80 protein-coding genes, 2 tRNA genes and 1 other RNA gene are annotated in these 85,031 nt (G+C 72.9%); 45 read left to right on the top strand and 38 right to left on the bottom strand.

Annotation, left to right across the window (positions count from 1 at the left end):
- Positions 1–88 precede the first annotated feature (88 nt).
- Positions 89–367, bottom strand: a complete 279-nt coding sequence (locus ACZ34W_RS30275) for a DUF2087 domain-containing protein (protein ID WP_465608616.1) — start codon at positions 365–367, stop codon at positions 89–91.
- 123 nt (positions 368–490) lie between these two features.
- The gene (locus ACZ34W_RS30270; protein ID WP_329488629.1) at positions 491–1,084 is read right to left on the bottom strand and encodes an HhH-GPD-type base excision DNA repair protein; all 594 of its coding nucleotides are present in this window, start codon (positions 1,082–1,084) and stop codon (positions 491–493) included.
- A gap of 457 nt (positions 1,085–1,541) precedes the next feature.
- Here ACZ34W_RS30270 and ACZ34W_RS30265 point away from each other — a divergent pair, with 457 nt between their 5' ends.
- The 3 genes from ACZ34W_RS30265 to ACZ34W_RS30255 all read left to right on the top strand — a co-directional run bounded on the left by ACZ34W_RS30265 (position 1,542) and on the right by ACZ34W_RS30255 (position 5,571).
- Positions 1,542–4,046 (top strand): terpene synthase family protein, encoded by a 2,505-nt coding sequence (locus tag ACZ34W_RS30265; protein WP_465608614.1) that lies wholly within the window; start codon positions 1,542–1,544, stop codon positions 4,044–4,046.
- A 221-nt stretch (positions 4,047–4,267) separates the two neighbouring features.
- Positions 4,268–5,065, top strand: a complete 798-nt coding sequence (locus ACZ34W_RS30260) for a VOC family protein (protein ID WP_465608612.1) — start codon at positions 4,268–4,270, stop codon at positions 5,063–5,065.
- Positions 5,065–5,571, top strand: coding sequence for a DinB family protein (locus ACZ34W_RS30255; RefSeq protein ID WP_329488626.1), 507 nt, complete (start codon positions 5,065–5,067; stop codon positions 5,569–5,571). Before ACZ34W_RS30260 ends, ACZ34W_RS30255 begins: the two co-directional genes overlap by 1 nt.
- Positions 5,572–5,626: 55 nt before the next feature.
- Here ACZ34W_RS30255 and ACZ34W_RS30250 read toward each other — a convergent pair whose 3' ends face one another.
- A complete protein-coding gene (locus tag ACZ34W_RS30250; RefSeq protein ID WP_465608619.1) occupies positions 5,627–6,601 on the bottom strand; it encodes a helix-turn-helix domain-containing protein in 975 nt (324 codons plus the stop codon).
- 98 nt (positions 6,602–6,699) lie between these two features.
- On the opposite strand from ACZ34W_RS30250, the gene ACZ34W_RS30245 reads away from it, so the two are divergent.
- Positions 6,700–8,256, top strand: coding sequence for an alpha/beta fold hydrolase (locus ACZ34W_RS30245; RefSeq protein ID WP_465608609.1), 1,557 nt, complete (start codon positions 6,700–6,702; stop codon positions 8,254–8,256).
- A 112-nt stretch (positions 8,257–8,368) separates the two neighbouring features.
- Here the strand turns inward: ACZ34W_RS30245 and ACZ34W_RS30240 are convergent, their stop codons facing one another.
- Entirely contained in the window at positions 8,369–8,908 is a 540-nt protein-coding gene (locus ACZ34W_RS30240; RefSeq protein ID WP_442906817.1) for a carboxymuconolactone decarboxylase family protein, read from the bottom strand.
- A gap of 246 nt (positions 8,909–9,154) precedes the next feature.
- Here ACZ34W_RS30240 and ACZ34W_RS30235 point away from each other — a divergent pair, with 246 nt between their 5' ends.
- Together ACZ34W_RS30235 and ACZ34W_RS30230 are read left to right on the top strand one after the other, a co-directional pair.
- Positions 9,155–10,081 carry an NADP-dependent oxidoreductase gene (locus ACZ34W_RS30235; protein ID WP_329488623.1) on the top strand — a complete coding sequence of 309 codons (927 nt, stop codon included), beginning with the start codon at positions 9,155–9,157 and terminating at the stop codon, positions 10,079–10,081.
- Positions 10,082–10,177: 96 nt separating this feature from the next.
- Positions 10,178–11,113, top strand: a complete 936-nt coding sequence (locus ACZ34W_RS30230) for an AraC family transcriptional regulator (protein ID WP_465608606.1) — start codon at positions 10,178–10,180, stop codon at positions 11,111–11,113.
- Positions 11,114–11,213: 100 nt separating this feature from the next.
- Here the strand turns inward: ACZ34W_RS30230 and ACZ34W_RS30225 are convergent, their stop codons facing one another.
- From ACZ34W_RS30225 to ACZ34W_RS30215, 3 genes are all read right to left on the bottom strand, one after another.
- The gene (locus ACZ34W_RS30225) at positions 11,214–12,341 is read right to left on the bottom strand and encodes an NADH:flavin oxidoreductase (RefSeq protein ID WP_465608604.1); all 1,128 of its coding nucleotides are present in this window, start codon (positions 12,339–12,341) and stop codon (positions 11,214–11,216) included.
- A 251-nt stretch (positions 12,342–12,592) separates the two neighbouring features.
- A complete protein-coding gene (locus ACZ34W_RS30220; RefSeq protein ID WP_465608602.1) occupies positions 12,593–14,056 on the bottom strand; it encodes an MFS transporter in 1,464 nt (487 codons plus the stop codon).
- A 522-nt stretch (positions 14,057–14,578) separates the two neighbouring features.
- Positions 14,579–15,784 carry a hypothetical protein gene (locus tag ACZ34W_RS30215; protein WP_465608600.1) on the bottom strand — a complete coding sequence of 402 codons (1,206 nt, stop codon included), beginning with the start codon at positions 15,782–15,784 and terminating at the stop codon, positions 14,579–14,581.
- 2,114 nt (positions 15,785–17,898) lie between these two features.
- On the opposite strand from ACZ34W_RS30215, the gene ACZ34W_RS30210 reads away from it, so the two are divergent.
- On the top strand, positions 17,899–19,290 hold the full coding sequence (locus ACZ34W_RS30210) for a restriction endonuclease (RefSeq protein ID WP_465608598.1): 1,392 nt from the start codon (positions 17,899–17,901) through the stop codon (positions 19,288–19,290).
- Positions 19,291–19,419: 129 nt separating this feature from the next.
- On the opposite strand, the gene ACZ34W_RS30205 is transcribed toward ACZ34W_RS30210, so the two are convergent.
- From ACZ34W_RS30205 to ACZ34W_RS30180, 6 genes are all read right to left on the bottom strand, one after another.
- Positions 19,420–20,451, bottom strand: coding sequence for a UDP-N-acetylmuramate dehydrogenase (locus ACZ34W_RS30205; RefSeq protein WP_465608596.1), 1,032 nt, complete (start codon positions 20,449–20,451; stop codon positions 19,420–19,422).
- 11 nt (positions 20,452–20,462) lie between these two features.
- The gene (locus ACZ34W_RS30200) at positions 20,463–21,506 is read right to left on the bottom strand and encodes a serine hydrolase domain-containing protein (protein ID WP_465608594.1); all 1,044 of its coding nucleotides are present in this window, start codon (positions 21,504–21,506) and stop codon (positions 20,463–20,465) included.
- A gap of 2 nt (positions 21,507–21,508) precedes the next feature.
- Positions 21,509–22,813, bottom strand: a complete 1,305-nt coding sequence (locus ACZ34W_RS30195) for a UDP-N-acetylglucosamine 1-carboxyvinyltransferase (RefSeq protein ID WP_465608592.1) — start codon at positions 22,811–22,813, stop codon at positions 21,509–21,511.
- Between the two features lie 2 nt (positions 22,814–22,815).
- Positions 22,816–23,556, bottom strand: a complete 741-nt coding sequence (locus ACZ34W_RS30190) for an LbetaH domain-containing protein (RefSeq protein WP_465608590.1) — start codon at positions 23,554–23,556, stop codon at positions 22,816–22,818.
- 67 nt (positions 23,557–23,623) lie between these two features.
- Entirely contained in the window at positions 23,624–23,824 is a 201-nt protein-coding gene (locus ACZ34W_RS30185) for a hypothetical protein (RefSeq protein ID WP_465608588.1), read from the bottom strand.
- Between the two features lie 105 nt (positions 23,825–23,929).
- Positions 23,930–24,946 carry an XRE family transcriptional regulator gene (locus ACZ34W_RS30180; RefSeq protein ID WP_465608586.1) on the bottom strand — a complete coding sequence of 339 codons (1,017 nt, stop codon included), beginning with the start codon at positions 24,944–24,946 and terminating at the stop codon, positions 23,930–23,932.
- A 745-nt stretch (positions 24,947–25,691) separates the two neighbouring features.
- On the opposite strand from ACZ34W_RS30180, the gene ACZ34W_RS30175 reads away from it, so the two are divergent.
- On the top strand, positions 25,692–25,973 hold the full coding sequence (locus tag ACZ34W_RS30175) for a type II toxin-antitoxin system Phd/YefM family antitoxin (protein WP_465608584.1): 282 nt from the start codon (positions 25,692–25,694) through the stop codon (positions 25,971–25,973).
- A 5-nt stretch (positions 25,974–25,978) separates the two neighbouring features.
- Complete coding sequence (locus ACZ34W_RS30170; RefSeq protein ID WP_465608582.1) at positions 25,979–26,257, top strand: type II toxin-antitoxin system RelE family toxin; 279 nt, start codon at positions 25,979–25,981, stop codon at positions 26,255–26,257.
- A 445-nt stretch (positions 26,258–26,702) separates the two neighbouring features.
- On the opposite strand, the gene ACZ34W_RS30165 is transcribed toward ACZ34W_RS30170, so the two are convergent.
- Positions 26,703–27,254 carry an ImmA/IrrE family metallo-endopeptidase gene (locus ACZ34W_RS30165; protein WP_465608580.1) on the bottom strand — a complete coding sequence of 184 codons (552 nt, stop codon included), beginning with the start codon at positions 27,252–27,254 and terminating at the stop codon, positions 26,703–26,705.
- Entirely contained in the window at positions 27,251–27,784 is a 534-nt protein-coding gene (locus ACZ34W_RS30160; RefSeq protein ID WP_465608578.1) for a helix-turn-helix domain-containing protein, read from the bottom strand. Before ACZ34W_RS30160 ends, ACZ34W_RS30165 begins: the two co-directional genes overlap by 4 nt.
- Before the next feature lie 151 nt (positions 27,785–27,935).
- Here ACZ34W_RS30160 and ACZ34W_RS30155 point away from each other — a divergent pair, with 151 nt between their 5' ends.
- The 5 genes from ACZ34W_RS30155 to ACZ34W_RS30135 all read left to right on the top strand — a co-directional run bounded on the left by ACZ34W_RS30155 (position 27,936) and on the right by ACZ34W_RS30135 (position 31,286).
- Entirely contained in the window at positions 27,936–28,199 is a 264-nt protein-coding gene (locus ACZ34W_RS30155) for a hypothetical protein (protein ID WP_465608576.1), read from the top strand.
- Positions 28,200–28,215: 16 nt separating this feature from the next.
- Positions 28,216–28,659, top strand: coding sequence for a hypothetical protein (locus ACZ34W_RS30150; RefSeq protein ID WP_465608574.1), 444 nt, complete (start codon positions 28,216–28,218; stop codon positions 28,657–28,659).
- Positions 28,656–29,156 carry a hypothetical protein gene (locus ACZ34W_RS30145; RefSeq protein WP_465608572.1) on the top strand — a complete coding sequence of 167 codons (501 nt, stop codon included), beginning with the start codon at positions 28,656–28,658 and terminating at the stop codon, positions 29,154–29,156. Before ACZ34W_RS30150 ends, ACZ34W_RS30145 begins: the two co-directional genes overlap by 4 nt.
- Positions 29,146–30,627 carry a hypothetical protein gene (locus tag ACZ34W_RS30140; protein WP_465608570.1) on the top strand — a complete coding sequence of 494 codons (1,482 nt, stop codon included), beginning with the start codon at positions 29,146–29,148 and terminating at the stop codon, positions 30,625–30,627. The genes ACZ34W_RS30145 and ACZ34W_RS30140 overlap by 11 nt, the downstream gene beginning before the upstream one ends.
- 143 nt (positions 30,628–30,770) lie before the next feature.
- The gene (locus ACZ34W_RS30135) at positions 30,771–31,286 is read left to right on the top strand and encodes a phosphotransferase (RefSeq protein ID WP_465608568.1); all 516 of its coding nucleotides are present in this window, start codon (positions 30,771–30,773) and stop codon (positions 31,284–31,286) included.
- A gap of 96 nt (positions 31,287–31,382) precedes the next feature.
- Here ACZ34W_RS30135 and ACZ34W_RS30130 read toward each other — a convergent pair whose 3' ends face one another.
- The 3 genes from ACZ34W_RS30130 to ACZ34W_RS30120 all read right to left on the bottom strand — a co-directional run bounded on the left by ACZ34W_RS30130 (position 31,383) and on the right by ACZ34W_RS30120 (position 33,762).
- Positions 31,383–32,681 (bottom strand): GNAT family N-acetyltransferase, encoded by a 1,299-nt coding sequence (locus ACZ34W_RS30130; protein ID WP_465608566.1) that lies wholly within the window; start codon positions 32,679–32,681, stop codon positions 31,383–31,385.
- Positions 32,678–33,478: an HNH endonuclease gene (locus ACZ34W_RS30125; RefSeq protein WP_465608564.1), complete on the bottom strand. Its 801-nt coding sequence runs from the start codon at positions 33,476–33,478 to the stop codon at positions 32,678–32,680. The genes ACZ34W_RS30130 and ACZ34W_RS30125 overlap by 4 nt, the downstream gene beginning before the upstream one ends.
- A gap of 196 nt (positions 33,479–33,674) precedes the next feature.
- A tRNA-Ser gene (locus tag ACZ34W_RS30120) sits at positions 33,675–33,762 on the bottom strand.
- Between the two features lie 141 nt (positions 33,763–33,903).
- Between ACZ34W_RS30120 and ffs the strand changes: the two genes are divergently transcribed.
- From ffs to ACZ34W_RS30060, 12 genes are all read left to right on the top strand, one after another.
- Positions 33,904–34,000, top strand: an RNA gene (gene ffs, locus ACZ34W_RS30115) — signal recognition particle sRNA small type.
- A 69-nt stretch (positions 34,001–34,069) separates the two neighbouring features.
- Entirely contained in the window at positions 34,070–36,271 is a 2,202-nt protein-coding gene (locus tag ACZ34W_RS30110) for a DNA polymerase III subunit gamma and tau (protein ID WP_465608562.1), read from the top strand.
- A gap of 225 nt (positions 36,272–36,496) precedes the next feature.
- Entirely contained in the window at positions 36,497–36,838 is a 342-nt protein-coding gene (locus ACZ34W_RS30105) for a YbaB/EbfC family nucleoid-associated protein (protein WP_329488611.1), read from the top strand.
- 187 nt (positions 36,839–37,025) lie between these two features.
- Entirely contained in the window at positions 37,026–37,625 is a 600-nt protein-coding gene (gene recR, locus ACZ34W_RS30100; RefSeq protein ID WP_465608560.1) for a recombination mediator RecR, read from the top strand.
- Complete coding sequence (locus ACZ34W_RS30095) at positions 37,618–38,328, top strand: DUF5063 domain-containing protein (RefSeq protein ID WP_329488607.1); 711 nt, start codon at positions 37,618–37,620, stop codon at positions 38,326–38,328. The genes recR and ACZ34W_RS30095 overlap by 8 nt, the downstream gene beginning before the upstream one ends.
- Before the next feature lie 373 nt (positions 38,329–38,701).
- Entirely contained in the window at positions 38,702–39,982 is a 1,281-nt protein-coding gene (locus ACZ34W_RS30090) for an aspartate kinase (RefSeq protein WP_329488605.1), read from the top strand.
- Positions 39,979–41,031 carry an aspartate-semialdehyde dehydrogenase gene (locus ACZ34W_RS30085; RefSeq protein ID WP_329488603.1) on the top strand — a complete coding sequence of 351 codons (1,053 nt, stop codon included), beginning with the start codon at positions 39,979–39,981 and terminating at the stop codon, positions 41,029–41,031. Before ACZ34W_RS30090 ends, ACZ34W_RS30085 begins: the two co-directional genes overlap by 4 nt.
- Before the next feature lie 468 nt (positions 41,032–41,499).
- On the top strand, positions 41,500–42,045 hold the full coding sequence (locus ACZ34W_RS30080) for a SigE family RNA polymerase sigma factor (protein WP_329492163.1): 546 nt from the start codon (positions 41,500–41,502) through the stop codon (positions 42,043–42,045).
- Entirely contained in the window at positions 42,038–43,459 is a 1,422-nt protein-coding gene (locus tag ACZ34W_RS30075) for a hypothetical protein (RefSeq protein ID WP_465608557.1), read from the top strand. Before ACZ34W_RS30080 ends, ACZ34W_RS30075 begins: the two co-directional genes overlap by 8 nt.
- Positions 43,460–43,583: 124 nt before the next feature.
- Positions 43,584–44,375 (top strand): SURF1 family protein, encoded by a 792-nt coding sequence (locus tag ACZ34W_RS30070; RefSeq protein WP_329488601.1) that lies wholly within the window; start codon positions 43,584–43,586, stop codon positions 44,373–44,375.
- 147 nt (positions 44,376–44,522) lie between these two features.
- Positions 44,523–44,690: a hypothetical protein gene (locus tag ACZ34W_RS30065; RefSeq protein ID WP_465608555.1), complete on the top strand. Its 168-nt coding sequence runs from the start codon at positions 44,523–44,525 to the stop codon at positions 44,688–44,690.
- 18 nt (positions 44,691–44,708) lie between these two features.
- On the top strand, positions 44,709–45,056 hold the full coding sequence (locus tag ACZ34W_RS30060) for a hypothetical protein (protein WP_465608553.1): 348 nt from the start codon (positions 44,709–44,711) through the stop codon (positions 45,054–45,056).
- A 64-nt stretch (positions 45,057–45,120) separates the two neighbouring features.
- On the opposite strand, the gene ACZ34W_RS30055 is transcribed toward ACZ34W_RS30060, so the two are convergent.
- The 3 genes from ACZ34W_RS30055 to ACZ34W_RS30045 form a co-directional block, all read right to left on the bottom strand.
- Positions 45,121–47,001 (bottom strand): S9 family peptidase, encoded by a 1,881-nt coding sequence (locus ACZ34W_RS30055; protein ID WP_465608551.1) that lies wholly within the window; start codon positions 46,999–47,001, stop codon positions 45,121–45,123.
- 82 nt (positions 47,002–47,083) lie between these two features.
- Positions 47,084–48,562 (bottom strand): MFS transporter, encoded by a 1,479-nt coding sequence (locus ACZ34W_RS30050; RefSeq protein WP_465608549.1) that lies wholly within the window; start codon positions 48,560–48,562, stop codon positions 47,084–47,086.
- 128 nt (positions 48,563–48,690) lie between these two features.
- The gene (locus tag ACZ34W_RS30045) at positions 48,691–49,068 is read right to left on the bottom strand and encodes a nuclear transport factor 2 family protein (RefSeq protein ID WP_352290558.1); all 378 of its coding nucleotides are present in this window, start codon (positions 49,066–49,068) and stop codon (positions 48,691–48,693) included.
- Positions 49,069–49,223: 155 nt separating this feature from the next.
- Here ACZ34W_RS30045 and ACZ34W_RS30040 point away from each other — a divergent pair, with 155 nt between their 5' ends.
- From ACZ34W_RS30040 to ACZ34W_RS30030, 3 genes are all read left to right on the top strand, one after another.
- The gene (locus ACZ34W_RS30040; RefSeq protein ID WP_465608547.1) at positions 49,224–52,022 is read left to right on the top strand and encodes a helix-turn-helix transcriptional regulator; all 2,799 of its coding nucleotides are present in this window, start codon (positions 49,224–49,226) and stop codon (positions 52,020–52,022) included.
- A 30-nt stretch (positions 52,023–52,052) separates the two neighbouring features.
- The gene (locus ACZ34W_RS30035; RefSeq protein ID WP_465608545.1) at positions 52,053–52,193 is read left to right on the top strand and encodes a hypothetical protein; all 141 of its coding nucleotides are present in this window, start codon (positions 52,053–52,055) and stop codon (positions 52,191–52,193) included.
- 236 nt (positions 52,194–52,429) lie between these two features.
- The gene (locus ACZ34W_RS30030) at positions 52,430–52,795 is read left to right on the top strand and encodes a MerR family transcriptional regulator (RefSeq protein WP_380390653.1); all 366 of its coding nucleotides are present in this window, start codon (positions 52,430–52,432) and stop codon (positions 52,793–52,795) included.
- A 77-nt stretch (positions 52,796–52,872) separates the two neighbouring features.
- Here the strand turns inward: ACZ34W_RS30030 and ACZ34W_RS30025 are convergent, their stop codons facing one another.
- The 4 genes from ACZ34W_RS30025 to ACZ34W_RS30010 form a co-directional block, all read right to left on the bottom strand.
- Entirely contained in the window at positions 52,873–54,021 is a 1,149-nt protein-coding gene (locus ACZ34W_RS30025) for an IS701 family transposase (RefSeq protein ID WP_465608543.1), read from the bottom strand.
- 262 nt (positions 54,022–54,283) lie between these two features.
- Entirely contained in the window at positions 54,284–55,171 is an 888-nt protein-coding gene (locus ACZ34W_RS30020) for a TetR family transcriptional regulator (protein WP_465608541.1), read from the bottom strand.
- 221 nt (positions 55,172–55,392) lie between these two features.
- A complete protein-coding gene (locus tag ACZ34W_RS30015) occupies positions 55,393–56,376 on the bottom strand; it encodes an NAD-dependent epimerase/dehydratase family protein (protein WP_465608539.1) in 984 nt (327 codons plus the stop codon).
- Positions 56,373–56,999, bottom strand: coding sequence for a ScbR family autoregulator-binding transcription factor (locus ACZ34W_RS30010; protein WP_329488588.1), 627 nt, complete (start codon positions 56,997–56,999; stop codon positions 56,373–56,375). Before ACZ34W_RS30010 ends, ACZ34W_RS30015 begins: the two co-directional genes overlap by 4 nt.
- Before the next feature lie 121 nt (positions 57,000–57,120).
- On the opposite strand from ACZ34W_RS30010, the gene ACZ34W_RS30005 reads away from it, so the two are divergent.
- Complete coding sequence (locus ACZ34W_RS30005) at positions 57,121–58,068, top strand: ScbA/BarX family gamma-butyrolactone biosynthesis protein (RefSeq protein WP_465608537.1); 948 nt, start codon at positions 57,121–57,123, stop codon at positions 58,066–58,068.
- 269 nt (positions 58,069–58,337) lie between these two features.
- Here the strand turns inward: ACZ34W_RS30005 and ACZ34W_RS30000 are convergent.
- The 3 genes from ACZ34W_RS30000 to ACZ34W_RS29990 all read right to left on the bottom strand — a co-directional run bounded on the left by ACZ34W_RS30000 (position 58,338) and on the right by ACZ34W_RS29990 (position 60,218).
- Positions 58,338–58,411, bottom strand: a tRNA-Pro gene (locus ACZ34W_RS30000).
- A gap of 100 nt (positions 58,412–58,511) precedes the next feature.
- A complete protein-coding gene (locus tag ACZ34W_RS29995) occupies positions 58,512–59,453 on the bottom strand; it encodes a metallophosphoesterase (protein WP_329488537.1) in 942 nt (313 codons plus the stop codon).
- 132 nt (positions 59,454–59,585) lie between these two features.
- Complete coding sequence (locus tag ACZ34W_RS29990) at positions 59,586–60,218, bottom strand: CGNR zinc finger domain-containing protein (RefSeq protein ID WP_465608534.1); 633 nt, start codon at positions 60,216–60,218, stop codon at positions 59,586–59,588.
- A gap of 129 nt (positions 60,219–60,347) precedes the next feature.
- On the opposite strand from ACZ34W_RS29990, the gene ACZ34W_RS29985 reads away from it, so the two are divergent.
- On the top strand, positions 60,348–60,803 hold the full coding sequence (locus ACZ34W_RS29985) for a GatB/YqeY domain-containing protein (protein ID WP_329488535.1): 456 nt from the start codon (positions 60,348–60,350) through the stop codon (positions 60,801–60,803).
- Between the two features lie 235 nt (positions 60,804–61,038).
- On the opposite strand, the gene ACZ34W_RS29980 is transcribed toward ACZ34W_RS29985, so the two are convergent.
- On the bottom strand, positions 61,039–63,291 hold the full coding sequence (locus tag ACZ34W_RS29980) for a transglycosylase domain-containing protein (RefSeq protein WP_359804118.1): 2,253 nt from the start codon (positions 63,289–63,291) through the stop codon (positions 61,039–61,041).
- A 522-nt stretch (positions 63,292–63,813) separates the two neighbouring features.
- Between ACZ34W_RS29980 and ACZ34W_RS29975 the strand changes: the two genes are divergently transcribed.
- Positions 63,814–64,137 (top strand): WhiB family transcriptional regulator, encoded by a 324-nt coding sequence (locus ACZ34W_RS29975; RefSeq protein ID WP_033333275.1) that lies wholly within the window; start codon positions 63,814–63,816, stop codon positions 64,135–64,137.
- A 222-nt stretch (positions 64,138–64,359) separates the two neighbouring features.
- On the opposite strand, the gene bagB is transcribed toward ACZ34W_RS29975, so the two are convergent.
- Together bagB and bagA are read right to left on the bottom strand one after the other, a co-directional pair.
- Positions 64,360–65,487 (bottom strand): ATPase BagB, encoded by a 1,128-nt coding sequence (gene bagB, locus ACZ34W_RS29970; protein WP_329492159.1) that lies wholly within the window; start codon positions 65,485–65,487, stop codon positions 64,360–64,362.
- A gap of 167 nt (positions 65,488–65,654) precedes the next feature.
- Positions 65,655–66,737, bottom strand: a complete 1,083-nt coding sequence (gene bagA, locus ACZ34W_RS29965) for an ATPase BagA (protein ID WP_329488532.1) — start codon at positions 66,735–66,737, stop codon at positions 65,655–65,657.
- Positions 66,738–66,945: 208 nt separating this feature from the next.
- Between bagA and ACZ34W_RS29960 the strand changes: the two genes are divergently transcribed.
- From ACZ34W_RS29960 to ACZ34W_RS29940, 5 genes are all read left to right on the top strand, one after another.
- Entirely contained in the window at positions 66,946–67,104 is a 159-nt protein-coding gene (locus ACZ34W_RS29960) for a DUF4177 domain-containing protein (protein ID WP_094743074.1), read from the top strand.
- Positions 67,101–67,565: a RidA family protein gene (locus tag ACZ34W_RS29955; RefSeq protein WP_465608531.1), complete on the top strand. Its 465-nt coding sequence runs from the start codon at positions 67,101–67,103 to the stop codon at positions 67,563–67,565. The genes ACZ34W_RS29960 and ACZ34W_RS29955 overlap by 4 nt, the downstream gene beginning before the upstream one ends.
- Positions 67,566–67,628: 63 nt before the next feature.
- The gene (locus tag ACZ34W_RS29950) at positions 67,629–68,495 is read left to right on the top strand and encodes an NUDIX hydrolase (protein WP_465608529.1); all 867 of its coding nucleotides are present in this window, start codon (positions 67,629–67,631) and stop codon (positions 68,493–68,495) included.
- A 131-nt stretch (positions 68,496–68,626) separates the two neighbouring features.
- On the top strand, positions 68,627–68,821 hold the full coding sequence (locus ACZ34W_RS29945) for a hypothetical protein (protein WP_465608527.1): 195 nt from the start codon (positions 68,627–68,629) through the stop codon (positions 68,819–68,821).
- Positions 68,818–69,639, top strand: a complete 822-nt coding sequence (locus ACZ34W_RS29940) for an MBL fold metallo-hydrolase (protein ID WP_465608525.1) — start codon at positions 68,818–68,820, stop codon at positions 69,637–69,639. The genes ACZ34W_RS29945 and ACZ34W_RS29940 overlap by 4 nt, the downstream gene beginning before the upstream one ends.
- Before the next feature lie 138 nt (positions 69,640–69,777).
- Here the strand turns inward: ACZ34W_RS29940 and ACZ34W_RS29935 are convergent, their stop codons facing one another.
- The gene (locus tag ACZ34W_RS29935) at positions 69,778–70,452 is read right to left on the bottom strand and encodes a Crp/Fnr family transcriptional regulator (RefSeq protein ID WP_030392646.1); all 675 of its coding nucleotides are present in this window, start codon (positions 70,450–70,452) and stop codon (positions 69,778–69,780) included.
- 471 nt (positions 70,453–70,923) lie between these two features.
- On the opposite strand from ACZ34W_RS29935, the gene ACZ34W_RS29930 reads away from it, so the two are divergent.
- Positions 70,924–71,781, top strand: a complete 858-nt coding sequence (locus ACZ34W_RS29930) for an isocitrate lyase/PEP mutase family protein (protein WP_465608523.1) — start codon at positions 70,924–70,926, stop codon at positions 71,779–71,781.
- A gap of 58 nt (positions 71,782–71,839) precedes the next feature.
- Here the strand turns inward: ACZ34W_RS29930 and ACZ34W_RS29925 are convergent, their stop codons facing one another.
- The gene (locus ACZ34W_RS29925; RefSeq protein WP_465608521.1) at positions 71,840–72,505 is read right to left on the bottom strand and encodes a TetR/AcrR family transcriptional regulator; all 666 of its coding nucleotides are present in this window, start codon (positions 72,503–72,505) and stop codon (positions 71,840–71,842) included.
- 89 nt (positions 72,506–72,594) lie between these two features.
- Here ACZ34W_RS29925 and ACZ34W_RS29920 point away from each other — a divergent pair, with 89 nt between their 5' ends.
- The 6 genes from ACZ34W_RS29920 (at position 72,595) to ACZ34W_RS29895 (ending at position 78,865) form a co-directional block, all read left to right on the top strand.
- Positions 72,595–73,536, top strand: a complete 942-nt coding sequence (locus ACZ34W_RS29920; RefSeq protein WP_329488523.1) for a beta-ketoacyl-ACP synthase III — start codon at positions 72,595–72,597, stop codon at positions 73,534–73,536.
- A gap of 76 nt (positions 73,537–73,612) precedes the next feature.
- Positions 73,613–74,887 (top strand): MFS transporter, encoded by a 1,275-nt coding sequence (locus ACZ34W_RS29915; protein ID WP_465608518.1) that lies wholly within the window; start codon positions 73,613–73,615, stop codon positions 74,885–74,887.
- A 123-nt stretch (positions 74,888–75,010) separates the two neighbouring features.
- A complete protein-coding gene (nth, locus tag ACZ34W_RS29910) occupies positions 75,011–75,883 on the top strand; it encodes an endonuclease III (protein ID WP_329488520.1) in 873 nt (290 codons plus the stop codon).
- Complete coding sequence (locus tag ACZ34W_RS29905; RefSeq protein ID WP_465608516.1) at positions 75,880–76,650, top strand: NUDIX hydrolase; 771 nt, start codon at positions 75,880–75,882, stop codon at positions 76,648–76,650. The genes nth and ACZ34W_RS29905 overlap by 4 nt, the downstream gene beginning before the upstream one ends.
- A gap of 46 nt (positions 76,651–76,696) precedes the next feature.
- Complete coding sequence (locus ACZ34W_RS29900; RefSeq protein ID WP_465608514.1) at positions 76,697–77,881, top strand: MarP family serine protease; 1,185 nt, start codon at positions 76,697–76,699, stop codon at positions 77,879–77,881.
- Positions 77,882–78,163: 282 nt separating this feature from the next.
- A complete protein-coding gene (locus ACZ34W_RS29895) occupies positions 78,164–78,865 on the top strand; it encodes a metal-dependent hydrolase (RefSeq protein WP_396485943.1) in 702 nt (233 codons plus the stop codon).
- A gap of 136 nt (positions 78,866–79,001) precedes the next feature.
- On the opposite strand, the gene ACZ34W_RS29890 is transcribed toward ACZ34W_RS29895, so the two are convergent.
- The 4 genes from ACZ34W_RS29890 to nhaA form a co-directional block, all read right to left on the bottom strand.
- On the bottom strand, positions 79,002–79,211 hold the full coding sequence (locus ACZ34W_RS29890; protein ID WP_329488515.1) for a hypothetical protein: 210 nt from the start codon (positions 79,209–79,211) through the stop codon (positions 79,002–79,004).
- A 130-nt stretch (positions 79,212–79,341) separates the two neighbouring features.
- Positions 79,342–80,406 (bottom strand): alpha/beta fold hydrolase, encoded by a 1,065-nt coding sequence (locus ACZ34W_RS29885; protein ID WP_465608511.1) that lies wholly within the window; start codon positions 80,404–80,406, stop codon positions 79,342–79,344.
- A gap of 170 nt (positions 80,407–80,576) precedes the next feature.
- Positions 80,577–81,053: a phage holin family protein gene (locus ACZ34W_RS29880; protein WP_329488513.1), complete on the bottom strand. Its 477-nt coding sequence runs from the start codon at positions 81,051–81,053 to the stop codon at positions 80,577–80,579.
- A gap of 317 nt (positions 81,054–81,370) precedes the next feature.
- The gene (gene nhaA / locus ACZ34W_RS29875; protein WP_359804130.1) at positions 81,371–82,771 is read right to left on the bottom strand and encodes a Na+/H+ antiporter NhaA; all 1,401 of its coding nucleotides are present in this window, start codon (positions 82,769–82,771) and stop codon (positions 81,371–81,373) included.
- Positions 82,772–83,158: 387 nt separating this feature from the next.
- Here nhaA and ACZ34W_RS29870 point away from each other — a divergent pair, with 387 nt between their 5' ends.
- Complete coding sequence (locus ACZ34W_RS29870; protein WP_465608508.1) at positions 83,159–84,511, top strand: serine hydrolase domain-containing protein; 1,353 nt, start codon at positions 83,159–83,161, stop codon at positions 84,509–84,511.
- Between the two features lie 122 nt (positions 84,512–84,633).
- Here the strand turns inward: ACZ34W_RS29870 and ACZ34W_RS29865 are convergent.
- On the bottom strand, positions 84,634–85,031 hold a 398-nt coding region (locus ACZ34W_RS29865; protein ID WP_465608506.1), incomplete at its 5' end, for an AMP-binding enzyme.

Here is an 85,031-nt window from a genome sequence, read left to right as displayed (position 1 = left end):
GAACCCAGAACTCGAACGGTTCCGGCGCCGATAGTGCTCACCTGCTGGCGGCTATGGAACTGAGCATTCCCCGGTTCCATAGCTCCCATTAGGCGGCGCGGCGGTAGCTGCTGCCGTCCTGGGGACGCGCCAGGTGGCCGGCCTCGACCAGGAAGCGGCGCAGGGCCGGGTAGTCGTCGTGCACCGCCCGCAGCGTCTCGTTGACCTCGCGCTCGCTGTAGCAGCGGCCCGGTTCGAAGAGGGTGCCGGCGAGGTGGGCGAGCAGCTGCTCGCGGCGGGCCGCCTTGCGGGGGATCGTGGTCAGCCGGCCGTCGCCGGAGAAGAGGGAACGCACGCCGGGGCTGTCCTGGCTGTCGGTGTCGGTCATCCGTCGAGCCTCACCCGGCGGGGCTGGGCGGGCAACCCGTTTTCGGGGCGGGCGCCGGGCCGGGCGCCACGCGCCGCTGCCCGGCACTCCTCGGGAGTGCCGGGCAGCAGGAGTGATCGGTCATCAGACCTTGGCGGTCTTGGCCTCCTTGGCGGCGCGCTTCACCTCCTGCTTGTGGGCGCGCACCTTTTCCAGCGACTCCGGGCCGGTGATGTCCGCGACCGACCGGTAGGCCCCCTCCTCGCCGTACAGGCCCGCCGCCTCGCGCCAGCCCTCGGGCCGCACGCCGTACTGCTTGCCGAGCAGCGCGAGGAAGATCTGCGACTTCTGCTTCCCGAAGCCGGGAAGGGCGTTGAGGCGGCTGAGCAGCTCCCGGCCGGTCGCGACGTCGCGCCAGAGCGCCGCCGCGTCGCCGTCGTACTGCGCCACCACGAACTGGCAGAGCTGCTGTACCCGCTTGGCCATCGCGGCCGGGTAGCGGTGCACGGCCGGCTTCTCGGAGAGCAGGGCGACGAACGCCTCGGGGTTGTGGACGGCGATCTCGTGCGCGTCCAGGTCGTCCCGGCCCAGACGCTGCGCGATGGTGAGCGGGCCGGTGAACGCCCACTCCATGGGCACCTGCTGGTCGAGAAGCATCCCGACGAGCGCGGCGAGCGCGCTGCGCCCGAGCAGGTCGTCGGCCTCGGGCTGCTGCGCGAGCCGGACGGTGACGTTCATGGGCAGGCCCTCCTCGGATCGTGGAGACTCGGATCGTCGCCCAGTCTGGTGGACGGGCGATGAGGGGAGCGGGTCAACACGCCCGTCGGAACGGATTGCTTGAGTTGGCCGCCCTTGGCCCGCCTGGGTAGTTCGTTGGCGTATCGTCGCGCGGTCGGAATGGCCCGGGTAATCCGTCCGGATCGGTGACCCGCCGTCAACATCCTTTTCCGCAGAACGGCTCGCCCCCGAGGATGGGCGCCGGGTTGTTCCGTCCGCACAGGTGAACGAGAAGCGTGCGTTCTATCGGGCGGGTGTTCGGGGGAAATGGGTTATCTCATACGACTGTTGCGGTTGTCCGGTGGAGATCGTCGGCGAGGGGTAATGCTGAGCCGACCGGGTCGTGGGGCAGCGGACCGACCGGCTCCGCTCCGCCGGGCCGGTCGGCCTCCTCGACGCGTCCAGAAAGGCTCGCCCGGTGACTCAGCCGTTCGAACTGCCCTCCTTCTACGTGCCGCACCCGGCGCGCCTGAACCCCCATCTCGAAGGCGCCCGGGCCCACTCCACCGCGTGGGCCCGGGAGATGGGGATGCTGGAGGGGTCGGGCATCTGGGACCAGGCCGATCTGGAGGCGCACGACTACGGCCTGCTCTGCGCGTACACCCACCCGGACGCCTCTGCCGAGGCGTTGTCGCTGGTCACCGACTGGTACGTGTGGGTCTTCTTCTTCGACGACCACTTCCTGGAGATCTTCAAGCGCAGCAACGACCGCGAGGGCGGCAAGGCCTATCTGGACCGGCTGCCGCTGTTCATGCCGGCCGACCCGTCGACCCCGATGCCCGAGCCCACCAACCCGGTCGAGGCGGGCCTGGCCGATCTGTGGCGGCGCACGGTGCCCTCGATGGGGGAGGACTGGCGGATCCGGTTCGCCGAGAGCACCCGGAACCTGCTCAACGAGTCGCTCTGGGAACTCGCCAACATCAACGCTGGCCGGATCGCCAACCCGGTCGAGTACATCGAGATGCGCCGCAAGGTCGGCGGCGCGCCCTGGTCGGCCGGTCTGATCGAGTACGCCGCCAACGCCGAAGTGCCGAAGGAGGTTTCGGGTTCGCGGCCGCTGCGGGTGCTGATGGACGCCTTCTCGGACGGCGTCCACCTGCGCAACGACATCTTCTCCTACCAGCGGGAGGTCGAGGACGAGGGCGAGCTGAGCAATGGCATCCTCGTGCTGGAGACCTTCCTGGGCTGCACGACGCAGGAGGCCGCGGACGCCGTCAACGACCTGCTCACCTCGCGGCTCCAGCAGTTCGAGAACACCGTGTTCACCGAGCTGCCCTGGCTGTTCACCGAGACCGGGCTGGACCCGGCGGGCGTCGCGCGGGTGATGGCGTACGTCAAGGGCCTGCAGGACTGGCAGTCGGGCGGCCACGAGTGGCACATGCGGTCCAGCCGGTACATGAACGGCGGCGGCGCGTCCGCCGCGCCGGCCCGTTGGTGGGACCAGTACGCCATCGGCGGGGTCGGGACGTCGGCGCTGGACGTGCTGCGGGCCGGGTCGGGGCGCGGACTTCCCGGCGGCTTGGGTGAGTTGGGCTCGCTGAGTGGGGTGAACACGCTGAACGGGACGCCCGGTTCGCCCGGTGGCGTCGACCCGGCGGTGCGGCGGGCGCGCTCGCACGGCCATGTGCCGTTCCAGCGGGTCGGGGCCTCCAGGCTGCCGGAGTTCAGGCTCCCGTACACCGTCGAACTCAGCCCGCACCTTGACGCCTCCCGGCTCAACACCGTGGCGTGGGCCGCCCGGATGGGCATGCTGGAGGCGCAGCCGGGCGTACCGGGCTCGGGCATCTGGACGGCCGAGAAGCTCGCCGACTACGACTTCCCGCTCTGCTCGGCCGGCATCCACCCGGACGCCACCCCCGAGCAACTCGACCTCACCTCGGCGTGGTTGACGTGGGGGACCTACGGCGACGACTACTACCCGGTGGTCTACGGGCGGACCCGCGACCTGGTCGGCGCCAAGCTGCTCACCGAGCGCTTCTCGACGTTCATGCCCGTCGACGACAGCCCGGCGCCGGTGCCGGTCAACGCCCTGGAGCGGGGCCTGGCCGACCTCTGGGAGCGGACCAGCGCCCCGATGACGCCGGACGCCCGGCGGAAGTTCCGCGCCGCGATCGAGGACATGACCCTGAGCTGGGTCTGGGAGCTCAACAACCAGGCGCAGCACCGGATCCCCGACCCGGTGGACTACATCGAGATGCGCCGGAAGACCTTCGGCTCCGACCTCACCATGAGCCTGTGCCGGCTGGCGCACGGCCAGGCCGTCCCGCCGGAGATCTACGAGAGCGGGCCGATGCGCTCGCTGGAGAGCGCGGCCGCCGACTACGCGTGCATGATGAACGACCTCTTCTCGTACCAGAAGGAGGTCGAGTACGAGGGCGAGGTGCACAACGCCGTCCTGGTGGTGCAGAACTTCTTCAACTGCGACTACCCCTCGGCCGTCGGCATCGTCGACGACCTGATGCACTCGCGGCTGCGGCAGTTCGAGCACGTGGCGCAGAACGAGTTCCCGGTGCTGTACGACGACTTCGGGCTGGAGCCGGAGGCCCGGGAGCTGCTGGACGGGTACGTCAAGGAGCTGGAGAACTGGCTCGCGGGCATCCACGTCTGGCACCGGGACTGCCACCGGTACGGCGAGGCGGACCTTCGGCGGCACTTCGGGCGCGGGTCGGGGGCGGATGGCAGGGCGGCCGGGCTCCCGGCCGGGCCGGCGGCCCATGAGGTGCCGAAGGCGGACGCGGCGCCGGCGGCGGAGGTGCCGGCCGACGGCGTGGGTGCCCCGGCCACGGCCGTGCCGGAGGGCGCCCCGGTCGGTGCCGGGGGCGCGCTCCCGTTCGGCGCGCCCGGACTGGGGACGGCGGCGTCGCGGTTCGCCTTCGCGGCGGCCCTTCCGGCGGCCCTTCCGGCGGGTGCGGCCGACGTGTAGCGGTGACCGGTTCTCGCGACGGCCCGCCGGGGTGCTCCGGCGGGCCGTCGCCGTGTCCGGCCGGGGATGCCGGGGATGCCGGGGATGCCGGGAAGGGCAGGGGTCGGGGAGGGCGGGTGCGGAGGGCACGGGCAGCGCGGTGCGGGTACTCGGGGCGCGGTCCGACGGGGGACTGGCTACTGTGACGAATCGGGACAAACCGTTACATGGAGGGCAGGATCATGACCGTGCTACCTGAGGGCACACCCTGTTGGGCCGACGCCATGTTCAAGAATCTGGACGGCGCCAAGGCCTTCTACGGGGCGGTGCTGGGCTGGACCTTCGGCGAGAGCGCGTCGGAGTTCGGCAACTACACGACGGCGTACTCGGACGGCAAGGCGGTGGCCGCCGTCGTCCCGCCGATGCCCGGGGACGACGTGCCGTCGGCCTGGTGCCTGTACCTCGCCTCGCCGGACACCGCCGCGACCGTCGAGAAGATCCGCGCCGCGGGCGGCGAGGTGCTGATGGGGCCGATGCAGGTCGGCGACTTCGGTTCGATGGCGATCGCCAAGGACCCGGGCGGCGTCACCTTCGGCGTCTGGCAGGCCGGCAGCCACGAGGGCTTCGAGAAGCAGAACGAGCCGGGTTCGTACACCTGGGCCGAGGTGCTCACGCGTGAGCCGGGCAAGGCCGACTCCTTCTTCCCCGCGGTCTTCCCCTACAGCACCAAGCGGATGGACACCGACCAGGTCGACTACAAGATCTTCCAGGTCGCCGACCGGCCCGCGCTCGGCCGGATGAAGGTCGGACCGGACGACATGCCCCCCGAGGCGCCCTCGTACGTGAGCGTCTACTTCTCGGTGGACGACTGCGACGCCGCCATCGCCAAGGTGACCGAGCACGGCGGACAGCTGTTCTTCGGGCCGATGGACAGCCCGTTCGGCCGGTTCGCCGCCGTCGGTGACCCGCAGGGCGCGGCCTTCGGCGTCATCGACCTGGGCACGACCTCCGGGCCCATGCCGACCATGGCGGACGCCTGATGGCTGCCGGCGCACCGGCGGGCGGCGAGCGTGCCGACCTGCTCCAGACGCTGGACAAGCACCGCGGCTTCCTCCGGTACACCGTGCGTGACCTCGACGACGAGCAGGCCGCCCGGCGCACCACGGCGAGCGAGCTGTGCCTGGGCGGTCTGATCAAGCACGTCATGGGCGTCGAGGAACGCTGGTCGCGGTTCGCGGTCGGCGGTGCGGAGGCGATGGAACGGGGCTCGATCGACTGGGAGGGCCAGTTCCGGATGACGGACGGCGAGACGCTGGCGGGCCTGCTCGCCGCGTACGAACGGGTGGCGCGCGAGACGGACGAGCTGGTCTCGACGCTGCCCGATCTGGACCTCGTCCACCCGCTGCCGGAGGCGCCGTGGTTCGAGCCGGGCGCCGGCTGGTCGGTGCGCCGGGTGCTGCTGCACATCATCGCGGAGACCGCGCAGCACGCCGGGCACGCGGACATCATCCGGGAGTCGCTGGACGGGGCGAAGACGATGGGCTGAGGGCCTCGGCCCTGAGGGCTGCGCCGGAAGCGGGGGCTGCGAGGGCGGCGGGCGCTCAGGCGGCTTCGGGGCGTCGGACGTCCGGGGTGAAGGCGCCCGGCGCGGTGGTGCCCGGCGGGGTGGTGCCGAGCCCGGCGCGGAGCCATTCGTGGGCGGAGCCGGCCGTGACGGCGGGCGGGCCGCCGGCCGGGGTGGCGAGCTCCGCGGCGAGCTGCCAGTAGCGGCCGATCACCGGGTCGGCGGTCTGGTCGAGGACGTACCCGAGCCGGCGGCGGAACTCCGGGGTGTCGCGCAGCCCGCGCGAGTCGGCGTGCGCGGCGACGAAGCAGTCCAGCGCCTCGCCGGGCCGCCCCGCCCCGTCCGCCATCTCCGCCGCCGCCAGCTCGTACGCCGTGCCGAGGCCCTGGTAGAGCACCGCCGGCCGGTAGTCCTCGTCGGGCTCGCGGAGGTCGGGCCGGCAGACGTCGATGCTGAGCCGGCCGGGGGCGGTGAGCGCGTGCAGCCGGGCGAAGGTCAGCACCTGGGCCGGGGTCGGATCGTCGGGGAGCTGCGGGACGGCCGCGTCGACGACCGCCGTGAGCAGCGGGGCGGGCAGCCGCGGGGGCAGCACCCGGCGCCAGAAGCGGGCCAGCACGGTGGTGTCGGGCGGACTGGTCACCGCGCCGATCAGACGCAGCCGGTCGGCGCGCTCGGCGGCGGTGCAGTCCTGGAGCAGCTGGAGGGCGGCCTCGCGCCAGCGCAGGGCGGCCAGCTGGGACCCGAGCTCGCGCAACTGCCGGGCGACGGCGCCCTCCAGTGCCGACTCGTCCTCCAGGGCCCGGCCGACCTCCGGGACGGGCAGGTCGAGCGCGCGCAGGGAGCGGATCAGCCGGAGCCGGTCGAGCGCCTCCGGGCCGTACCGGCGGTGGCCGCCGGAGCTGCGGCCGGCTTCGGGCAGCAGGCCGCGGTCCGAGTAGTACCGGACGGTCTTGACCGTGACGCTCGCCTGCTCCGCGAGTTCGCCGATGCTCCACATGACGTCTGACGGCAGCAAGGCTTGAACCTCCCTCAGGGGGAGTTCCTACCGTACCGGTGTGCGCGGGCGGCCGGCGGGCCGCCTGCGGGGACGATCCGCGCAAGGAGACGATCATGACGGCGTTCGTGCTGGTGTCGGGGCCCTTCACCGGTGGAGAGATGTGGCGCGAGGTGGCCGCCAGGCTGGAGGAGTCCGGGGCCGAGGTGTACCCGGCGACGCTCACCGGGCTGGGGGAGCGCCGCGAGGCGGCCGGTCCGGACACCGGGCTGGAGACGCACATCGAGGACGTCGTGCGGCTGATCGACGGGGTGGAGGCGACGGAGCTGGTGATCGTCGGCCACGACTACGGCATCCACCCCGTGCTGGGCGCGGCCGACCGGCGCCCGGAGCGGATCGCCCGGATCGTCTACCTGGACGCCGGCCTGCCCCAGGACGGTGACGCCGCCGTTCAGCTGGTCCCGGACGAGGAGGTCCGCCGGCGGCTGCTCGACCCGGCGGACCGGGACGGCGGGAGGTGGATCGACCCGCCGGCCGCCGACGGGTGGCAGCGCTGGGGCAGCACCGCCGGGCTCTCGGAGGAGGCGCTGGCCCGGCTGACCGGTCTCGCCTCGCCGCAGCCGAGCGCCACCTTCACCCAGCCGCTCAGGCTCTCGGGGGCCCTCGCCACCGTGCCGACCTCCGGCATCTTCTGCACGGAGAGCGGGATGAGCATCGCCAAGCTGGAGGGCCTGATGACGCTGGGCATGCCGCAGTTCAAGGCCCTCGCCGACCCCCGGGTGAGCCTCTTCGACCTGGACACCGGCCACTGGCCGATGCTCTCCCGTCCGGACGAGCTGGCCGAGCTCCTGCTCGGCGCCGCGGCCGGCGAGGGGCACCGGCTGGCGGCGGCGCCCGCCCAGGAACTGCCGGGCTACCTGCGCCCGTTCGTGCTGGACGTGCCCGAGCAGACCCGCGAGCGGATCGGCCGGGTCGACCTCTACCTGCCGGCGGACCCGGACGGCGCCGGTGCGGCCGGTGCCAACCCGGCCGGTGCGGCCGACACGGCCGCCGCGCCGCGTCCGGCGGTGCTGTTCGTCCACGGCGGCCCCGTCCCCGAGACCGTGCGGCCCACCCCACGGGACTGGACGACCTACGTCGGCTACGGCCGGTACGCGGCGAGCCAGGGCGTGATCGGCGCGACCCTGGACCACCGCCTGCACTCGCTCGCCGACTACCCGCTCGCCGCGGCGGACGTCGCCGAGGCCGTCGAACTGCTCCGCGCCGACCCGCGCGTCGACGGCGACCGCATCGCCCTCTGGTTCTTCTCCGGCGGCGGCCCGCTCTCGGCGGACTGGCTCTCCGCACCCCCGTCCTGGCTGCGCTGCCTCGCCGTGACCTACCCGATCCTCGCGCCGCTGCCCGGCTGGCAGGGCGTGGACAGCCGGTTCCGCCCGGTGGACGCGCTGGCCGGGGCCGGGCGGCTGCCCGTCGTCCTGACCCGGGTGGGCCTGGAGGTCACGGAGATCGCCGCGACGGTCGAGGAGTTCGTGGCCGCCGCCGAGGCACGGGGCACGGACCTCCAGGTGATCGACGTCCCGCACGGCCACCACGGGTTCGACACCGTCGACCCGACGGACGAGTCGCGCGCGGCCGTCGAGCAGGCCGTCCGCTCCGTCCTCGGGCACCTCTGAGCCAGGTGCCGCCCGTTCCGCCCGGTCACGGGCCGGGTGCGGCCGAGGGCCCGGCCCCGGCGGGGGTGGGGCCGGGCCCTCGGGTCGACGGCGGCTCGCCGCGACGGGGCGGTCAGTGCGCCGCCCGCTCGTCGGTACCGGGGACCTTGGCGGTGCTGAGCGCGATCCGGTTCCAGGTGTTGATGGTGAGGACCAGGGCCAGCAGCCGGGCCAGCTCCTCCTCGGTGAACTGCGCGGCGGCCCGGGCGTAGACGTCGTCGGGCAGGCCGGCCTGGCCGATCAGCGTGACGGCCTCGGTCAGCGCGAGGGCGGCCTGCTCCTGCGCGGTGAAGAAGTGCGCGGCGTCACGCCAGACGGCGACCAGGTGCAGCCGCTCCTCGGTCTCGCCGGCCTTGCGGGCGTCCGAGGTGTGCAGGTGCAGGCAGTACGCGCAGCCGTTGAGCTGCGAGGCGCGGATCTGGACCAGCTCGACGAGCGCCGGGTCGAGGCCCTCGCGGGCGGCGGCGTCGAAGCCGATCAGGGCCTTGAAGGCGGCCGGGGCGGCCTTGGCGAAGTTGATCCGGGGAGACCGGGCGGCGGGGGTGCCGGGGGTGTGGGGGGCGGCGGTGGGCGTGGTGGTCGGCGCGGCTGCGGCGGCGTTCGTCATGACCATGAATCTAGCGATTCGGAAGACCGGTGGAGCAGTGCATTCCAGCAGCATGATGGCGGGTCAATTGCTGTGGTCTCACCAGTCGCGGGCTGATCCGGGCGCCGGGGAGCGGAGCGCCCGCCGCGCGAGACGCTGAGACATCTTCCGAAGACTGAAGGATATTCATCGGCTCGTCGGACCTTCCTAGGGTTGGGGACAACGAGAACCGGTCCGCACGAGGGCCGGGCGAGCCAGGAAGGCAGTCCTCCCATGCGCGCAGTCACCCAGCAGTCCTTCGGCGGCCCCGAGGTCCTGGAGACCGTCGAGATCGACCGCCCCGCCCCGCTCGGCGGCGAGGTCCTCGTCCGGGTCCACGCGAGCGGGGTCAACCCGGTCGACGTAGCCGTCCGGTCGGGGGCCTACCCGCTGCTGGGCGAGCCGCCGTTCGGTGTCGGCTGGGACATCTCGGGCGTCGTCGAGGAGGCCGGCCCGGGCGCCCGGTTCAAGGCGGGCGACGAGGTGTACGGCATGCCGTTCTTCCCCCGCGCCGCCACCGGGTACGCCGAGTACATCGCCGTCCCCTCGCGTCAGGTGGCCCGCAAGCCCGCCACGATCGACCACGTGCACGCCGCCGCCCTCCCGCTCGCCGCCCTGACCGCCTGGCAGGGCCTGGTCGACGCGGCCGGGGTGACCGAGGGCCGGCGGGTGCTGATCCACCGCGCGGCCGGTGGCGTCGGTCACTTCGCCGTGCAGATCGCCAAGGCCCGGGGAGCCCATGTGATCGCCCTGGCGAGCGAGGCCAAGCACGCGTTCGTTCGCGGCCTGGGCGCCGACGAGGTGATCGACTACCGGACCACCGACTACACCGAGGCGGTCCGCGACGTCGACGTCGTCTTCGACTCCTCCTCCGAGGGCGACCGCGCCCTGGCCGTCCTGCGCCCCGGCGGCACCCTGGTCAGCATCATGGAGCACTGGAACCAGGAGCTCGCCGCCCGGATCGAGGCCGCCGGCCGGCACTTCGCGGGCATCTCGGTCGAGCCCGACTACGCCTCGCTGGAGGCCATCGCCGCACTCGTCGACGCGGGCCGCGTCCGCCCGCACGTCAGCGAGACCTTTCCGCTCGACGAGGCCGCCAAGGCCCACGAGCTGGTCGGGTCCGGCCGGGTGCAGGGCAAGGTCGTCCTCACCGTCGCCTGAGCGCGGTCCTACAGTGGAGGGCCGGACGTGCCGGATATTCGGGATGGGCCGGATGGGCCGGACACGTCGGACGAACGGGGAAGCGGGGGGAAGGCGTTGGACATCCTGACCGAGGCGCTGAGCTCGATGCGGACGGGGCAGCCCACGTCCGTACGCACCGAGGGCCGCGCCCCCTGGGGCCTGCGCCTCCCCCCGGTCGCCGGGGCCGGGTTCCACGTGGTGCTGTACGGGACGTGCTGGCTGGTCCCGCTGGAGGACGCGCCCGGCGCGGAGCCGATCGCGCTCAGCCCCGGCGACGTGGTCTTCCTGCGCGACGGCCGCGGCCACATCCTCGCCGACCACCCCGCCACCCCGGCCGAGACCGAGCGGCCCGACCAGTACCGGCCGGGTTCACCGATCGGCATGGTCACCCTGGGCGGCGACGGCCCCCGCACCAGCCTGCTGTGCGGCAACTACCACCTCGACCAGGGGCGTCCGCACCCGCTGGTCCGCCAGCTGCCGGCGGTCATCCACCTGCCCACCCGGCACGGCCGCCACCCCGAGCTCAGCGCGGCGGTCCAACTCCTCGGCACCGAGCTGGAGAAGCCGCGGATCGGTTCGGCCGGGATCGTCCCCGCCCTGATCGACTCGCTGCTCCTCTACATCCTGCGCGCCTGGTTCGAGGACCAGCCCCCCGCGGCGGCCGCCGGCTGGGCCGCCGCGCTCGGCGACTCCGCCGTCGCCCCGGCGCTGACCGCCATCCACGAGGCCCCCGCGGCGCCGTGGACCGTCGAGTCGCTGGCCGACCGGGCCGGACTCTCGCGCGCGGCCTTCGCCCGCCGCTTCAGCACGCTCGTCGGCGAACCGCCGATGGCCTATCTGACCCGCTGGCGCCTGACCACGGCGGCGACCCTGCTGCGCGAGTCCGAGGCCCCGCTGACCACCGTCGCCGCCCGGACCGGCTACGGCTCCGAGTACGCCTTCGCCAAGGCCTTCAAGCGCGAGTACGGGCAGCCGCCCGGCAGTTACCGGCGCACCGCCCGCGCCGCGTGAGGCCGGCGGCCGCCACGGCCGTGCCCGCCACCCGCCGCCCGGTGTGGCGCGGGCGGCGGGTGGCGGTCGGCGGGCGGTGGGCACGGGACATGACTGGACGTCAGCTCAGCGTCGCCAGGGCCGACACGTCGTACGGCTTCAGCTCGTCGAAGCGGCAGGCGAGGACCTTCGCCGCCCACTGCGGGTCCTGGAGCAGCGCCCGGCCGACGGCGACCAGGTCGAACTCGTCGCGCTCCAGACGGTCGAGGAGGTTGTCGATGCCCTGCACGGTGGCACCCTCACCCGCGAAGCTGCGGATGACGTCGCCGTCGAGACCGACCGAGCCGACGGTGATCGCGGGCCGCCCGGTGAGCTTCCTGGTCCAGCCCGCCAGGTTCAGGTCCGAGCCCTCGAACTCCGGCCGCCAGTAGCGGCGGGTGGAGGCGTGGAAGACGTCGACGCCGGCCTCGGCGAGCGGGGTCAGGATGTCCGCCAGCTCCTCCGGGCTCTCCGCGAGCCTGGCCTCGTAGGCCTCCTGCTTCCACTGCGAGTAGCGGAAGACCACCGGGAACTCCGGCGACACCACCTCCCGGACGGCGGCCACGATCTCGGCCGCGAACTTCGTCCGGGCGACCGGGTCGCCGCCGTAGGCGTCCGTCCGCCGGTTCGTCCCCGCCCAGAGGAACTGGTCGAGCAGGTAGCCGTGGGCGCCGTGCAGCTCGATGCCGTCGAAGCCGATCCGCTCGGCGGCCGCGGCGGCCTCGGCGAAGGCGCCGATGACGTCGTCCAGGTCGCTCCTGGTCATCGCCCTGCCGGTGCCCTCGGTACCGTCGATCCGAAGGCCGGAGGGGCCCATGGCGGGGGCGTCGGCGAACGGCGGCTCGCCCTGCTTGCGCACCATGCCGATGTGCCACAGCTGCGGCATGATCGTGCCGCCCGCCGCGTGCACGGCCGCGGCGACCTCGGCCCACCCCGCCAGCTGCTCCTCCCCGTGGAAGCGGGGCACCCGGTCGCTCTGCCCGGCCGACTCGTGGCCGATGTACGTCCCCTCGGTGAGGATCAGCCCCACCCCGGCGGCGGCCCGCCGGGCGTAGTACGCCCGTACGTCCTCGCCGGGTACGCCGCCCGGCGAGAACTGGCGCGTCATCGGCGCCATCACGATGCGGTTGGGGACGGTCAGCCCGTTCAGCTCGACGGGCCGCGCGAGCAGCTCGGCCGCACGGGAGGCGGAGGACGCGGTGCTGGTCATGGGGTTCCCTCGTGGTCGGACGGCGGGTGCGATGTTCAGGTGTCAACCACTGCGCGGGTCCCTCCATTTCGCCCACCCGGCAAGCGGGCCTGTGATCCGGGCCACTGCGGCGCCCGGTGCGACCGGAGCGCCGGGCTCGTCCGGCGTGCCTGGCCGGAGGGCGGAAACGCGCGGTGCCGCTCCGGGAGGGCGGCACCGCGCGAAGTACCGGGATGTCCGTCAGAGGTGCGGAGGTGCTGCTCCTGTGGATGTCAGACGTGCACGACGGGGGCCGGGCCGGCGGCCGCTGCCCCGGTTGCCTGCGGTGCCGTCGCCGGCTTCTCCAACCGCAGCGCCACGAGCGCGGTGAGCGCGATCCCGGCCGCGGCCAGGTACACCGCGGTACGCAGCCCGTCGGCACTTGCGGCGCGCAGCGCGTCGCCCGAAAGTCCCTCCGCGACGGGGGAGTTGGCGACGGCCACCAGGAGCGCGAGGCCGACCGCCCCGCCGACCTGCTGGCTCGTGGAGGCGACACCCGAGGCGATGCCCTGCTCCCGCGCCGGGACCCCGAGCGCGGCAGCGCCGAACATCAGGGTGTACCCGGCACCCTGGCCGAGGCCCAGAACGACCAGCCCGGGGACGAGTGTCCCGTACGAGCCGCCGGTGGACATGGTGGCCCCGACGAGCACGGCACCCCCACCGCCGAGGAGCAGGGCCGCGACGAGGACGGGACGGATGCCGAACCGGGTCGCCAGCCGCCCGGCGGTCTGCGACCCCACGGCGATGGAGGCCATCGGGACGAGGAAGGCGAGGCCTGTGCTCAGCGCGTCGTAGCCGTGCACGGTCTGGAAGTACACCGTGAGGAAGTACAGCAGGGTGCCGAAGGTCGCCATGTAGAGGAAGGTCACCAGGGTGCCGGTCGCCAGGTTCCGGTTGCCGAACAGGCGCAGCGGCAGCAGCGGATCGGCACTGCGGCGCTCGATCGCGACGAAGGTCGCGACCAGGGCGGCGCCCACCGCCGTGGCGGTCAGCACGAGCGCGGAGGTCCAGCCGGCCTCCGGGCCCTGGACGAGCGCGAAGACCAGGGCGGTACTGCCGACGGTCGAGGCGGCCGCACCGGCCAGGTCGAACGAGCGGCCGGCGGCCCGGGGCAGGTCGGGAGCGATCAGCACGAAGGCCAGCAGCGCGGCGGCGCCCGCCAGCGGGACGTTGACGAAGAACACCGAGGCCCAGCCGAACGACTCCGTCAGGACGCCCCCGAGCAGCGACCCGAGGATCATCCCGCTGCCGCCGGCGGTGCCCCAGACGGCGAACGCCCGGTTGCGGTCCCTGCCTTCGGCGAAGCTCGTGGACACCAGGGTGAGCGTGGCGGGGAAGAGGAACGCGCCCCCGGCCCCCTGGACCGCCCGCGTGGCGACGAGCAGGCCGGGCCCGGTCGCGAGCCCGCCGAGCAGGGAGGCCCCGGCGTACAGCGCGAGCCCGAGCGCGAACATCCGGCGCGGCCCGAACAGGTCGCTCGCCCGCCCGCCGAGCAGCAGGAACCCGCCGAACGCGACGGCGTATCCGCTGACCACCCACTGCAGGCTCTGCGGAGAGAAGCCGAGCGAGGAGCCGATGTCCGGCAGGGCGACGTAGACGATGTTGTAGTCGATCGAGATGATCAGCTGGGCGAACGCGAGCAGCGCCAGCGTGAGACCGAGACGCGCGGACGTGGGCGCGGGACTGGACGAAGGCATGGCGAAGCCTGCTTTCGAGTAGGGGGCCGGAAGAACGACAGCACGGCCGCCACCCACACCTCCGGGCGCCTCGTGCTGCTCACACCAATGAATCTAGGGTCCCCAGAGACCGCTCATATGGTGCACTCCACCACCCATTCCATGGGTCAATTCCCGGGCCGGTCCGCCGGTGGACGACGGTAACCGCGACATGACGAGGCGCCCGACCGCACAGCGGTCGGGGCCCTTCGTCCCCCCTCGCAGAGGACACGATGAACGACGAAGTCCCGGACCGCTGAGCGGTCCGGGACTTCTGCCGGCGGAGGATACGAGATTCGAACTCGTGAGGGGTTGCCCCCAACACGCCTTCCCAATCTCTCCAGGTAAGTCCACCGCAGTCCGCGCACGTCTCCTGGTGCTGAACGAGAGCAGAACCGGGACCACGCGGCTTGCTGGGTCCTGGGCGCAAGCGCGGGAGGACACGGGCGGGAGGGTCGACCCTGCGGGCCGCGGTGGTCGCGTGCGCGGACACAGGTCCTGTGCTCAGCCGCCGCCGTAGGTGGCCTGGGTGACCGCGAAGACGTTGCGTCCGCCCGTGGTCTCCTGCAGCGACCACAGCAGGTCGGGGTTGGTGGTGTCCTCCCAGTAGGAGAGGCTCTCGCCGCCGCCCACCCAGGCGAAGGTGGAGGGGCCCGCGGCCGGAGTCCAGTAGTAGAGCTTCTTCTGCCCCGAGGAGTTGAACCACCACCGGCCGTTGTGGGAAGCCACGCCGTTGAGGTTGTACCAGGGCAATTGGAGGGCCTGACTGGCGGTCGTCGTCGCGGCGAACGTCGTCGCCCCGGACGCGAACGGGAAGCGGACGGCCCTGGGCGGGCGGTTGGGGTAGTCGGTGCAGCCCGACTGGCAGGTGTACTCCGTCATCACGACCGACTTGCTGACCCGGTCGAGGGAGACCGACGACCACACCAGGTTGGTGCCGGAGGTCGTCTGCGACGTGACCGTACCGATCTGAGGCAGCACGTAGGCGTAGTTGTGGGCGTAGTAGACGGTCTCGGACTGGCGGCCGATCTGGTCGGCGGTGCCACCGGAGTCGGTATTGAGAATCTTGCGCATGTCGAAGACGCGCATGCCGCGCCCGGTGTCGGCGACGTAGAGGTAGTCGCCGTTCCACGAGACGCCGCCGGCGTGGATCGGGATGTCCTTGAAGTCCGGCGCCGCCGCGGTGCCGGTCGGCTCCACCAGGAGGATCTTGCGGTAGGTGTTGGGGTAGGTGGCGTCCCAGTCGACCAGGGTGATCCGACTGCGCTGCTGGGCGCCGCCGCAGCCGTCCTTGGTGTACCAGCTCACCAGCACGAGCTGATGGCCGTCGTAGTTGCCGCTGTCCGCGGTCCCCACGGCGTCCCGGCTCGTCGTGATGCCCTGCGGGAAGCTCTGGCAGTCGGAGTTGTCGCCGTCGTCGAACCGGAAGCCGGTGGACAGGCCGCCGACGGAGAAGGACGCGGGGAGCGCCTGCCGGTCGTGGTTCGCGTTCTCCATCACCGTGTGCACGGCAGACGTCCCCAGCGCCGTGACGAGGGCCGAGTTGAGCGTGTCGAACTGGTGGTAGTTCGCGGTGAGGGTGTACTCGGACGCGCTCAGGGTCGTCGGTGCCGCAGCTGCCGCCGCCGGCGATGCGCCGACGAGCGTGCCGGTGATGAGCAGGCCGGCTGCGACTATCGCTCGCGCCGCAGTTCTGACATGACGGATCATCAAGGCGAGCCTCTCCACGTGAATGGATCAACGGTCACTCACGTTATGGGCGCGTTGAGCATGTCCGCAACACCCGGAGGAGGGCGGACCGGGTTCCGGAGCCGCCACCGCCGCGGAGTCGAATTCGGAGGCGTCGGACTGAGTCTCGCCGTGGCTCGCCACCGGGTGGGCTCGCGACGCCGGGCCGCGCCGGCTTCGGTGAGCGTCCGCTCCGGGCGCTCTTGTCGCTCGGGCGACCTCGACCGGCCCTGGTCGGCGTGGCCGACGTGCGCCTCCGTGACCACCGTGGCAGCCGCCGGGTTCAGGCCGGCGAACCGATCGGTGGCGCGTGGAGCCCGGCGGAAGCCACCGATGGCGGCCGCGTGGACCGGATCCACCAGGCCAACGCGTGGGCGGTCGACATCCGCGTCCGGGATCGACCCGCTCCGCCAGCGGTGGGATGACGCCTTGCCTGTGGCAGGTGGACGGGTGAGACCCGAACGGCCTCGGGCCCACGGTGCCCCGGAGACGCCGAAGGCCCCGACCGCTGGGCGGTCGGGGCCTTCGTGCTGCCATGGCTGGCAGAGGCGGAAGATACGAGATTCGAACTCGTGAGGGGTTGCCCCCAACACGCTTTCCAATTCTCCCGAACGCCGTCCGCCGAGGTTCACCCGTCCTGAACTGCGACGGAGCGAACCGCTGGGCGGCGGCTGAACCCGGCTGGACGGGGGTGAATGAGACCAAAACTGAGACCAGGTGGTGCTCAGTTTCGGGCTGCTGGTGCACCTTCTACCGTGCCGGTCCACGCGACTGAGGGGGCACGTACACGAGTGCCATGCCGGCTGAACGGACTACGTCCAGCAATCCGGCGGTGTGTCGGATCTACCTCTACGGTGCCGAAGCCCGGCTGCCACAACGGTGCCGGCACGGAGGACCAGTCGGGTGCTCCGGGGCGTGCAGTACGGAGTGCACCCCTGCCGATGCCGTGATTCTCGCCCCCGCAGACACAGTCACAAGGGCTGTCGGGTGCAGCGTCTGCACAGGCGGTCGAGCCGCAGATCGGGGGGCCGTCGCCGTCTGGGTGATGTGGGCAGAGCCTGGGGGAGCATGTTGTCTGGAGGTACCAATCGAGGCACGCGATTGCTCCGGTCAGTTCGCGGTCAAGGACAGCGAGCATGACGGGTATGACGTCCTCCAGCGTGGTGATGACACTCCAGTAGGACACCGGGGGCACGCTGCTAGAGATCATTGTCTGGTAGCCGGAAGCCAAGGTTCGTGCCACCGCGTGATCGCTGACCGCGCACATGTCCGCACTCAGGCCGAGTGGACGATAGTCGCCGATGACCCATGAGTCATCGGACAAGTGAGCCCACCGGCTGCCAATGACTTCGCACCAGACCTTGCCACCGCGGATCTCGCCCCACTCATGGACCATGCCGAGGAGAACGGCCTTCGTATCTCGGCCATCAGCGAGCTTCCGCTGTTCGGTGGGTGCCTTCGCAAGGACAGCACGGAGCATGTCCTCACCAGGCCGGCTCGCGGGCTTCTTGGACCGTGACTCGCCGCGTGACGGCTTCAAACAGCACCTCTCACGATATGCAGCAGGGGACCGTGACAGCCTTCTCGCTGCACGACACCTGCAAACCAGCGCTATGCCAACTTCTCGCGGAGGAAAGGCCGCTGCGTCAGTTCGAGGCGGTAGGTTGATGGATCGGCGTGAATCGCCGGCGGTGCCCAATTTGCCAGGCAGGCCGAGGGAAGTGCGTCTGGTGCGGCCCTTCAGGAGCCGTCGCTCGGGAAGGCACGGGAGTGGCCGCTCGGGGAATGGTTGGTGGCCAAGCACCTTCAGATTTTCGTGGTTGCAGGGCGCCTGCACCGGCTACCCAATAAGAACCTTGACGATGCGTCGGCCAACGCGTCTCCGCGCGCTGCAAGATCAATTGCTGGATGACTTTTGGACCTGTCTGTCCGGTGCCACGAAGGCAGCCACGAGTTCCCGAGAGCGGCACTGGCCATCCAGCCGTGAGCGGAGGCAGGCAAGGCGAGTCTTTCTTGTGTAGCATCCGCGAGTGCAAATTGATCTCTCTCTTCCCGTGCTGCCTCCCCGGTACTCCGATCCGCGACTTCGTAAATGGATGGGGAGGCAGATCGCAGTTGCCGATGAGACTCAAATGCTGGCGGTGTGGCTGTGGAACGAGGAGGCGTATTTCCTGTTGGAAGCAGAGGAGGCGTTCCAGGAGCACTGTGACCTGGTCGATAGGGAACTTCAGGAGATGGAGAGGCGGGTGAAGGTCGGTCAGTACGGGGCAGGACCTAACTATGGCCCGCCATCTGCCAGGTTCGAGGAGTCGTGTGAAGCAGCTTGCCGCGACCTTGTAGCCCTTCTTGGGGTTGAGAAGAAGGCGGTTGCTGATGCGGCTGACCGCACTCGGAGACTTCGACGCTCCATGCAGAGGCTTCTCGGCTACGACACCAGTGGGTTCTACGCACGCGAGCCGCGGGTGCCAGAATGGTCCGTGGAGTTCGAAGCCATTGCAGGCGTTTATTTCGAGTTGGCGAAGGCGCGCGAGCGGCTCGTCGAACTGATGGCCCGGCACCGCAATGCCATCCACGAGCTGGCCTTGAAAGAGCATCGCCGCAGAGAGCACCTGGACGGACACCTTCTCAGCGGAGAAGGTCGCTACCTGCGGCATGTCTATGCGGAACTGCGGGCTCACCAGGAGCGGGTTGAACGTGAAGCAGCAGCGGCGATCAAGGTTCATCAGGCCGAATTCACCTGTCCTGTAGGCCGCTCGGTGCCGCCAGAACGTACTAGCGACCTCTCGTCCGCTACAGGAAAGCTGGCTGCGACTCTGGCAAATCTGCGGACTGAGGTGGACGCTAGTGTTGAGGAATGTGGGAGGTTCTGGGAGAGGGTTGAGCCTGCGTTTCGCCTTGTACCGGGAGAGGAGGCTATTCCTGACCTGGAAGCGTCGCTGAAGGTGGAGGCGGTTGCTGGGTTCTCTGCCGGGCTGACTTCCGCTCAAGCGGTGTATCGGGCCGCCCTGAAGGGCTGTCGCGACTCGGTCCACGACGTTGCGCGCTTGGAAGACCTCAGGATCGGGCTGCTGCGGTCCGGTAGAAGCCTCTCGATGGAGGCCATACGGACAATGCATCACCAGGATTTTGAGCGGCTGGTAGCCGGACGGCTGCGACAGGACGGATTCACGATAATCCAGGATCAGGGAAAGCCTGGGGACCTCGGTGCGGACGTAATTGCACTATCCCCGGCCGGGCAGAGGGTCGTGGTCCAGTGCAAGCACACCTCTAAGGGAGCCAATGTCGGTACAGGGGCATTGCAGGCATTCAACGGGACCGCGGTTCCGGAGCATCGGGCCGATGTCGCCATCGTTGTCACGAACGGGTTCTACACGAAGCCGACCCTTCAGTTTGCAGGCGCACACGGCATTCGACTCATGGGGGTGTGGGAGGTTCGGCGATGGATTGAGTGGGGAGTGCCGGCCATGGAGCTGTTGGCCTGGCCATAGTTCAGAGGTTCACTTCCAGAACCTGGGCCGTACTGGTGCGCTTCGCGCCTCGTCGGGGCTGTCGGTGGGGGTGGTGCGGAGTGGGTGGTCTTGGCCTCGTCATGAAGGTCTCGGTTCCCACGTGGCTCTTCATGCCCAGGCACCGACCGGCATCGGCTCGGGCTGGAGGGAGATCCCAGTTGCGATCTTGACCTGCGTTGAGAGTTCGGTCAGGGCCCGGGCGAAGCCCGCCGCGGTCGCTCCGTCGTGGGCGGTGAGCGTGAGGGTCCGGCGTTCCGAGCAGCGGATGCCGGCCGCGATCTTGTAGGCGGGGCGGTAGCCGGTGTGCTCCAGCAGCCAGCCGGCGCTGGCACGCAGCTGCCCGTCGCTGTCGGTGTGGACCGGGCAGCCGGCAGCCGACCAGCGGGCGGCTTGGGCGGCGGTGACGGGTGGGTTGAGGAAGACCGATCCGGCCTGGCGGGCATCGGGTCCGTGGGGGTCGAGGAGGAGTCCACGGCGGTGACGGTTGGCGAGGACGGCGGCGGCCACCTCGGCGACGGGCGGTCGGGCGCCCACGTGGACGCTGAGTTCGTCGGCGAGCGGCTGGTAGCTGATCGGGGCAGCCGGTGAGCGGGTGAGGTGGAATGTCGCGGTGAGGATTGTCCAGCGGCCGGGGTCGTTTTTGAAGCGACTGTCGCGGTGGCGGAGCCGGCATGCCTGGGCGGGCAGGGTCCGCAGGCGGCCCATGTCCCAGTCCCAGGCGGTGAGGTGGTCGAGGGCGTCAGAGACCTGCTGGCCATAGGCTCCGGCGTTCTGGACGGGGGCGGCGCCGACAGTGCCGGGTATGCCTGCCAGGCACTCGATCCCGGCGAGGTGTTCGGCTGCGGCCCACTGGACGAGGTCGGCGAGCGGGTGGCCGGCCTGGACGGTCGCGGCCACCGTGTCGTCGTCCGCCCGCTTTACGGTGATGCCTCGGGTGTTCATCACGGCGACGGTGCCCTCGTGGCCGGTGTCGGAGGCGATGACGTTGCTGCCGTGGCCGAGGGTGAGGGGCGCACCCTGCCGGTCGCCGATCGTACGGACCAGTTCGAACCAGTCGTCGGGGTCGGCGACCTGCAGGACGTCGCTGGCCGGGCCACCGAGCCGCAGGGTGGTGAGGGACGCGAGCGTGGTGCTGGGCACGGGTGGTCCTCCTAGGGTTCGTCGGTGATCGCCTTCAGGGCGAGAGCACGCAGCGGGGCGAGGCGGGTGCGGTTGTCCTGGTGGTGGTAGACGGCGTTGGTGCAGATGGCCAGGTAGCGGCCGGTGGCCGGGGCGAGGTAGAGGCTGGTCCCGGTGAAGCCGTGGTGGTAGGCGAGCCTGCCCTCGTCGGCGAGAATCCAGGCCAGGCCACGGTCGAGGCCCGGCTCGATCTCGGCCTGCGGCCGCATGCTGTAGGCGAGCCAGCGGCCCAGGGGCCCGCCGGTGGCGTGCGAGGACAGCAGGTGGGTGGCGAAGGCGGCGAGATCGGCCGGGGTGGTGAACACCCCGGCGTGGCCGGCGACTCCGCCGAGCAGGGCGGTGTTGTCGTCGTGCGGCATCCCCCACAGCCGGGGCCCGCCGTTCAACCGCTGCTCGGTCGGGGCGACCTGAGCGGAGCGGGGCACCGGTCCGTAGGTCGTGCTGGTCATGCCGAGGTCCTGCCAGAGCTCGGCCGCCAGCTCGTCCAGGCGTCGGCAGCGGTAGCGGGCCAGGGCCAGGCCGAGGAGGATGAATCCGCGGTTGATGTAGCGGTGTCCGGCTCCGGGGTCGGCGATCAGAGCCTCTCCGCAGATCAGTTGGGCCAGCGATTCGGCCCGGTTGCGGTACTGGTCGAGGCGGGTGTCGGCGCGGAGTCCGGAGGTGTGGGCGAGGATCTGCCGGGGTGTGACCCGGCCGCCGGGGGCGTCGGCCGGGATGTCGGGCAGCAGTTCGCGGATCGGGGTGTCCAGGGTGAAGCCGTCCAGGAGGGAAGCGCCGACCAGCGGCCAGGTGGCCAGGACCTTGGTCAGCGAGGCCACGTCGTACACCGTGTCCGGCCCCGGCCGGGCGTCGCCGCACTCGGGGGCGACGACGCCCGAGGCCAGGTAGCCGGGCTCGGTGTCGAAGGTGCCGTGGGCAATGACTCCGCCGGGCACGGTGCCGTCAGCGGCCATCAGGTCCAGGCACTCGCGCAGGTCGGCGCGCGCGTTCGGCTTCCACGGCACGGTGTTGGTCACGACTACTCCTGGTCAATCGTCAGGTCGGCACCGAGCGCGGCCAACTTCGGCAGCAGGCTGCCGTATCCGCGCCGCAGGTGATACATCCCTCGGATCGTAGAGGTGCCCTCAGCCGCCAGGGCGGCGACCACGAGGGCGGTCGCCGCACGGATGTCCTCGCCGACGACGTTGGCGGCGGCGAGCGGGGACCGGCCCCGGACGGTGATCATCGAGCCGCTCGCGTTGACGGTGGCGCCGAACGCGGCGAGGGCGGGCAGGTGGGTGTCGCGCCGGGTGTAGATCCGCTCCTCGATCCGGGAGGCGCCCTCGGCCTGGGTGAGGAAGGCGGTCAGCTGGGGCTGCACGTCGGTCGGGAAGCCGGGGTGCGGGCCGGTGGCCGTCTGCACCGCCCGCGGTCCGGCCGGGGTGCTGGCGGTGGTCCCGCCGTCCACCGGGTCGAGCCGGATGCCGGCGTCGGCGAACACCGATACCAGGCCGTCCGGGAAGGCAGCGGCGGGGAAGCCGTCCAGGTGCACGGTGCCGCTGGTGATGGCGGCGGCCAGGGCCAGCGTCGCGGCCTCCAGCCGGTCTGGAGGAACGGTGAACACCCCGCCCTGGATGCGGTCGGTGCCGGTGACGTTGAGGGCGTTCCTGCCCCGCCACTCGATGCCGACGCCGGCCTGCGAGAGCAGGGCGGCGGTGTGGGTGACCTCGGGTTCGACGCTGGGGTTGAGGATCGCCGAGGTGCCGGGGGTGCGGGCGGCCAGGAGCATAGCGGTGACCGTCGCTCCGAGGCTCGGGCCCCAGGCACGGGTCTCGGCGTCGGTGACGAACGGCAGCCGCTTGCCGGTGAAGCGGGCCCGGACCCGTCCCCGGTCCACCTCCACCTCGGCCCCGGCAGCCACCATCGCGGCCAGGTGCCGGTCGATGTACCGAGCGCAGAATGCGTCGCCGCCGGGCAGCGGGAAGGTGACCTTCCCCGCACGGGCCAGCAGAGCACCGGCCATCACTGCGGTGGTGCGGATGCGCCTGCCGAGGTCGTCCGGGACGACGGGGAAGTAGAAGTCGGCCGGGTGGGTGGTGAACTCGGAGCCGACCACGGCGGTGCGGGTACCGGTGCCGTGCAGGATGTCGGCGACCACGCCGGTGTCGAGGATCTCGGGAGCGCCGACGAGGGTCAGCGGGTCGTCTGCCAGGATCGCGGCGGCGTACAGGTGAAGGGCGATGTTCTTGCTGCCCTGCACGGTGGCCGTGCCGGTCAGGGGCCGGCCGCCCGTGATGTACACGGCGCGCTCGTCGGTCGTCGCGGGGGCGTCGGTGGTGGGCATGGCTACCTTCCCTGGCTTCCGGCGGGGAAGAAGCCCCCGACCTGAGTCTTGGGGTAGAGCAGGGTGTGCGCGCCGATCAGCGTGGCCGGCTGCAGGACCGTGCCCGCGGGGACGATCACGCCGTCACCGACCACGGCGCCGAACTTGGTCTGGCCGGTGGCGATCCGGTGGCCGTCGAGGTGGGCGCACACCTCCTCGGTGGCCGGCTCGGTGACCGGGCCGGCGGTCACCCGCAGGCCGGTGGTGGACACGAACGCGCCGATGTTGACGCCCAGGCCGAGTACGGAGTCGCCGACGAAGCTGGTGTGCTTCATGAAGACCCCGCCGGTCAGCAGCGAGCGGGTGACCTCGGCGCCGAACCCGATCCGGCAGCCGGGGCCGATGACCGCGTTGTCGCGCACGCGGGCGCCGGCCTCGATCACGGCGCCGGGGCAGACCAGGGCGGGGCCGGTGACGAACGCGCCTTCGGCGATGACGGCCCCGGCCGCCACGACCACGTTGCCCCGGACCGTCGCGCCGGGCTCGACGGTTCCGGCGGGCTCCGGGAGCGCGATGCCGAGGTGTCCGGCCAGCAGGTCGACCATGGCCTTCTTGAGGCCGAACACGGTCGGGCAGCAGTTCAGCAGGTGCAGGATCACCGGGTCGGTGACCTGTTCGGTGTCGATGTAGTACGCGGGTGTGGTGCGGTAGTCGATGTGCTCCAGATCGGTGTCGATCCGGGGCGCGTCGGTCAGCCGGTGCATGGCCGGTTCTCCTCTCGGGCGAGGGAGGGGAAGGACGAGCGGGAGGTCGTGATGACGACCTCTGGGCCTACGAGACGGGCAGGTCCGGGGTGGTGGCCGCTATCTGGGGGCGGGCCTCGGCCTGGTGGTCGACGGCGAGGCCGAGCAGCACGAGCACGGGCAGGTGCAGGGCGGTCCAGGAGGCGGTCAGGAAGGTGCCGAGGCGGTCCCGGTCCGGTGCGGCGTGCCGGGGTCCGCTGGACTGCATGGCGGTGCTGTGCGTTGGCATGGGAGGGCCTTCGGCAGCAGGGGGGAGGGGTGGACGTTCCCCAGTGAACTGCCGGGCGGGATAGCGGATCCGTAGCCGGGCTACGGGCCGTAGTCCGGCTACGGGTCAGATGATCTGCACGCCCGCGCGGGCGGCGAAGTCCCGAACGCCGGGAAGCTTGCGGTCGTGCCGCAGCAGGCCTGTGGCGAGGTCGCGCACGGCGCCCCTGCGGACCTCTTGCGGAGCGGCCTCCTCGGCAGCGAGCAGGGCCCGGTAGCACTGCTCGGGCTTGCCACACTGGTCGAACGCGCGGGCCACGTCGGTGAAGAAGCGGGCCTGCCGCTCGGCGGTCGGCAGCGTGGCGGGGTCGATGGTGGCGGCCATCTCGATCGCTCGTCCGGCGTCGCCGAGCTCGTAGTGCACCGACAGCTCGTGCAGGGCGACGCCCTGGACCCCGTCCAGTAGGCCGGAGGACCGGCTCGCTGCGGCGGCGCTGTCGGTGGCTTCCCGGATCAGGGCGTGCGCGTAGGAGCGGTCGCCGGACTTCGCGGCGGTGTAGGCGGCGGTGGCGTACAGCTCTCCGCGGGTGGCCAGCCGGGCGGTCTCGGAGACGGAAGCATCGGCGAGGAGGTCTTCGGCGGCGACCACCACGATGTCGGTGGCGCGGGCAAGGCTGCCCTGGCGACGCCAGGAACTGGAGACCATGCGCTGGGCCTCCGCGGTGACCAGCGGGTCTCCACCCAGCCGGGCAGCGGTCAGCGCGCGGTCTGCGGTGATGGCCACCAGGTTGTTGGTGCCGACTTTGATGCACAGCCGGACGGCGATGTTGTAGAGCCGGGCGACGTTGCGGGCCCGCTCCTCCGCCGGGCCGACCATTTCGGCGGCGGCGATCCGACCGGGCAGGGCACGGGCCAGGAGGTCGTACTGAGCCGCCTTGAACTCCCGGCGTGACGTCACCAGCGAAGCGGCGACCGTCTCCTGGGACGGCTCACGGCGGGGAGACGGAATCCGGCCGGCCCCGTACAGGAGAAGGTCCTCCAGATCGGCCAGCGAGGCCTTCTCCTCGGCGCGCGCGGCCTGCTGACCGACGGCCGGAGCGAAGAGGGCGGCAGCCGCCAGGGTCAGGAACGGGCGGCGTCGCACATCGTCCTCCTCAGCAGCGGAAGTGCTCGTCAGCGTAGCGGAGCCAGGCTTTCGCGGACGTGATCTCGCCCGCTCGGCGGCCGGCTGCGGCAACGCGATCAGCTCCGCTAGGTCGACACCCAGCACCTCGGCGAAACGCTGCAGGAGCGTCAAATCCTTGACCTGCTGCATGTCCCGCTCGACCAGGGACATCCAGTCCTCGCTGCGACCGACCTCAGCGGCCAGCCGGAGCTGGGTCCACCCCAGAACCGACCGGCGGAGTGAGATGAACGCGCCGAACGTGCTGCTGTCTCCCACCGCAGACCCCCGCGGATCGTACCCAACCGGCTACAGGCCGCTACGGTACCCAGCTGTGATGGCCCTGTGCAGAGGAAGCCCGTGTTCGGGGCCTCCTGCCCGATCCTCCAGATAGCTGGGACCAGGGAACGACGAAGGCCCGGACCGTCGGAACGGTCCGGGCCTTCTGCCGGCGGAGGATACGAGATTCGAACTCGTGAGGGGTTGCCCCCAACACGCTTTCCAACTGTCCGTCCGGCTGCCCGGGGACGACCGCAGGAGACCTGACCTGCAGTGAAGCAGCTCGCCGACGTGGTGCTGAACGGCCCTGTACGGGGGTGAATGCAACCAAAACTGCAACCACCGCATGTGGTGCTCCGCCCGCTGCCAGGGTTGCGGCTTTGGTCGGCTCGCACCAAGCCCGTTGGTGCGCCTGGTGCCACAGATGTACATCTGCTACGTTCATTGCATGACTGAGCCGGTGATTGCATCCATGGCCGAGGTCCGGAGCCATCTCGCGGACGTTCTCGACCGTGCCCGTCGGGACGAGACTCCGACCATCATCACTCGGCGTGGCAAGCAGGAAGCCGTGGTGATCGACATCGTCGAGTACCGGCGTCTGAGTCGGCTGGCGGAGGAGGTCGAAGAGTCATGGCTCAACCGGCTGGCCGATGAGGCGGAGGCCGAAGGCCAGGAGGGATCGGTCTCACTCGAAGAGATGGCCGCCCTGCTCCGCGACCACCAGGCCTGATCCCCATGCGCCATGTGACGCGGTTCACCCCGCACGCTCAGCGGGACATGCTCAAAATTCCCCGCCCCGACGCCTTGCGGATCCTCTATCGCCTCACCGAGCTCCAGAGAGGGCTTGACGAAGGGGACACCGCCGCCTTCGATATCAAGGCCCTGCAAGGGCACAGCTCGCGGTGGCGTCTCAGGGTCGGGGACTACCGGATCGTCTACACGATCGAGGGCGCCCGACTGATCGTCTGGGTCTTGGCCCTCGGCAACCGCCGCGACGTCTACCGCAACCTGTAGCCGCCGGAGCCGCGCGCCCGGCGGCGCTACGCCTCAAGGCCGCTCTGCTCCCGCTGGCGAATCCCGGGGGCGAGCCATCTCCGACGCGGACCGAAGACGCTGGGAACGCCGAAGGCCCCGGCCGGTTTCCCGGTCGGAGCCTTCGAGCTGCCATGGCTGGCAGAGGCGGAGGATACGAGATTCGAACTCGTGAGGGTTGCCCCCAACACGCTTTCCAAATGTTCGTCCGGCCGTCCGGAGGCGGCCGTAAACGTCCTGACCTGCGTTGGAGTGGCCTGCTTTCCGGGCCCTGGACGGCGCTGAACGGGGGTGAATGCAACCAGAACTGCAACCAGGGTGGGGTGCCACTCTGGCCGCTCGCTCGCTCCCGAGCCACGTCCCGGTGGTAACCCGAGCCACGTCCCGGTGGTAAGCGGCAGACCAACAGCGCGCGCCTCCAGCACGGTCAGTGGGCGCGGACCTGTTTGGCCACGCCGGTGGTGTTGTACCGGTAGCGGGCCATCTCCTCGGTCACCCCGTAGTGCTCGGCGATCTGCGCCGGCCCCCACTGACGGCGCACCGCGCTGAGCAGCAGCGGGCGGGGCAGCATCAGGGTTCCACCGAAGGCGGTCGCCTGCTCCTCCTCGTCGGGGCGGCAGGTCCTGAAGGGCATGCCGCTGACTTCGCGGATCTCGGTGAGATCGTGCTTGAGGACGAGGTGGGAGAGCTCGTGGGCCACGTCACTGGCCCTGCGGCCCGGGGTTCGGAGCGGGTTGGTGACGACGATGTTCCTGTCGGCGATCTGGAAGGTCGCGGCGGAGAAGGCGTAGGCCTGAACCCGTTCGAGGTCTTCGAGGCGGTCGCGGGTGACGAGCTTCTCGGCGCTGACGATCTTGACCTGGAGGTGTTCGGCGAGGGCCTCGACGTCCAGAGCGTTGGTGTCGCCGAGGTGGAGTTCGCGGCGCAGCCGGAGGGCTTCTCGTTCGGCGTTGGCCTTGAAGCCTCGGGGGAGGGTCACAGTTCTCCCGCTTCGACGAGTCGTTCGAGTTCGGTGTTCATGTCGGTGAGCAGGTCGGCGAGCCGCTGGGGGACGCCGGGGCGCAGTACCGAGGCGGCGCGGAGGTGGCAGGCGAGGGCGGGGACGGCGGGGACCGCTTCCTTGGCGAGGGCGTCGTAGAGGTCTCGCAGGACGGAGCTGATCTTGTTCGCCGCGTCGCCAGTGAGCCGGGGGTCGGCATGGAGGTGGGTGATGGCCTGGTCGAGAGGTGAGATCCGGCGAGTCGCGGTCGGGGCGAAGAAGCGGCTCGGCGGGACGCCGAGCCAGGCGCAGAGGCGGGTGAAGGTGGCGAGGTCGGGCTGGGCTCCGGCTTCGACTCGGGTGAGGGTACTGAAGCTGACGCCCGCCTCGGCGGCGGCCTGCCGAAGGGACAGGGGGCCGCGGCGCTCCTTGAGGAGACGCCCGAGTTCGGCGATGTCGAACTGTTCGACAGCGTCCGGCCCGCTTGTTTCAAGGTCTGGGAGGGGGAGCTGGCTCCGGTCGGGGCTCATACGGGCAGCTTAGCGCTCACCAATATGGCGATGAAGCTTGACTGCATCACTCCCAGGTGATCACACTGAGTCCAGCCACTGGTGACCCAGTGACGCTTTGCTGAATCAATGGAGCTTTCCTTCAACGCTCCGAACGACCAAGGAGATCAACATGCCTCAGCCCAACACCGTCAAGACCACGGTGACCTCCTCCCTCGCCGGGCACCCTTACCAGCACGACTACGCCCCGCAGGTGACCGCCGCGGCCGTTCTGTCCGACGCCATGGCCGACTTCGGCTTCACCAGCGACGGCACCACCACCTACTACCTATTCCACGACGGGCACGAGGTCCCGCCCGAGGCGACGGTGGGCGAGCTGGCCGGGCACGCCAAGGCCCTGCACCTGGGCCTCCGCACCAAGACCACCAACGGCTGAGGCCCGGGAGTCAGTCGTGGATCTCGAGAGCCGTCTGCGGCTGGCGGGCGACGTCCCGGCGGTCGAGGAGTTCCTCGCCTTGACCGCCGGCCATCTCCACCGCCGCGACCAGGACCCCGACGGCCTGTTCTGGGCCGAGGTTCAGCCGAGCAACGGCGAGCGCGCGGCGTTCGTCGCCCGGATCGAGTGGACGGTCTACCCACACCGGCCGCCCTCCCTCGTCTTCGTCGAGTCGGTCGGCACCCCCACGACCGGGGAGCCCCGTCTCTGGCCGGCAGCGGAGGGCTACCGCTGCGGCCCCAACGACGTGTGCAAGCCGTTCACCGCCGAGGGCCAGCAGCTCCACCCCGAGTGGGGTACCGGGCCGCACGCCTGGCGCAGCACCGGCAACCCCTTCCTGTACGTGGTGGAGAACGTGCAGGGCGACATCGACCGTGTTGACGGGAGGCGTGCCGGATGAGCGCCGACACGAGGAGCCTGATCCTGCCGGCTGGCGCGGTCGACCCGGTGCTCCGGGAGATCCGGCGCCACGGGATGGCCGACCGGGAGACCGGCGCGCTGCTGCTGACTGGGCCGGCGGAGATGGACGTCCTGGTCGTGGCGGTGGCCGGGACGGCGGGGATCGTGCGGGGCCCGGGGCTGTTCACGGTCAGTGCCGTCGCGTACGACCGGCTGTTCACCTTCGCCGAGGAGCGGTCCTACCGGACACGGGCGATGATCCACTCGCACCCGGAGGAGGCTTTCCTGTCGCGGACCGACCACCTGTACTCGCTGCGGGTGCCGGGGTTCGTCAGCGCAGTCGTCCCGAACTATGCGGCGCCGCCCGCCGACCCGGCGTCCTGGGGGTGGTGGCGTTTCGACCGGGACTGGGTGCCCTGCGCCGCCGCGGTCGTCGATGGCGCGCTGCCCCCGGTGCTGACGGTGCTGTTCGACGAGGAGGGCGTCCGTGCGTACTGACTACAGCCGCAGCGTGCGCCTGGGCGGCCTGGCCGCCGGCGTGGACGAAACCACCCTGCGGGAGCGGATGGCGGGCAGCCCCATCCACTTGACCGCAGACGGGCGCCTGCCCGCGGTCGCCGAGACCCTCGAGGTGCTGGTGGGCGACCTGCGCCGGTGGCCGGTCCCGCTGAGCCTGGAGCCCGGCCGCGGACCGGGGCGGCTCGACGACACCCTCGTCCACCGACTGGTGGAGACCGCGGCCGGGATCGACCCGGACCGGCCGCTTCGCATCGGCGAGGCCCCGGGTGGAGCGCCGCTGCGTCTGCACGTGGGTACCGAACCGCCGCCGGACGTCGCGGTGGCCGGGGCGCCGGACGGGCACGGGGCCCGACTTCGGCGCGCCGGACATGCCTTCCCCAGGCTCAACGCGCCCGGCACCGGGCTGGGCGCGGTCCTCACTGCGGCGATGCTGGCCGGCGAGGCGTTCAAGGTCGTCGCCGGGCTGCCGGAGGGGAAGTTCCAGGCCACCCCGGTGGTGGACTTCTGCCCTGTCCTGCCCGGCGAGCAGCCCGGGACCGCCGTCGCCCCGCCGCCCGCGCTGGAGGGGATCATGCTGGGCGGTGGCGGCGCGATCGGCACCGGCATCGCCCTGGTCCTGGACCTGCTGCGGGTCTCCGGCGAGCTGACGGTGGTGGACAGGGAGGTCTTCGAGAAGCCGAACGTCACCTCCTACAGCATCGGCACCCTGACCGACGCGGCCGCGCTCCTGCCGAAGGTGCGGCTGATCGACGCGCGCCTGCGGCGGATCGAGGTGACCCCGTTCCACGGCACGATCCAGGACGCCATCGAGGCCGTCGACGCCGGCACCCTGCCGTGGCCCCGGACCGTCCTCGGCGGACTGGACAGTGTCGGTGCCAGGCACGACCTGCAGCGCCTGCACGCCGACCTCACCCTGGACGGCAGCACCGGCGGCCCCGTCGGCACCACCGTCGCCCTGCACGAGGCACTGCCCACCGGCCCCTGCCTGTGCTGCTACTACAAGGCCGACCACTCCGGGAAAAGTGCGGAACAACGACTCCACGAACTGACCGGACTCCCGCTCACGCGGATCGCCCGCGGCCAGCAACCACTGACCGAACAGGACCTGGAAGGCCTGGACGACCAACAGCGGCAGCTCGTACGGCCACTCCTCGGCCGACTGGTGTGCGGGCTGATCAACTCCACGGAACTGGGCGGCGGAACGAACGACACCTTCCGGCCCTCGGCCGCATTCGTGGCCCAGCAAGCCGCATGCCTGGTCGTCGGCGCCTGGATCGCCCGCAGCACGGGCCTGATCACCGGCCCCGTGCGGCGCATCGAGTACGACACCCGCTTCGGCCCCCGGCCCGACCAGATGACCGACCATTGGGCCCCTGTTCCCGGATGCGCGTGCCAGAAGGACGCCGACCTCATCAGACACGTCCGAAAAACCCGGCGCACGCGCGGTTGACGCCGAGCTCAACGGCTGTCGGCTGTGTCCAATCAGCAAGGGTGCCTTCCGTTGTGACCGCCCCGACTGGACTTGCAGCTTTGGGCTCCGCGTGGTGGGTGAACGCCGTCCGTCGCCGACCGAGCTCCGCTAGCCTGCTTCAGGTGACGGAAGCGATGAACGACGCTACGTGTGGCTCGCGCTACAGCATCGTCGACGAGGACCTGGTGGTCCTCGGTAAGACCTTTGGGCTCGGTGAGATTCAGGCGTGCCGCTTCCTGCCCAACGGCCTCATGAACGGCAACTGGCGGCTGGAGACGGCCGAGGGCGCGTTCGCGCTGAAGCGGATCATGGATGTGCCGCTGCCGCTCGCCCGCCGCAACCTCGCGGTCCTGTCCGAGCTGGTCGACGCCGGAATCCCGGTCGGGCGGCCCATGGCCACCCCCTCCGGGGAGACCGTGGCGGAGGTCGCGGGTCGCGGCTACTGCCTGATCCCCTGGCTGGAAGGCGGCCACCGACCGGGGACGGAACTCACCCTGGACCAGGCCGGAGACCTTGGTGTCCTGCTCGGGCAGATCCACCGGAGCCTGAACGACGAGCGGACACAGGGCCAGACTTCGTACGCTGTGCCGTCGTCGTCGAAGGCTGGCAGATCGATGGACCCGACCGGAGCCGTGTAACCGACCTGCGGTTTCGATGGGTGAGTCACGGAGGCAGTATCCCCTGCGTCGCCCAATTGGCGGACGGTGGCATGGCGAAAGATGCATGCTGGCGCTTCAACCGATCCAGATGCCGCCCGGTGAAACCCGGCGCGCGAGGCGGCGGCCGGCGACGCTGACTGGCCACGACCAGGACACGTCGGTGACCTGGCACCCGAAGTCGTCGGCGAGGGCTTGTACGAGTTTGGCGCCAACGCCCTGTCGGCGATAGGAGTCCGCCACCCAGATCAGGTCGATGAGCGGGCGCAGAGTGCCGTCCTCGTCTCCGAACTCGGAGCCGTCGAGATCCCAGCGGCGGTGCTGGCTGGTGTCGCGAGCGGCCAGGTAGCCGATGACGTAGTTGTTGGCCTTCAGCAGGTACGCCCGTACGTTCTCTGGGGTCTTCCTGGGCTCAGCAAGGTCGGACCATGAGTTGAAGTCGTAGTGGTTCTCCCGCTGCGGCATCCGCCCCACCTGGTGGGTCAGCTTCCGCCAAGCGATCGGCGATTCCGTCGTTACGACGGCCAAGTCGGCCCACCACTCCAGGTTCTTGGGCGCCCGGATGCCGAGTGCCCACGCCGCATGGTGGGAGGCGTGCTCCTTGCCGCCGTCCCAGTCGCCCCGAAGGCTCATGCCACAGGGGCACTTGCCGCCGTCGGGGGTCTCCACGGGGCGGAACTGGACAGGAACAGCGCCGTAACTGAGATTCTGATCTCTGCCGCCCACCCAAGGTCGGAGTGGCGCGCCGTCCCGCTCGACGTACCCACTCCATCGGTCTTCCCACTCGGGGTATCGCTCGGGAAACCATTCCCGCTTCGCCTTCTCCGAAGGCGGAAGCGTCGGGCGAACCCACACACTCCCCGGGGTTGCGCGCCCGTTGAGTCGCAGTCCACGCGCCTTGGCCTTGCCTCGTAGGAAACGCAGGAACGCTCCGGGCGGCGAGGTGAAGTCGATGCCGCGGACCAGCTCCCGCTCGCCGGGGGCGAGCCAGTCATCGACGGGGAGCGCCAGCCGGTCGGCAAGGGCGTGAAGTCCGCTGTAGTCGTGGTCGAGCTCAGCAACACGCAGCGCTTCGACCACCGCCCCAACCTGGGAAAACTGAACGTACAAGATGATCCAGCGCGGACCGTCACCCCATGTGAAGTTGCCTGAATACCCGTCGTACCAGATGTGGTTGATAGAGGCGTCACGCGCCCTATCAACGGCCTCCGTGTAGGCGGCGGGCAGATCGGGAGCATCTCCCCGCAGCGTTGTGGCATCGACGTACCCGTCACGGTTGAGTTCGACGGTGGCGTACCAGCGGTAGGACCGGACATGGATCTTCCGGGTCCGGGGGTCGCGTCGATCGGAGTCGAGATAGATCGTTCGCTCAGTCATGCGCTCTGTTCCTCGTCAGGCGCTCCCGCGCTCGGCTGCTCGTTGGAATACGGCCTGCCACTCTCGTCCGTGATCGTGGCGTGTGAAGCTGGCTGGACCTCAAGGCGGAGCATGGGCCAGGGAGTGCCCTCCTGGCCGGAGGCATCGGTCAGGAGCATGTGGCGGACGAAGGCGCCCACCAGGAAGCTGCGCTCGGCGAGCTTGCTCAGGTAGCTCTGCAACCCCTTCTCGGCGTCGCGGTTCTCGCGCACACTGTGCAGCTCAGCTGCAATGTCGCAGTAGCCCTGGACCAAGCCCAGGAAATCCAGGATGAGGTCTTCATCCTCCTCGGGGAGACCGTCCGGCAGCGCGTACTCGAACGTAACGCCGGACTTGATCATGTTCCACAGCGGGTTGCCGCGGGTGATCAGCTTCAGGACCCGAGGCTGGGGGAACGCCGGGTCGGGCACCAGCCTCAGCCGGCCTGGCGTGGCCTCGCCGAGAGAGCGCGTCCATGCGGCATGCTTGGCTTTGATCTCGCGCAGTAGATCCACCGTGAAGTGGCCTGGCTGGTCATCGACTTGCTTGTGATGCTTGCTGCACAGCAGGACCAGGTTCGTATGGCTATCGATGGACGCGTCGTCCAACACGCCAGCTCTCGGTCCGCCCTTCGAGCGGGCGACTATGTGGGCCTCCTCGCCGAAGACCGAAGGGTCATCGCAGTCGGTCCCAGGTGTCACCACCTGCACCCGGCAGATCGCGCACCTGCCGCCTGCTTCACACCAGATGATCTTGCGGGTCTTTTCGGACACGGCCATGGATTGCACCCTGCCAGAGGGGCGGTGCCAGGCGGGCGCGAATGCGATGGCTTGGCCAGAGGGGCCGTCAGTTGGATGCGGTCGTGTAGCCGCCGCATCCGCTGGATCCCGGCAACTGCAACCAAAACTGCAACCACGGAACGACGAAGGCCCCGACTGCGATGCAGTCGGGGCCTTCGTTATGGCTGGTGAGCCATGGCGGAGGATACGAGATTCGAACTCGTGAGGGGTTGCCCCCAACACGCTTTCCAAGCGTGCGCCCTAGGCCTCTAGGCGAATCCTCCGTGGGAGAGCTTAGTACATGTTCGGGGGTGGTTGCGACCACGTATGTCGAGGGTGGTCCGGGGGTGTGGCCTGCGGATCGCGGAGCGGGGGCGGGGAGGGTGGGTGGTGGAGGACGGGGGCCGGGATCCGGTAGTGTGGGTGTCAGCCCCTCGTGTGGCGTTATCTCTCTGAACCCCCCCAGGGCCGGAAGGCAGCAAGGGTAGGAGGGCTCTGGCGGGTGCGCGGGGGGTCTTTGCGTTCCCGGGGGCGGGCGGGGGCCGTTGAGGGGCGACGCGTTTGTCGGCTCGTCCCGATATCGTCGGTGGTGTGTCCCTAGCCCTGTACCGCCGCTATCGCCCCGAGACTTTCGCCGAGGTCATCGGGCAGGAGCACGTGACCGCTCCGCTCCAGCAGGCCCTGCGCAACAACAGGGTCAACCACGCCTACCTGTTCAGCGGCCCGCGCGGCTGCGGGAAGACGACGAGCGCGCGCATCCTGGCCCGCTGCCTGAACTGCGCGCAGGGGCCGACGCCGACGCCGTGCGGTGAGTGCCAGTCCTGCCGTGACCTGGCGACGGGCGGGCCCGGTTCGATCGACGTCATCGAGATCGACGCCGCCTCGCACGGTGGTGTGGACGATGCCCGTGAGCTGCGGGAGCGCGCGTTCTTCGCGCCGGTGCACAGCAGGTACAAGATCTTCATCCTGGACGAGGCGCACATGGTGACCTCGGCCGGCTTCAACGCGCTGCTGAAGGTGGTGGAGGAGCCGCCGGAGCACCTCAAGTTCATCTTCGCGACCACGGAGCCGGAGAAGGTGATCGGGACGATCCGCTCCCGGACGCACCACTACCCGTTCCGGCTGGTGCCGCCCGGCACGCTGCGCGACTACCTGGCGGAGGTCTGCGGCCGGGAGCGGATCCAGGTGGAGGACTCCGTCTTCCCGCTGGTGGTCCGGGCCGGGGCCGGGTCGGTGCGTGACTCGATGTCGGTGATGGACCAGCTGCTCGCGGGTGCGACCGAGGGCGGTGTGACCTACCAGATGGCCACCGCGCTGCTCGGGTACACGGACTCCGCGCTGCTGGACGAGGTGGTGGACGCCTTCGCGGGGCAGGACGGCGCGACGGTGTTCCAGGTGATCGACCGGGTGGTCGAGGGCGGGCACGATCCGCGCCGGTTCGTGACGGACCTGCTGGAGCGGCTCCGGGACCTGGTGATCCTGGCCACGGTGCCGGACGCCGGGGCGAAGGGGCTGATCGACGCCCCGGCGGACCGGGTCGCGGTGATGCAGGCGCAGGCGGACGCGTTCGGCGCGGCCGAGCTCAGCCGGGCCGCGGACATCGTCAACACCGGGCTGACCGAGATGCGCGGGAACGCGGCGCCCCGGCTGCAGCTGGAGCTGATCTGCGCCCGGGTGATGCTGCCGGGCGCGTACAGCGACGAGCTGTCGTTGCAGGCGCGGCTGGACAAGCTGGAGCGCCGGGCGGCCACCGGCGGCTTCGCGGCCCCGATGCAGGCTCCCGCCATGCAAACTCCCGCCATGCAGGCTCCCGCCATGCAGCCCCCGATGCAGACCCCTGTGATGCACGCGCCTGTCCTGCAGGCTCCCGCCGTGCAGGCCCCACAGGCGGAGGCCGTCCCGGTGCAGGCGCCGGCAGCGCCCGCGGCCCCGGCGCAGGAGGCCGCCGCGCCGGCAGCGCCCGCGCCGGGTGCGTGGCCGATCCCGCGCAGCTTCTCCCCGGGCGGGGGTGCGCCCGCCCCGGTGGCGGCGCCGCCCGTGCAGCAGGCTCCCGCGCCCGTCCAGGCCGCCCCGGTGGCCGCGCCCGCCCCCGCTGCGGCCGCCGCGGCCGGCGGCGGGCAGCCGTCGGGCGCCGCCCAGCAGGGGGCCGGGCAGGTCCGGCAGATGTGGCCGCAGATCCTGGAGGCGGTGAAGAACCGCCGCCGCTTCACCTGGATCCTGCTCAGCCAGAACGGCCAGGTGGCCGGGTTCGACGGCAGCGTGCTCCAGGTGTCCTTCATCAACGCGGGCGCGCGGGACAGCTTCGTCAGCAGCAACAGCGACGACGTACTGCGCCAGGCGCTGGCGGACGCGCTCGGTGTGGACTGGCGGATCGAGTGCATCATCGACCCGTCGGGCGGCTCCGGAGGGACCGGCGGCGCCGGCGGCGGGAATCCCGGCGGCAGCGGCTCCGGCAACCCGGGCAGCCCCGGTGGTTCCACCGGCGGCTGGGGCGCCCCACCGGCGCGTCCGGCGGCGCCCGCGCCTGCGGTTCAGGCCGCCGCCCCGGCGCCCGTACCGGCGCCCGCGCCGATGGCCACGCCCCCCGCGATGCCGCCCGCGCCGGTACCTCCGCCGGTGCAGGCCCCGTCGGCTCCGCCGGCCGGGCGCCCGGCGCAGTCGGTCGCGCTGGAGGACGACATCCCGGAGGAGGACGACCCGGAGCTCAAGGAGGAGACGTTCTCCGGCCAGGAGCTGATCATCCGCGAGCTGGGCGCGACGGTGCTGCAGGAGATCCGCCACGGCGGGAACTGACCGGCGGACGGGCGGCGCGCCGGCAGGGGGCGGCCGGCGAGTCGGCGGCCCGATCGGGACCCGGCCGGTGACCGATCGGACGCCCGGCACCGGTAGCACGTAGGCTCGGTGCGACGACGCGGCGACGTCCGCGCGACGCCGGGCAGGCACGGCCGGCGGCGCGGTCGGCGCAGGCGTGCCAGGACGAAGCGAAGCACGACGGACGCAGAACGCAAGGAGTGAGCCGTGTTCCCCGGTGGTGGCCAGCCCAACATGCAGCAGCTGCTCAAGCAGGCGCAGAAGATGCAGCAGGACCTCGCCCAGGCGCAGCAGGAGCTGGCCGAGACGAAGGTGAACGGTTCGGCGGGCGGTGGCCTGGTCGAGGCCACCGTGACCGGCGCCGGTGAGCTGGTGGCCCTGGCCATCGCGCCGGCCGCCGTCGACCCGGAGGACACCGAGACCCTGGCCGACCTGATCCTCGCGGCCGTCCGGGACGCCAACCAGGCGGCGCAGAAGCTGCAGGCCGAGCGGATGGGCCCGCTGACCCAGGGCCTGGGCGGCGGCGGAATCCCCGGTCTGCCGTTCTGACCTGGTCGGATGGCCGAATCGGGGCGGAAAGACCGAAGTCATGAAGGTCTGAAGTTCGGATAACAGACCTGTGTGATTTATGCGGGAGTAGGGCGTCGGGCGGTGTGCCCGGCGCCCGATTCGTTGGATGATGGCACCGGGACATCGGGCAACCGGTGCACCACAGACCCCTGAGGGAAGGCGCGACGTGTACGAGGGCGTGGTTCAGGACCTGATCGACGAACTGGGCAGGCTGCCCGGCGTCGGGCCCAAGAGCGCGCAGCGGATCGCCTTCCACATCCTGCAGGCAGACCCCACCGACGTCCGCCGGCTGGCGCACTCGTTGCTGGAGGTCAAGGACAAGGTCCGGTTCTGCGCGACCTGCGGCAATGTCGCGGAGGCCGAGCAGTGCCGGGTCTGTCTCGACCCGCGCCGCGACCTCGCGGTGGTCTGCGTGGTCGAGGAGCCCAAGGACGTCGTCGCGATCGAGCGCACCCGCGAGTTCCGCGGCCGGTACCACGTACTGGGCGGCGCGATCAGCCCGATCGAGGGCGTCGGCCCGGACGACCTGCGGATCCGCGAGCTGCTGGCGCGCCTCGCGGACGGCACGGTCACCGAGCTGATCCTGGCCACCGACCCCAACCTGGAGGGGGAGGCGACCGCCACCTATCTGGCCCGGCTCTGCAAGCCGATGGGCCTGAAGGTGACCCGGCTGGCGAGCGGTCTGCCCGTCGGCGGGGATCTGGAGTACGCGGACGAAGTGACCCTCGGCCGCGCCTTCGAAGGGAGACGACTGCTCGATGTCTGACCGGACGATCAACCAGCAGCCCCACACGCCCCACCAGGCAGGCCCGCAGCAGGACCGGCCCGCCCCGCACGTCCATGCGCACGGCTCGGAGCCGGACGACTTCGCGGTGCAGATCGCGGACTCGGTGGAGAGCTTCGTACTCGCCGTCACCGAGGTCGCCAAGGGCGACGAGCCCGGCAGCGCCGTCTCGCTGCTCCTCCTGGAGGTCTCGCAGCTGCTGCTGGCCGGCGGTCGGCTCGGCGCGATCGAGGACGTCGTCCCGGAGGACCGCTTCGAGCCCGACACCGGTCCGGAGCCGGACAGCGAGCAGCTGCGCGAGCGGCTGGCCGTGCTCCTCGCGCCGATCGACGTCTACCACGAGGTCTTCGACCCGTACGGGCCGCCGGAGAAGCCGAACGCCTTCCGGATCTCGGACGACCTGGCCGGCGTGGTCAGCGAGCTCCAGCACGGGCTCACCCACTACCGCGAGGGGCGGGTCAGCGAGGCGCTCTGGTGGTGGCAGTTCTCGTACCTCTCCAACTGGGGCACGACCTGCTCGGCGGTGCTGCGGGCGCTGCAGTCGCTGATCGCCCACGTCCGGCTGGACAGCCCGATCGGGGCGGTGCCGGACGGTGCGGACACCGACGACGACGGGCTCACCGACGAGCAGCTGGAACAGCAGGCCGGCGACCTGATGGCGGCCGAGCTGGGCCTGGGCCGGTAGCAGACCGGGCAGCCGTACGACGGGCGGCACGAGCAGTGCGGGCAGCACAGGCGCACGGTGACGGGCAGCCCCGGAGGCGGCAACGGGCGGGAACGGACTGTGACGGACGCCTCAGGGATTCCGGTGGAAGGGAAAACCCCGGGGCCGCCGTCCGTTCGTCCGCCGATTCTCCGGGGCCGCACCGGAAAGCCCGCAGACCTGCCGGTCGCCACCTCCGAACCGCCGCCCACCTGCTGAAACGGGCATCTCACCATGTGGAAAGCGGCAGTCGCGGCACCCCCGCTCGGTAGACTGGCGCGGACCGCACAACCCCCGCCACCCGGGGGTGCGGGGGCCCAGAGCCCCCGGAAACGACACAAGTCGAGGAGCGCACGTGGGCCTTGTCGTGCAGAAGTACGGCGGCTCATCCGTTGCGGATGCCGAGGGCATCAAGCGCGTGGCCCGTCGAATCGTTGACGCCAAGAAGGCCGGCCATGAGGTCGTCGTCGTGGTGTCCGCGATGGGCGACACGACGGACGAGCTCATCGAACTCGCGGAGCAGGTGTCACCCCTCCCTGCCGGCCGTGAGTTCGACATGCTGCTGACCGCTGGAGAGCGCATCTCCATGGCGCTGCTGGCCATGGCGATCAAATCCCTGGGTCACGAGGCCCAGTCCTTCACGGGCAGCCAGGCCGGTGTCATCACCGACTCCGTCCACAACAAGGCGCGCATCATCGACGTGACGCCGGGCCGCATCCGCACCGCCCTGGACGAGGGCAACATCGCGATCGTGGCCGGTTTCCAGGGCGTCTCGCAGACCGGCAAGGACATCACCACGCTCGGTCGCGGGGGCTCGGACACCACCGCCGTCGCCCTCGCCGCGGCCCTCCGGGCCGAGGTCTGCGAGATCTACACCGACGTGGACGGCGTGTTCACCGCCGACCCGCGCGTGGTGAAGAAGGCCCGCAAGATCGACTGGATCGCCTACGAGGACATGCTGGAGCTGGCCTCGTCCGGCTCCAAGGTGCTGCTCGACCGCTGCGTGGAGTACGCGCGGCGCTACAACATCCCGATTCACGTACGCTCGTCCTTCTCGGGTCTTCCCGGGACGATCGTCAGCAACGACAACCCGAACCAGCCCGAAGGGGGCGAGATGGAGCAGGCCATCATCTCCGGAGTCGCCCACGACACTTCCGAGGCCAAGGTCACGGTCGTCGGCGTGCCGGACAAGCCGGGCGAGGCGGCGCGCATCTTCCGCGCCATCGCCGACGCCGAGGTCAACATCGACATGGTGGTGCAGAACGTCTCGGCCGCCGCGACCGGGCTGACCGACATCTCCTTCACGCTGCCGAAGACCGAGGGCCAGAAGGCCATCGACGCGCTCGGCCGGGTCAAGGAGGGCATCGGCTACGAGTCGCTGCGCTACGACGACGCGATCGGCAAGATCTCCCTGGTCGGCGCCGGCATGCGCTCCAACCCGGGGGTCACCGCGACCTTCTTCGAGGCGCTCTCCGAGGCCGGCGTCAACATCGAGCTGATCTCCACCTCGGAGATCCGCATCTCGGTCGTCACTCGGGCCGACGACGTCAACGAGGCCGTGCGCGCCGTCCACAGCGCCTTCGGGCTGGACAGCGAGTCGGACGAGGCGGTCGTCTACGGAGGCACCGGGCGATGACCCGCCGGCCGAACCTCGCCGTCGTCGGCGCCACCGGCGCGGTCGGCGAGGTGCTGCTCGGCCTGCTCTCCCTCCGTCAGGACATCTGGGGCGAGGTGCGCCTCGTCGCCTCCCCGCGCTCGGCCGGCCGCAAGCTGACCGTGCGCGGGGAGTCCGTCGAGGTGCTCCCGCTCACCGAGGAGGCCTTCGAGGGGATCGACGTCGCGCTGTTCGACGTGCCCGACGAGGTCTCCGCCCGGTGGGCACCGATCGCCGCCGCCAAGGGCGTCGTGGTGGTCGACAACTCCGGCGCTTTCCGGATGGACGGGGACGTCCCGCTGGTCGTTCCCGAGGTCAACGCGGCGGCGGCCCGGATGCGGCCGCGCGGCATCGTGGCCGGTCCCAACTGCTCCACGCTGGCGATGATCGCCGCGATCGGCGCGCTGCACGCCGAGTACGGGCTCAGCGAACTGGTGGTCGCCTCCTACCAGGCGGCCTCCGGTGAGGGCCGCTCCGGGGTGGACGCGCTGCGCGCCCAGGTCGCGCTGGTGGCGGGCACCGAGGTCGGCGAGCAGACCGGCGACCTGCGTGCCGTGATCGCCGACAACGGCCCGTTCGCCGCCCCGCTGGCGCTCAACGCGGTGCCCTGGGCGGGCGCGCTGATGGACGGCGGCTGGTCGTCCGAGGAGCTGAAGCTCCGCGACGAGTCGCGCAAGATCCTCGGCCTGCCGGCCCTGCGGGTCTCCGCGACCTGCGTCCGCATCCCGGTGGTGCGCACCCACGCGCTGGCCGTGCACGCGGTCTTCGAGCGCGAGGTCACCCAGGAGCACGCCCAGCAGATCCTCCGTGACGCCCCCGGCGTGGTGCTGTACGACGATCCGGCGGCCGGCGAGTTCCCCACCCCGAACGACGTGGTCGGCACCGATCCGGTCTGGGTCGGGCGGGTGCGGCGGGCGCTGGACGACCCGGCGGCGCTGGACCTGTTCCTCTGCGGTGACAACCTGCGCAAGGGCGCGGCGCTCAACGCCCTGCAGATCGCCGAGCTGGTGGCGGGCGAACTCCTCGTCTGACGCGCCGTGGGCCGGGGCGGGGCGCGAGGCTCCTGACGGGCGGGGCCGGGTGGCGTCGGACGACGCGGGGGCCGGATGAACCGTCGGAACGGAACCGACCGTGAGACCGGTAGGGGCCGGGGACGGGAATGGATCGTGTCCCTCCGTAAGGCTCCAAGGATCGGAGCGGGGCCGGGGCGGGACCGGACGGGCTCCGAAAGCGGCGAGAACCGTGAGACGTCGTGAGATTCCGTGCGCCTTCTGCGGTCCTTCGGAGGTCACTTGCCCAATCCGCCGGAATCCCCTGGAGCGGGCCGCCGCCCGTACGCGAGAATGTTCCGTGGGCTGGGGCAACCATGACAGGGGATCGAGTGTCCAACGGGCGTGGCGAACGTGATGGTGGGGGCAGGGGCGGGCATCTCGGCAGCGGCCGTGGTGACGTTCTCGCCGCGTGCCCAGCGACCTGCGGATAGGCCGGAAGACAGCCAGATGACGGCGGTCGCACCCGGCACGGCGGGCTCCGGCGCCGGTACCGGCGCGGGTACCAGCGAGGACCTGCTCACCGAGACGTACCAGGCCCACTACCGCTCCCTGTTGCGGCTGGCGGCGCTGCTCCTCGACGACCTCTCGACCTGCGAGGATGTGGTCCAGGAGGCGTTCATCCGGGTGCATTCGGCACGCCGCCGGGTGCGCGAGCCGGAGAAGACGCTCGCCTACCTGCGGCAGACCGTGGTCAACCTCTCCCGCTCCACGCTGCGACGGCGGATCCTCGGCCTGCGGCTGCTGCCGAAGCCGATGCCTGACATGGCCAGTGCAGAAGAAGGAGCCTACGATGCGCTGGAGCGCGACCAGTTGAAGGCCGCGCTGCGTGGTCTGCAACGTCGTCAGCGGGAGGTTCTGGTGCTCCGTTACTTCGTGGACATGACGGAGGCACAGGTCGCGGATACCTTGGGCATCTCGCTCGGCTCGGTGAAGGCCTACGGCTCGCGAGGGATCGCCGCGCTGCGGGTCCAGATGGAGGCCGGGCATGGCTGACGACCGGATCGGTACGGGCGGTGGCCCGGACGGGAACGGCCCGACGGCGAAGGGCCCGAGAGCGGACGGCCCTGACATGCGCGGTCCGAAGGCGCCCGGTCCGAAGACGCCCGGTCCTGACGCATTCGGTCCTGACGCATTCGGTCCGAAGGCGCTGGGCTCCGACGCGCTCGCCCCGAAGCCCGACGGGCCGCCCACCGACGGGCTCGACACCGACGCGCTGCTGGTCCGCGTGCTGCTGCAGCGCGCCGTGGCCGAGGTGCAGCCCGACCCCGCCGGACTGCACCGGATCCGCCGCGCGGTACCCCGGCGGCGGGCCGCCCGGCGCGGCGCCTGGACGGCGGCCGCCGCACTGGCGGTCGCGGTGGCGATCGGCCTGCCGGCCCTGCACGACGACGACCACCTCGGACTCTCCGGCGGCCCCGGCACCCCCGGCGCGTCCGGCGCGACGCCCTCGGCCACCGTCGAGGGTACGGCCGGCACCGACGCCGCGGGCCCGAACGCGCTGCCGCACCCCGAAGCCAGTGGTTCACCGGGCGCCGGCAGCCCGGCCGGCTCGACGAGCACACCGCCGCGCCCGGGAGCCAGCAGCGCCGACGCCGGGGCGGGCGCGTCCGCCCGGCCCAGCGCCTCCAGCACCGGCGGGGGCGACGACGCGCCCGTACCGCTCTGCCTCCGGGGCGACCTCGGGCAGGGGACGGCCAGGGTCGGCGCGGCCGACGGCGACGGGCGGATCTACGGGTACTTCACGGTGGTCAACACCTCCGCGCACACCTGCCGGCTCGGCGGGCCGGGCTCGGTCGCGGTGACCGGGGCCACCGGGACGGACCAGTCCCGGATCCGGGTGACCGACCACACGGCGGACGATCCGGCGACCGACCTGCCCGCCCCGCGACCGGGCGGCGGCGACGGCCCCGGGCTGCTCCTTGCACCGCAGGCCGCCTACCGGGTGGACTTCGGCTGGGTGCCGGACGGCGGCGGCTGCCGGACCGCGGGCGGCGTCTCGCCCAGTGCGACGGCCGGCCAGAGCGGTCCGGGCAGCTCCGGTTCGGGCGGCGCCCAGGCGTTGCGGTCCGGCGGACCGGGCGGCTCGGCCGCGGGCTCCGGCACGGGCGCCGTCGCCCCGGCGATCGGAGCCTCGGCGGCACCGACCGGGGCGCCCCCGGCATCCGCCACCCCGACGGCGGGCCCGACCACGGCGCCGAGCCCCTCGGCCACCCCGACCTCCGGCCCCACCGCGCCGCCGGCCGGCGTCACCCTCGCGCACACCCCGGCGCCGGGCAGCCCGAGCGCCGCCTCCGTCGTCCTGCCGGGGGCCTGCTCGGGCACGGTCTACCGCACGGCGCCGCAGGCCGTCGTGGCGCCCGCCCCGACCGGGACCTCGGCGCCGTCCACCTCGCCGTCCTCCGACTGACCCCGCCGCCGGGTGCCGGCCCGCTCGGGCGGGCCCCGGCCGCGGTGCCCGGCCCCGGTCCGGGCGGGCGTGGCGGGGGCCCCTGTGGTCGGGCGGGGTGTGAGGACTGGTTACCGTGGGGGGTGTGTACCGGTTCCTCCTCACTCCGCGCTGGCTGAGCGGCACCGCGCTGGCCGTCGCGGCCGTGGCGGTGTGCGTCTGGCTCGGCTCCTGGCAGCTCGGCCGGTTCGAGGACAAGGTCTCCTCGCACCAGGAGATCAGCAAGGCGGTGGACGACGCCGGCACGGCCGCGCCGCTCGGCGAACTGCTCGGCCCCGACCGGCCGCAGGTCACCACGGACACCGTCGGCCGGGCCGTGACGGTGTCCGGGACCTTCGACCAGGAACACCAGCTGCTCGTGCCCAACCGGGTGCTGGACGGCAAGCAGGGCTACTACGTGCTCACCCCGCTGCGCACCGACGACGGCCGGATCGTCGCGGTGGTTCGCGGCTGGGCGCCGGGCACGCCCGCCGAGGACGCGGCCGCCACGGCGCTGCCGCCGGCCGGCGAGGTCACGGTGGCCGGGCGGTTGCAGGCCGGCGAGAGCAGCGGCAGCGGCGGCGCCGTGGCCGGCGGGCTCCCGACCGGACAGCTCGGCACGATCAACAAGGCCTCGCTCGTCAACAAGCTCTCCTACGACGGCTGGTACGACGGCTGGGTGTCCTCGGACACCGTGCCGGCGGGGCTGACCCCGGTGCCGACCGTGCAGCCGCAGGGCGGCGACGGCCTCAGCCTCCGGGCGTTCCAGAACCTCGGGTACACCCTGGAGTGGTTCGTCTTCGGCGGCTTCGTCGTCTTCATGTGGTTCCGCCTGGTGCGACGCGAGGCGGAGGCCGAGCAGGACCGGGCCCTCGGGCTGGACCCGGTCCTGGAGTAGTCCCGGCCGGGGTGCGAGCGGCCGCCCGTGGCGGGTTCGGCGCTCCGGACGCCGGGCTGAGCCCTCCGGACCCAGTTCGCCGGACGCGGGGCTGAGCGCTCCGGACGCCGGGCTCAGCGTGAGGGCTTCGCCGGCGGGACGGCTGGCTTGGACGGCAGAACGGGCGCCGTCGGCACGGCCGGCGTCGGGTGCGGGGTCGCCGCGGGCGGGGACCAGGGTGTGCCGGACGGGGTCGAGGACGGCGAGACCGTCGGGGGCGGGTTGCCGCACCGGCTGCCGCCGCTCCCGCTGCCGCTGTCGTCGTCCGAGTCGTAGTGGTCGGTGTGGTGGCGGGTGCTGCGCCCGCTCTTGGAGCTCTTCGACCCCTTGGACCCGGACGACTTCGACCCGGACGACTTGGACGAGGCGAGCACGACCGCCCCGTCACCGGCGTCGGCCCGCGTGACGTCCGTGACGTCCGCACCTGAGGCACCCGACGCACCTGAGGCACCGGACGCACCCGACGCACCTGACACGCCCACCGCGACGTCGGGCGCGCGGAAGACCGCCCGGACGGCCGGGCCCCCCGCCGCCCCGGCCGCGGCCGTCGTCGCGGTGGCCGTCGCCGTCGCCGTGGCGGTCGCCGTCGGCCGGCTGGACGGCGGCAGCGGCGGCGGGCAGGCCGCGTCGCTGCCGTCCTGACCCGAGCAGCCGGTGAGCGCGAGCGCCCCGGCCACCCCCACCCCCATGAGCGTCAGCCGACGTCTCACCCCTTGCCCCCGTCGCTCGGCTCGCCCTGACCCGCCCCGGCGCTCCCCGCGCCCAGGTGCCGCCGGACGAAGTCGATCTCCAGCCGCAGCTGCTTGATCCGCTCCTCCACCACCAGCGAGCCGTGCCCGGCGTCGTACCGGTAGACCTCGTGCGGCCGGCCCAGCTGCTCCAGCCGCTCCACGTAGTTCTCGATCTGCCGGATCGGGCAGCGCGGGTCGTTCACCCCGGCGCTGATGTAGACCGGCACCCGGACCCGCTCGACGTAGGTCAGCGGCGAGGAGGCGGTCCAGCGGTCGGGCACCTCGGCCGGTGTGCCGCCGAAGAGCGTGCGGTCCAAGGACTTCAGGGCCTCCATCTCGTCGTCGTACGCCGTCAGGTAGTCGGCGACCGGGACGGCGGCGACGCCGAGGGTCCAGTTCTCCGGCTGCACGCCGAGGCCGAGCAGGGTGAGGTAGCCGCCCCACGAGCCGCCGGTGAGCACCAGCCGCTCCGGGTCGGCGAGCCCGCTCGCGACCGCCCAGGCGCGGACGGCGGCGATGTCCTCCAGCTCGATCAGGCCGACCCGCTCGTGCAGCGCGTCCGTCCAGGCCTGGCCGTAGCCGGTGGAGCCGCGGTAGTTGACCCGGACCACCGCGAAGCCGTGGTCCAGCCAGGCGGCCGGGCCGGCGGCGAAGGAGTCGCTGTCGTGGTGGGTCGGCCCGCCGTGGACGTCGAAGACGGTCGGGAACGGGCCGTCGCCGACCGGGCGCTGGACCAGCGCGTGCACCCGGCCGCCCGGGCCGTCCACCCAGACGTCCTCGACCGGTACCGAGCCCGGCGGCACCGGGCCCGGCGCCCGCAGGACGACCGTGCCGGCGGTGGACCGGACGGCGGACGGCTCGGCGGCGGAGGACCAGAGGAACTCCACCGTGCCGTCCGGGCGGGCGGTCGCGCCGCCGACGGTGCCGCGCGGGGTCTCCAGCCGGGTCAGTACCCCGGTGTCGAGGGCGTACGAGAACAGCTCGCTGCGCGCCTCGTACTCGTGCTCGACCAGCAGCGCGCGGGCGTCGGGGCGCCACTGGGCGGAGACGTCGCCGGGCAGCTCGCGGCCCTGCTCGTCGCGGAGCGCCAGCGCGGTCTCGGCCCCCGTGGCCACGTCCCAGATCATCGGCTCCCAGCGGCCGGTGCGCTGGTGGGCGACCAGCAGCCGGGTGTCGCCGTCGACCGGTGCGAAGCCGAGGCAGGCGATGCCGCGCGGCTCCGGGTGCCCGGTGACCTCGTCCAGCTCGGCGACGGTCGCGCCGTCGGCGAGCCGGACGACCCGCAGCGCCGAGTGCATCGCGTCGCCGTGCTCGGTGTGGTCGATGGCGAGCAGCGCGCTGTCGTAGCTGAGGTCGCCGATGCCGCCGTACTCCTCGTGGCGGTAGATCTCCACCGCCTCGGCCGCGCCCGGGCGGCGCAGGTGGAGGGTGGTGCCGTGCTCGTCGGTGGAGCGGCCGACCACCACCGTGCCGTCCCGGCCGAGGGCGAGGCCCGCGGAGTAGGAGGCGGCCAGGCCGGGCACGGCCTCCTCGTCGGGAGAGCCGGCGCCGTCCTCCGGGCGGCCGGCGAACGGCTGGCGGCGCCAGATCCCGAACTCGTCGCCGTCGTTGTCGTCGAACCACCAGATCCACGCGCCGTCGGGCGACAGCTCGGCGTCGGTGGTGCCGTTCGGCCGGTCGGTGACCTGCCGGTGGGTGTCGGTGGCGCGGTCCCAGGCGTACACCTCGTAGGTACCGGTCGCGTTGGACACGTACAGCGACCGGTCGGGGGCGTCCTCCGCCCAGTCCGGGAGGGAAACCCTGGCTGCCCTGAACCGCTGCTCCCACGCCGGTACGGCGCTCTTCTCCTCGCTCATCCACCCATCCAACCCGATCGGGGGGAGTGAACGGAACGGGCGGGTGGACCGGGACCGGTCCACCCGCCCTGCCGCGCTCCCCTCAGGGCGTCCGGCGGGGCAGCAACTGCACCAGGCCCACCAGCAGCAACTCCAGCACCGCCAGCGCGGCGACGCTGCGCTCCAGGGCGGTGACCGGGTCGCCGGCGCCGTAGTGGACGATCCCGATCAGCGCGATCCCGAGCGCCCCGGCGACCTGCTGCACGGTGGCCAACAGCCCCGCGGCCGACCCGACCAGCCGGGGCTCGACCGAGGCCAGCACGACGCTGGTCACCGGAGCTATCACCAGCCCCATCCCGAGACCGTCCACGAACAGGCCCGGCGCCAGCCACCAGACGCCGCCGGTCGTCCCACCGGCGTGGACGGCGAGGCCGAGCAGGCCCAGCCCGCCGGCCATCAGCAGCCCGCCGAGCGCGATCGCCTGGCGGCCGAGGCGGGCGGCGACGCGGTGCGCCGTGGTGGAGGTGAGCAGGTAGCCGGCGCCGATCGCGGTGAAGACCAGGCCGGAGCCGAGGGCGTCCAGGCCGCGGCCCTGCTGCAGGTGCAGGGCGAGCACCAGGAAGAACGACGCCTGGCCGAGCCAGAAGGCGAGTTGGGCGAGCAGCCCGGCGGCGAAGGCCCGGCTCCGGAAGAGACCGGTGTCGACCAGCGGCGTCCCGGTGTGCCGGTGCTGGTGGACGGCGAAGCCGGCGAGCAGGGCGAGGGCGGCGCCCAGGCAGAGCCAGGTCCAGAGCGGCCAGCCGGCCTCGCGGCCCTGGATCAGCGGCAGCACCAGGCCGGTCAGCGCGACGGTGACGAGCAGGACGCCCACCGGGTCCAGCCCGGGGCGGTGCGGGGCGCGGGACTCCGGCAAGCAGCGGCGGACCAGGCCCAGCGCGACCAGGCCGACCGGCAGGTTGAGCAGGAAGCAGCTGCGCCAGTCCAGGCCGAAGAGGTCCGCGCGGATCAGCGCGCCGCCGATCAGCTGGCCGAACACCGCGCCCACGCCCATCGTCAGCCCGTACATCGCGAACGCCCGGGCCTGCGCCGCACCGCTGAACGCGGTGCGCAGGATGGCCAGCACCTGCGGGCCCATCAGCGCCGCCGCCAGCCCCTGCGCGATCCGGGCGCCGACCAGGGCGGCGGCGGTCGGGGCCAGGCCGCAGCCGGCCGAGGCGAGCGTGAACAGGGCCAGGCCGAGGGCGAACACCCGGCGCCGCCCGTAGCGGTCGCCCAGCCGGCCGGCGGTGATCAGCCCGGCGGCCAGCGCCAGGGCGAAACCGGCGATCACCCACTGGACGGCGGCCGGGCCGGCGCCCAGGTCGGCCTGGACGGACGGGACGGCGACGTTCACCACGAAGACGTCGAGGGCGGTCATGAAGGTGGCGGTCAGGACGACCGGCAGCAGGCCCCGGGTGGCGGGCGCCGCGGCCCCGGCCGCAGCCCCGGCCGTGACCGTGACCGGGCTCGTGGGCAGGGCGGTGCGGGTGGGCGGGGCGGTGCTCGTAAGCAGGTCGGTACGCGTGGGCGGGGCGGTGCTCATCGCGGGCTCTCCTCGGCGGTGTCGGGAGCGGTTTCGGGAGCGGGGCGGGGGTCGGGCGTGGGTGCGCACGGGGTCGGCCGGGCGAGGGGGCGGGTGCGTCGCCCGCCCCCGTTGCCTCCTCCGGCGGCTCAGGCGCCCGGGACGCGGTCCAGGAAGCCGTACACCGAGGCGATCCGGCCGTCCGGACCGGCGACCAGCACGTCGAACCCGACCACCAGCGCCTCCCCGCCCGCCGGTCCGAGGTTCCAGGTGAACCGGGCGATGTCGTGGTGCGCGTCGACCGGACCGAGGGTGAACTCCAGGCCGGGGAACTGCGCCTGGGCCGCGCCGATCAGGGCGTCGACGCCGTCCCGGCCGGTGACGGCGGCCAGCGGGTCGGTGTAGCTGCCGTCCTCGGCCCACGCCTCGTCGACCAGCTTGCGGCGGGCGGCCGGGTCGGTCTCGTTCCAGGCGGCGAGGTAGCGCTCGGCGAGCCGGTGGAGGTCGGTCACCTGAATGTCGTTCATCGTCTTCTCCCGTGTCCTGCTGGGTGGTTCGGCGGGTCGTTCCCGCTGCTCATGAAGGTACGGACGACGCCCGGTCGGCGAATCCGTCACGGATGGGTAGGGGAGCGGGCGCACCGCCGGGGCCGTAGGTAGGCCACGCCAGTAGGGTTCGGAGGATGGGGATGCTCTACGGGCGGGAACAGGAGCAGGCCGTCGTCGACGCGCTGCTCGACGGCGCGAAGGCGGGCCGCAGCGGGGTGCTGGTGCTGCGCGGCGAGCCGGGGATCGGCAAGACCGCGCTGCTGGAGTACGCGGTGGCGGCGGGCGGCGGCGCGTTCCGGGTGATCCGGGCGACCGGCGTCGAGTACGAGGCCGAACTCCCGTTCGCCGGGCTCAGCCTGCTGCTCGCCTCCGGGCTGGACCGGCTCGCCGCCCTGCCTGGCCCGCAACGGCGGTCCCTGGAGGGCGCGTTCGGCCTGGGGGACGCCGCCGCACCGGCGCAGCCGGGCGGCGACCGGCTGCTCACCGGTCTCGCGACGCTCGGCCTGCTCGCCGAACTCGCCTCCGAACAGCCCCTGTTGTGTGTCGTCGACGATGTGCAGTGGCTGGACCGGGCCTCGCTGGACGCCCTGCTGCTCGCCGCCCGCAGGCTCCAGGCGGAGGGCGTCGTCCTCCTGCTCGCCACCCGGGACGCGGGCGCCTCCGGCACCTCCGGCGACGGTCTGCCGCCGACCGGCCTGCCCGAACTCCGGCTGGCCGGGCTCGCCGAGCCCGCCGCCGCCCTGCTGCTCGACTCCCGCACCGCGTCGGCGCTGACCGGCGACGTCCGCCGCAGGATGCTCGCCGAGTCCGCGGGCAACCCGCTGGCGCTCACCGAACTGCCCGTCCCGGTCGAGGGATCCGCCGCCGACCGGGCGGGGGCGGCCTCCGGCGGGCTGGCGCTCACCAGCCGTCTGCAGATCGCCTTCCACGGCCAGGTCACCGGTCTGCCGCCGGCCACCCAGACCCTGCTGCTGGTCGCCGCCGCCGAGGAGAACGGTGACCTCGACGTCGTGCTGGAGGCCGCGGCCGCCCTCGGCGTGGGCGCCGACCACCTCGCCCCCGCCGAGGAGGCGGGCCTGGTCGCCCTGGGCGCCGACCGCCGCCTCGCGTTCCGGCACCCGCTGCTGCGCGCCGCGATCCTGCAACGCGCGCCGACACAAGAGCGTCTGACGGTCCACCGGGCCATCGGCGGAGCCCTGGAGAACGGCGACCGCCGGACCTGGCACCTGGCCCTCGCCGCCACCGCGCCCGACGCCGACCTCGCCGACGCCCTGGAGCGCACCGCCGTCAGCGCGGAGACCAGGGGCGCGCACGGCGGCGCCGCCGCCGCGTACGAGCGCGCCGCCCGGCTCACCCCCGACCGCGACGGCGCCACCCGGCGCCTGGTGCTGGCGGCCGAGGCCGCCACCGAGGAGGGCAAGCTGGCACAGGCCGAGGCGCTCGCCGAGCAGGCCGGAGCCCGGACGGACAGCGTCTTCGCGCACGCCCTGCTGGACCAGGTCCGGGCCACCGCGCACTTCTGGCGCGGCTCCTACCCGGCGGCCTACCGGCTGCTGCTGGACGCGGCCGGTACGGACATCGAGGCGCCGCACGCCGCCCGGATGCTGCTCCAGGCCTTCCACGCGGCCTGGTACGCCGGCGAGGAGCCGGTGGTCGCCGTGCTCGACCGGCTCGCCGCGCTACCGCTGGCGGAGGGGGATCCGCTCACCCCGCTCGCCCACCACCTGTCGGCGGCCGTCCTGCCCGCGCTGGGCCGCCCGGCCCCGCCGCTGCCGGCCGCCCGCGACACCGCGGCGGCGGCCCGTCGGGCGGGCGCCGAGACGCCGAGCGACCTGGTCCAGCTCTGCGGGGTGACGCTGGTCCTCGGCCGGGACGCCGAAACGGTGGAACTCGGCGCCGAACTCGTCGCCGAGGCCCGGGCCAAGGGCACCGTCGGGGTGCTGCCCACGCTTCAGTTCTTCCTCGCCGAGGCGGAGCTGTTCCACGGGCGGCACCGCGACGCCGAGGTCACCGCCACCGAGGCCCTGGTGCTGGCCCGCGACACCGGCCAGCACCAGTGGGTCAGCCAACTCAGCGCCCTGCTCGGCTTCCTGGCCGCGCTGCGCGGCGCGGAGCAGGAGTGCGCCGCGCTCACCGCGACCGCGCGGACGGCGACGGCGCTCACCCATACCAACACCGGGACGGGGCCCGGCGGCGGCGAACCCGCGCCCGCGCCCGGGGAGCCCTGGGCCCAGTGGGCGCTCGCCCTGCTCGACCTCGGCCGGGGCCGCGCCGCCGACGCCGCCGAGCGCCTCCAGGCGCTCACCACCGGCCCCTACCGCCACCACGTGGGCGCCACCCGGGCCGTCCCCGACCTGGTCGAGGCCGCCGTCCGGCTGGGCACCCCGGAGCGGGCCGCCGAACCGTACGAGCGCTTCGCCCGCTGGGCCGGCGCCACCGCCGTGCCGTGGGCCGAGGCGCTGCGGCTGCGCTGCCAGGCACTGCTCGGGCCGGACGAACTCGCCGAGTCCGCCTACCGCGCGGCCCTCGACCTCCACGACGGCACCCATCGCCCCTTCGAGCAGGCCCGCACCGCGCTGCTCTACGGCGAGTGGCTGCGCCGCGAACGCCGACGCACGGACGCCCGCCCGCACCTGCGCGCCGCCCTGGAGACCTTCGAACTGCTCGCCGCCCACCCGTGGGTTGACCGCGCCCGCACCGAACTCACCGCCACCGGAGCCGGCGCCCCGGCCCCCGCCGACACCCCGGTGGGGCCCCTGGCCACCCTCACCCCGCAGGAACTGCAGATCGTCCGGCTGGCGGCGCGGGGGCTCACCAACCGCGACATCGCGGCCCAGCTCTTCCTCAGCCCGCGCACGGTCGGCCACCACCTCTACAAGGCCTACCCCAAGCTCGGCGTCACCGCCCGCACCGACCTCCCGGACCTCCTCTGACGCTGCCCCCACGGGAGCGGCGGCGCCGACGTGCCGGCAACTCGTCGGCACCGCCGCTCCCGGCTCGGCAACGCGGAGCCGGTGGGAATCTTCCGCCCCAGCAGCCGGACCTTCGCGCTGAGCAACGCGTACGCGGGGCAGGCGGATTCGGTGTTCCGGATCCTCGGCTGACGGATCGGCGCAGGCGCGAACGGCGGGCCGGGCGACCGGGACGGAGAGCGGTGCCCGTCCCTGCCACCCGGCCCTCTCCGCTGTCCGGCCGCCAACCTCCCCACGGGTCCGACGGTTCGTCAAATCATGTGTCGTGCAGCGGAGTCGGTGACTCGCTCCGCGCGCGACCGGGTGTTCCCTTCGGCGTTACAATCACCGTCGGTGGGCGATGCGCGGCCGCGCGTTCGGAGGGTCACATGCGGATCGGTGAACTGTCGGCGCAGACCGGGGTCAGCGTCCGCCTGCTGCGGTACTACGAGGAGCAGGGGCTGCTGGAGAGCAGCCGGCGCGACGGCGGCCACCGCCGGTACGGCGCCGACGCGCCGGTGGTCGTGCGCCGGATCCGGGCCCTGCTGGGCGCGGGGCTCTCGACCAGTGCCATCCGCGATGTGCTGCCCTGTGTGAGCGGTGAGAACACGGTGGACTCGTGCGTGCTGGAGGTGCTCGAAGACCGGCTGGCGGCGCTCGACCGGCAGTTGCTGGTCCTCGGGGCGAGCCGGGCCGCCCTGGCGGGCATGGTCGCGGCGGCCCGGGAGGCGGAGGCCGCGGCGCTGGTGGCGTAGGGCGCAGGCGCTCCCGGGGCCGGCCCGCTGCCGCGCGGGCGGCCGGCCCCGGGTGGGCGGCCCCGGGTGGGCGGGGGTCAGGCGGAGGTGCGGAACACCTCGCGAGCCGGCGTCCCGGTCAGGTCCGGCCGGTCGTGGCCGAGCGCGTACGCGGCCGAGACCATCGTCATGTGGTGGTGCCAGCCGAGGTAGGAACGGCCCGAGAAGTCCAGCAGGCCGAAGTCGGCGCCCAGCCGGTCCACGGCGTCCCGGGTGGTCGCCACGGTGCCGAGCAGGGCGAGCACGGCGGGAGCGTCCTCGCTGAGGTTGGTCAGCCAGTACCGCCGGTCCCTGCCGCCGCGGGCGTCCTGCACCCAGAGCCGGTGGACGGGCGCGCCCTGGACGCCGGGCGTCAGGACCGGGACGCAGCGCAGCGTCGGCTGCGGGGTGCCGGGCGTGCGCGGCCGCTGGCGCGGGAGGAGCGACTCGACCGGCACGGCGTCCTGCTGGATCCGGCCGAACCGCCCGGTGGTGGCCTGCAGGACGGGGCGGACGGCCTGGTGCGGCCGGGCCTCCAGCAGGTACGGGACGCCCCGGCGGGCGAGCGCCGACATCAGCGGCGGCAGGTCGTCGACCACCGTGAGGTCCGCGACCAGCGGGGCGACGGGGAGGTGGGCGGCCAGCCGGTCGACCATGTCGAGCACCGTCCGGTCGGCCGGGCGCGGGGTGACGGAGTCCGGGATCCGGGCGCGGACCCGGCGGTCCCGGTCCTCCGTCCAGTCGGCGTCGAGCAGCAGCGACCAGTCGACCGGTACGGCGTGCCGGTCGGTGGCGATGAACATCCCGGCCGCGGCCTGGCACTTGATGGTGCGGCCGAACTCCGGGACGAAGCGGCGGTGGACGCCGACCGCCTGGTCGCCCCGCTTGGGGATGACCGCCAGGGTGGCCGTCCAGGCCCGTACCGGGCGCGGGCCGGTGGTGGTGAGGCGGGCCAGGGTGCGGCGGGCCGGCCGCCAGTCCCACGGGCTGCCGTTGATGAACTGCTGAAGCGAGAGCGCGGCGGTCCGGCTCGTGGTCAGGCTGGTGGCCATGTTCGACAACGACTTGCGGCCCGGTGCGGCGAGCAGGCCGCGTAGATAGGCGTGGGCCCAGCGGCGTTGGTCTATCCGGGGCAGGTGGGCGAAGACCTGCTCGGCGAACCGGGAGACCGATGCTTCGCCGGCCGGCGGCAGGTGTTGCGCGTCCATGTGAGCTCCCCGGGATCGTGAGGTGCCGTGAGTGCCGTCTCGGGAAGAATAGCGAACGATCGCTTTGTTTTGGGGGTCGAGGTGAGCGCTGGCACGATTCTGACAAGTTCGTATGCCGGGGTGTGTGCGCCCCGGCGCACACCTGCCATCGCAGGGCGCGGAGCATGGGGGTGCGCTGCTCCTGCGCCGGTACCGCGCCGGTACCGCGCCGGTACCGCGCCGGTGTTGAGCCCGGCCACGGGGCGCATACGGAGGGACGGCGTCAGGCCGAGGGGCCGGCCAGCGTGCGGTGCCAGAGCCTGCGGAGCCGCTGCCGGAGCTCGTCCCCGGTGGGGGCGGTCGCCCCGCCCACCGGCACGACGCCGCGCCGCAGGGCCTCCGAGCCCACCACGAGGCAGTGCACCAGGATTTCGAGGTCCTGCGCATCGGCGGCCGCCGCCGTCGGGGCCATCCGGTCCCCGGGACCCTGCCCGTGGGGGGCGCGCTGTGCTGCGGGGCGCTGTCCGTCGGGGTCGCCCTGTGCTGCGAGGCCCTGTGTTGCGGGGCCCTGTGCTGCGAGGTCGTGCTGTGCCGCAGAGTCCTGCGGCCCGGGGCCGTTCGACCCGTCGGCCCGAAGTCCGGGGACGCCCGGCCGGTGCCGCGTCAGGTGCCCTCGCAGGACGGGGATCCAGCTGGCGTACCAGTTGTCGGCCGAGCCGGGCTGCTCCCAGGCCAGTCTGGCCGCCGCGCTGACGCTGGGCTCGTCCTGGAGCAGCCGGGTGAGCACGTCGGTCAGCCGCGCCACCTCGCCGGTGCCGCAGCCCGACGGGGCGCTGTCGGCCCCGCCGGGGCTGTCGCGGGCCGGAGGCCCGCCGTCCGTTCTCGCGACACCCGCCGGGGCCCTGTCACCCGCCGTGGCCCCGTCCTCCGCCGTTCTGCCGCCCTCCGCCGGGCCCCCGAGGGCGGCCCGGGTGAGCTCGACGGCGTCCGCGCGGACGGCGTCCGCCAGGCTGGCCTTGGTGGGGAAGTGGAAGGTCAGCGCGCCCATCGTTACCCCGGCCGCCCGGCTGACCCGGGAGAGCGAGGTGCCGGCGTAGCCGTGCTGGTCGAACTCGCCCGCGGCGGCCCGCAGCAGGGCCCGTCGGGTGTGCTGGGCGCGTTCCTGTTTCATCGCCCACCGCCGTCGGGGAGGGCTGCTCTGGCGCACCGGCCGAGCGTCGGCACCGGCTCCACGGCCTGGAGCGGGGGACTGACGAACCGCATGAGCGGGAGTGGCTCCTTCGAGCAGACGGAGCGGGGCGGGCGGAAGGCCGGGACCCCTGCGTCGGTCCGAGCCGATCCGACGGAGTCCCGACGCTACGCGGAGCGGGCCGCATACGCACCGCTCGGCCGTCATCCGCTTGCAGCTTTGGCAACTCCCTCGGAACTCCGTTCGGTGGCCGTGGCGTCCGTCCGCGCGAGGTGGTCCCGGTACCAGGGCGCGGCCGCGGCGAGCCGGTGCAGCGGTCCCGGCCCGGGATCGGCGCCGGTCGACCGCCAGATCTCCGTGCTGCGGTACCAGTGGTCCTGGGCCAGCAGCGCGAACTGCCGCTCGCTGAACACCCCGGGCACCCGCCGCAGTTCGGCCAGGCAGCGCTCCCAGGGCCAGTCCTGACCGGGGGTCGGCGGCAGTACCCCGTGCTCGGCCAGGGCGTCCAACAGGGCGCCGCTGCGGACGGGTTCGGGGTGGCCGGCGTGGTGGACCCCGCTCGGTGGCCGTTCCGGCCCGAGCGCCAGCCCGGCGACGAGCCGGGCCAGGTCCTCCACCGCGACCAGCGAGAGCAGGGCCGCGCCGCCGTCCCACCGGGCCGGCACCCGCCGGGTGAGTTCGGCCAGGCAGGGCACGACCCAGCGGTCCCCGGCACCCAGCACCAGCGGCGCGCGCAGCACCACCGCGCCGGCGTCGAGCGCCGCGCGCTCCCCGATCAGTCTGGTCCGGCTGGCCGCCGAGACGGGCGCCGGGGTCACCCCGTCCACGTCGATGCCCCGGTGCGGGCCGGGGCCGTACACGGCGGTGGTGGAGAGGTGGACGATCCGCCCCACGCCCGCCCGGGCGGCCTCGGCGAGCAGCGCCCGGGTGCCGAGCACGTTGACCGCCGCGCAGGCGTCCTCGTCACCGGAGACGGCGGCGGCGAGGTGGACCAGGACGTCGGCCCCGTCGGCCGCGCCGCGCAGGGTCGCCGGGTCGGTGAGGTCCGCCGCGACCCGGACCGTCCCGGGCGGCGCGGCGGAGCGGGCGACGGCCCGGATCACGCCGGTCTCCGGCCGGGCGCGCAGCGCGGCGAGCACCGCGGAGCCGATGAAGCCGCCGGCCCCGGTCAGCAGGATGCGCGTCACGCCCGGTGCCCGCGCTCCGCGAGGACGCCCCGCAGGGTCTTCACGACCGGCGCGGTCGCGATCCCGGGCAGCAGGTACCACCAGAGCCGGGCGATCCGCTCCGGCAGGTCGGCGCGGTTGCTGCGCAGGTGGGACATGACCTGGGTGCCGGTGTAGGCCCCGACCAGGACCTGGGAGAACTCCGCCGAGTCGACGTCGGGCAGCAGCTCACCGGCCTTGCGGGCCTCCTCCAGCTCGGCGCAGAACTGCTCGGCCCACATCTCGTACGGCCGGACGTCCCGCAGGCCGAGCTGGCCCTGCTCGACGGCGAGCGTGACGCCCGCGCGCAGCAGCACGTTCTCCCGCAGCTCGTCGGCCAGGTACAGGTTGAGGTCGAGGAGCTGACGCAGACCGGCCGGCCGGTCCGGCAGTTCCAGGTCGGCGGCCTGCTCGTCCATCACCGCCTTGGCCAGTTCCTCCTTCGACCGGAAGTGGAAGTACATTGCGCCTTGGGTGGTGCCCGCCTGTGTGATGATCTTATTGACGCTTGAGCCGCTGAAACCGTACTCGTCGAAGACCTGTGCGGCGGCCCTCAGGATCGTCCCGCGGGTGCGTACGGCTCGGTCCTGCTTCGCTCGCGTCACAGTGACTCCAAACTCCTCGACAAACAAAAAGAACGACCTCTACGTTATTTGCAGCGGGGCCCGGCGTACACAACGGAGGCTCCACCAACCACGCCAGTGGCCATTCTGGGGGAGTGCACACATGTATCGCACAGACCACGGCAGCACCATGACTGCTGCGACCACCGTGCCCAAGGAACTCGTCCACAAGCGCGCGGCCGAAGAAGTGCTGCTGACCGGCTGGAAGGCCACCGGTCCGGACGCCTACCGGGTGACCGCCCGCTGGCCCCGCGATCGCGCCGACAGCGGGCTCTACGACCCGATGCTGCTGGTCGAGACGGTCCGGCAGAGCTTCCCGCTGCTCTCCCACGCCGCCTTCGACGTCCCGCTCGGGCACCACCTCGTCTGGGACCGGTTCGGCTTCGCACTGGTCCCCGAGCTGCTCCTGGCCGACCGCCCCGCCGAGCGGGACGGCGACGAGGTCCAGCTGGACGTGGTCTGCCAGGACGTGGTCCGCCGCGGCAACCGGGTCTGCGCCCTCACCCTCTCCTACATGGTGAGCCGGGCCGGCGAGCCGCTCGCCACCGCCCAGACCCGCTTCACCGTCCAGGCCCCGGCCATCTACCGGCGGCTGCGCGGGGACCACGCCGACGCCGCCACGGCGATGGCACGCGCCGTGCCGCCCGGGCCCCCGATACGCACCGCGAGACCCGATGCCACCACCTCGCAGGACGTCGCCCTCTCCGCCACCGACCACGCCCGGCGCTGGCAGCTGCGGGTCGACACCTCCCACCCGGTCTACTTCGACCACCCCGTCGACCACGCGCCCGGCGCCCTGCTCCTCGACGCCTGCCGCCAGGCCGCCCAGGCCCTCTGCTCCCCGGCCCCCGTCCTGGCGGTCGCCATGGAGTGCGTCTTCACCAGCTACGTCGAACTCGACGAGCCCTGCCTGGTCGAGGCCGCCCGCCTGGCCCGCGACCCGGCCGGCCGCGACCGCATCGGCGTGACCCTCCACCAGGGCCCCGACGGCGCCACCTCCTGCTCCACCGTCGTCACCGTCGTCCCCCACCCCGACGCCCCCACCCACTGACCCGCGCGGCCGGCGCCGTCGAGCAGATCACCACCGCCGCGGAGAACGAACGGGCCCACCCGGCCCCGCACCCACGGCGACGATCCACTCGACGGCCACCCCGCCCGTGGCGCACGTCACGGGAGTCCCGCCCCCGATTCCACTCCTGAGGGCGGGTCAGCCACCGCCCACCGGGAGTCGCCCCGGCCGGCGGCCTCTCCGGACCCCGGGAAAAGCAGTCAGGGCCGGTGACCCTTACGGGTCACCGGCCCTGAGCTGGTGTTACTGGGTCGGGGTGGCGGGATTTGAACCCACGGCCTCTTCGTCCCGAACGAAGCGCGCTACCAAGCTGCGCCACACCCCGGTCCTGCGGTTTGTTGCTCCGTCTCCTTCGCAACGAGTAGAACTCTACCGGACGCTTGCCGAGAGACGAAATCCGATTCCCCGGGGGGCTCCGCCGCAGGTCAGCGGGAGGGGGTGAGGGTGAGGAGGGTGGCCTCGGGCGGGCAGGCGAAGCGGACGGGGGTGTAGCGGTTGGTGCCGCAGCCGGCCGAGACGTGGAGGAAGGCGCGGCGGCCGCCGGCCTGGTGGGTGGAGAGGCCCTTGACCCGCTTGGAGTCGATGTCGCAGTTGGTGACCAGGGCGCCGTAGAAGGGGACGCAGAGCTGGCCGCCGTGGGTGTGGCCGGCCAGGATCAGCGGGTAGCGGTCGGCGGTGAAGGCGTCCAGGACGCGCAGGTAGGGCGCGTGCACGATGCCCAGCGAGAGGTCGGCGTCGGCGGACGGGCCGCCGGTGACCTCGCTGTAGCGGTCGCGGCGGATGTGCGGGTCGTCCAGGCCGGTGAACTCGAGGTCGAGGCCGCCGATGTTCAGCCGGCCGCGGGTGTTGGTGAGGTCGAGCCAGCCGGCCGCGTCGAAGCCGTCGCGCAGCTTCTCCCACGGGTTGTGCACGGCGCCGGTGATGCCGCGCCGCGCGGTGCCGTCGGGGTTATTCATCCCGTGGGCGCCGCTGCGCATCGCCTGGAGGTAGCGGGCCGGGTTCTTGCGGGCCGGGCCGTAGTAGTCGTTCGAGCCGAAGACGTAGACCCCGGGGAAGTCCATCAGTGGCCCGAGCGCGTCGAGCGTGGCGGGGACGCCGAGCGGGTCGGAGAGGTTGTCGCCGGTGTTGACCACCAGGTCGGGCCGGAGTCCGGCGAGGCTCTGCAGCCAGCGCTGCTTCTTGCCCTGGCCGCTCACCATGTGGATGTCCGAGACCTGCAGTACCCGGAGGGGGCGGGCGCCCTTGGGCAGGACGGGGACCTCGACCCGGCGGAGCCGGAAGGAACGGACCTCGTACCCGGCGGAGTAGGCGAGGCAGGCGGCGCCGGTGGCGGCGATTCCGAGGGGGACGGAGTACAGCGGTCGCATCGCTCCATGCTCTCAGACGGTGGATCAGCCGGTGAACGTCCGGTGGGCCGGGGAGGACACGCCGCTGTGGTCCGAATGCCCGTGCCGCCACCTGCGCCGGACCGTGCCGCCGCCCCGGTCGGCCCCGGCCGGTCAGGCCGACCCGGTGGCGGGGTCCGTTCGCTCGGCCTCGTCGCGTCGGGCCCGGAGGGCGCGGACCTTGTGCAGGTTGCCGCAGTGCTCCATCGAGCACCAGCGCCGTCGGCCGGGCCGCGAGGTGTCGACGAAGATCAGGCGGCAGTTGTGGCCGCCGCACTCCCGGACCCGGTCCGCGTAGGGGCCGGTGAGCAGGGTGATGGCGTCACGGGCGAGGGCGGAGAGGACCTGGTCGCCGTCGGCCGGCAGCGGGGTGGCGGCCGCGCCGTCCGGGCCGATCTGCGGGACGAGCGGCGGGTGGGCGGCGGCGCGGTTGAGTACGGCGTAGTCCGCCCCGGCCCCCGCCTCGCCGTGTGCCCGGGCCGCCGCGAGGCGCCAGAGCGCGTCCCGCAGGGTCCGGGTGGCGGTCAGCTGCCCCACGTCGACGCGGACGCCCTCCTCGGGGAGTTCCAGCCGGGACAGCTCCAGCCACCGGGTGAGGTCCTCGGGGTGGTGCAGCACCTCGTACCGGGCGTAGTCGCCGGGGCCGCCGGTGGTGAGGAGCTCCAGGCAGAGCGCGCCGGGGTCGAAGAGGTAGCGCGCACCTCCGGGAGTGTGCAGTACCAGTCCGGTCGCCCGTTCGTCAGTCATGTAACCACTATAAAGAGTTACCATGAGGTGCGAGGAGTCTCCCGCGACCGCGGCCCGTGCGCGCTCCACCGTCGATGCTCCGGCGTTAATGGCGGGCAGCCGATCGCCGCAGGTGGGAGACTCTGGGCCATGACCACGCTCAAGGAGCAGTTGCACCAGGACCTCACGGCCGCGATCCGGGACCGGGACGAGCTGCGCTCGGCCACCATCCGGCTGACGCTCTCCGCCATCACCAGCGAGGAGGTGGCCGGCAAGGAGAAGCGGGAGCTCTCGGATGCCGAGGTGCTGAAGGTGCTGGCTCGCGAGGCGAAGAAGCGCCGGGAGGCGGCCGAGGCGTTCGACGCCGCCGACCGGACGGAGCAGGCCGCGCGGGAGCGGGCCGAGGGGGAGTTGCTGGCGGGGTACCTGCCCAAGCAGCTGTCCGACGAGGAGCTGACGGCGATCGTGGCCGCCGCCGTCGCGGAGAGCGGCGCGACCGGCCCGCAGGGCATGGGCGCCGTGATGAAGCTGGTGAAGCCGAAGGTGGACGGCCTGGCCGAGGGCGGCCGCGTCGCCGCCGCGGTCAAGGCCGCGCTCACCGGCTGACGGCCCCGACGGCCCCGACGGCCCCGACGGCCCCGACGGCCTCGACGGCCGGGCGGGCGCCGGCGACACGGCGCACGCGCCGCACGGACACGGCCCCCGCGACGCGCCGCACGGACGCGCCGCGCGAAGACGCGGCCGCACCACCCGCACCAACAAGAGGGGCGCCCTCCGAGCAGATCGCTCGGAGGGCGCCCCTCTCGGTGTCCCAGGCTGTCGGCCGGTCAGTGCGGGCCGGTCAGTGCCGGCCGCCGTTCCCGTTCCCGTTGCCATTGCCGTTCCCGCCGCCGATGATCCCCGGCGGGAAGGTGAAGCCGCCGCCGATCATCCCGCCGGCGTTGGTGGCGCCGCCGGGGTTGCCGCCCGGCTGGCCGCCGGGGTTCCCGCCCGGGGTGCCGCCACCGGCCGCGGCGGCGTCGCCCGCCGGCGGCGTGGCCGGCGCGGTCGCGTTCGGGTCGGGCTTGGGCGCCGGGTCCGGGATGTTGATGGTCTGGATCTGGTCCTTCGGCGAGCCCTTGAGCGCCTGGTTCATCGCCAGCTGCCAGATCGGGCCGGGGCCGTCTGCGCCGAAGACCTCGGGGAAGTACTTGCCGCCGATGGTGATGTTCTTCATCTTCACGCCGCCGGCCGGGCCGCCGAGCCAGACCGAGGTGGCGAGGGACGGGGTGTAGCCGCTGAACCAGGCGGCCTTCTTCTCGTCGGTGGTACCGGTCTTGCCGGCGATCTGCCGGCCGTCCTCCAGGCCGAGGGCGGCCGCGGTGCCCTTCTCGGTCACGTTGAGCAGGACGGTGTTGAGGGCGTCCGCGGTCTGCTCGGAGAAGGCCTGGCTGCAGGTGGACTGCGGGACCTTGACGTCCTTGCCGTCGACCGTGCTGATCTTGTTGATCGCGATCGGGGTGCAGTACTTGCCGCGCGCGGCGAAGGTCGCGTAGACGTTCGCCATGGTCAGCGGCGAGAGCTCCTGGGTGCCGAGGACCATCGAGGGCACCTCCTGGAACGCGTCGCCCTTCGCGGACTGGGTGATGCCGAGCTTGTTGGCCATCTGCTTCATCGCGCAGAGGCCGACCTGCTGCTCCATCTGCACGAAGTAGGTGTTCACCGACAGTGCCATGGCCTGCTTGAGCTCGTACGGGCCGACCTCGGAGGTGGACTCGTTCTTCACCGTCGCCTTGGGCTTGTCGGTGTTCTTCCAGGTGCCCGCGCAGGTGGACATCGACGGGTAGTCGATCTTGTTCTCGGACGGGAACGGCTGGGTGGGGGACATCCCCGACTCCAGCGCGGCCGCGGCCAGGATCGGCTTGAAGGTCGATCCGGTCTGGAAGCCGTTGCCGCCGCCCATCGCCGCGTCGACGTTGAGGTTGACGACGGTCTGGTTCTTGTTGGGGTCCAGGCCGTAGGGGCGGGTCTGGGCCATCGCCAGGATCTTGCCGCTGCCCGGCTCCATCATGGTCGCGGCGGCCGACACCGAGTCGGTGACCTTGACCTTGGAGGTCACCGCGTTCTGGGCGGCGGCCTGCTTGTCCGGGTCCAGGGTGGTGTAGATGTTCAGTCCGCCCTGGTCCCAGAACTTCTTCCGGTCCGCGACGCTCTTGCCGAACGCCGGGTCCTGCTTGACCACGTGCCGGACGTAGTCGCAGAAGAAGCCCATGCCCGCCTGGGCGGTGATGCAGCCGTTCTGCGGGTCCTTGTACTTCAGACCCAGCGGCGCGGCCTTGGCCTCCTTGGCCTGGTCCGCGGTGATGTGCTTGTTCTCGACCATCTTGTCGAGCACCACGTTCCGGCGCTTCACCGTGTTCTCGGGGTAGCGCACCGGGTCGTACTGCGACGGGTTCTGCACCATGCCGGCCAGCGTGGCGGCCTCGGCGACGGTGAGGTCCTTGTTGTTCTTGCTGAAGTAGCGCTGGGCCGCGGCCTCGACCCCGTAGGCCTGGTGGCCGTAGAAGGTGATGTTGAGGTAGTTGGTGAGGATCTGGTCCTTGGTCAGGTCCTCCTCCAACTTGATCGCGACCTTCAGCTCCTGGACCTTGCGCCCGAGCGTCTTGCGCTGCGCGTCCAGGACGGCGGCCTGGTCGTCGCCGGCCTTCTCCACGTTGACGTTCTTCACGTACTGCTGGGTCAGCGTCGAGGCGCCCTGGGAGGCGGTGCCGCTCTCCGCGTTCTTGCTGACCGCGCGCAGCACGCCCTTGAGGTCGACGGCGCCGTGCTCGTAGAAGCGCGCGTCCTCGATGTCGACCTGCGCCTGGCGCATGTAGGGGGACATCTGGTCCGCCGTGAGCACCGTGCGGTCGCGCTCGTAGACCTTGGCGATCAGCCCGCCCTTGGCGTCGAAGATCTGCGTGGCCTGCGTCAGCGGCGGGGTCTTGAAGTCGTCGGGGATGTCGTCGAAGCTCTCCGCCGTGCTCTTGGCGGTCAGCCCGAGCGCGCCGACGGCGGGCAGGGCCATGCCGGCCAGCAGTACTCCGGAGAGCACGCTGACGCCCAGGAACTTCACTCCGTGTCCCGCGAAGTCGAGCGGTGACCCGCGGCGCCGGCCGCTCGGAGCTCCGGGGTTGCCTGGGGGCTGGGGTGCCTGGGGGCGCTTCGGTGCCATGGGGAGAACCCTACGTCGCCGAATCCCGTACATAGGGGCAGGTGTTCGCCTAGGCTTGTCACAAGCTTGCGACAGCTTCGGTGCGTCAACATCACTCACTCTTGTGAGTGATGAGGATTGCCCGAATTGCCCCTCTCTGGCCGGTTTTTGAGGCAGCTGTTGGCAGCTGTCCACCCACTTTTGGTGGCTCTCCGTAACGGCTCGCGTGGCGAGAGTTCCCCCGGGTTTCTTGGCAAGGCTTGCGACCTGCGATCACTCCAACGAGTGAGCTGACCGATACCCATAGTCCGATCGGGTCATTCGAGATTGAGCCCGAAGGGGCTGTTGCAAGCTGTCGTTCTTCCGTAACGTCCTCAACTGGCAACGGTGAATATGCCGTTGCCGCCGTGGGGGAGCCTCGATTCGGGAGAGGACGGCGCCGGCATGGGCTGGGTAGACGACTGGAGTGCGCAGGCCGCCTGCCGCACTAGTGATCCGGACGAACTGTTCGTCCAGGGGGCGGCGCAGAACCGCGCCAAGGCGGTGTGCAGCGGGTGCCCCGTTCGCACGGAGTGCCTGGCGGACGCACTGGACAACCGGGTGGAGTTCGGGGTCTGGGGCGGGATGACGGAGCGCGAGCGGCGGGCGCTGCTGCGCCGGCGGCCGACCGTGATGTCGTGGCGGCGGCTGCTGGAGACGGCCCGCACCGAGTACGAGGAGTCCCTCGCCACCGGTGTGATACTGACGGACTACGCCCAGGCGGGCTGAGCGACCTGCCTGGTGCTGAGCGGCCCACCCCGGCGCTGAGCGCGGCCAGCACGGTGCTGAGCGGCCCGCACGGCCGGGTACGGCGCCGGCGCCCCACGGGGGCCGGCAGGTCACGGAGCCGACGGGCGCGACAGCCACCCGACGGCGGTTCACGAGCTGGACGGCAACGGTCCGGGAGCGACGCCACGGGGGAGCGGCGTCGCGGGGGCCGGTGCCGGAGCGCTACACGGCGCCGCTGAGGCGGTCGCCGATCGCGCGCAGCCCGTCCAGGTCGTGCACGTCCCCGGGCAGCGCGGCGACCTCGACGATGGGCACGTCCGGGTAGACCGAGACGAAGCGGTCACGGGTGCGGCGCTCCCGCGACATGATCTGCATCCGCTCGGCGTGCAGCCGCAGCAGTCCGGCCGCGAGCAGCTCCGCCTCGGGTGACGTGTGCTCCGAGCCGTTCTCCTCCAGGGCCTCGGCCGCCGCCAGCGCACGTTCGGCGGTGAGCTGCGGGGCGCCCGTGCGGTGCACCCGGTTGAGGACCAGCCCGGCCAGCGGCATCCGGTCGGCGGCCAGCCGGTCGACGAAGTAGGCCGCCTCGCGCAGCGCGTCCCGCTCCGGCGCGGCCACCACCAGGAACGCCGTCCCCGGCGCCTTGAGCAGCTGGTACGTCCGGTCGGCGCGCTCGCGGAAGCCGCCGAACATCGAGTCCATCGCACTGACGAAGGTCTGTACGTCGGTCAGCAGCTGGGCGCCGAAGATCTTGCCCAGGGTGCCGGTGAGCAGGCCCATCCCGACGTTGAGGAACTTCATCGCGCTGCGTCCGCCGACCTTGGCCGGGGCGGTCAGGATCCGGATCACCTTGCCGTCGAGGAAGGACCCGAGCCGGTTCGGTGCGTCCAGGAAGTCCAGCGCGGAGCGGGACGGCGGGGTGTCGACGATGATGAGGTCCCACTCCTCGGCAGCGCGGAGCTGGCCGAGCTTCTCCATCGCCATGTACTCCTGCGTACCCGCGAAGCCGGCCGACAGGGACTGGTAGAACGGGTTCTCCATGATCGCCCGGGCCCGCTCGGGCTCGGCGTGGGCCAGCACGACCTCGTCGAAGGTCCGCTTCATGTCGAGCATCATGGCCTGGAGCTCGCCCTCGCCCGTGACGCCCTTGACGACGCGGGGGGTGTTGTCGAGCTCGGTCAGGCCCATCGACTGGGCCAGCCGGCGGGCCGGGTCGATGGTCAGCACGACGACCTTGCGGCCGCGCTCGGCCGCCCGCAGTCCGAGCGCCGCGGCGGTGGTGGTCTTGCCGACGCCGCCCGAGCCGCAGCAGACGATGATCCTGGTCCCCGGGTCGTCGATCAGCCGGTCCATGTCGAGGTGGCTGCCCCGCTCGGTGCCGGTGTCCTGCCCGCTGCCCGCGCCGTGCTTGTCACCCACGCCCTGCCCGTCCTGCCCACCGTTCCCGCTCGCACCGCCGCTCGCACTCCCGTTCCCGCTAGCACTCCCGCCAGCAATCCCGCTCGCACTCCCGTTCCCGCTCACGCCGCCCCCTGACGCTTCAGTTCGCCCGCCAGCCGGTACAGCCCGGCGAGGTCCACACCCTCGCCCAGCAGCGGGAGTTCGTAGCTCGGGAGCTTCAGCTGCTGCAGGTCGGCGCGCTGCTCGCGCTCCAGCTCCACCCGCTCGGCGTGCTCCCGGGCCTGTTCCAGCAGCGGGTCGAGCAGCGGGTCGACCGCCGCCCGGACGGTCTCCGGCTTGCGCGAGCGCCCGCCGAGGCCCGCCTCGCCGAGGGCCAGCGCGACCTCCTCGCGGTGGTCCCCGTCCACCGCGGCCACGGCCGCCGCGTCCAGCACCGGCGGCCGGACCATGTTCACCATCACCCCGCCGACCGGGAGGCCGGCCTCGCGCAGCTCGGTGAAGCCGTCCACGGTCTCCTGCACCGGCATCTCCTCCAGCAGGGTGACCAGGTGCACCGCGGTCTCCGGCGACTTCAGCACCCGCATCACGGCCTGTGCCTGGGTGTGGATCGGCCCGAACCGGGCCAGTCCGGCCACCTCGGAGTTCACGTTCAGGAAGCGGGTGAGCCGGCCGGTCGGCGGCGCGTCCATCACCACCGCGTCGTACGTGCGGCGCCCGTCCGGTGCCTTGCGCCGGGCCGCCTCGCAGGCCTTGCCGGTGAGCAGCACGTCCCGGACGCCGGGGGCGACGGTGGTGGCGAAGTCGACGAAGCCGACCTTCTGGAGCGCCTTCCCGGCCCGTCCGAGCTTGTAGAACATGTCGAGGTACTCCAGCAGCGCCTGCTCGGTGTCGATGGCCAGCGCGTACACCTCGCCGCTGCCGGACCCGGCGCCGCCCCTGCCGGGCAGCCCCAGCTGGGCGCGCGTGACGGACGCGATCCGGCGTTCCTCGTACGGCAGTGCGGCGATCCCGAACAGTTCGGCGATCCCCTGCCGGCCCTCCACTTCGATCAGCAGCGTCCGCCGCCCCTCGGCCGCGAGGGCCAGCGCCAACGCCGCGGCGAGGCTGGTCTTCCCGGTGCCGCCCTTGCCGCTGACCACGTGCAGCCGGACGCCCTCCCAGTCGGGATCACGCCGGGCCGCCTGGCCGGGGGTGCGTGCCACGCTCCGTCTCCGTCCGTCTCCGAGGGCCGAGGGCCGTTCCGAGGGCCGCCACCGCGCAGGTGCCCTCCCGCGAGGGTAACCAGGGACCGCGCCGGATGCCGGGAGCATCGGGGAGGCCGGGCCTGAATCATGCCCGGATTGTGGGCCACCTCACACGCCGGTCCGCAGGCCGCCCCGTTCGCCCCCGCCGCTCGTCTAGAGTCTGGCCATGACCAAGTGGGAATACATGACGGCGCCCCTGCTCGTGCACGCCACCAAGCAGATCCTGGACAACTTCGGCGAGGACGGCTGGGAGCTCGTCCAGGTCGTGCCCGGCCCGAACCCGGAGCAGCTGGTGGCCTACTTCAAGCGGGAGAAGAACGCATGAGCAAGGTCGAGGAGAAGCTCGCCGAGCTCGGTCTGACCCTGCCGCCGGTGGCCGCGCCGGTCGCCGCCTACGTGCCGGCCCTGCGCTCGGGCGAGTTCGTCTTCACCTCCGGCCAGCTGCCGATGGTGGGCGGCAAGCTGCCGACCACCGGCAAGGTCGGCGCCGAGGTCACCCCGGAGGAGGCCAAGGAGCTCGCGCAGATCTGCGCGCTCAACGCGCTGGCCGCGGTGAAGTCGGTGGTCGGTGACCTGGACCTGGTCGAGCGGGTCGTGAAGGTGGTCGGCTTCGTCGCCTCCGCCGCCGACTTCACCGGCCAGCCCGGCGTCATCAACGGCGCCAGCGAGCTGCTCGGCCAGGTGCTCGGCGAGGCCGGTGTGCACGCCCGCAGCGCGGTCGGCGTCACCGTCCTGCCGCTGGACGCCCCGGTCGAGGTCGAGCTGCAGGTCCGGGTCAAGGCCTGAGACCGATCACGAGGGTGGGGTCGGCCCTGTCCAACCCCGCCCTCGTGCGCTTAGCATCCGGGCATGGACCAGCGAGCAACGACGCTCCCGATGCCGCCCGGCTGGCCTGCCCGGATCCGGGCGGTCGAGTCCGGCGAGGTGATCCCGCCGGAGCCCCGGCCCTCCGCCACCGTGGTGCTGCTGAGGGACACGGCGACCGGGCCGGAGGCCTATCTGCTGCGCAGGCGCAGTTCGATGGCGTTCGCGGCGGGCATGTACGCCTATCCGGGTGGCGGGGTGGACCCGCGCGACGCCGAGGCCGAGCTCGGCTGGGCCGGGCCCGGCCCGCAGGAGTGGGCCGAGCGGCTCGGTGTGGACGCCCGGACCGCGCAGGCGGTGGTCTGCGCCGCCGTCCGCGAGACGTTCGAGGAGGCCGGCGTCCTGCTGGCCGGCCCGGACGCCGACAGCACCGCCGAACCCCGGGACTGGAGCGCGGAGCGCGCCGCCCTGGAGGCCCACGAGCTCTCCTTCGCCGCCTTCCTCCGTGAGCACGGCCTGCTGCTCCGCAGCGACCTGCTGGCCGGCTGGGCCCGCTGGGTCACCCCGGCGTTCGAGGAGCGCCGGTACGACACCTGGTTCTTCGTCGCGGCCCTGCCGCCCGGTCAGCGGGCCGCGCTGGAGGTCGGCGAGGCCGACCGGGTCGCCTGGCTCTCTCCGGCCGAGGCCGTCCGGGGCCACGAGGACGGCGTGTTCGGGATGCTGCCGCCCACCGTGACCGTGCTGCGGGAGCTGCTGCCGGTGCGCAGCGCCGCGCAGGCGCTGGAGGCCGCGGCGGGGCGTTCGCTGCACCCGATCCTCGGCACCGCCGAGGTCCGGGGGGATCGAATGACGGTTCGATGGTCGGGGTATGAAGAGCTGACCATCGATGGAGACTTTCCCGAAGACCGCTGACGACCCGGCCTCGGGGCACCCGGGGCCCGGCCCCCGGATCCCGGATCCCGGATCCCCGGCCTCCCGAACCTCCGAGCCGATGAACCGATACATCCGATGAACCGACACCGCCCGAGGAAGGATCGACGCCGATGACCCACAACGACGTGGCTCGCCGGACGGCGCGCGAGATGCCCGCCCGCAGCCTGACCCCCCGCCCGCTCGCCTGTGAGGGCGCGGTCGTCGACGACGGCATACCGGGGCTGCGCGCCATCGTCCGGACACTGCCCGGACGCGTGCTCGACCGGACCTGCGAGGGCGGCCGACTCGGCGGGAGCGGCCGGTGAGCGGAATCCTCCCGGGTGACCCCGCCGCCGGCATCGGCGGCGAGGCCACCCCCCGGGCAGTCTGCGTGCTGGCGCCCAACCCGTCGCCGATGACGCTGGACGGCACCAACACCTGGCTGCTCTCCGAGCCCGGCTCGGACCTCGCGGTGGTCGTCGACCCGGGCCCGCTGCACGAGGGGCACCTGCGCCGGGTGATCGACACCGTCGAGCAGCGGGGCAAGCGCGTCGCGCTCACCCTGCTCACCCACGGCCACGCCGACCACTCCGAGGGCGCCGCGCGGTTCGCCGAGCTGACCGGTACCGACGTCCGCGCCCTGGACCCGGCGTACCGGCTCGGCTCCGAGGGCCTGACGCACGGCCAGCGGCTGGAGATCGGCGGCCTCGACCTGCGGGTGGTCGCCACCCCCGGGCACACCTCGGACTCGCTGACCTTCCACCTGCCGGCGGACGGCGCGGTCCTCACCGGCGACACCGTCCTCGGCCGGGGCACCACGATGGTGGCCCACCCCGACGGCAGGCTCGGCGACTACCTGGACTCGCTGCGCCACCTGCAGAACATGGCGACCGAGCACGGCGTGCGCACGGTGCTGCCCGGCCACGGGCCGGTGCTCGCGGACGCGCTCGGCGCCGTCGAGTACTACCTGGCGCACCGGGCCGGGCGGCTCGCCCAGGTGGAGACCGCGGTCGAGGCCGGCTGCCGGACGGCGGACGAGGTGGTGGCCCGGGTCTACGCGGACGTGGACCGCGCGCTCTGGCCCGCGGCCGAGCTGTCGGTCCGGGCCCAGCTCCAGTACCTGGAGGACCACGGGCTGATCTGACCGCCGGCCGGGCCGACCGCCCGGAGCCGCACCGGACACGCGCGAGGGCCCGTCCACCGCATCGGTGGACGGGCCCTCGTCGTCGGTGGGACCGACGGCGCGCCGGGCGGGCCGGAGCGGAGGCTCCGGCCGGCCGGGTCAGCGCGAGCGGCGGGAGAGCCGCTCGACGTCCATCAGGACCACGGCGCGGGCCTCCAGCTTCAGCCAGCCGCGGCCGGCGAAGTCGGCGAGCGCCTTGTTGACCGTCTCGCGGGAGGCGCCGACCAGCTGGGCCAGCTCCTCCTGGGTGAGGTCGTGGGCGACGTGGATGCCCTCGTCGGACTGCACGCCGAAGCGGCGCGAGAGGTCCAGCAGGGCCTTGGCGACGCGCCCGGGCACGTCGGAGAAGACCAGGTCGGACATCACGTCGTTGGTCCGGCGCAGCCGGCGGGCGATGGCGCGCAGGAGTGCGATCGATACCTCGGGGCGGGCGTGCAGCCAGGGCTGGAGGTCGCCGTGGCCGAGGCCCAGCAGCTTGACCTCGGTCAGCGCGCTCGCGGTGGCGGTGCGCGGGCCCGGGTCGAAGAGCGACAGTTCGCCGATCATCTCGCTGGGGCCGAGGACGGCGAGCATGTTCTCGCGGCCGTCCGGCGAGGCGCGGTGCAGCTTGACCTTGCCCTCGGCGACGACGTACAGCCGGTCGCCCGGGTCGCCCTCGTGGAACAGCGACTCACCGCGGGCGAGGGTCACCTCGGTCATGGAAGCGCGCAGCTCGCCGGCCTGTTCGTCGTCGAGTGCCGCGAAGAGTGCGGCGCGCCGCAGAACGTCGTCCACGTGCTTCCTCCTTCTCGGCCGCCCGGCGATCAAGCCGGTCGGCGCAAGTTCCGTACAGTGCTCTGCATCACCAAGCATGGCGCATGTCGCTCCGATCATATGAGGAGGGGGTGCGCCGAGGTGTGCTGCGCGGGGCCATTCGTACCGCCGGAGCGGCCTGCGGGCGGCTCGTGCGGGCGCGCGGAGCGGCGTGGCGGGCGGTGCCGGCGACGCGTGCGGCCGGTGTCCGGGGCCGGCGCGGTGTTCTCGCGGTGTTCGCAGGTCGGCCGCGACGCGCGCGGTCCGGTGCGCGGGGGCGCCCGGGACGGGGCGCCGAGGGTCCATGAGGGGATCGGGGCGGTCGCGGGCCGCCAGGATTCGGCTCCGGCTTAATCAGTGGAGCGCGGGCGGCCGGGGGCGCAGGATCCGGTCCTGACGAGTCCATGAGTCCATGAGTCCACGAGTCCACGGCCCGAAAGACGGTGACCCCGTATGTCCGCCTCCCAGTCCACCGGCACCACCACCCCCGAGCTTCGCGAGCGGGCCCTGCGGCTGCGGGCGCTCGTGGCCGACGGGGTGCTCGTCCTGCCGAACGCCTGGGACGCCGGCAGCGCCGCCGTGATCGCCTCCGCCGGGGCCGCGGCGATCGCCACCACCAGCGGCGGCGTCTCCTGGTCGCTCGGTCGCGGCGACGGCCAGCAGCTCGGCCGGGCGGACATGGCCGAGGCCGCCCGCCGGATCGCCTCCGTCGTCGACCTGCCGGTCACGGTCGACGCCGAGGGCGGCTACGGGGCGGCCCCCGCCGAGGTGGCCGAAACCGTGCGGGCGCTGGTCGGGGCCGGCGCGGCCGGGATCAACCTGGAGGACTCGGCGTCGGCCGGCGGCCCGCTCTTCCCGGTGGCCGAGCAGGCCGCGCGGCTGGCCGCCGCCCGGGCGGCGGCCGCGGCGGCGGGCCTGCCCGAGCTGCTGGTCAACGCCCGGACGGACGTCTTCCTGTTCGGGATCGGCCCGGAGGAGGGCCGGCTGGACGAGGTGCTGGTTCGCGCGGCGGCGTACGCGCGGGCGGGTGCGGACGGCCTCTTCGTCCCCGGCCTGCTGGACCTCGACGTGCTGGCCCGGCTCTGCGCCGCGTCCCCGCTGCCGGTGAACGCGATGACGGGGCGGGGCGGGCCGACGGTCGCCGAGCTCGCCGCCACCGGCGTCCGGCGGATCAGCGTCGGCACCGGGCTGGCCGAGGCCGCGTACAGCGCCGCCCACCGCGCCGCCGTCGAACTGCTCGGCACGGGCGCCGTGACCGGGGCGCCCGGCGCGCTGGGCTACGGGGAGCTGGACGCGCTGTACCGGCGCTGACCGGCAGGAGCTCACCGGCACGCACAGGGGAGGTGCCGGTGGCCCGGGCCGGGCGGCCTCAGTGGTAGTCCGGCTCCGGGAGCGGGGCCAGCTCGGGCGGCCCGTCGACCGCGGCGGGCAGCCCGAGCAGGCGCCGCATCGCCCGCCGGGTGCGGGCGGGCGCGGCCGCGTCCCGGTAGAGCCGGCGGGCGTGGTTGAGCGCCAGGACCTGCCCGGTCAGTTCGAAGACCACCTGCTCGGCGTCCGGCTCGGCGGGCAGCTGGCCGGCGGCGATCGCCAGCTCGGTCTGCCGGCGCAGCTCGCGCTGCCAGACGGCGTTCCGGGCGGCCACCGCCGACCGGACCGGCCCGCGCTCCCGGTCGTCGAACTCGGAGGTCACGGCGGTGAAGAAGCACCCGCCGGGCAGCAGGTCGCGCTCCAGGTAGGAGACCCAGGCCTCGCACTGGACGAGCAGCCGCGGCAGCCCGGGCTCCGCGCCTGCGGCCGCCGCGCGCTGCACCACCTCGCGGACGAACAGGGCGACGGCCTCGTCGACCACGGCGAGCTGCAGGGTCTCCTTGGTGCCGAAGTGGCCGAGGACGCCGGACTTGCTCATCGACAGGTCGGTGGCGAGCCGGCCGATGGTCAGCCCCTCCAGGCCCTCGACCGAGGCGAGGTCCAGCCCCCGGCGCAGGATCGCGGTGCGGGTCCGGCGGGCGTCGGCGACGGATCTTCTCGGGCTCACCGGGCCAGTGTAGCCAGCCCCGGGCCTTTAGAGTCCGACCGTTCGGACGCTATAGTCCCGGCGTGACACCCCCTCACGGAGGAGCAGACATGTCGGGATCCCGGATCGCGGCCCTGGGCCACCACCAGCCCGCCCGAGTCCTCACCAACGACGACCTCGCCCAACTGGTCGACACCAGCGACGCATGGATCCGGCAGCGCACCGGCATCGTCACCCGGCGAATCGCCGACACGGAGTCCGTCACCGACCTCGCCTCCGCCGCCGCCGGCAAGGCCCTCGCCTCGGCGGGCCTGGCGCCGGAGGAGATCGACATGGTGGTGGTCGCCACCTGCTCGGCCAGGGACCGCTGCCCGAGCATCGCCACCCAGGTCGCCGGCCGGCTGGGCATCCCCTCGGCCGTCGGCTTCGACGTCAACAACGGCTGCGCGGGCTTCTGCACCGCGCTGGCCACCGCCGACCACGCCGTCCGGGCCGGGGCCGCCCGGCACGCCCTGGTGATCGGCGCCGAGCGGATGAGCGACGTCACCGACTGGACGGACCGCTCCAGCTGCGTCCTGCTCGGCGACGGAGCCGGTGCGGCGGTCCTCAGCCACGATCCGACCGGTCGGGGCGTCGGGCCGGTGGTCTGGGGCTCCGACCCGACCCGGGGCCACGCCGTCCGGCTGGACGACGGCTGGCAGCCGAAGTTCCGTCAGGAGGGCCAGACCGTCTACCGCTGGGCCACCACCGCGCTGGCCCCGATCGCCGAGGAGGCCTGCCGGCGGGCCGGGATCACCCCCGCGGACCTCGGCGCGGTGGTCACCCACCAGGCCAACCTGCGCATCATCGAGGCGGTGGTGGACCGGCTCGGCGTGCCCGGCGCGGTGGTCGCCCGCGACGTCGTCGAGTCCGGCAACACCTCGGCCGCCTCCGTTCCGCTCGCGCTGTCCAAGCTGGTCGAGCGCGGCGAGGTGCCCGCGGGCACCCCCACCCTGCTGCTCGGTTTCGGCGGCGGCCTCTCCTGGGCCGGCCAGGTCGTCGGCTGCCCGTGACCGCGAAGGTGGCGGCCGTCCGGAGCGGCCGATACGGATCTTACGAACGGGCCGGTTCGGGCCTACGGTCCGTCATATGACCTCGACGTCACCCTCCCGGACCGCGCCCGGCACCCGCCCCCGGCTGGTCACCCGGCCGCTGCTGCTGCGCTTCGTGTCGATCCTCGGCGCTTCGACCGGGTTCAACCTGCTGCTCTCCGTCGTCCCGCTCTACGCCGAGGAGTCCACCGGGGGCGGCAACGCGGCCGGGCTCGCGACCGGCGCGCTGATGCTGACGACCGTCCTGGGCGAACTGGCCACGCCCCGGCTGGTGGTCCGCTTCGGCTACCGCTCGGTGCTGGCGGTCGGCCTGTTGCTGCTCGGGGCGCCCGCGCTGGTGCTGACCGCCGTCGACGGCGGCCTCGTCTGGATCACGGCGGTCTGCCTGGTGCGCGGGCTGGGCTTCGCCTTCACCATCGTCGCCGGCGGCGCGCTGACGGCGGCCCTGATCCCGGCCGAGCGGCGCGGTGAGGGGCTGGCGCTGGTCGGCGTGGTCTCGGGCGTGCCGTCGCTGCTGGGCCTGCCGCTGGGCGTCTGGCTGGCGGCCCACGTGGGCTACACCCCGGTGGCCGTGACCGCCGGCGCCGTGGCGCTGGCCGCGATCGCCGCCGTCCCCGGGCTGCCGGACCGCGAACCGTCCGCCGAGCCGGCGGTGGGGGTGGTGGCCGGCTTCCGGTCGGCCGGGCTGCGCCGCCCGACCGTGGTCTTCGGCGCCACCGCGCTGGCCGCCGGGATCATCGTGACCTTCCTGCCGCTGGCCGTCCCGGCCGGGTCCGCGGGCCTCGCCGCGGTGGCCCTGTTCGTCCAGCCGGCCTCGGCGACGGCGGCCCGCTGGGCGGTGGGCCGGTACGGCGACCGGCACGGGCCGGAGCGGCTCGTGCTGCCCGCGCTGCTGCTCTGCGCCGCGGGCACCCTGCTGATCGCGCTGACCGGCAGCGCGGTCGCCGTGGTGGCCGGCGCGGCGGTGTTCGGCATCGGCTTCGGCGCGGCCCAGAACGCCACCCTGACCATGATGTACGCGAGGGTCTCCAAGGCCGGCTTCGGCGCCGTCACCGCGTTGTGGAACGTCGCCTTCGACGCGGGGATGGGCGTCGGCGCGGTGGCCTTCGGCGTCCTCGCCGGTCCGCTGGGCTACCCGTCCGCCTTCGCCGTGACGGCCGTGGTGATGCTCGGCGCCCTCGCCCCCGCCCGCCGCGACCGCCACGCCGCACCGGCCGTGGCGGCCGCACCGGCGGGGTCCGCGGTGCCTCCCGCGCCCACGGCGTCGCCGGCGCCGCGCACGCCGGCGGACCAGCCCTGCGGGCCGTCCTGACCGGGTGCCGCGCAGGGGGTGTCCGAACCGTCCGCGGCCCTGCCTCGATGGCTGATCGTCCGCGGCCCCGCGTCGATGGCTGATCGCCCGCGGGGTCAGGGCTGTTCGGCGTAGCCTTCCTGCATGGCAGAGAGCAAGGTCCGGAAGGCCGCAGCCAAGCCGGCGGTGAAGGTGGCTGTGAAGCCGAGGAAGCCGGAGTCGCAGCTGGCGATGGTGCGGCGGGCCCGGAGGATCAACCGGGAACTGGCGGAGCTGTACCCCTACGCGCACCCCGAGCTGGACTTCGACAACCCGTTCGAGCTGCTGGTGGCCACCGTGCTGTCGGCGCAGACGACGGACCTGCGGGTGAACCAGACGACGCCCGCGCTGTTCGCGAAGTACCCGACGCCGGAGGACATGGCGGCGGCGGTGCCGGAGGAGCTGGAGGAGGTCATCCGGCCGACCGGGTTCTTCCGCAACAAGGCGAAGTCGCTGATCGGGCTCTCGATCGCGCTGCGGGACGAGTTCGGCGGCGAGGTCCCGGGCCGGCTGGCCGACCTGGTCACCCTCCCCGGGGTGGGGCGCAAGACGGCGAACGTGGTGCTCGGCAACGCGTTCGGCGTGCCCGGGATCACCGTGGACACCCACTTCGGGCGGCTGGCCCGGCGGTTCGGGTGGACGGCGGAGGAGGACCCGGTCAAGGTCGAGGCGGCCGTCGCGGAGATCTTCCCGAAGTCGGAGTGGACGATGCTCTCGCACCGGGTGGTCTTCCACGGGCGGCGGATCTGCCACTCCCAGAAGCCGGCCTGCGGGGCCTGCCCGATCGCGCCGCTCTGCCCCTCCTACGGGGAGGGCGAGACGGATCCGGAGAAGGCGAAGAAGCTGCTCAAGTACGAGATGGGCGGCCACCCCGGTCAGCGGCTGAGGCCGCCCGCGGACTACCCGGGCGAGGCGGCGGCACGGGCCGACGCCGTCGCCCACCAGGGCAAGGTCGCGGACCTGGCGGTGGCCGAGTGACGGCGCACGGCCACGACCGGGGGCCCGGGCAGGCCCTGCCGGGACGGATCGAGCGGGACGGCCTGCCGTCCTGGCTGGAGCCGGTCCGGGACGCCGCCGAGCGGGTGCTGCCCGAGCAGCTGAGCCGCTTCCTGCCGCCCGCCGAGGGCGGTCGCGCCGCGGCCGTCCTGATGCTCTTCGGCGAGGGCGGGACCGGCCCCGACGTGCTGCTGATCGAACGGGCCCGGTCGCTGCGCTCGCACGCCGGGCAGCCCTCCTTCCCCGGGGGCGCGCTGGACCCGGAGGACGGCGACCCCGAGGGCTCCGGCCCGGTCGCGGCGGCGCTGCGGGAGGCCTGGGAGGAGACCGGCCTGGACCCGTCCGGGGTGCAGGTCTTCGCCGCCCTGCCCGCCCTCTACATCCCGGTCAGCCGCTTCGTGGTCACCCCCGTGCTCGGCTGGTGGCGCGAGGAGTCACCGGTCCGTCCGGTGGACGCGGGCGAGACCGGCGCGGTGTTCCGGGTGCCGATCGCCGAGCTGACCGACCCGGCCAACCGGGTCCGGCTGCGCCACCCGTCCGGACACCTGGGGCCGGCCTTCGCGGTCGGCGGCCGGCTGGTCTGGGGCTTCACCGCCGGGGTGATCGACCGGGTGCTGCACCACAGCGGCCTGGAGCTGCCCTGGGACCAGGCCCGGATCGTCGACCTCTCGGACGAGGCGCTGGCGCTGGTGCAGGGTGACCGCGACCGCTCCCGTGCGCTGCTGAGCGGCGACGCCAGGACCACGTGAACGCCCGACTGTGTGGCCCCGGCGCCCGCCGTGGGAGGGTGTCGGAGTGAACGTCCTGGATCTGCTGCTGATCGCCGCCGCCGTGGGATTCGCCGTGTCCGGCTACCGGCAGGGCTTCGTGGTCGGCGTGATGTCGGTCCTCGGCTTCCTCGGCGGCGGCCTGATCGCCGTCCAACTGCTCCCGCTGCTGCTCGACCACCTCAGCCCCGGCACCACCGCCTCGGTGGTGGCCGTCGTGGTGGTCATCGTGCTCGCGGCGGTCGGCCAGGCGGTCACCACCCACTTCGGCTGGAAGCTGCGCGGCCACATCGACCGCCGGCCGGCGAAGGCGCTGGACGCCGCCGGCGGCGCGGTGGTCAACGTGATCTCGATGCTGCTGGTGGCCTGGCTGATCGGCTCGGCGCTCGCCGGCACCTCCCTGCCCACGGTCTCCAAGCAGGTCCGCACCTCGGCGATCCTCGGCGGCGTCCAGGACACGCTGCCCTCGGACGCGCCGAACTGGTTCTCCGACTTCTCCAAGGTGCTCGCCCGCAACGGCTTCCCGCAGGTCTTCAACCCCTTCGAGCACGAGCCGATCACCCAGGTCGACACCCCCGATCCGGCGCTGGCCGCCAGCCCGGCCGTGGCCAAGGCCAAGCAGAGCCTGGTCAAGGTGGTCGGCACCGCCACCGCCTGCAGCAAGACGCTGGAGGGCAGCGGCTTCGTGTTCGCGCCGCACCGGGTGATGACCAACGCCCACGTGGTCGGCGGGGTCGACGAGCCCACCGTGCAGATCGGCGGCGTCGGCCAGCTCTACGACGCCACCGTCGTCCGCTACGACTGGCAGCGCGACATCGCGATCCTGGACGTGCCGAAGCTGAACGCTCCCGCGCTCTCCTTCGCGGGCGAGGCGAAGACCAACGACAACGCGATCGTGGCCGGCTTCCCCGAGAACGGCGCCTTCAACGTCCAGCCGGCCCGTATCCGCGGCCGGATCCAGGCCAACGGCCCGGATATCTACCACCGCGGCCAGGTCGTCCGCGACGTCTACTCGGTGCGTTCGCTGGTCCGCCAGGGCAACAGCGGCGGCCCGCTGCTCACCCCGGAGGGCCAGGTCTTCGGCGTGGTCTTCGCCAAGTCGCTGGACAGCGCTGACACCGGGTACGTGCTGACCGCGGCCGAGGTGCGCGAGGACGCCGAGAAGGGCAGCACCGCGGCGACCCGGGTGGACACCCAGGGCTGCGCGCTCTGACGCGGCCGGCCGTCGCCCTCGTGTCGGCCGGTCAGGACCTGCCCGCTCCGACCTAGCCGATCCGATCCGGCCGGTCCGACCTGGCCGCGCGGACTCGGCTGGCCCGCCCCGCCCGCCCCGCCCGACTTGGTCGACCCGCCCGATCCGACCTGGCCGTGGGCCACCGGTGTGTCCGATGTCCGCCGCGTGGTCGGCCCCGGCTGGTAGCGTCGGCCGCGCTCACCCGTTCGGCTCAACCGGGTGCCGTCCCGGGGTGGGCCGAGCGGAGGTCGGCGGCGTCCGATGATGGGTCACTCGCACGCGGTCAGCGGGGCGATGCTGTACGCGGCCTCGGCACCGTTCCTGCCGCCGCTGCTGCTCGACACCACCCTGCAGCCGGCGGACATCCTGATGGGCACGGTGCTCTGCGCCGGCGCCGCCCTGCTCCCGGACCTCGACCACCACGACGGGACGATCGCCAACTTCCTCGGCCCGGTCTCCCGGCTGCTCTGCCGCCTGGTGGCCTGGATCTCCGGCGGACACCGGCACGCCACCCACTCGCTGCTGTTCGTCGCGCTGATGGGGGGCGGCACCTGGGCCGGCGTCACCTACCTGGGCCGGAACTTCACCCTGGGCATGACGTTCTTCCTCCTGGCGCTCGCGATCCGCGCCCTGCGGCTGCACCCGCCGGGCGACGGCCCGACGGCGTGGATCACCATCATCGGCCTCGCCGCGTTGGGCACCGCCGGGATGAACAGCTGGATGCCGAACGCCCCCGGCTGGCTGCCGTACGCGGTGGCGCTGGGCGCGCTGGCGCACCTGCTGGGCGACTGCCTGACGAAGAAGGGCGCGCCGCTGCTCTGGCCGCACAAGGAGCGCTACGAGGTGGTGCTGATCAAGCGCAGCGGCAACAGCGTCGAGACGAAGGTGCTGGTGCCGATCATGTCGGTGGCGACCTTCGTGCTGCTCTGGTTCACCGCGGTGTCACCGACGTGGGTGAACTGACCCGGGTGGGCCGACCGCCGCGCCGGTCCGGTCGCTGAACCGGACCGGCCGCGGGGTCGCCGGTCGCTCGGACTGTCGGGTCGGGTCGGGCCGAGCCCGGCCCCGGTTCTCGTTCGCGCCGCCCCGGCGCGGAGGCTCAGCTCTCGCGCCGTAGCCGCGCGCCCACCCAGCGGGCGCGGCGGCCGAGGATGCGCGGGATGCCGAGCTGCCGTTGCGCCGTGCTCCGGCGGCGGTCGGTGCCGTCGTGACCCAGGTCATCCGCCCAGTCGGGGCGGTGGCCGGACCTCTGCGAGCTGTTGTGGCGTCGGCTGCGCGGAGCGCTGCCGTGATCGGGCATCCAGGTCATACCGCAATGGATGCCCCTGGGTCGGCCGGGATAACCGCCCGGGGTGTCGTCAACATGGCCTATGCGTTTGTCATATGAGCTCAATATGAAGGGAGTTGGGCTCCGCTTCCGTGCCCGGATGCGGAGGCTCTCAGTCCTTGTGGCGGCCGATCCAGTCCAGCAGCTCGGAGGTGAACTGCTCCGGCGCCTCCTCGTGCGGGAAGTGCCCGATCCCGGGCAGCAGCCGCCACCGGTACGGAGCGGCCACGTACTCGCCGCCGCCCAGCGCGGTGTGCGACAGCAGCACCGGGTCGGCGGCGCCCTGGACGTGCAGGGTGGGCGCGGTGATCGGCTTCTTCATCCGGCGGGCGAACTGGATGCCGTCCGGGCGGGCCATCGACCGCAGCAGCCAGCGGTACGGCTCGATCGAGCAGTGCGCGGTGCTGGGGATCTGGATCGCCTGCCGGTACGCGGCCACCGCCGTCCGGTCCAGCTGGTTCGGTCCCGTCCAGGCGTCCAGGTAGCGGCCCACCAGCGCGGCGTCGTCGGCGACCAGGCGGCGTTCCGGTATCCACGGCCGCTGGAAGCCCAGCACGTGCTCGAAGGCGGCCATCTGGCGGCGGTCCGTCAGCAGCGCCCGGCGGAGGTCCCGGGGGTGCGCGGCGGAGACCACGGTGAGGCTCTGGATCACCGACGGCCGCATCACCGCCGCCACCCAGGACAGCGTGCCGCCGGAGGCGTGGCCCACCAGGTGCGCCCGGCGCTCGCCGAGCGAGCGGATCACGCCGGTGATGTCCAGCGCGAGGTTGCCCGGGTCGTAGCCGCGGGGGGTGCGGTCGCTGCCGCCGATGCCCCGCAGGTCCAGCGCGACGGCCCGGTAGCCGGCCTCGGCGAGCGCGGTCAGCTGGTGGCGCCAGGCCCACCAGTACTCGGGCCAGCCGTGCACCAGCAGGACCAGCGGGCCCTCGCCCAGCTCGGCGATGTGGAACCGGGCGCCGTTGGCCGCCAGGTCGCGGTGCTTCCACGGACCCGACTGCCGGACGTCCCAGGGCGCCGCGGGCACGGCCCCGGTGGAGCCGCCCTCGCCCGCCCCTGGCGCCTCGACGGCCTCCTCGGCGGCGTCCTGACCGTGGTCGACGCCGTCCTGACCGGGCGTGCGGTCGGGGCCGGAGCTGGCGGACGGCTGCGCGGGCACGGGCTTCTGGTCGAGCGGCATACCGAGAGCGTGTCACATCGGCGCGCCGGGTACGTGCTCGGCACTCGCTCCCGGGGCGTCCCGACCGCACCGGACGGGACCGGAGCGGACCGCACCGGACGCGCTCCGGCCACCGGGCGCGGGGTGGATGAGCGCGAGGTGGCCGGGGCGCGGGGCGTTTCGGGAGGTGCCTACGGGATGCGGCCGAGGGCCCGGTCGATCTCCTCCTGGGTGGCCGGGCGGGGGCGGGCGTTCTTGAGCACGTCCGCGGTCTTCTGGGCGCCCTCGATGGTGCGGTGCGGCTTCTCGATCCGCTTGAACGAACGCAGCGCCAGCAGCCCGAGCAGCAGCGCCAGCAGCAGGTACGCGCCGGCCACGATCAGGAACGACCAGCCGAGCGAGAGGCCCAGGGCGTGGATCCCGTACGCCGCCGCCGCGCTCAGCATCGGCACCGCGGCCAGCGCCACCACGCCGGCGACCGTCAGCGACACACCCCCGGAGACGCCGCGCTTGACGTCCGCACGGAGCTCCGCTTTCGCGAGCGCGATCTCGTCGTGGACCAGGGCGGACAGGTCGGTGGTGGCCGCCGCGAACAGCTGCCCCACCGAACGCTCGCCCTCGTAGGGCGCCCGGCCGTTGCTGGACGGGTCTGCGGCTCCTGCGGGCATCAGCGGTTCTCCTCTGCGGCTGTGCGGCACGACGCCGCCGGGCGGTGCGGCTCCCGGTCGTTCCGGGGGCCGTCATCGGGGACCGCTCCGGGGATCGGGGCGGCCGGCGGCGTCTGTGGACTGTCGACAGCTCAGAATCATGCCCCTACCGGTCAGTCGCACACCACTCCGGGGCCCCGCCCGGGGTACGTGTCCCGTTCGGGGGGAGCGCGCCCGGCCGTGGCGGGCGCGTTCCGTCGGGCCGGGCGGGCCGCCGGGTTGATGCCGGGGGGCCACCGACTTCGGCCGCCCGTCGCCTCGTACCCGTCGGCGGACCGTCAGCGGGCGGGCCCGGAGCCGGGTCCCGGTCCGGTGCCGCCGGGGCCGCTCTCGGCCGACCGGCGGGCCGCCTCCGCCACCCGGGCCTGCCAGGCCGGATCGTCCTGCTGGTAGACGTCGGGGATGCCGTCGCCGTCCACGTCGCGGTCCTCCTCCTCGCAGAGCTCCCGGTAGTGCCGGTTGCGCAGCTTCAGCAGCACGGTGGCGACCAGCGCGCAGAGCAGCGAGCCCACCAGCACGGCGGCCTTGGAGAGGTCGGCGAGGTCGGCGTCGTCGGGGAAGGCCAACTCGCTGATCAACAGGGACACGGTGAAGCCGATCCCCGCGAGCACCGAGACCGCGAACATGTCGGCCCACTTGAGCTGCGGATTCAGCTCGGCCCGGGTGAAGCGGGCGGCCAGCCAGGTGCCGCCGAAGATGCCGACGGTCTTGCCGACCAGCAGACCGAGGACGATCCCGAGCGGGGTGGCCTGCGTGAACACGTCGGCGAGGGCCGACCCGGAGATCGCCACCCCGGCCGCGAACAGCGCGAACACGGGAACGGCGAACCCGGCCGAGAGCGGTCGGACGAGGTGCTCGATGTGCTCGCCGGGGGAGTACTTCTCGTCGCCCACCCGGTGGCAGCGCAGGATCAGGCCCATCGCGACGCCCGCCACCGTGGCGTGCACGCCGCTCTCGTGCATCAGCGCCCAGATCACGAAGGCGAGCGGGACGAACAGGTACCAGCCGTGCACACCGCGCCGGTGCAGGAACCAGAACAGGACCAGGCCGGCGAAGGCCAGCCCCAGCGCCCAGAACTTGATGCCGGAGCTGTAGAAGACGGCGATGATCAGGATCGCGATCAGGTCGTCCACCACGGCGAGGGTGAGCAGGAAGGCCCGCAGCGCGGAGGGCAGATGGGTGCCGACCACGGCCAGCACGCCGAGTGCGAAGGCGATGTCGGTCGCGGTCGGGATCGCCCAGCCGCCCGGGTGGCCGCCACTGCCGGAGTTGGCGAGGGCGAAGATGATCGCGGGCAGGGCGACGCCGCAGACCGCGGCTATGACCGGCAGCATCGCGGCACTGGGACTGCGCAGCTCGCCAGCCACGAACTCGCGCTTGAGCTCGATGCCGGCGACGAAGAAGAAGATGGTCAGCAGACCGTCCTTGGCCCAGGACCCCAGGCTGAGGTCCAGGTGGAGCGGCGTGGACGGCCCGATCGTGTAGTCGAGGACGCTCTCGTACGCGGCCGGCCAGACGTTGGCCCAGATCAGTGCGACGACGGCAGCGATCAGCAGCAGCACGCCACCGACGGTCTCGGTGCGCAGGGCGTCGGCGATGTAGGTCCGCTCGGGGAGGGGAAGTCTGCCGAGGAACTGGCGTCGCCGGGTCGGCTCGTTGACGGGCTGCTGGTCGGTCACGCGGGGACCTCCTCGGGCGGGGGAACGGTGTACGGATGCACCTGTGGTGCAGTGCCGACCAGACTTCCCGGCGCGCCCTGTGACGCGACCGATTCCCGGAGGAGATCTTGTTGCGTCTTTGACAGTCTAGCCGGAACCGGAGTGGGATATCCGCATTGTCATAATTCAGGACGTAGGCCTTGGTGTCCCGTGCTGCACTCGGCCGCGGCACCCGAATGGAGTCGGCCGCATGCAGACGGGTGAACGCCTCCCTATCGTCGATCGCAGTGCCACCCGATCGGGTGGCACGATTCCCCGTTGCCCTCCTGTGGAGACCTGACGATGCCCAGACCGCCCCTCTTACTGGCCCCTGCCGTCCGACCGACCGCTCCGCGGGAGCGCTGACCGGTGAACGGCTCCACGTACGCCCCCGTCGCCGCCGGCCCCGTTGTCGCCGCCGCTGCTCCGGCCACCGCCACCGCCACCGAGCCCGGCCCCGAACTCGGTCGTCTGCTCCGCCCGTTGTTCCGTTCCGCCGCTCCGGGCAGCGGCTCAGCCGTCGTGGTGATCCGCGGCGATGAACGGACCGTCGCCTGCCGCGGCCACTCCGACCGCTCCAGCGAGCGCCCCGTCCGTGCCGACACCCGGTTCGCGCTCGGCTCCGTCACCAAGACCTTCACCGGACTGCTGCTCGCCGAGATGGCCGCCCGCGGCGAGGTCGGCTACGACGACCCGATCGACCGTTACCTCCCCGCCGGCGCCGCGCCCGGGTACCCGCGCGAGCGACCGATCACCCTGCTCCACCTGGCCACCCACACCTCGGGACTGCCCCGGCTGCCGGTCGGACTGCTGCCGGCGGTGGCCCCCCGGTGGTTCACCAGCCCCTACGCCACGTTCGGCCCGGCCCACCTGCTCGGGGCGCTGCCCCGCACCCCGGTCCGCGGTACTCCGGGCGCGCAGGTGCGCTACTCGAACCTCGGCTTCGGGCTGCTCGGACTGCTGCTGGCCAACGCGGCCGGGCAGCGCTACGAGGACCTGCTGGAGGCCAGGGTCTGCGGGCCGCTCGGCCTGGTGGACACCTCCTGCGGCCCGGGCCGCGAGGACGCCGCCGGATACCGGCGCGGCCGGCGCGTCCCGTCCTTCCGGCTGCCCGCGCTGCCCGGCGCCTCGGCGCTGCGCTCCACGGCGGACGACATGCTCCGCTATCTGCAGGCGCATCTGGCGCTGGACGCCGTCCCGCTGCCCGCCCGGGCCGACGCTTCGGTGCTGCGGACGGCGCTGGGCGAGGTCCGGCGCCCGCGAGTGGATCGGCGGCGGGGAGGGGCACGGATCTGCCTGGGCTGGAACCACCGCTCGGTCCCGACGGCTCCGGAAGCGGGCCGCCCGGCGGCCGAACCGGCCGGCAGCCCGCTGGGCGACGACCCACGTGGCGGTTCGGGCGACGACCTGCGTGGCGGTCTGCGTGGCGGTCTGCGCGGCGTCACGGGTGGTGGCGTCGGTGGTGTCGGTGGTGTCGCCGACGGTATCGGTGCCATGGTGGCTGCTGCTTCGGGTGGCACCGACCGGGAGTTCGACGACGAGGTGGTCTACCACGCCGGAGTCACCCGGGGGTTCACCACCTTCGTCGGATTCAGCCCGCGTGCGCAGGTGGGGCTGGCGGTGATGGCCGGCACGCTGCCGCTGCGCAGCCGGAGCTTCGCCCAGAGCGCGTACGACACCCTGCGCACGCTGGTCACCGAACGCCGGTCGCAGGGGGAGTGATCCTGCCGAAGCGGATCCGCGCGAAGCGCCGTGAGGTGCGGGAGGTTCCGCGCCGCCGGTAGCGGACAGCGGTGCCCCGGGCGGTCACGACCGCCCGGGGCACCGCGTCGTTCGACGGGGTGTCAGCCCTCGCTGCCCGCGGGGGGCAGCTGGGACTGGATCAGGCTCATCACCGAGCTGTCGGCCAGCGTGGTGGTGTCGCCGATGTCGCGGCCCTCGGCGATGTCGCGCAGCAGGCGGCGCATGATCTTGCCGGAGCGGGTCTTCGGCAGCTCGCCGACGACCTTGATCTGCTTCGGCTTGGCGATCGGGCCGAGGGTGCGGCCGACGTGCGCGCGCAGTTCCTCGACCAGTTCGGGGCTGTCGGTGGCGGCGGTGCGCAGGATGACGAAGGCGACGATGGCCTGGCCGGTGGTGGCGTCGGCGGCGCCGACCACGGCGGACTCGGCGACGGCCGGGTGGCCGACCAGGGCCGACTCGACCTCGGTGGTCGAGATGTTGTGGCCGGAGACGAGCATGA

The organism is Kitasatospora sp. NPDC022856 (genome assembly GCF_055561235.1).
The sequence above is the reverse complement of the archived record's forward strand: the minus strand, read 5'-3'. Positions and strand labels throughout refer to the sequence as shown.

Coding starts and splice junctions, on each gene's coding strand:
- ACZ34W_RS29950 (WP_465608529.1), top strand. CDS start 67,629: ATGGACCAGCGAGCAACGACGCTCCCGATGCCGCCCGGCTGGCCTGCC.
- ACZ34W_RS30085 (WP_329488603.1), top strand. CDS start 39,979: ATGACCCGCCGGCCGAACCTCGCCGTCGTCGGCGCCACCGGCGCGGTC.
- ACZ34W_RS29890 (WP_329488515.1), bottom strand. CDS start 79,211: ATGACCTGGATGCCCGATCACGGCAGCGCTCCGCGCAGCCGACGCCAC.
- ACZ34W_RS30225 (WP_465608604.1), bottom strand. CDS start 12,341: ATGACCAGCACCGCGTCCTCCGCCTCCCGTGCGGCCGAGCTGCTCGCG.
- ACZ34W_RS30155 (WP_465608576.1), top strand. CDS start 27,936: ATGCCTCAGCCCAACACCGTCAAGACCACGGTGACCTCCTCCCTCGCC.
- ACZ34W_RS30050 (WP_465608549.1), bottom strand. CDS start 48,562: ATGAGCACCGCCCCGCCCACGCGTACCGACCTGCTTACGAGCACCGCC.
- ACZ34W_RS29930 (WP_465608523.1), top strand. CDS start 70,924: ATGTCCGCCTCCCAGTCCACCGGCACCACCACCCCCGAGCTTCGCGAG.
- ACZ34W_RS30145 (WP_465608572.1), top strand. CDS start 28,656: ATGAGCGCCGACACGAGGAGCCTGATCCTGCCGGCTGGCGCGGTCGAC.
- ACZ34W_RS30260 (WP_465608612.1), top strand. CDS start 4,268: ATGACCGTGCTACCTGAGGGCACACCCTGTTGGGCCGACGCCATGTTC.
- ACZ34W_RS30275 (WP_465608616.1), bottom strand. CDS start 367: ATGACCGACACCGACAGCCAGGACAGCCCCGGCGTGCGTTCCCTCTTC.
- ACZ34W_RS30080 (WP_329492163.1), top strand. CDS start 41,500: ATGACGGCGGTCGCACCCGGCACGGCGGGCTCCGGCGCCGGTACCGGC.
- ACZ34W_RS30160 (WP_465608578.1), bottom strand. CDS start 27,784: ATGAGCCCCGACCGGAGCCAGCTCCCCCTCCCAGACCTTGAAACAAGC.
- ACZ34W_RS30245 (WP_465608609.1), top strand. CDS start 6,700: ATGACGGCGTTCGTGCTGGTGTCGGGGCCCTTCACCGGTGGAGAGATG.
- ACZ34W_RS29960 (WP_094743074.1), top strand. CDS start 66,946: ATGACCAAGTGGGAATACATGACGGCGCCCCTGCTCGTGCACGCCACC.
- nth (WP_329488520.1), top strand. CDS start 75,011: ATGGCAGAGAGCAAGGTCCGGAAGGCCGCAGCCAAGCCGGCGGTGAAG.
- ACZ34W_RS30095 (WP_329488607.1), top strand. CDS start 37,618: ATGTCTGACCGGACGATCAACCAGCAGCCCCACACGCCCCACCAGGCA.
- ACZ34W_RS30190 (WP_465608590.1), bottom strand. CDS start 23,556: ATGCACCGGCTGACCGACGCGCCCCGGATCGACACCGATCTGGAGCAC.
- ACZ34W_RS29895 (WP_396485943.1), top strand. CDS start 78,164: ATGATGGGTCACTCGCACGCGGTCAGCGGGGCGATGCTGTACGCGGCC.
- ACZ34W_RS29990 (WP_465608534.1), bottom strand. CDS start 60,218: ATGACTGACGAACGGGCGACCGGACTGGTACTGCACACTCCCGGAGGT.
- ACZ34W_RS30220 (WP_465608602.1), bottom strand. CDS start 14,056: ATGCCTTCGTCCAGTCCCGCGCCCACGTCCGCGCGTCTCGGTCTCACG.
- ACZ34W_RS29880 (WP_329488513.1), bottom strand. CDS start 81,053: ATGCCCGCAGGAGCCGCAGACCCGTCCAGCAACGGCCGGGCGCCCTAC.
- ACZ34W_RS29915 (WP_465608518.1), top strand. CDS start 73,613: ATGACCTCGACGTCACCCTCCCGGACCGCGCCCGGCACCCGCCCCCGG.
- ACZ34W_RS30240 (WP_442906817.1), bottom strand. CDS start 8,908: ATGGTCATGACGAACGCCGCCGCAGCCGCGCCGACCACCACGCCCACC.
- ACZ34W_RS29985 (WP_329488535.1), top strand. CDS start 60,348: ATGACCACGCTCAAGGAGCAGTTGCACCAGGACCTCACGGCCGCGATC.
- ACZ34W_RS30075 (WP_465608557.1), top strand. CDS start 42,038: ATGGCTGACGACCGGATCGGTACGGGCGGTGGCCCGGACGGGAACGGC.
- ACZ34W_RS30040 (WP_465608547.1), top strand. CDS start 49,224: ATGGGGATGCTCTACGGGCGGGAACAGGAGCAGGCCGTCGTCGACGCG.
- ACZ34W_RS30055 (WP_465608551.1), bottom strand. CDS start 47,001: ATGAGCGAGGAGAAGAGCGCCGTACCGGCGTGGGAGCAGCGGTTCAGG.
- ACZ34W_RS30005 (WP_465608537.1), top strand. CDS start 57,121: ATGTATCGCACAGACCACGGCAGCACCATGACTGCTGCGACCACCGTG.
- ACZ34W_RS30170 (WP_465608582.1), top strand. CDS start 25,979: ATGCGCCATGTGACGCGGTTCACCCCGCACGCTCAGCGGGACATGCTC.
- ACZ34W_RS30270 (WP_329488629.1), bottom strand. CDS start 1,084: ATGAACGTCACCGTCCGGCTCGCGCAGCAGCCCGAGGCCGACGACCTG.
- ACZ34W_RS30185 (WP_465608588.1), bottom strand. CDS start 23,824: ATGCCAACGCACAGCACCGCCATGCAGTCCAGCGGACCCCGGCACGCC.
- ACZ34W_RS30030 (WP_380390653.1), top strand. CDS start 52,430: ATGCGGATCGGTGAACTGTCGGCGCAGACCGGGGTCAGCGTCCGCCTG.
- ACZ34W_RS30045 (WP_352290558.1), bottom strand. CDS start 49,068: ATGAACGACATTCAGGTGACCGACCTCCACCGGCTCGCCGAGCGCTAC.
- ACZ34W_RS30020 (WP_465608541.1), bottom strand. CDS start 55,171: ATGAAACAGGAACGCGCCCAGCACACCCGACGGGCCCTGCTGCGGGCC.
- ACZ34W_RS29955 (WP_465608531.1), top strand. CDS start 67,101: ATGAGCAAGGTCGAGGAGAAGCTCGCCGAGCTCGGTCTGACCCTGCCG.
- ACZ34W_RS30210 (WP_465608598.1), top strand. CDS start 17,899: ATGGGGAGGCAGATCGCAGTTGCCGATGAGACTCAAATGCTGGCGGTG.
- bagB (WP_329492159.1), bottom strand. CDS start 65,487: ATGGACCGGCTGATCGACGACCCGGGGACCAGGATCATCGTCTGCTGC.
- ACZ34W_RS29975 (WP_033333275.1), top strand. CDS start 63,814: ATGGGCTGGGTAGACGACTGGAGTGCGCAGGCCGCCTGCCGCACTAGT.
- ACZ34W_RS30215 (WP_465608600.1), bottom strand. CDS start 15,784: ATGATCCGTCATGTCAGAACTGCGGCGCGAGCGATAGTCGCAGCCGGC.
- ACZ34W_RS29945 (WP_465608527.1), top strand. CDS start 68,627: ATGACCCACAACGACGTGGCTCGCCGGACGGCGCGCGAGATGCCCGCC.
- ACZ34W_RS29995 (WP_329488537.1), bottom strand. CDS start 59,453: ATGCGACCGCTGTACTCCGTCCCCCTCGGAATCGCCGCCACCGGCGCC.
- ACZ34W_RS30235 (WP_329488623.1), top strand. CDS start 9,155: ATGCGCGCAGTCACCCAGCAGTCCTTCGGCGGCCCCGAGGTCCTGGAG.
- ACZ34W_RS30195 (WP_465608592.1), bottom strand. CDS start 22,813: ATGCCCACCACCGACGCCCCCGCGACGACCGACGAGCGCGCCGTGTAC.
- ACZ34W_RS30130 (WP_465608566.1), bottom strand. CDS start 32,681: ATGACTGAGCGAACGATCTATCTCGACTCCGATCGACGCGACCCCCGG.
- ACZ34W_RS30255 (WP_329488626.1), top strand. CDS start 5,065: ATGGCTGCCGGCGCACCGGCGGGCGGCGAGCGTGCCGACCTGCTCCAG.
- ACZ34W_RS29920 (WP_329488523.1), top strand. CDS start 72,595: ATGTCGGGATCCCGGATCGCGGCCCTGGGCCACCACCAGCCCGCCCGA.
- ACZ34W_RS29885 (WP_465608511.1), bottom strand. CDS start 80,406: ATGCCGCTCGACCAGAAGCCCGTGCCCGCGCAGCCGTCCGCCAGCTCC.
- ACZ34W_RS30125 (WP_465608564.1), bottom strand. CDS start 33,478: ATGGCCGTGTCCGAAAAGACCCGCAAGATCATCTGGTGTGAAGCAGGC.
- ACZ34W_RS30175 (WP_465608584.1), top strand. CDS start 25,692: ATGACTGAGCCGGTGATTGCATCCATGGCCGAGGTCCGGAGCCATCTC.
- ACZ34W_RS30025 (WP_465608543.1), bottom strand. CDS start 54,021: ATGGACGCGCAACACCTGCCGCCGGCCGGCGAAGCATCGGTCTCCCGG.